Genomic DNA, 112987 nt, shown 5'->3' on the forward strand with positions numbered 1-112987 from the left:
GAGGCCGAGGCAGCCGCCGCCGGCACCGCTCCCGCCGAGGCTGCAGCGCCGGCTACCGAGGCTCCGGCCGAGGAGACCGCTGCTCCGGCCGCGACCGAGGAGACCGCTGCGGAGGAGACCACCGAGGCCCCGGCCGCTCCGGTCGCCGCCGAGGAGGCCGCTGCCGAGGAGACCACCGAGGCTCCGGCCGCTTCCGAGCAGACCGTTGCCGACGCGATCGCCGAGCCGGTCCCGGCCGAGGCGCCGGTCGCTGTCCAGGCTCCGGCCGACGAGGCCACCCAGACCGCCGACAAGGCCTGACAACTTCCACGAGAGGAACAGGGGCTCACCACATGGCGAACTACACCGCCGCTGACATCAAGGCGCTTCGGGAGAAGACCGGCGCCGGCATGCTCGACGTCAAGAAGGCGCTCGACGAGGCCGACGGCGACGCCGAGAAGGCTCTGGAGATCATCCGCGTCAAGGGTCTGAAGGGCGTCGCCAAGCGCGAGGGCCGCTCGGCCTCCGACGGTCTGGTCGCGAGCGACGTCTCCACCACGCCTGACGGCGAGGGGGAGGTCGGCGTGCTCGTCGAGATCAACTCGGAGACCGACTTCGTCGCGAAGAACCAGACCTTCGTGTCGCTGGCCGACCGCGTGCTGGCGGCTGCTGTCGCCTCCGGCGCGAACGACGCCGACGCACTCCTCGCCGCCGAGAGCGATGGCGCGAGCATCGCCTCGATCGTCGACGAGACCGCGGCGACGCTGGGCGAGAAGATCGTCGTGCGCCGCGTCTCGCGCGTCGCGGGCGAGAAGGTCACGCCCTACCTGCACCGCACCGCCAAGGACCTGCCCCCGCAGGTCGGCGTGCTCGTCGCCAGCGACGCGGCCGGTGCCGCCGTCGCCAAGGACGTCGCGATGCACGTGGCGGCGTTCTCCCCGACGTACCTCACCCGTGAGGACGTGCCGGCCGACCTCGTCGCCGACGAGCGTCGCATCGCCGAGGAGACCGCGCGCAACGAGGGCAAGCCCGAAGGGGCGCTGCCCAAGATCATCGAGGGTCGCCTCAACGGCTTCTTCAAGGAGAACGTGCTGCTCGACCAGGCGTTCGCGAAGGACCCGAAGAAGTCGGTCGGCCAGGTCGTCAGCGAGGCCGGTGGCACCATCACCGGGTTCACGCGGTTCCGCGTCGGCGCCTGACCCGAGAACGCCTCAGCGACGCCCCGTCCCGCACCGTCGGGACGGGGCGTCGTACCATCACCGCTCGGACGAGCGCGAGGAAGGACACCATGACGCGTCGCGTGCTGCTCAAGCTTTCCGGTGAGGTCTTCGGCGGTGGTGAGGTCGGGCTGGACCCGGACGTCGTCGCCGCGGTCGCGACCGAGATCGCGGCCGCGATGGCCGACGAGGTCCAGGTCGCCGTCGTCGTGGGCGGTGGCAACTTCTTCCGCGGCGCCGAGCTGTCCCAGCGCGGCATCGACCGGTCCCGTGCCGACTACATGGGGATGCTCGGCACCGTGATGAACTGCCTCGCCCTCCAGGACTTCCTGGAGAAGGCGGGCGTCAGCACGCGGGTGCAGACCGCGATCACCATGGGTCAGGTGGCCGAGCCCTACATCCCGCTGCGCGCGATCCGGCACATGGAGAAGGGCCGCGCCGTGGTCTTCGGGGCCGGTGCCGGGATGCCGTACTTCTCCACCGACACCGTGGCCGTGCAGCGAGCCCTCGAGACGAGCTGCGACGAGGTGCTCGTGGCCAAGAACGGCGTGGACGGGGTGTACACCGCCGACCCGCACATCGACCCGACCGCGACCCGGATCGACGCGATCAGCTTCGACGACGCGCTGCGCCGCGACCTCCGGGTCGTGGACTCGACGGCGTTCGGGCTGGCCCGTGACAACGGGATGCCGATGCGTGTCTTCGGCATGCGCCCGGCAGGGAACGTCACGCGGGCCCTCGAGGGTGACAAGATCGGAACACTGGTGGCGTCGGAGGCCGTGGTCGCGAACCACAGGGCCGACGCGGTGAGAACAGCTGAGCAGACCGAGCAGAGCAAGGAGCTGGCGTGATCGACGAGACCCTCTTCGAGGCCGAGGAGAAGATGGACAAGGCGGTCGAGGTCGCCCGTGAGGACCTGAGCAACATCCGCAGCGGCAGGGCGAACGCCGGGATGTTCGCGAAGATCTCGGTGGACTACTACGGCGCCCCCACGCCGCTGCAGCAGCTCGCGTCCTTCCAGATCACCGATGCCCGCACGGTCCTCGTGAGCCCGTTCGACAAGAGCTCGATGCCGAACATCGAGAAGGCGCTGCGCGACTCCGACCTCGGCGTCAATCCCTCCAACGACGGCAACGTGATCCGGCTGGTGCTCCCCGCACTCACCGAGGAGCGCCGCCGCGAGTACGTGAAGCTCGCCAAGACCAAGGGCGAGGACGCGCGCGTCTCCGTGCGCAACGTGCGCCGCCGCGCCAAGGAAGAGCTCGACCGCATCGCGAAGGACGGCGAGGCGGGCGAGGACGAGGTCAACCGTGCGCAGGGCGAGCTCGACGCGCTCACCAAGAAGCACACCGACCTGATCGACTCTCTCCTTGCCGGCAAGGAGAAGGAGCTGCTCGAGGTCTGAGCATGGCGGATCCCCACGCGGCCGATGCCTCCGGCCAGGTCCCCGCGCCGATGTCTCGGCGCGAGCGACGCGAGGCCGAGCGGCGTGCGGCACGCGAGGCGAGCCGCGCGGTCTCGGTGACCGCGGAGGAGGCCACGACGCCGGGTGCGGCCTCGGAGGGTGGGGAAGCACCCTCCGGTGAGGTCCCGGCGGTCCGGCCGGCCGTCGTCGAGACCAGCCCGGTCGTGGAGGCCGACCCGGTCGTCGAGACCACCCCCGTCGGGGAGCCAGGCCCGCGCGTCGAGCCCGCCCCGGCTTCCGTCGTCGGGCTCGAGGGCCACGAGGCGCCCGGCCCGGTCGCCGACGGCCAGATCGGCGACACCTCCACCCCGCTGCCGTCGGGCGGGCGCAACGTCCCCGTCGCTGTCGGCGTGGGACTCGGGCTCGGGCTCCTGGTGGTCGCCAGCCTGTTCTTCTGGCGCAAGGAGGCCCTCCTCGGGGTGGCCGTGATCGGGTGCGCGCTGGGCCTGTACGAGCTCAGCCGTGCGGTGGCCGTGCGCGACATCAAGCTGCCGCTGCTGCCACTGCTGGTGGGCACCGTCGGCATCATGGTCTCGGCCTACACCGCCGGCGTGGAGGCGCTGCTGGTGGCGAGCGTGCTCACGTCGGGCGGTGCATTCATCTGGCGCGTGCTCGACGGCGGTGGTGTCGCGGCCCTGCGCGACGCCACGGCGGCGGTGTTCGCCACCGCCTACATACCGTTCATGGCCGGCTTCATCGCCTTGATGCTCGCGGCCGACGACGGGCCGTGGCGCGTGCTGACCTACATCTGCATCTGCGTGGCCAGCGACACCGGCGGCTATCTGGCCGGCGTGCTCTTCGGCAAGACCAGGCTGGCGCCGATCGTCAGCCCGAAGAAGTCCTGGGAGGGCCTCGTCGGCTCCTACGTGCTCGCGTCCGGTGTGGGCGTCGGGCTGATGGTCGGCGTGCTGCAGGGTCCCTGGTGGGCCGGGCTCGCGCTCGGCGTCGCCGGTGTCACGGCCGCGACCCTGGGCGATCTGGCGGAGTCGCTGATCAAGCGCGACCTGGGCGTCAAGGACATGGGCACCATCCTGCCCGGCCACGGCGGCGTCCTGGATCGGGTCGACTCGCTGTTGTTCGCGGCACCTGTCGCGTTCCTCATCTTCTACGCAGTGCTCGGGAGCTAGTCATGACACGGATCGCGCAGACGGGACGCCAGGTACGGCCGGCGGACGACCCGGCGGCGGCCGCCGCCACGCTGCCCACCCTCAGCTTCTCGGTGCCGCGGCGTGGCAAGCCGCCGCAGCACCTCGCCGATCTCGACGTCGACGCGCGTTCCGCCGTGCTCGCCGAGATGGGACACCCGGGCTACCGGGCGAAGCAGGTCTCGACGCACTACTTCACCCACCTGGTGCGGGACCCGGAGGCCATGACCGACCTGCCGGCGGCCGTGCGGGACGACCTCGCCGCGACGCTGCTCCCGGACCTGCTCACCGAGGTCCGCAGGATGGAGGCCGACGGCGGCGCGACCGTGAAGACGCTCTGGTCGCTGTTCGACGACGTCAAGGTCGAGTCGGTCCTCATGGGCTACAAGGACCGCGCGACGTTGTGCGTCTCGAGCCAGGCGGGCTGCGGCATGGCCTGCCCGTTCTGCGCGACCGGTCAGATGGGCATGACGAGGAACCTCTCGACGGCCGAGATCATCGAGCAGGTGCGTCACGCCGCCCTCGCGTGCCGCAACGGTGAGCTGGCGCGTGCGCCTCGCCGGCTCTCGAACATCGTGTTCATGGGGATGGGGGAGCCGCTCGCCAACTACAAGGCCGTGATCGGTGCGGTCCGCCGGCTGGTGGAGCCCTCGCCCTCGGGCTTCGGGATGAGTGCGCGCAACGTCACCGTCTCGACCGTGGGCCTGGTCCCGGCGATCGACAAGCTGACCAAGGAGGGCATCCCGGTCACGCTCGCGCTGTCGCTGCACGCGCCCGACGACGAGCTCCGCAGCGAGCTGGTGCCGATCAACACCCGGTGGAAGGTGGGCGAGACGCTCGACGCCGCCCGCCGTTACTTCGAGGCCACCGGGCGTCGCGTGAGCATCGAGTACGCGCTGATCAAGGACATGAACGATCACGCCTGGCGCGCCGACCTGCTGGGCGAGGAGCTGAACCGGCGCGGCCGCGGCTGGGTGCACGTCAACCCGATCCCGCTGAACCCGACGCCCGGCTCGATCTGGACCGCGAGCGAGAAGCACGTGGAGGACGAGTTCGTGACACGGCTCCGTGCTGCCGGGATCCCCACCACGGTGCGCGATACTCGGGGCAGCGACATCGATGGCGCCTGCGGACAGCTCGCGATCCAGAGCTAGCGGCCGGCGCAGTGGCCTGAGGGAGTAGAGACAGATGGCGGAGACGTTCCCGCGCAGCGGCAGATGGTCGAGCGGGTACGACGTCGAGCAGGTCGACACCTTCTTCGAGGAGGCCCGCGCGGCGTACGAGTCGGACGCCGACGGCGGCATGACCGCCGACGACGTGCGCAGCGCCGCCTTCGACCTGGTGCGCCACGGCTACGACCCGGCCCACGTCGACGCGGCCCTCGATCGTCTCGAGGGCGCGTTCGTGAAGCGAGCGCGCGCCCGCAGCATCCGCACCGAGGGACAGGGCGTCTGGATGGAGGACGTCGCCAAGCGCGCGACGACCCTCTACGGACGGCTCGTGCGCCCCGCCGGCGAGCGGTTCGCTCCGCCCGAGCGTGGCCGCGGCTACGACAGCGAGGCCGTAGACGCCCTGCTCGACCGGATCGTGGACTACTTCGACTCCGGCGCGGAGCTGAGCGCTGCCGAGGTGCGGTCGGCGACGTTCCCGGCCGCCTCGGGCGACCGCGCCTACGGCGAGGGCGCTGTCGACGCCTTCCTCGACCGCACCGTCGACGTGCTGCTCGCGGTCGAGTGAGCCGGTCGAGGCGTTCGGTCGCGCTGCTCGGCAGCACCGGCTCGATCGGCACCCAGGCGTGCGACGTCATCGGTGCCAACCTCGAGCAGTTCGAGGTGGCCGCCCTCGCCGCCGGGGGAGGCCAGCTCGACGTCCTCGCCGAGCAGGTGGTCCGGTTCGGTGTGCCGCTCGTGGCGATCGCGCACGGATCCGCCGAGGCGGTGCGCGAGGCGGTCGCCGCCGCGGCGGCGCGCCTCGGTTCGGCGGTCCCGCGCTTCGAGGTCGTGGTGGGCCCGACCGCAGCCACCGAGGCGGCCGGCGCCGGTGCCGACGTGGTGCTCAACGGCATCACCGGATCGATCGGGCTGGCGCCGACGCTCGCCGCGCTGCGCGCAGGCTCGACGCTGGCGCTGGCCAACAAGGAGTCCCTGATCGCGGGCGGTCCGCTCGTCCGGGCCGCTCAGCAGCGTCCCGACCAGCTCGTCCCGGTCGACTCCGAGCACTCGGCCATCGCGCAGGCGCTGCGCGCCGGGCGGCGCGAGGAGGTGGCACGGATCATCCTCACCGCCTCGGGCGGCCCGTTCCGCGGCCGCACGCGAGCCGAGCTCGCGGCCGTCACACCCGAGCAGGCGCTCGCGCACCCGACCTGGGCGATGGGCCCGGTGGTGACGACGAACTCGGCGACCCTGGTCAACAAGGGGCTCGAGCTGATCGAGGCGCACCTGCTCTTCGAGGTGGACGTCGCCGACATCACCGTCGTGGTCCACCCGCAGTCGGTGGTCCACTCGATGGTCGAGTTCACCGACGGCTCGACCATCGCTCAGGCCTCGCCGCCCGACATGCGGCTGCCGATCGCGCTCGGGCTGGGCTGGCCCGACCGCGTGCCCGGTGCGGCGCGCGGCTGCCGCTGGGACGAGGCGACCGCCTGGACCTTCGAGCCCGTCGACGACGAGACCTTTCCCGCGCTGGACCTGGCCCGCGTGGCCGTCAAGGCCTCAGCGACCCACCCCGCCGTCTACAACGCCGCGAACGAGGAGTGCGTGGAGGCGTTCCTGTCCGGTCGGATCGGCTTCCTCGACATCGTCGACACCGTCACGCGCGTGCTGGACGAGCACGAGGGCACCGATGCCGCGCACCTCGATCTCGACGCCGTGGTGGCGGCGGAGAGCTGGGCGCGGGTCCGTGCCGGTGAGCTGCTCGCCGGCCGCTGAGCCGCGACCTGGCCGTCACCACCAGGAGGACCTGCCGCGGCGCACCCACAGCGCGCAGGGCTGGGTCGATCCGGTGCGCACGCCGGTGCACTCGGGCAGGTGATCGGGTGGCTCAGGATCGCTGCGAAACGTGATCCCGCCGTCGACCTCGGTGGAACCGGGCGTCCACAGCCGAGGATGCGGCACCCAGCCGTTGAGGAAGATCTCGCAGTCGCAGCAGCCGCCCGCGCGCGCGAGCCGGTCGGCGAGCCCGGTGGCTCGCGGTGCGCAGCGGTCGCGGTAGTTCAGCGCGAAGCGCAGCGTGCAGTCGCACCGGAACTCCTCGAGCATGCGCGCGACGTAGCACTGCAAGCACTCGCCCGCGTGCGGCTGCGTGAGGCCGTCGGCCAGCTCGCGCAGCAGCTGGTCGGCCCAGGTGTCGGGCCCGCCCGGATCCAGATCGATGTCTCTCATACGGGTGTTCTACGCGACCCCTCCGACATCGGCCGTCTCCACCGGCTCAGCCGACCAGGTCGGCGTGCTGCTGGTCGTAGTGCGGGTTCGTCATCACGCCGAGGACGTTCCCGAACGGGTCGCAGACGGATGCGGTCACGAAGCCCTCGCCGCGCGGCGTCGGCCCCTGCACAGGAGCGGCGCCGAGATCGAGCAGGCGGGCGTAGGCCGCCTCGACGTCGTCGACCGCCCAGTGCAGCACGGCGCCGGAGGCGGACCCCACGGGGTAGGGGGCCCACGTCGCGTCGATGATGCCGACCTCGGTCTGGAGGTCACCGATGCGCCACTCGGCGTACGCCGTCGGTCCGTCCTCGGGGCGTCGGAAGTACGGCTCGATGCCGAACAGCTCGGTGTACCAGGCGATCGCCGCCGGCATGTCGGCGGCGTAGAGGTTGAGGGTGGCGGGTCCGCGGAACATGGAGGTCTCCTTCGAGTCGGTGTCCCACCAGCCTGTGCGCTGAAGTGCGCACCCTGTGAGCACTTTTCTGGCTAGCGTGAGGCTGTGCGTGCGGACCGACTCGTGGCGGCGACGCTGTACCTGCAGCGGCGTGGTCGGGTCACGGCCGCCGAGCTCGCCGAGCACCTCGAGGTCTCGGTCGCCACCGCGCGACGCGATCTCGAGGCGCTCGGCGTCGCCGGTGTCCCGGTCTACCCGCAGCGTGGTCGCGGTGGCGGCTGGCAGCTGGTGGGCGGCGCCCGTACCGACCTCAGCGGGCTGACCGAGCCCGAGGTCCGTGCCCTGTTCCTGACGCTCGGGCGGGTCGACGGCGACGCGACGGCACGTGCGGCTCTCCACAAGCTCGTGAGGGCGCTGCCCGCACCGTTCCGAGAGGGCGCCGAGGCGGCGGCCGCAGCGGTGCGTGTCGAGCCGTGGCGCTGGCAGGAGCGCTCGGAAGTTCCGTTCCCCGACGAGCGGGCGCTGCGCGACGCGATCGTGCAGCGGCGACGCTGCACGATTCGTTACCGGCGCCCTGGCGGGGAGGCGGAGCGCGCCGTGGAGGTCGACCCGTGGCGGCTCGTGGACAAGGCCGGTGTCGCCTACCTGCTCGCCGGGACCGCACGTGGGCCGCGGACGTACCGCCTGGACCGGATGGGCGGGGTCGAGGTCGGCGACGAGCGGTTCGAGCGCCCGCAGGAGGCGCTCGTCGACGAGCAGTGGGCGCAGACCACCGCGACCGTGGGCGCCGCCCGCACCAGTACCCGCGCGACCGTGCGAGCCGACGCGTTCGCCCGCACGGTCCTCGCGGCCCAGCTCGGTCCCGGGTTCGAGCCGGTCGACGACGACACCGCCGTCGTGGCGGCGCACAGCCCGCGCGGCCTCGCCGAACAGCTCGCTGGATGGGGCAGCCGCGTCGAGGTGCTCGACGCGCCGGACGTCGTGGCTGAGCTCGCCTCGATCGGTGCCGAGCTGGTCGCGCTGTACGGCCGCCGGTGATCGATACGTACCCACGCTCAGCATCGGTGCCTACCATGACCCGGTGATGTTCTGGATCGGCGTGCTCGCCGTGGCCGTGGGCCTGATTGTCTCGATCGCCCTGCACGAGATCGGGCACCTGCTGCCTGCGAAGAAGTTCGGCGTGCGGGTGCCGCAGTACTTCGTGGGCTTCGGACCGACGATCTGGTCCCGCCGTCGAGGCGAGACCGAGTACGGGGTCAAGGCGATCCCGCTCGGCGGCTTCGTCCGGATGATCGGGATGTTCCCGCCGGCCAGGACGGACCAGAGCCCGGAGTCCGCGACCGAGGACCGGATCCGGCGCCGCGGCCTGGTCGGCTGGGCGAAGAACGTCGCCGACGACGCCCGCGAGGTCTCGCTCGAGGAGATCGGGCCGGGCGACGAGAAGCGAGCGTTCTACCAGCTGAGCACGCCGAAGAAGCTCGCCGTGATGTTCGGCGGCCCGGTGGTCAACCTCATCCTCAGCGCGCTGCTGTTCACGATCGTGGTCTCGGGCATCGGCTTCCCGGTCGCGACCAACGCGGTCGACTCGGTGGCCGCGTGCGTGCAGACCACCGGCGACGGCGAGTGCGAGGCCGACGCCGCTCCCGCGCCGTCGGTCGACGCGGGGTTCGAGGCCGGCGACGTGATCGTCTCCTGGGGTGGCACGCCGGTCGAGGACTGGACGGACGTCTCCGCAGCGATCCGGGAGGGCGGTGCCGAGCCCACCGAGGTCGTCGTCGAACGCGATGGCACCCCGACCACGTTGACCGTGACACCGACCCTCGTCGAGCGCGAGGTCACGGGGGAGGACGGCAGCACCACGGTCCAGGAGGTGCCCTACGTCGGCATCGTCTCGGCCGTCGTGCGCGAGCCGCAGCCGCTCACCGAGGTCCCGGGCGTGGTCGGCCAGCAGCTGAGCGCCACGGTCGGGGTGGTGCTGACGCTGCCGCAGCGCCTGGCCTCGATCGCGCAGGCGGTCTTCGGCATCGGCGAGCGCGATCCCAACGTGATCGGGGTCATCGGCATCGGCCGCGTCGCCGGGGACCTCAACGAGGCCAACGCGGAGGACGGGTTCACGGCGCAGCTGTTCTGGCTGCTGACGATCCTGGCGAGCCTGAACATGGCGCTGTTCGTGTTCAACATGATCCCGTTGCCACCGCTGGACGGCGGGCACATCGCAGGCGCGCTGTTCGAGGGCGGCCGCCGGCAGGTCGCTCGCTGGCGCGGCCGGCCGAACCCGGGCTACGCGGACACCGCCAAGCTGATGCCGCTCACCTACGCGGTGTTCATCCTGTTCGTGGGCATGGGGCTGCTCCTGGCCGTCGCCGACATCGTGGAACCGGTGGTCCTCACCTAGCGGGGGTTTCGCCCCAGCTGTGAGACGTGACACCACGGGGGCTTTCAGCACCCGCTCGCCACAGCATCTTCACCTCGCGGTGAGATACTGCCGAACGTGACTGTTCCGATCGCGCTGGGCATCCCTGCTGTCAAGGAGACCCCTCAGGTCCTGAGCCCGCGACGCAAGACCCGGAAGATCCGCGTCGGCAGTGTCGAGGTGGGCGGCGACGCGCCGATCTCGGTGCAGTCGATGACGACCACCCAGACCACCGACATCAACGCCACGCTGCAGCAGATCGCCGAGCTGACGGCGTCGGGCTGCGACATCGTGCGCGTCGCCGTGCCCACGGCCGATGACGCCGAGGTGCTGCCGATCATCGCGAAGAAGTCGCAGATCCCCGTGATCGCGGACATCCACTTCCAGCCGAAGTACGTGTTCGCCGCGATCGATGCGGGCTGCGCGGCGGTCCGGGTCAACCCGGGCAACATCCGCAAGTTCGACGACCAGGTCGGCGCGATCGCGAAGGCCGCCGCCGATGCCGGGGTCTCGCTCCGGATCGGCGTCAACGCCGGCTCGCTCGACAAGCGCCTGCTCGAGAAGTACGGCAAGGCGACGCCCGAGGCGCTGGTGGAGTCCGCCGTCTGGGAGGCCTCGCTGTTCGAGGAGCACGGCTTCCACGACTTCAAGATCTCCGTCAAGCACAACGACCCCGTGATCATGGTCCGGGCCTACGAGCTGCTCTCGGAGGCGGGGGACTGGCCGCTGCACCTCGGCGTCACCGAGGCCGGCCCGGCGTTCCAGGGCACCATCAAGTCCGCCACCGCTTTCGGTGCGCTGCTGAGCAAGGGCATCGGCGACACCATCCGGGTGTCCCTGTCCGCGCCGCCCGCCGAGGAGGTCAAGGTCGGCCTGCAGATCCTGCAGTCGCTCAACCTGCGCGAGCGCAAGCTCGAGATCGTCTCCTGCCCCTCCTGCGGCCGTGCCCAGGTGGACGTGTACTCGCTGGCGGAGGAGGTGACCGCGGGCCTGGAGGGCCTGGAGGTCCCGCTGCGCGTCGCCGTCATGGGTTGTGTCGTGAACGGGCCGGGCGAGGCTCGCGAGGCCGACCTCGGCGTCGCCTCCGGCAACGGCAAGGGACAGATCTTCGTCAAGGGCGAGGTGATCGCGACCGTGCCGGAGGACCAGATCGTCGCGACCCTGCTCCAGGAGGCGCACCGGATCGCCGCGACCATGGAAGCGGCCGGCGAACCGACCGTCTCCGTCTCCTGACGGCCCGCCGTGGCGCGTTGGCCCTGGCAGAGCACGGCGATGCCGTCCCCGATCCTCGTCCGTGACGCCCGCGCGGTCGACATGGGCAGCGTGCTGGAGTACTGCCATCAGCAGCCGGTCGACGCGGCGCTGCTGGGTGAGCACGTCGAGGCGATGGTCACCAGCCCGCAGCTGCGTGACCAGCTCCTGTGCGTGAGCACCCCGGCCGGGCTCGCGGGGCTGTGCTGGACCGGCGGGAACATGGTTCCGCTGGGGATCGAGCCGTCGGCGATGTCCGAGGTCGCGGCGGAGGTACGGCGGCGCGCGCGGCGCTACTCCTCGATCGTGGGGCCTGCCGAGGGGGTGATGTCGCTGTGGGACCTGCTCGCGCCGACGTCGCCCAGCCCCCGGGACGTGCGCCCCGACCAGCCCTCGATGGTCATCACCGCCGACCCGCAGGTCGAGCCCGACCCCGCGGTGCGGCTGACGACCGACGAGGACTTCGACATCCTCATGCCTGCCTGCGTGTCGATGTTCACCGAGGAGGTCGGCCACTCACCGCTGAGCATCGGTGGCGGCTACGAGCGCCGTGTCCGCTCGCTGGTGGCCGCGAAGCGGTCGCTCGCCCGGATCGAGGACGGCCGGGTCGTGTTCAAGGCCGAGCTCGGCACCGTGGCGCTCGGGGTCACCCAGGTGCAGGGCGTCTGGGTGGAGCCCGAGATGCGCGGACGCGGGCTCGCGCGAGCCGGCATGGCGGCCGTGGTCGAGTACGCGCGCGCACACATCGCGCCCACGGTCTCGCTCTACGTCAACTCCTACAACGAGGCCGCGATCCGCGCCTACGACGCCGTCGGGTTCCGCCAGGTCGGCACCTTCGCGACCATCCTGTTCTGAGCGCTCACTCGTGGGGGACGTCGCCCTCGCGGACACCCCGGGTCGCGGCGGTCTGATCCGCGTCGGCCGAGCTCTGCCCGCGCTCGTCGAGGTCGGGGTCCAGCGGTTCCTCGTCGTCGGAGGCGATCGCCTCGGGGTCGACCGCGGGTCGGAAGTCGAGGTCGCCGTCCTCGTCGCGGCCGATGAAGCCGGGGAACGGTGGGTTCGGGCTGCTCGTCATGGTCTCTCTCCTTGCGCACGTCGTGGGGTGACCCACGATCGCGGGCTCTCCGCACGTCCGACGTTACGTCACCAGGCGGGCCACCGGGCCCCGACGGCGCCGTCAGATCCGCGGTGACGGTCTACTTCAGCAGCTTCGACATGCGCCGGTCGGCGAGGATCTTGCCGCCCGTCTGGCAGGTGGCGCAGTACTGCAGCGAGGAGTCGGCGAAGCTGACCTCGCGGACCGTGTCCCCGCAGACCGGGCACGCCTGGCCGGTGCGGCCGTGCACGCGCATGCCCGAGCGCTTGGCGTCCTTGAGCTCCTTCGCGGGCTTGCCCGACGACGTCGCGATCGCCGCGCGCAGCGTCTCGCCGATGGCGGCGTGGAGCCGGGTCAGGATCTCCTCGTCGTCGGCGATCGCCGTGGTCTTGGCGAACGGGCTGATCCGGGCGACGTGCAGGATCTCGTCCGAGTAGGCGTTCCCGATGCCGGCGATGATCGCCTGGTCGCGGAGCAGACCCTTGATCTGTTGGTTCTTGGTGCGCAGCAGGGCGCGGAGCCGCTCGAGCGTGAAGTCCGCATCCAGCGGATCCGGACCGAGGGTGGCGACCATCGGCACCTCGGCGGGGTCCTCGACGAGGTAGACCGCGAGCTTGCGCTTGGTCCCAGCCTCGGTGAGGTCGAAACCCGTCCCGGCATCGGTCCCGACGCGGAACGCCAGCGGCGACTTGGGGGAGGGGCGAGGGGTCGTCGTCGGCATCTCCTCGTACCAGCGCACCCAGCCCGCCCGGGCGAGGTGGAAGACCAGATGCCTCTCGCCCTCGGGCGTGCTCACGACGACGTCGAGCCACTTGCCGTGCCGTGCGACGCCCGTGACCTCGCCGCCGAGCAGCTTCTCCGGCCCGATCGCGAAGGTCTTGAGCGCGGTGAACGCGACCGGCCGGACGTCGGTGAGCGTGCGACCGCGGAGGCGCTCGTCGAGGAAGTCGACCAGCCCCTGCACCTCAGGCATCTCGGGCATGTCTCAAATCTAGGGGCTGACGTCGCGGAGCGGGGGCTGGGCGGGCGGCACCTGCAGCCCGCATAGACTCACCCGCGTGCTGAGGATGTCGAGCCTGTTCGTCAGGACGTTGCGTGAGGACCCTGCCGATGCCGAGGTCGCGAGCCACCGGTGGCTGGTGCGCGCCGGGTACATCCGGCGGGCGGCGCCGGGGATCTACAGCTGGTTGCCGCTGGGTCTGCGGGTGCTGGCCAAGGTCGAGGCGATCGTCCGGGAGGAGATGAACGCGGCCGGCGCGCAGGAGGTCCACTTCCCGGCGCTGCTGCCTCGTGAGCCCTACGAGGCGACCGACCGCTGGACCGAGTACGGCCCGAACCTGTTCCGGCTGCAGGACCGCAAGGGCAACGACATGCTGCTCGCGCCGACCCACGAGGAGATGTTCACGCTCCTGGTCAGCGACCTGTTCAGCTCCTACAAAGACCTGCCCGCCACGCTGTACCAGATCCAGACCAAGTACCGCGACGAGGCGCGTCCGCGCGCCGGGCTGCTCCGCGGTCGCGAGTTCATCATGAAGGACGCGTACTCCTTCGACATCGACGACGCCGGTCTCGAGGTCTCCTACGAGACGCAGCGCGAGGCCTACCAGCGGATCTTCACGCGCCTGGGGCTGGAGTTCGTCATCGTGACCGCGACGTCGGGCGCGATGGGCGGGTCGCGGAGCGAGGAGTTCCTGTTCCCGTGCGACATCGGTGAGGACACCTTTGTCCGGTCTCCCGGCGGGTACGCCGCCAACGTCGAGGCCGTCGCCACGCTCGCCCCGGCCCCGCTCGAGGCGAGCGCGATCGCGGACCTGCCCGCCGCCGTCGTCCACGACACCCCGAACACCCCGACCATCGAGTCGCTGGTCGACCTCGCGAACGCCGAGCACCCGCGAGCGGACGGCATCCCTTGGACCGCTGCCGACACCCTCAAGAACGTGGTCGTCACCTACGCCCACCCGGGTGGTGAGCGCGAGCTGGTCGTCATCGGCATGCCCGGCGACCGCCAGCTCGACATGAAGCGGCTCGAGGCGGTGGCCTTCCCGGCGGACGTGGCGCAGGCCACCGAGGCCGACCTCGCCCGGCACCCCGAGCTGGTCGCGGGCTACATCGGGCCGATGGTGCTCGGACCGAACGGCGCACCGCGCGGCGAGAGCGCCGACGGCACGGGCGGGGCGGTGCGCTACTTCCTGGACCCGCGGGTGGTCGACGGCACCGCGTGGATCACCGGAGCCGACGAGCACGGCCGTCACACGTTCGGGCTCGTCGCCGGTCGCGACTTCACCGCCGACGGCGTCCTCGACGTGGCCGAGGTCAAGGAGGGCGACCCGGCCCCCGACGGCTCCGGTCCGCTCGAGCTGGCCCGCGGCATCGAGATCGGCCACATCTTCGCGCTCGGCCAGAAGTACGCCAAGGCCCTCGACCTCAAGGTGCTCGACCAGAACGGGAAGGCCGTCACGGTCACCATGGGCTCGTACGGCATCGGCGTCACGCGAGCGCTCGCCTGCATCGCGGAGAAGACCGCCGACGACGCCGGCCTGAGCTGGCCGATCCAGGTCGCCCCCGCTCACGTGCACGTCGTGGCGACGGGCAAGGACGAGGCCGTCTTCGAGGAGGCCGAGCGGCTGGCCGCAGCGCTGGAGACCGCCGGCCTCGAGGTGCTCTACGACGACCGGCCCAAGACCTCGCCCGGTGTGAAGTTCGCCGACTCCGAGGTGCTGGGCGTGCCCTACACGCTGGTGGTCGGCCGCGGCCTGGCGACCGGGGTCGTCGAGGTCCGTACCCGTGCGACGGGTGGGCGGGCCGAGCTGGCGCCCGACGACGCCGTGTCCCACCTGGTCGAGACCGTCACCGCAGCGCTGGGCTGAGCGGGGCGAGGGCCCGCTCGAACACCGCGGTGTCGTCGGGCCGGTCGCTCAGCACCCGGAACAGGGCCGCGCGGATCATCGCCTGGCGTGGTGCGCCCTCGCGCCACCGCACCATCGCGTCGGGATCGGCACCCCACCACATCACCGAGTCGAGCACGCAGGTGGCCTCGGCCCACAGCGGCGGCCGCCAGTAGGGCGCGATGTCGATGACCACCGGTGCGCCGTCGGCATCCAGCAGCACGTTGCCCGCGAGGTCGCCGTCGACCAGCTGGGACGCACCGAGATCGGCGTCGAGGTCGCGCTCGTCGAGCAGCCACCGCACCAGCGGCGCAGCCCCCGGCCCGGCGGCCTCCGCATCCCCGGGAGCCTCCCCGAAGGCGATCCGGTCGGCGGCGGCCCAGCGGTCGCGCGGCGGCTGGTGCGCCAGCGGCCAGTCGCGGACCCGCTCCGCGAGCTCGGCATGCAGCACGGCGGCTACCGCGAGCGTGGCCTCCAGGTCGACCAGCAGCTGCGCGCCGTCCTCGAAACGGGACGCACCCCAGCCGTCGACCACCCAGGAGCCGTCACGGGCGGGGATGGGCATCGCGATCCGCAGGTCCTGCCGGTCCCGCCCCGCGCGGGTGTCGAGGTCGACCGCCAGCCTGGCGATCACGGGGCTGAGCAGGTCGTGGACGGCGGCGTCGCGCCCGGGGGAGAGCACGAGGTCGCCGGCGCGGAACGAACCTCCCTGGCCGCCGGCCAGCGGCTCGAGCCCACCGGGGACAGCGAACAGATCCAGGACGTGGTCGGTCGGGTGCATCCCTGCCAGGCTACCCGGGCGTGCTGGCGACGCCTCAGTGACCCGCGATCGCCGGGACCGGGGCGTCGGGGTCGGCGAGGCCGGCGGCGCGCGCGGCCGAGAGAGCGAGATCGATGACGGCGCGGCGGTCGTCGTCGGCGGTCGTGGCCACCTGGGCGAGCCAGCAGGGCATCAGGTCGGCCTCGAGATCGGCGATCGTGGCGGCGAGATCGGTGGCGTCGAGGTCGTAGGAGACGGCGCGCGGGTCCTCGGGCGTGTCGGCGACCCCGGTGACCTCGGCCAGCTGCTGAGCCCGCTCCCGCCACGCGAGCGCCTCCGCTGCCGCAGGGCCGGCGTCCTCGGCGCGGGCGGCGGCGATCTCCCAGGCCTGCCCCAGCGCGTCCAGCGTGCGCACCAGGTCGACGGACGCGGCGGGGTCCAGGGCCGCGGGGAGCGCGGGCTCGACGGCGACCGGGTCGGTGCCGAGCGCGGCCGCCAGCTGGTCGGAGCGCAGCGAGCGCGACACCGCGATGCCGGCGAGCACCTCGGCCAGCCCCGCCTCGGAGATGACCGCCGCCTCGCGAGCGGCGGTGGCGGCCTCGACGAGGGCGACCTGGACGTCAGCGGCATCGCCCTGCGGCGTCGCCGGCTCCAGGTGGCGACCCGAGGAGCGCCAGACGCCGCCGAGCACGTCGAGCTGGGCGAGCGCGTCCTGCGCGACGGCGTCCAGCAGCGGCGCCAGCGCGGCATCGGTCGCAGCGGCGGCCTGCGCGAGATCGGCGAGGTGCTGCGCCTGCTCGGCGTGCTCCTGCCGCACTCGCTCGTCCGGTCCGGCGCTCTGGGTCGGCGGGTCCTCGGACTCCCAGCGCACCGCGCCGCACCCGGTGACCAGTGCCGCCGCCGCCACGACCGCGATCACGGCGAGGAGACGACGGAGCATGCCGCCGATCCTGTCACGACCCGCGGCAGCCTCCGTGTGTGCGGTCGGCGCGGCGGCGACGTAGGCTGGGAGGTCGCAGCGACAACTTCACACAGGGAGGCACGATGGGATCCGATCTCGCAGCACGACTGCACGAGATCCTCGCTCCGGTCGTCACCAGGTCCGGTCTGTACCTGGAGGACGTCGAGGTCTCCGGACCCGCACGCAAGCGACTCGTACGGGTGACGGTCGACCTTCCTGACGGCCCGGGTGGCGTCGGTTCCGACCAGCTGGGCGAGGTGTCGAAGGTCGTCTCCGAGGCGCTCGACGACGTCGACGACGCCCTCGAGGGCGCCTACCTGCTGGAGGTGAGCACGCCCGGCGTCAGCAGGCCGCTCACGGAGGCTCGTCACTTCCGCCGGGCCGAGGGGCGGCTGGTGACGATCGACACCACCGAGGGGTCCGTGACCGGCCGCGTGGTCGCCGTCGACCCCGACACGGTTCATCTGAGCGAGGAGCCCGCCAAGGGCGCACCGCTGCGGCACGCGGTGCCGCTCTCGGGGATCACCCAGGGGCGCATCGAGGTCGAGCTGCGCCGTGCAGCCGACCACGAGGAAGGTTGACATGGACATCGACATGGCCACGCTGCGCATGGTCGAGCGTGAGCGTGAGATCCCGCTGGAGGTGCTGGTCACCGCCATCGAGCAGGCGCTGCTCTCGGCCTACCTGCGCACGCCGGGAGCCCAGCAGCACGCCCGCGTGGTGCTCGACCGGAGCTCGGGGCACGTGACCGTGCTCGCCCGCGAGGTCGAGCAGCCGGCGACGGAGGACACCGAGCTCACGCTCGGGCCGGAGTTCGAGGACACCCCCGAGGGATTCGGACGCATCGCCACCTCCACGGCGCGACAGGTGATCGTGCAGCGGCTGCGAGACGCCGAGGACGAGCAGGTCCTCGGGGCGTTCCGCGGCAAGGAGGGCGACATCGTCGCGGGCGTGGTGCAGCAGGGCGGCGGTCACGGTGCCGTGCTCATCGAGATCGGTGGCGTCGAGGCCAACCTGCCGCAGCACGAGCAGGTCCCCACCGAGACCTACGTCCACGGCGAGCGGATCCGCACCTACGTCCTCGAGGTCGCCCGCGGCATGCGCGGCCCGCAGATCACGGTCTCGCGCACCCACCCGAACCTCGTCAAGCGGTTGTTCGCGCACGAGGTGCCGGAGATCGCCGAGGGATCGGTCGAGATCGCCGCGATCGCTCGCGAGGCCGGCCACCGCAGCAAGATCGCGGTCCACTCCCTCGTGCAGGGACTGGGCGCCAAGGGCGCGTGCATCGGCCCGATGGGCCAGCGGGTGCGCGCCGTCATGGCCGAGCTGCGTGGCGAGAAGATCGACATCGTCGACTTCTCCGAGGACCCGGCGACGTTCGTGGCCTCCGCGCTGTCGCCCGCCCGGGTCAGCAGCGTGCAGATCGTCGACCTCGAGGCACGCTCGGCGCGCGTGATCGTGCCCGACTACCAGCTCTCGCTGGCGATCGGCAAGGAGGGCCAGAACGCGCGCCTCGCTGCACGCCTGACGGGGTGGAAGATCGACATCCGCCCCGACACCGAGCAGGAGGTCGCGGAGGCGGCAGCACCAGCCGAGTAGTACACTTGTCTGCGGGCCTTCGCGCCCGATGTCACGTTGCCCGGGTCGCACCCGGCTGGTCTGGAGGCTTTGCGGTGGTCAGCACGACTGCCACGGCCGCCACGGTCACCGGAATGCGCACGTGTGCGGGATGCCGGGGCAAGGCCCACAGGTCCGACCTGGTACGCATGGTCGTGGACCGGCGCGCCGCGACAGCTGTCGTGGTGGTCGATCCCCGTGCGGTGCTTCCAGGACGAGGCGTCTGGCTGCACCAGCGGTCGGACTGCCTGGACCGCGCTGAGACTCGCCGGGCGATCCAGCGGGGACTGCGCGTCGCGCAGTCGCTGCCGCTCGAGCAGGTCAGGGCCTGGTTCGACAGCCATGCATGAAACGTCGTTGATCATCGACATCAGAAAGCGGGTCAAGGCCGATGGGCACCCGATGAGCACCCAGCGATGAGCAAGCACCACTAACGACGGTCTGACCCTGTCCCGGGCGGGCCGAGACAGGAGAAGTGTGGCCAAGGTCCGCGTACACGAGCTCGCGAAAGAGCTCGGCGTCGACAGCAAGACGGTGATGTCGAAGCTCCAAGAGCTTGGAGAGTTCGTCAAGTCAGCGTCATCGACCATCGAGCCGCCCGTTCAGAGGCGGCTCCGAGAGGCGTTCCCCGACGCCCCTGCGGCGGCTGAGAAGCCCGCCGCCAAGCCGGCGGCGAAGCCGTCGGTGAAGCCGGGCCCCGCGCCCGCACCCCAGGCTCCTGCGCCGCAGGAGGCACCTGCTCCCGAGCCGGAGCCCGTGCCGGAGCCCGCGCCGCAGCCGCAGCAGCAGGAGGAGCCCCGCGACGAGCGGCCCGCCGCCTCCGCGGCGCCGGATCAGGAGTCCCCGAGCCCCGCTGGTCCGCGACCTGCCGCTCCGCGTCCGGCCGCACGGCCGGGCAACAACCCGTTCGCGCCCTCGCAGGGCATGCCGCGTCCCGGCCAGCGTCCGCGTCCCGACGCGGGCGAGCGGCCCGACCGCGGCACCGACCGCGGTGACCGTGGCGACCGCGGCTCCCAGCGCCCCGGCGGTGGCGAGCGTGGCGGCGTGCCGCGCCCCGGCAACAACCCGTTCGCGCCCTCGCAGGGCATGCCGCGCCCCGGTGGCAGCGGTGGCCCGCGTCCCGGCGGCGGTTCGCGCCCCAGCCCGGGCATGATGCCCGACCGGTCCTCGGTCGGTCGTCCCGGCGCACCTGCGCGTGGCGGCGGCCCTGGCGGCGGTCGCGGCGGCGGTGGCCAGCGCCCCGGTGGCGGTGGCCCCGGTGGCGGCGGCGGCGGCTTCGGAGGCGCCCGTCCGGGCGGTCCCGGTGCCGGTGGTGGCTTCGGTGGCGGTCGTGGCGGTGGCCGCGGCGGTCGCGGCGGCACCCAGGGCGCGTTCGGTCGCGCCGGTGGTCGTCCTGCCCGTGGGCGCAAGAGCAAGCGCGCGAAGCGTCTCGAGTTCGAGCAGCAGGGTGCGCCGTCGCTCGGCGGCGTCACGGTTCCCCGCGGTGACGGCAGCACCGTCATCCGGATCCGGGCCGGCGCCACGCTGAGCGACCTCGCCGACCGCATCGACGCCAACCCGGCGAGCCTGGTGACCGTGCTGTTCCACCTCGGTGAGATGGCCACGGCGACCCAGTCCCTCGACGAGGACACGTTCCAGACCCTCGGTGCCGAGCTCGGCTACGTGATCGAGATCGTGTCCCCCGAGGAGGAGGACCGCGAGCTGCTCGGCACGTTCGACATCGACCTCGAGGCTGAGGAAGCCGCCGAGGGCGACGACGATCTCGAGGCACGGCCGCCGGTCGTGACCGTCATGGGTCACGTCGACCACGGAAAGACGGCGCTGCTGGACGCGATCCGCAGGACCGACGTGGCAGCCGGCGAGTCCGGTGGCATCACCCAGCACATCGGTGCCTACCAGGTCCACACCGAGCACGAGGGCGCGGACCGCGCGATCACCTTCATCGACACCCCGGGTCACGAGGCGTTCACCGCCATGCGTGCACGTGGTGCGAAGGTCACCGACATCGCGATCCTGGTGGTCGCGGCCGACGACGGCGTGATGCCGCAGACGGTCGAGGCGATCAACCACGTGCAGGCGGCAGGCGTGCCGATCGTGGTGGCGGTCAACAAGATCGACAAGGAGGGCGCGAGCCCGGACAAGATCCGTGCCCAGCTCACCGAGTACAACCTGGTGGCCGAGGAGTACGGCGGCGAGACCATGTTCGTGGACGTCTCGGCCAAGCAGCGGATCGGCATCGACGAGCTTCTCGAGGCCGTGCTGCTGACCGCGGACGCCGCGCTCGACCTGCGGGCCAACCCCGACAAGGCCGCGCGAGGCGTGGCCGTCGAGGCCAACCTGGACCGCGGCCGCGGTGCCGTGGCCACGGTGCTGGTCGAGTCCGGGACGCTCGCCGTCGGCGACTCGATCGTGGCCGGTACGGCTCACGGTCGTGTCCGCGCGATGTTCGACGAGCACGGCGAGAACCTGGACGTCGCGCTTCCTGCGCGTCCGGTCCAGGTCCTCGGCCTGACCTCGGTGCCTCGTGCCGGAGACTCCTTCCTGGTGGCCCCCGACGACCGCACCGCGCGGCAGATCGCCGACAAGCGTGAGGCCGCCGAGCGCGCCGCCACGCTGGCGAAGCGCCGCAAGCGCGTGTCGCTGGAGGACTTCACCCAGGCCCTGGAGGCCGGCAAGGTCGAGACGCTCAACCTCGTTCTCAAGGGCGACGTCTCCGGTGCCGTCGAGGCGCTCGAGGACGCGCTGCTCAAGATCGATGTGGGCGACGAGGTCGAGCTGCGGATCATCCACCGTGGTGTGGGTGCGATCACGCAGAACGACGTCAACCTCGCCACCGTCGACAACGCGGTCATCATCGGGTTCAACGTGCGTACCGCACCGCGAGTCGCGGAGATGGCCGACCGCGAGGGTGTCGACATCAAGTACTACTCGGTCATCTACCAGGCGATCGACGACGTCGAGGCAGCCCTCAAGGGCATGCTCAAGCCGGAGTACGAAGAGGTCCAGCTGGGCTCTGCCGAGATCCGGCAGGTGTTCCGGTCCTCCAAGTTCGGCAACATCGCCGGTTCGATCGTCCGCTCCGGCACCATCCGCCGCAACAGCAAGGCTCGCCTGCTGCGCGACGGCGTGGTGCTCGCGGACAACCTCACGATCGAGTCCCTGCGCCGCGAGAAGGATGACGTCACCGAGGTCCGCGAGGGCTTCGAGTGCGGTATCGGGCTCGGTGCGAAGGATGTCAACGAGGGCGACGTGATCGAGACGTTCGAGATCCGCGAGAAGCCGCGCGACTAGCAGCACCGCGCAGCGACCGATCCCGAGGATCTCCACGCCGGCCGGGCGCGGACCGAGACGAGAGTGCTCGTCCCGGGCCCGCCCGGCCGGCGTCGAGACCCGACGGTGAGGCACAACCCGGGCGCACGACGCCGGGGTAACCCAAGGAGAGTGCAGTGACTGACCACCCACGCGCCAGGAAGCTGGCCGAGCGGATCCACGAGATCGTGGCGCGGATGATCGACACCCGCGTCAAGGACCCCCGGCTCGGGTTCGTCACCGTGACCGAGGTCCGCGTCACCGGGGACCTGCAGCACGCGACCGTGTTCTACACCGTCTTCGGCGACGAGCAGGAGCGGCAGGACTCGGCCGCAGCGCTCGCCTCCGCGACCGGGCTGATCCGGTCCGAGGTCGGGCGCCAGACCGGGGTGCGGCTCACACCCACCCTGGAGTTCACGCTCGACGCCGTGCCGGAGACCGCCGCTCACCTCGAGGCAGCCCTCTCGGAGGCTGCGGCACGTGACGCCGAGCTGGCCAAGGCGCGCGAGAGCGCCACCTACGCCGGTGACGCGGACCCCTATCGCAAGCCTGCCGAGCCGAGCGACGACGACGACGAGAAGTAGGTCGTCTCGATGAGCGCCGTCGGTGACGGCATCGTGCTGGTCGACAAGCCTGCCGGTCTGACGTCGCACGACGTCGTCGCGCGGGTCCGCCGCGCCGCCGGCACCAAGAAGGTCGGCCACGCCGGCACCCTGGACCCGATGGCGACCGGGCTGCTGCTGCTCGGTGTCAACCGCGCCACCCGGCTGCTGACCTATCTGGTCGGTGCCGACAAGACCTACCTCGCGACCATCCGGCTCGGACAGGCGACGGTGACCGACGACGCCGAGGGCGAGCTGACGGCGACCCCCGGCATCGGTGAGGTCGACGAGACCACCCTGAGCTCCGCCGTCGGCGATCTCACGGGTCCGATCGAGCAGGTGCCGAGCTCGGTGAGCGCGATCAAGGTGGACGGCCGGCGCTCGTACGCCCGGGTCCGAGCCGGGGAGGCGGTCGAGCTGCCCGCGCGCCCGGTCACCGTCCACACCTTCGACGTGCTCGCCGCCCGTCGCAGCGACGCCGACGGCACGCCGGTGACCGACCTCGACGTCGAGATCCGCTGCTCGTCCGGCACCTACGTCCGTGCGCTGGCGCGCGACCTCGGCTCCGCGCTGGGCAGCGCCGGCCACCTCACCGCGCTGCGACGCACCTCGGTGGGGGACTTCGCCGTCGAGGAGGCCCAGACCCTGGAGGACCTCGCCGACGACGTGCGGCTCGTGAGCCCGAGCGACGTCGCCAGGCGGGTGCTGCCGATCCGGGATCTCAGCGAGCGGGAGACCACCGAGATCCGTTACGGGCGCGGCATCGGTCCCTCGGCGACCGACGGCGTCGTGGCCGCGTTCTCGCCCGACGGTCACGTCGTGGCGCTGCTCGCCGACAAGGGTGACCGCGCCCGCCCGGTGCTCGTGCTCGACCCCGCCTGACCCTCCTCGCGCACACGAACCGCGAGACGGCTCCTGGTAGAGTTGGCGAGTAATCGATTTCTCGGGATGGCACGGCGCGGGCTGTCACATCCGTACTCGACGAGGAGCCACGAGGACGAGCATGAGGACGATCGACAGCACCGAGGGCGCCGCCCTGGCGATGCCGCTGGGTGGCATCGGGACCGGCAACGTGGCGATCTGCGCCGACGGTGCGCTGCGCCAGTGGCAGCTCGCGAACCTGGGGAACCATCGCGGGGACCTGCCCAGCACGTTCTTCGCGCTGCGGGTCCAGCGCGGTGAGCCGCCGCTGGGTGTGACCCGGGTGCTCGCCGCGCCGTCGGCGACGCCCGCGGACCCGGCGCCGCTGGTGACCGACCACCTCGTGCCGTCGTGGCAGCGGGAGCTGGTCGAGCGGGTCGGCGGAGCACGCCGCACCAGCTTTCGGGCCACGTACCCGGTCGCCGAGCTGGACTACGACCTGGACCTGCCCGTGGCGGTCAGCATGCGGGCGTTCACGCCGATGGTGCCGTTGGACACCGACGCGAGCTCGATCCCCACCGCGATGTTCGAGCTCACGCTCACCAACACGGGCACGGTCGGCGTCCACGTGTGGCTGGCGGCGTCGATGCAGAACCCGATCGGCCACGACGGCGCCGGCGCGCCCGTCGGGGTGCACGCGCCCGGGTACGGGGGCAACACGAACCGGGTGCAGCGCCGCGAGGGCTGGACCCGGCTCGTGATGGAGAGCCTGGGCCTGCTCAAGACGAGTGCGGGCGCCGGGCAGGCCGTGCTGACCTGCGACGCCGCGCGCACCGTCGCGCTGCCGCAGTGGCGCGAGCTGGGGGAGATGCTCGACTTCCTCGCCTCGCGAAGCCCGTTCGGGGAGTCGGCGCGGCTCGATCACGCACCGCAGCTGGCCGATGCCCATCCCGGCGCGGTCACGCCCTACACCGGCCCCAGCCCTGCCGGTTCGACCTGGAACGGGACGCTCGCGGCACCGGTGCCGCTGGCTCCCGGCGAGAGCAGGACCGTGAGGTTCGCGATCGCCTGGCACTTCCCGAACCGGTACGTGAACTTCAGCCAGTTCGGCCAGCCCGACCCGCGGTGGGGACCGACGCAGTTCTGGCTCGGCAACCACTACGCCACGCGTTACGCCGACGCCGAGGCGGTGGCCGACCGCGTCGAGCGCGAGTGGCGCGAGCTCGAGCGCGACACCCTGGCCTGGACCTCGGTGCTGACCGGGTCCGGCCTGCCTGCGGACGCCGTCGAGCACCTGGCCGCGCAGGCGGCCGCGTTGCGCAGCCCGACATGCTTCCGCACCGCCGACGGCGCGTTCTACGGCTTCGAGGGCGTCAACGGAGCCTCGACGGTCGGCCATGCCGGTGACATCGGCGGATCCTGCCCGCTCAACTGCACGCACGTGTGGAACTACGAGCACGCGCTCGCCACGCTGTTCCCCGACCTCGAGGTGTCGATGCGCGACACCGAGCTGGACGTGATGCAGGCGCCGAACGGTGCCATCCCGCACCGCGTGGTCGCACCGGCGTACCTGCGCCAGATGTGGGATCGCCCGATCGGCGGCCCCGAGCAGCCCGCGCTCGACGGCATGCTGGGGACGATCCTCAAGACCTACCGCGAGCTGCGCTCGGGCGCCGTGGACCGGGACTGGCTCGACCGGAGGTGGGGGTCGCTCCGTCGCCTGCTCGACCACGTCCGCAGCACCTGGGACCCCGAGGGCAGCGGCGTGCTGAGCGGGATCCAGCCGAGCACGCACGACATCGACCTGCACGGGCTCAACAGCTTCATGGGCACGCTCTGGCTCGCCGCGCTGCGAGCGATGGAGGAAATGGCGCGGATCCGGTCCGAGGACGGCCTCGCCGCTGAGCTGCACGAGCTGTTCCGGCGCGGCAGCCGCACCTACGACGAGGAGCTCTTCAACGGCGAGTACTACCGGCAGAAGCTCGACCCCGGTGCGCCCACGACCTACCAGTGGGGCGAGGGCTGCCTCACCGACCAGCTGATCGGCCAGTGGTGGGCGCACGAGCTCGACCTGGGATATCTGCTCCCGGCTGACCACGTCAGGTCCGCGCTGCGCGCGGTCGTGCGGCACAACCTGTGCACCGACTTCGCCGCACGACCGCACGGGCAGCGTGCGTTCGCCGACGGCGCCGACGTCGGCCTGCTCATGTGCACCTGGCCGACCGGTGGTCGACCCGAGGTGCCGACCCGCTACGCCGACGAGGTCTGGACGGGGACCGAGCAGCAGGTCGCGGCGCACTGCCTGTGGGAGGGCCTGGAGGACGAGGGCTGGACGATCATGCGCGGCATCTGGGCTCGCTACGACGGCAGCAGGAGGAACCCGTACAACCACATCGAGTGCGGTGACCACTACGCACGGTCGATGTCGGGATGGACGGTGCTGAACGCCTGGAGCCGGCGCCGCTACGACGCGCTCACCGGCGTGCTCGATCTTCGGCTGCCGGACCCGGGCGAGCGCGTCCCGCTCGTGCTCGGGACCGGGTGGGGCTTCGCCGAGCGCGACGGGGACGGCGTCCGCCTGGTCGCGGTGGTCGGTGACCTGCACGTCTCGGAGGTGCGGACCACCGCCGTGGATGCGGTTCCGGACGGCGCACCGAGCAGCGCAGGCCAGGCCTGAGGGACAGGTCAGTCTCGCGGTTCCACCGTCCCCTGGAACACGCGTGTGGTGACCGTGGAGCCGACCTCGACGCCCACGCTGCGCCACCAGGCGTCCAGCTCCGGGCTCCGGGTGCGGCCGAGGAGGTTGGCGTACTCGTGCGAGGAGTGCGGGTGGTCCGAGCCCCAGCTGCCGGTCACGTCGATCGCGCCCGCGGGTGCGCCGCCGATGCGGGCGACCGGGTCGAAGGGATTGCGGACCGAGACCACCGTGGTGCCGGCGGGGATGTCGAAGTTCCCGCCGCCGGCGCCGGCGGTGATGATCGAGGCGATGTCGTGGCGGGCGCGCACGTAGGGGTCGGCGGCCAGGTCGAGCGCGGCGAAGCTGCTCTGGCTGTGCGTGGCCAGGTGGATCGGCACACCCTCGGGGATCTCGTCCATCGCCGCGAGCATCAGTCGACGAAGGGGGGTGTCCTTGCCGGAGGCGGCTCCGACCGCGCCGTAGGCACCCATCGGGTTGGTGCCGTCGGAGTCCAGCGACCAGTCCTGCGTCCCGGGGACTGACATCAGCGCGGCCTGGCTGCCGTCGGGGCGCGTGAGCATGTCGACCCGGACCGCGCCCTCGTGGTCGTACATGGCGCTCATGTCGTGGAGCAGGTCGCCCGGGCTCGTGGGGATCGTGTCGTCGATGGCAGCGGTGTCGGTGATCTCGCGGACCCCCGTGCGGTCGGCCCGCTCGTCGGCCACCCCGACGATGCGGTCGACCAGCCACGGCCCCGCGACCGCTCCCACGATCGAGCCCACCGGGCCGCCGACGACCTGACCGAGCAGCCCGAGGACCAGCCGCCCGGCACCGCGCGCCCAACCGGCCTCGCGCGCCTCGCGCACGTCGTTGCTCGCGCTCTCCTGCTGGTCCGCCTCGCGTACGACCCGCTCCGAGGAGTCGGCGAGACCCGTCGCGACGTGGTGCAGCACCGGTGCGAGCCGGCTCTGCCACGCCTCGGTGAACCGGTGGTGGTCGGGTCCGTGCCAGGCGAGCGCCGTGATCGAGCGGTCGAGGCGGACCGCGACGTCGGAGAGCTGGTCGGCACCGGCGGCAGCGGCGGCGGCCCACTCGCGCAGCGCGGCGAGGTCGGCGCCGTGCGTCACCGGCGCGCTCACGGCAGCAGCTCCTGCACGCGCCCGGCGAGGTCGGCGCCGGGGAAGACCTCGGTGACGGGGCCGCCGGGAACGGCGACCAGGACGACGGCGTGCTCGCCGATCCTCGCCGCGAGCGCGGCCATCGCGTCGCCGACCGGGGTGGCGGCGTCGAGCGCAGCGACCTCGACGCCGGCCGGTCCGGCTGGTGCGAGGAGCAGCACCCGGTCGCGACCGACCGCCACGAGACCGGCGAGGGCGGTCGCCGTCCCGACCGAGACCAGCGCCGAGCTCGACGTCAGCACGTCGCCGACGACGACGGCCTCGCCGTGGGGGAGCACCTCGCCTCGGCGCTCGGTGGCCCGGCCGGTGGCGATCAGCTGCTCGAGGCCCGAGGGGTCGGGAGCGGCCGTCTCGGCAGGGCTGGGCAACCCGAGGGCGACGGCGACCAAGGTCGCCGAGCCACCAGGGCGCAGCGACAGCAACCAGGTGAGCTCCGCCGTCGTGAACCGCGAGGCGACCACAGGGGTGGTGGACATGGCGCCGACGCTACGGAGGGTCGCCCCGACCCCGCCAGAGCTGGTGAGCCGGAACGTTCCGGCCATGACCGGGCGTTGACAGCCGATACAGTAACGATATATCGTGAGCGCATCGCGAAAGGAGACACACATGCGATACAACGACCACAACACCTCAGACAACGACAACGACCGACCTCGTCGAGGCGGTCGTCGCCGCCCCAGCTTCGGAGAGGCGGTCGGCCCGGGCTTCGTGCCCGGCTTCACGCCCGACGACGCGGAGGGGGGCGAGCATCCTCGCCGCCGTGGGCGCGGGCGCGGCTCCGGGTTCGGCCCGGGTGGCCCCGGCTTCGGCCCTGGCTTCGGACCGGGATTCGGTCCCGGGGGCCATCGCGGCCGCCGCGGCCGCGGCCGACCGCGAGGCGATGTCCGCGCGGCGATCCTGCTGCTCCTCGAGGAAGGACCACGGCACGGCTACCAGCTGATCCAGGACATCGCCGAGCGCTCGAACGGGTCCTGGACCCCGAGCGCCGGCTCGATCTACCCCACGCTCCAGGTGCTCGAGGACGAGGGGCTGGTGACGATCCAGCCCGTCGAGGGTCGCAAGACCGCCTCCTTGACCGAGGCCGGGGGGACCTACGTCAACGACCACCGGGAACGGCTCGGGACCCCGTGGCAGGACTCGGAGGAGGAGAGCGGCGAGACCGTCTTCGCCCTGCGGGACTCCATGATGGGTCTGGCCGAGGCGGCCAAGCAGGTGTTCCGCGTCGGTGACGCCGACCAGCAGCGGCGTGCTGCGGCCACGCTCACCGAGGCCAGGACCGCGATCTACCGCATCCTCGCCGAGGTCGACGACCCGACCGACACCTCCTCGTGAACGCCTGCGGGTTGCGGCGGCCGGGCGGCTCGGCTACGGTGAGAAAACGATTACTCATCACGGTGGGGTGCAGGCATGTCGACGGGGACGAGCAGGAGACGCGCGGGTGGTGCGGTCGCGTTGGTGGTGATCGGCGCGCTCGCGCTCGCCGCCTGCACGTCGGGACGGACCGAGCCGGGGGAGCCTCCGCCGGCGGACCCGCACGCGCCGCCCTCGACGATGTTCGCGACCGTCGACATCCCGTACCACTCCACGGTGGCCACGGACAGCAACGGTGATCTGTGGCCCTCCGCCTGGGCTGACGACGGCTACCTCTACACCGCCAACGGCGACGGTCGTGGGTTCTCGACCGCGGCCTTCGCCGACATCGTCGTCAACCGGGTGGACGGCACGCCCGAGACCGAGCTCACGGGCATGCGGCTGGCGGCCGGAGCCACCGTGGCGCCGGTGTGGTCCGACCCGGATCTCTACAACCGCAAGCCCACCGGGATGGTCGCGGTCGACGGCGACGGCAACGGGCGGGACGAGCTCTACCTCGCGGTGCAGGACCTGCGGATGGCGCCGTCGGAGCACGCGTTCAACGACGCGCCGGCAGCCACGATCGTGCGCTCGGACGACTACGGGCGCACCTGGACCTGGCCCGAGCAGCCGATGTTCTCCGACCACACCTTCACCACCGTCACCTTCCTCGACCTGGGCCAGAGCAACGGGCTCGCGAATCTCGTCGAGCCCGGTGGCGAGGACTTCGTCTACGCCTACGGCATGGACAACAACTGGCGCGACTCGTTCTCCGACGTCGTGCCCGACCCGGTCGACCTCTACCTGGCACGCGTGCCCGCCGCCTCGATCCAGGACCGCTCCGCGTGGGAGTTCTTCGCGGGAGCCGAGGGTGAGGTGGCGACCTGGTCGGCCGCGATCGAGGACCGCGTCGCCGTGCTCCACGACGAGCGCCGCGTCTACCCCGACCTGGTCGTCGAGGGACCACGGGACTCGACCGTGATCTCCCAGGGCGGCGTCGTCTACGACGCCCCGATCGACCGCTACCTCTACACCTCGTGGACCGAGTTCACCTGGGAGCTGTACGAGTCCCCGACCCCGTGGGGGCCGTGGACGCTGTTCGGGCGCCAGGACTTCGGGCCCTACCCCTGGTACGGCGCCGAGAACGAGGCCGGGTGGGTGAACGGCGGCTACGCCGTCACCACCCCGTCCAAGTTCATCTCCGCGGACGGCCTGCAGCTGTGGGCGCAGGCCAACTGGTTCGTGGGGGCCGCCGAGCCGGACGAGGTCACCACCTATCACTTCGCGCTGCGACCGATCACGCTGACCCTGCGAGATCCGGACGCGCCGACGTTCGAGGCCGAGCCCGGGACCGACCTGACCGATCCGGCGTCGGGCAGCGGCGCCGTCGTGCTCGACGTGCACGCCCGCTACGGCAACATCGCGGCACTCATCGACGACGACCCGGCCACGGCCGTCTCGTCCTGGAACGGGACCGCGAAGCTGCGCGACGAGTGGGGCGTCGAGTTCCCGCAGCCGGTGACGATCGACGAGGTCGTGCTGACACCCGGCCCCGCACCCGAGGACGGTGGCTGGTTCGAGGGCGCTCCCGTGATCGAGGTCCGTCTCGACGGCGTGTGGCAGGTCCTGGAGGACGTCACGATCTCGCCGGGCTACCCCGGCGACGCCGGTGCGGCGGACGCCTCCGAGTACCGGTTCGAGCTCCCCGAGGTCGTGGTCGACGGCGTCCGGGTCGCGGGCGTCCCCGGAGGTTCCGGCAGCTACACCACGGTCGCGGAGCTCGAGGTCCTCGCCGCGGGATGACGGCGGCACGATTCGCCACGCGGGCGCCGGCGGTGGCAGGCTGGCCCGCGGCAGCGAGGACGAGGATGCGAGGGGACGGCGTGCAGGTCTGGCACGGAATCGAGGAGGTCCCCGCCGAGCTGCGCGCGAGCGTCGCGACGATCGGGAACTTCGACGGCGTCCACCTCGGGCACCGCGCGGTGCTCGGCGTCACGATCGCTGCCGCTCGCGCCGTCACGGCCAGCGCCGTGGCGGTGACCTTCGACCCGCACCCGGCGGCCGTGCACCGCCCCGACGACTGCCCCGTGCTGCTGTCCGGCCTCGAGGACAGGCTGGAGCTGCTGGCCGAGGCCGGGCTCGACGCCGTGCTCGTGATCCGGTACGACCTGGCGTTCGCGGCGCTGACCCCCCGCGAGTTCGTGTCGCGGTACCTGGTCGAGGCGCTCAAGGTGCGCGGGGTCGTCGTGGGCGAGGACATCCGGTTCGGCCTGGACAACTCCGGCGACCGGGAGACCATGCGGGCGCTGGGGCAGGAGCTCGGGTTCGCGGTCGACGTCGTCCACGACATCGAGGCCGCCGGGACGCGGCGCCGCTGGTCCTCGACCTGGGTCCGCGAGCTGCTCGCGGCGGGCGACGTGGAGCAGGCCGAGGCGGTCCTCGGGCGCCCGCACCGGATGCGGGGCGTCGTCGTGCACGGCGAGGCCCGCGGTCGCGAGCTGGGGTTCCCGACGGCGAACCTCGCCCCGAGCTCGACGGGCACCATCCCCGCCGACGGCGTGTACGCGGGGTGGCTGTGGCGCCGCCGCGGGGAGCCGGACGCCCAGCGGCTGCCCGCCGCGATCTCGGTGGGGACCAACCCGACCTTCGACGGCGAGGTGCGTCAGGTCGAAGCCCACGTGCTCGGGCGCACCGATCTCGACCTGTACGACGAGGAGGTCGTCGTCGAGTTCACCCACCGCCTGCGGCCGACGCTGAGGTTCGACGGGATCGAGCCGTTGATCGTGCAGATGCACGAGGACGTCGCCCGGGCGGCTGACCTCCTCGACGTGCCGCGCCCGCTGGTGTGAGCGACGGCGGCGTCGTCCTGCGCCGCTGCGACGGCGACCGGGTGCGCAGCGATCACGCGCTGCGCGAGCGCATCGCCGCGGTCTACACCACGGTGTTCGGCGAACCGCCGTACGAGGAGCCGCCCGACCGCGGTCCCCGGTGGGCGCACGGCCCGCTGGTCCGGCACGCGGCGCTGCCCGGGTTCGAGCTGGTCTGCGCCGAGCGGGCGGGAGCGTTGCTCGGGTTTGCCTACGGGGCGATCGGACGCGACGACAGCTGGTTCGCCGGGTACATCCGCGAACGAGCACCGCGCGAGGTCGCCGAGGCGTGGCTGGGCGGGCACGGGGAGCTGGCCGAGCTCGCTGTGGACCCGCAGGAGCGGGGCAGGGGTGTGGGCGGAGCGCTCCATGACGCCGTGGTCGAGCACCTCGAGCAGCTGGGCACGGGCCGCGTGATCCTCGTCACCCAGCGGGCTGCCACCGCCGCCCGGGCGCTCTATGCCGCACGGGGCTGGCGAGACCTCGCCGAGCTCGCGCCGGGCAGCGTGCTCATGGGGCTGCGATTCACCAAGGGTGACGCCGGCTGATACCCTGAGGGCTGCCGTTAGATCGGCCGCGGTCTTGTCATGCCCGGGTGAACCAGCCCCGGCGCTCCGCGCAACGACTCTCTGAAGGAGACCCAGTGGCCCTGGACACAGCCGTCAAGCAGCAGATCATCGCCGAGTACGCCACGACCCCGGGCGACACCGGTTCTCCCGAGGTCCAGATCGCGCTGCTCAGCCGGCGCATCAAGGACCTCACGGAGCACTTCAAGGAGCACAAGCACGACCACCACAGCCGTCGTGGTCTGCTGCTCCTGGTCGGCCAGCGTCGCCGTCTTCTCGGCTACCTGCGCGACATCGACATCGAGCGCTACCGCTCGCTCATCGAGCGGCTCGGCCTGCGCCGATAGCGCTCCCGCCGGCTCGGACCCTCCCGGGTCCGGGCCGGTTCTGATGTGCCTCCCGTGAGGCACAGCATCTCCACAACACGAATACACACCACTGCTCGCCGGACTCGCGGTCCTCGGTAGTGGCTCCCGGAGCGGCTTCGGCTGGATCCGTGGGCCTCGATCGATGACCACGTGCAGCCGGGGGCCGAACATGAAGGAGGGTTCCCTATGGAGGGTCCCGAGATCCAGTTCGCCGAGGCCGTCATCGACAACGGCAGCTTCGGCACACGCACCGTCCGCTTCGAGACCGGTCGGCTGGCCAAGCAGGCCGGCGGCGCGGTCGCCGTCTACCTCGACGAGGAGACGATGGTGCTGTCGACCACCACGGCGGGCAAGCACCCCCGTGAGGGCTACGACTTCTTCCCGCTGACGGTCGACGTCGAAGAGCGCCAGTACGCCGCGGGCAAGATCCCCGGCTCGTTCTTCCGCCGCGAGGGCCGCCCCTCGACCGAGGCCATCCTCGCCTGCCGCCTGATCGACCGCCCGCTGCGCCCGCTGTTCGTCAAGGGCCTGCGCAACGAGGTCCAGGTCGTCGAGACCGTGCTCTCGATCCACCCCGACGACGCGTACGACGTCGTGGCCATCAATGGCGCCTCGATCTCCACGCAGATCTCCGGCCTGCCGTTCTCCGGCCCGGTCGGTGCGGTTCGCATCGCGCTGATCGACGGCCAGTGGGTCGCGTTCCCGCGCTACTCCGAGCTCGAGCGCGCCGTCTTCTCGATGGTCGTGGCCGGTCGCATCGTCACCAACGAGGCCGGTGAGGCAGATGTCGCGATCGCGATGATCGAGGCCGAGGCCACCGACAACGCCTGGACCCTCATCCAGGACGGCGCCGGTGCCCCGACCGAGGACGTCGTGGCTGATGGCCTCGAGGCCGCCAAGGGCCCGATCCGGATCCTCGCCGAGGCCCAGATCGACCTGGCGGGCCGCGTCGCCAAGCCCACGCAGGAGTTCCCGCTGTTCCCGGACTACGCTGGCGACGCCTACGCCGCCGTCGAGTCCGAGGTCACGGCCGCTCTCGAGGAGGCGCTGAGCATCGCGAGCAAGCAGGACCGCGAGAACCGTCTCGACGAGATCAAGGACGCCATGATCGGCGCCCTGCAGGCCGGCTTCGACGGCCGTGAGAAGGAGCTCCACGCCGCCTACCGCAGCGTGCAGAAGCAGCTCATCCGCCGCCGGATCATCACCGACGGCTTCCGTATCGACGGCCGCGGCCTGCGGGACATCCGCACCCTGTCCGCCGAGGTCGAGGTGCTGCCCCGCGTGCACGGCTCGGCGCTGTTCGAGCGCGGCGAGACCCAGATCATGGGTGTCACCACGCTGAACATGCTCAAGATGGAGCAGCAGCTCGACACCCTGTCGCCCCAGACGCGCAAGCGCTACATGCACAACTACAACTTCCCGCCGTACTCGACCGGTGAGACCGGTCGTGTGGGCTCGCCCAAGCGCCGCGAGATCGGCCACGGGGCGCTCGCCGAGCGCGCGATCATGCCTGTGCTGCCCTCGCGCGAGGAGTTCCCCTACGCGATCCGTCAGGTCAGCGAGGCGCTCGGCTCGAACGGGTCGACCTCGATGGGCTCGGTCTGCGCCTCGACGCTGTCGCTGCTGAACGCGGGTGTGCCGCTGCGCGCACCGGTCGCCGGCATCGCGATGGGTCTGGTCAGCGAGAGCATCGACGGCGAGACCAAGTACGCCGCCCTCACCGACATCCTCGGTGCGGAGGACGCGTTCGGCGACATGGACTTCAAGGTCGCCGGTACCCGGGAGTTCGTCACCGCGATCCAGCTCGACACCAAGCTGGAGGGCATCCCCGCCTCGGTCCTCGCCTCGGCGCTGACCCAGGCCAAGGAGGCCCGTCTCCACATCCTCGACGTCATGGCTGAGGCCATCGAGGTCCCGGACGAGATGGCCCCGACGGCGCCCCGCGTCATCACGGTCAAGGTCCCGGTCGACAAGATCGGCGAGGTCATCGGCCCCAAGGGGAAGATGATCAACCAGATCCAGGACGACACCGGCGCCGACATCTCGATCGAGGACGACGGCACCGTGTTCATCGGCGCGACCGATGGCCCGTCGGCCGAGGCTGCGCGGCAGGCGATCAACGCGATCGCCAACCCGCACATGCCGGAGATCGGCGAGCGTTTCGTCGGCACCGTCGTCAAGACGACGTCGTTCGGCGCGTTCATCTCGCTCTCCCCGGGCAAGGACGGTCTGCTGCACATCAGCCAGGTCCGCCGTCTGGTCGGTGGCAAGCGGATCGAGGCCGTCGAGGACGTGCTCAGCGTGGGCCAGAAGGTCCAGGTCGAGCTCGCCGAGATCGACCCGCGCGGCAAGCTCTCCCTGCACGCCGTGGTCGCCGAGGACGACGCAGCCGAGGCTGCGGCCTCCGACCAGGGTTCCGAGACGTCTGTCGACGCCTGATCTGCTCACCACATGTCTGAGCTGATCCTCGGACCGGCCGGCACGCCGGGTACCGAGCTGACGGTGGAGACCGGAGCAGGCGCACACGTGCGCCGCTCCGTGCTCCCCGGCGGCATCCGAGTGCTGACCGAGGCCATGCCCGGTCAGCACTCGGCCAGCATCGGGGCGTGGCTGGGCGTCGGCTCTCGCGACGAGAGCGACGGCCACCACGGCTCGACGCACTTCCTCGAGCACCTGCTGTTCAAGGGCACGCCGACGCGTTCGGCGATGGCGATCGCGTCGGCCTTCGACGCCGTCGGTGGTGAGGCCAACGCCGCCACCGGCAAGGAGCACACCTGCTACTACGCGCGTGTGCTCGACGCCGATCTGCCGATGGCCACCGATGTCATCCTCGACATGGTGACCTCGTCGCTGCTCGACGCCGAGGAGTTCGAGAGCGAGCGGGGGGTCATCCTCGAAGAGATCGCCATGAACGAGGACGACCCGACCGACGTCGCGCACGAGCGCTTCGCGGCGGCCGTCTTCGGCGACCACCCGCTCGGACGCCCGATCGGCGGCACGCCGGCGACCATCGAGGCCGTGCCGCGCGATGCGGTGCTCGACCACTACCGCCGCACCTACAACCCCAGCGAGCTGGTGATCACCGCCGCCGGTGGTGTCGACCACGACGTGCTGTGCGACCAGGTGCTCGCGGCCGTGGAGGCCGGTGGCTGGCCGATGCCGGATGCCGCCGGACCTGCGCAGCGCCGCCACCCGGGCGACGTGACCTCGATGCCCACCCGCGGCTCCGCCGTCACCGTGTCCCGCCCCACCGAGCAGGCGAACGTGCTTCTCGGCGGCCTGGGCCTGGTGGCCGGCGACGATCGGCGGTTCGGGCTCACGGTGCTCAACGCCATCCTCGGCGGATCGATGAGCTCACGACTGTTCCAGGAGGTGCGCGAGCGCCGCGGGCTGGCCTACTCGGTCTACTCCTTCTCCTCGGGCTACGCCGACGCCGGGCTGTTCGGCCTGTACGCGGGCTGCGCCCCCGGCAAGGTCGCGGACGTCGTCGAGATCCTGATCGAGCAGCTCGAGCTGCTGGCGTCCGAGCCCGCCGACGCCGAGGAGCTGCAGCGCGGCATCGGTCAGGTGTGCGGTGGCCTGGTGCTCGGTCTCGAGGACTCGAGCTCACGCATGTCGCGGCTGGGCCGGGCCGAGCTCACGCTCGGCGAGTTCAGCACCGTGGAGGAGAACCTCGAGCGCATCCAGGCGGTCACCGCCGAGGACGTTCGTGCGCTGGCCGCCGAGCTCGCCTCCCAGCCGCGCCACCTCGTCGTCGTCGGTCCCTACGAGGACGACGTCGCGGCTCGGCTGCTCCCGAACCTCACCTGAGCGGCGCTGCCGCCGCGGTGGGCTCAGCCCGCCGGGCGGTGACGCAGGATCGCCGTCGTCAGCGCCTCGATCGGGGCGCGCTCGGAGAGCGGGTTGGCGAGCAGGGTGAGGTCGACGTCGCCGAGCGCCGGGAGATGGGGACCGGCGGCGAGCACCTGCAGGTCGTTCGGCACCAGCGAACCGGGGAAGGGCGCGATGCCCAGACCCGCGCGGATCGCGGCGAGCACCCCGTTCACCTCGAGGACCTTGCACGTGATCCGCCAGGTGCGGCCGGCCTCGGCGAGCACACGTGTGGCCGTGAGCCGGCTGAGCGAGGGCGCCGAGTAGGCGACCAGCGGTATCGGTTCGTCGGGCGCCAGCCGGGTCCCGGGGATGGCGACCCAGACCAGCGGGTCGCGACGCACCAGGGTGCCGGTGGTCGCACCCGGCGCCTCCTTGACGAACACCAGGTCGAGATGGTTCGCGTCGAGGCGGCGGCGCAGCATCGACGTCTGCCCCACGGTCAGCTCCAGCTGGATCGAGGGGTGCAGCTGCCGGAACGCTCTCAGCACGCCCGGGAGCTGGGCCAGTGCGAGGTCGTCAGCGGCACCGAACCGCAGCCGCCCGGTCATCGTGGGGGAGGCGAAGTAGGCGTCCGCCTCCTCGTGCGCAGCCAGGATCGCGCGCGCAAAACCGGCCATCGCCTCGCCGTGGTCGGTCAGCTGGACCGAGTGGGTGTCGCGGGTCAGCAACGGCCGGCCCGCGGCCTGCTCGAGCCGTTTGATCTGCTGGCTCACGCTCGGCTGACTGACCCCCAGCAGGTGCGCGGCACGGGTGAAGCTCAGGGTCGAGGTGACGGCGAGGAAGGTGCGCAGGTGCTGCGGCTCGAACACGACGCCACCCCTCTGAGACGCTCATCACAGTACGTAATCGCAACTATAGGGCGGATAAGTTCGATCGAGATCACCGTGCTGGGTAACCTCGAGTATCGAAACGATACGACCCGAGACCCCAGGAACCTGTGACCCTCGCCGCACCCCGCCCGCACGCCCGCCTCACCGCACTCTCCTCCGCGCCACGGCGTGGCCTCCTCCGCACGTTCCCCGCGCTGCGTGAGTCGAACTACCGCCTCTACGTCGCCTCACAGCTGCTGACCAACCCGGCCGGGTGGATGCAGCGGATCGCCCAGGACTGGCTGATCCTTCAGCTCTCCGGGAACGTCGCACTCGTCGGGCTCACGGTCACCCTGCAGCTCGGGCCGATGCTGCTGTTCGGGCTGTGGGGCGGTGTGCTCGCCGACCGGTACAGCAAGCGCGCGATCCTCATGATCACGCAGTCGATCTTCGCGGCCTCGGCTCTGGTGCTCGGCGTGCTCGTCGTCACCGGCCTGGTGCAGCCCTGGCACATCCTGGTCAGCGCGCTGCTGCTCGGGCTGGCCACGGTTCCCGACAACCCCGCCCGGCAGTCGTTCGTGGTCGAGGTCGCCGGCGGTGAGAACCTGCGCAACGCGATCAGCCTCAACTCGACCGTGTTCCAGCTGGGCGCGCTCACCGGCCCGGCGATCGCGGGTGTCAGCATCGCCGCGTTCGGCGAGGGCCCCTCGTTCCTGGTGAACGCGGCGGCCGGTGTGGTGGCGGTGCTGCTGCTCGCGAAGATGAACCCGACGACGCTGTCGGCACCGCCGCGCGTCTCGCGTGAACCGGGCCAGCTGCGGGCCGGCCTGCAGCACGTCGGCGAGCGACCCGAGATCCTCTGGACCGTGGTGCTCGTCGGGATGGTCGCGCTGACCGGCATCAATCTCGCGACCGTGCTATCGGCCTACGCCGACAGCGTGTTCGCCTCGGGCGCCGGTGGCTACGGCCTGCTCAGCGCCGCGGTGGCGATGGGTGCCGTGATCGGCTCGGTCGCCTCCGCCCGCCGTGTCCGCGTGGGCCTTCGCCAGCTGGTGTATCTGGCCATGGCGCTCGGGCTGCTGCAGGTGATCGCCGCGCTGATGCCCACCGAGGCGCTGTTCGTGCCGGTGCTCGTGGCGGTCGGCGCGGTGTCGCTCTACTACCTGACGGGTGGCAACACCCTGATCCAGACCACCGTCGCACCGTCGATGCGCGGTCGGGTGATGGCGGTCTACATCATGGTGTTCTTCGGGGCTCAGGCGGTCGCGGGCTCGCTGATCGGCTTCGTGGCCGATCACGCGGGCGCGCAGACGGCGATGGTCGTGACCGGGCTCGGACCGCTGCTCGGTGCCGCCGTCGTGGGCACGATCCTGGCGCACCGCCGCGGGCTCCGACCGAGGCTGATCCTGCACGACCGCCCCGGTCGCGGGTTCGTGTACGTGCGGCCGCGCGACCTGCACCGCGCCGCCTGACCTGGCCCTCGGAGTGGTGTGCACCACAGTGCGGCCGTGAAGCGGCCCCGGCTGATCGTCAGGTTCAGCGCACGTTGTTAATGTTCCCGCCGTGACGTCGTCCCCGAACCAGCCGCAGCGCCCCATCGCACCGCTCGGTCATCTGATCTTCTTCTCGCGGTGGCTCCAGGCCCCGCTCTATCTCGGCCTGATCGTCGCGCAGCTCGTCTACGTGTGGCAGTTCATGGTCGAGCTCTGGCACCTGATCCACGAGGTGATCCTGCATCCCGGTGAGATGAACGAGGCCAGCACGATGTTGGCCGTCCTCGGGCTGGTCGACGTCGTGATGATCTCGAACCTGCTGATCATGGTGATCGTGGGTGGGTACGAGACCTTCGTGTCGCGGCTGCGGATCGACGGTCACCCGGACCAACCCGAGTGGCTGAGTCACGTCAACGCCAATGTCCTGAAGACGAAGCTGGCGATGAGCATCATCGGCATCTCCTCGATCCACCTGCTCCGCACGTTCATCGCCTCGGGTCAGGAGATCGAGGGCATCCCGTCGCCCACGGAGAGCGACATGCTCTGGCAGACGGTCATCCATCTGGCGTTCATCGTCTCCGCGATGGCTCTGGCCTGGATCGACCGGATGTCGCTGACTGCGCACCAGCGCGCCGCGCGCGCAGGGTCGGAGACCGAGGACGCGAGGGCTGCGAAGGACCCGGCGGCGTTCTGAGCTGACGACCGGATGGGCTGACCAGCAGGGTCGACTCAGTCGATCAGGGCATCGAGCCCGACCGTGAGCCCGGGCCGCTCGACCACGCGCCGCGTCGCGAGCAGCACCCCGGGCATGAAGGAGGACCGGTCGAAGGAGTCGGTCCGGATCGTCAGCAGCTCACCGGGGTTGCCGAGGAGGATCTCCTCGTGCGCCACGAGGCCGCGCAGCCGCACCGCGTGGACCGGGACGCCGTCGACATCGGCGCCGCGGGCACCCTCGAGGCCGGACGACGTGGCATCCGGTGCCGGATCGAGTCCGGCCTCGCGCCGTGCGGCGGCGATCGCCCGCGCCGTGTGCACCGCCGTGCCGGAGGGTGCGTCGACCTTGTCCGGGTGGTGGAGCTCGACGACCTCGACGCTCTCGAACCAGCGCGCGGCCTGAGCGGCGAACCGCATCGCGAGCACGGCCGACAGGGCGAAGTTCGGGGCGATCACGACGCCGAGCGGGGTACCGGCCAGACGATCGCGCACCCGCTGCAACGCAGCCTCGTCCCACCCTGTGGTGCCGACGACGGCGTGCACACCGGCGCCGATCAGCGCGTTCACGTTCGCCTCAGCCGCATCCGGGACGGTGAAGTCGATGCCGGTGTCCGCCACCCCGCGCAACGACGAGATGTCGTCACCGACGTCCAGGCGCGACACCAGCTCCAGGTCCGTCGCGGCCTCCACGGCCTCGCACACGGTCCGCCCCATGCGCCCGCCGGCGCCGATCACCGCGACTCTCAGGCCCGCCACGAGGTCAGCCGGGCTCGTCGGTGCGCGCCGCGGCAGCGGCCCGCAGCCGCTCCTCCTCGGCGACGACCTTGGCGTGCGTCTCGCGCTCAGCCACCAGCCACGGCGGCGGGTCCTGCCGCAGCGCGTTGATCTGCTCGGTGGTCAGCGCCTCCTCGACCCCGCCACGGGCGAGACCGGAGATCGAGATCCCCAGCCGGCCCGCGACGACGGGCCGCGGGTGCGGCCCGTTGCGGCGGAGCTCGGTCAACCACTCCGGCGGGTTCTGCTGCAGCTCGGCCAGGTGCTCCCGCGTGATGCCTCCGGCACGGAACTCCTCCGGCGTCGCCGGCAGGTGCACGCCGAGCTTCTTGGCAGCGGTGGCCGGCTTCATCGCGTGCGGCGAGGGCTCTGTGGTCATGGGACCAGGGTAGGACCGCGCGATCGCACGCTCGCGCATACGCTGGCCCGGTGGAGCTGCCCGGATCTGCTGACGGCGACGCCGAGGGCCTCGATCCCGGCTTCCGGCTCGGGTTCGTGCCCGGGGTCACCCCGGCGAAGTGGGCACGGGTGTGGCGAGACCGTCACCGTGACGTCCCCTTGCTGCTCGTCCAGGTCGAGGCCGCCGATGCCGAGCATGAGCTCCTCGCGGGCCGTCTCGACGCCGTGCTGCTGCGACCGCCGGTCGATCGCGACCTCCTCCACGCGATCGTGCTCTACGAGGAGGAGTCCGTCGTCGTGGTCTCGCGTGACCACGTGCTGGCCGCCCTGGACGACGACGAGGTCGTCGACGGCACGGATCTGGCGGACGAGGTGCTGCTGCGGCCTGCGGACGACGTGGTGCCCTGGGCCGGCACGCCCGGTGCGCAGGCGGGCGCGCCCGCGGCGCCCGGGCGAGCGCCGCGCGAGGTGCCACCCACCACGGGAGACGCGATCGCCCTGGTCGCCGCAGGCGTGGGGGTGACCGTGGTGCCGCGATCGCTGGCGCGGCTGCACCACCGCAGGGACGTGACGGCCAGGGCCCTGGCGGACGCGCCGACCTCACCCGTCGCGCTCGCGTGGTCGATCGAGCGTGCCGACGACCGCACCGAGGATCTCGTCGGGATCGTGCGTGGCCGCACGGTCAACAGCTCGCGGGGCCGTCCGCAGCCGGCTCCCGCGTCGCCGAAGCAGCCGGCCGCCGAGCGCCGCGCCGCCCGCGGAACGGGCAAGCGCGGCGCCAAGCCGCAGGGACGCGCGGGCAGGAGACGCCGATGACGCGTCGCCGCGGCGCCGCCTGACTCACCTACGCGGCCAGCCACGCCCCCGCGTCGGCGGTGACGGCCTCCATCGCGGCCAGGTAGGCCGCCGGGCCGAGGCTGATCCGCGCGGCACCGGCCTGGGCGAGCGCGCGTGCCTGCTCCCTCGTGGAGACCATGACGTTCACCGGGAGCGGGCTCCCTGCGACCACGTCGGCGACGAGACCGGCGTCGAGCAGTCCTGGCACGAAGAACCCGTCCGCCCCGGCGTCCGCATAGGCACGAGCACGCTCGACGGCGTCGCTCACCAGCCCTGCGTGCTCACCGTGGTCCGACGTCAGGAAGACGTCGGTGCGAGCGTTGACGAACAGCCGGCTCTGGGCGGCGCGGCTCACCGCGGCGAACCGCTCGGCCTGCTCGGCCCTCTCGCGCACGCCGTCGACCGTGCCGTCCTCGATGTTGATGCCCGCGACGCCGGTCTCGACGACGGCTCGCACGACATCCGGCAGGTCGGCCACGTCGTCGGCGTAGCCGCGCTCGAGGTCGATCGAGACCGGCACCTCGACGGCCGCGACCAGGCGGCGGGCGAGGTCCAGCACCGAGGCCAGGTCCAGCTGCTCGCCGTCCTCGGCACCGGCCGCAGCCGCGACCGCCCAGCTGCTCGTGGCCACAGCGGCGGCACCCGACCGGGCCACCGCGACCGCCGAGCCGACGTCCCAGCAGTTGACCAGCACGATCGGGTCGTCCGAACGGTGCAGGAGCGCAGCAGATCGGCGGAACGGGTGTCGGGACGGGACATGGATGAGCTCCTCGGGTGCTGGATGGGCTGTGCCGCCTCAGCCTGACCGGCGGTTGCGAACCCGTCCACAATTCGGCTCCTCCCTTATCCTCGGCTCATCCTGGAGACGCTGAGCCTGCCGCCCCAGACCGCCCTGCGGGCCCGGTTCGCCACCTCGCCGCTGTGGGAGGCCGCCGCGGCGTTGCGGGTGCTCGCCCAGGGGTCCCACGCCTTCCACGCGGTATGGCTCGCCGAGACGCGGGCGGCGCTGGCCGACGCGCGCCTCACGCTGCGCACGCTCGACCTGCTCGTGCCGCCCACCGGTCACATGGCCGATCTGCTCACGCCCGCGCCGACCGGCCGGGTCGGGGTGCACGACGCCGAGCTGGAGCGGATCCGCGCCACCCCGCTCGAGGACGTCGTCGCGGACCTGCGGCACCTGGCCTCGTCCACCCGCTCTCCCGAGCGTCGTCGCGCCCTGGCCGCGTTCGCCGAGGATCCTGCGGCGCTGCTGGTGTCGGCGACCGAGGAGCTCTCACGGTTCTGGGACCTGCGCCTGGCGCGCTCGTGGCCGAGGCTGCAGGCGCTCGCCGATGCCGACATCGCCCACCGCGGCGCCCGCGCCGCCGATCTGGGGCTCGCGCGCTCGCTGTCGGAGCTGCACCCGCGGCTGCAGGTCGACGGCGACACGGTGACGCTCCGCACGGCCTGCCTCGACGAGCCGCTGGCGGCGGCTCCGACCGAGCTGGTCCTGGTGCCCAGCGCCTTCACGTGGCCGGACCCGCTCGTCCTCAACCACCACGCGCACCCGCTCACGGTGGCCTATGCGCCGCGGGGGATCGGCACGCTCTGGCAGTCGGCCCGCGAGAGCGACGGGCTGGCCGAGCTCACCGGCGGCACCCGGGCGCAGGCCCTGCGGCTCCTCGACATCCCGATGACGACCTCCGACCTGGCCGAGCAGCTCGCGCTGACGCCGCCCACGGTCAACGAGCACCTGCGGATCCTCGCGCGCGCAGGAACGGTGAGCGCCAGCCGCCAGGGCCGTCGGGTCTACTACGCGCGCACCCCGCTGGGCGAGGGGCTCGTCGCCAGGTCGCTCGGGGGCTGACCGAGCCGGCGATCCCTCAGAGGCTCGCGCGCCAGGCCTCTTCGGTCACCTCGGTGCCGAGCACGTCGACGGTCCGCACCAGGCCGGTCGGCGCCATACCGGCACCCTGGAGGAACGCCGCGCGACCCTCGTCGCCGGTGACCGACCAGGTGCGGATCGCCGCAGCGCCGGTCTGTCGCAGCACGTCGGCGCACGCCGCGAGCAACCGGGAGCCGTGGCCGTCCGAGCGGCGTGCCGGGCTCACCTCCAGCGCCACGACCTCGCCCGTGGCCTCCTCGTCGGCAGCCGGGGCCAGCGCCGCGAACCCGACCACGACCGGACCCGCACAGGCGGTGAACAGCCGGTGCTTCGCCGTCGGCGGGTCGGCCAGGGCTGCGCGCCAGGAGGCCTCGATGGCTACGACGTCGAGCGAGGCGAGCGCCTCAGCGGGCCACAGCGTCGCGTACGAGGAGCGCCAGGCGGCCACCTGGATCGCCGCCCACGCGCGGGCGTCCTCCTCCAGGCCGGGACGGACGCTGACGTCGGCGGTCAGACCGTGGCTGTGACTCACCCCGCCACCCTATGAGGTGGAGCGGTCGCGCGATCCTCCACGTGCTGCTGCGCACGATCGGCCTCCGAACCGGTAGCGTGGGGCGTCATGGTCCACCCGTCCCGCAGCTTCGGCTCGGTCTCGGTGGCGATGGTCACGCCGATGCTTCCCGATGGCTCGGTCGACCTCGTCAGCGCGCGCCGACTCGCCACCCACCTCGTCGCCTCGGGCTGTGACGCCCTCGTGGTCAACGGCACCACCGGTGAGTCGCCCACGACCCACACGCCCGAGAAGGACGAGCTGATCACCGCCGTCGTCGACGAGGTCGGCGACCGAGCGATGATCATCGCGGGTGCAGGCTCCAACGACACGGCGCACGCGGTGCGGATCGCCCAGGCCGCCCACCGCGCCGGCGCCCACGGCCTGCTCGTGGTCAGCCCGTACTACAACCGCCCCTCGCAGGAGGGCGTGTTCCGCCACACCCTCGCGATCGTCGAGAGCACACCGTTGCCGGTGATGCTCTACGACATCCCCGGGCGGACCGGCGTCGCGTTCGGCGACGAGACGCTCGACCGGCTCGCGGAGCACCCGCAGGTCAAGGCCGTCAAGGACGCCACCGGAGACGTCGCCCAGGGGTTCGACCGGATGCGTCGCACCGGGCTGGAGTTCTACTCCGGCGACGACTCGCTCAACCTGGCCTGGCTCGTGCACGGCGCCTCCGGCGTCGTGTCCGTGGTCGGCCACCTCCTCGCCGGCTCCTACGTCGCGATGGTCGCCGCCGTCGACGCCGGTGAGCTCGAGACCGCACGTGACATCTCCGCCACCCTGGCACCCGTCTGCGACGCCCTCATGGGCGGCGGACAGGGCGCCGTCATGGCCAAGGCAGCCCTGGCGCTGCAGGGCCACATCGACCACCCGACCGTGCGATCTCCGCTGGTCGAAGCCAATCACGCCGAGCTCACCGACCTGCGCACCGCGATGGTCCTGCACGGCCTGCTCAAGGACAACGAACGATGAGTCATCCCCATCCCGATCTCGGGACCCCGCCGCCGCTGGCCAAGGGCGCCCTGCGCGTCGTGCCGCTCGGCGGTCTCGGCGAGGTCGGCCGCAACATGACCGTGGTCGAGCACGCCGGCCGGCTGCTGATCATCGACTGCGGTGTGCTGTTCCCCGAGGACAACCAGCCCGGCGTCGACCTGATCCTCCCGGACTTCAGCTACATCGCCGACCGGCTCGACAAGGTCGATGCCATCGTGCTCACCCACGGGCACGAGGACCACATCGGAGCCGTGCCCTACCTGCTGCGGCTGCGCCCCGACATCCCGCTCGTGGGCTCCAAGCTCACGCTGGCGTTCCTCGAGTCGAAGATGAAGGAGCACCGCATCACGCCCGTGCTCCGCGAGGTGCGCGAGGGCCAGCGGGCCACCTACGGCGCGTTCGACTGCGAGTTCATCGCGGTCAACCACTCGATCCCGGACGCGCTCGCGGTCTTCGTCCGCACGCCTGCCGGGACGATCCTCGCCACCGGCGACTTCAAGATGGATCAGCTGCCGCTCGACGGCCGTATCACCGACCTGCGCGCCTTCGCCCGCCTCGGCGAGGAGGGCGTGGACCTGTTCCTCGTCGACTCCACCAACGCCGAGGTGCCCGGCTTCACCGTCTCCGAGCGGGAGATCGGGCCCGTGCTGGACCGGGTGTTCACGCAGGCCACCGGCCGGCTCGTGGTCGCCTCCTTCGCCTCGCACGTGCACCGGGTGCAACAGGTGCTGGACGCCGCAGCCGTGCACGGTCGCCGGGTCGCCCTGGTGGGCCGCTCGATGGTGAAGAACATGACGATCGCCGAGAACCTCGGCTACCTGCACCCGCCCGAGGGCGTGCTGATCGACCTCAAGAAGGTCGACGACCTGCCCGACGACCGCGTGGTCCTCATGAGCACGGGCTCGCAGGGCGAGCCGATGGCCGTGCTCTCGCGCATCGCGAACCGTGACCACAAGGTCTCGGTGGGCCCCGGTGACACCGTGGTGCTCGCGTCCTCGCTGATCCCCGGCAACGAGAACGCCGTGTTCCGGGTGATCAACGGGCTGATGCGTCTCGGCGCGAAGGTGGTGCACCAGAGCAACGCTCGCGTGCACGTCTCCGGTCACGCCTCGGCCGGTGAGCTCCTGTACTGCTACAACATCGTGCGCCCGCGCAACGTGATGCCGGTGCACGGCGAGGTGCGCCACCTGGTCGCCAACGGTGCCCTGGCGGTGCAGACCGGGGTGCCCGCCGAGCGGGTCGTGCTCGCCGAGGACGGCGTCGTCGTCGACCTCGTCGATGGCAAGGCGCGCATCGCCGGTGCCGTGCCCTGCGGCTACGTGTACGTCGACGGGTCCTCGGTCGGAGGCGTCACCGAGGCCGAGCTCAAGGATCGCCGGATCCTCTCCGAGGAGGGGTTCATCTCGATCTTCGCGGTCGTCGACTCCCAGTCCGGCAAGCTGGTCGCCGGCCCGCAGCTTCACGCGCGCGGCGTCGCGGAGGACGAGGCCCGGCTCGCCGAGGTTGTCCCGCTGATCCAGAAGGCGCTCGACGAGGCGACCGCGGGAGGCAGCTACGACACGCACCAGCTGCAGCAGGCGATCCGCCGGACCGTCGGCCGCTGGGCGTCCTCCCGACTGCGCCGTCGACCGATGATCATCCCGGTGGTCGTCCAGGCCTGACCGTTCAGCGGTAGACGCGGAACCAGTCGAACTGCGCGCTGAGCGGCGGCTGATCCGGCCGGTCGGCCAGGTCCTGCGCGATCAGGCCGACCGGGGGCTGCGGTCCGGCCGGGAGGGTTCGCGTGCCGTGCCAGACCCAGTGCACGCCGTCCATGCTGATCGCGGCGCGGTAGAGGTGCTCGCCGTTCTCGGCCACGGTGTGCTGCAGCCGCAGCCACATCGTGTCCCGGCTGGGGCCCAGCGCCGCGTGACCGTAGGCGACCGAGCCGGCGCTGTCGGTCTCCCGCGCGAAGGCGACGAAGCGCCGCGACTCGCGGGTCGTGTAGGCCAGCTCGACCCACTCGTCGTCGTCGGTGTACGCGATCAGTCCGGCCTGCGGCCAGCCGTAGGGGATGGCGTCCCCGAACGGAATCGTCACCCGGGTCTCGGCCGTCCAGGTCCCTTCCGGCATCTCGCGCAGCAGCAGCGAGGGCAGGGTCGGGGCCTGCGGGCGCCGGTTGATCAGCGTCGATCGCTGGATCTCGAACGCGAGCGCGCCGTCACCGGCAGCGGCTGCGGGGTCGCGCAGCCAGGTCCATCCCGAGGACAGGCCGTCGTCGAACTCGTCGGAGTAGGCCGGGTCGAGGTCTCCCACGACAGGGTCGGCGACCCGCTCGGTGACCGGGGTGAACAGCCGGGCGACCGTCACGTCGTCGACGTCGGCACCAGCGGCATCGGCGAACAGCGTCACCCGCCCCGAGCGCACACCGTTGGGGATGCGTAGGGAGACCTCGGCCACCGGGTCGTACTGGCCGGACTCGGACACGGCCGCCTCGAGCCGCCCGCCGGAGGTGGTCACCTCGACCTCGTGCCAGGTCTCGTAGCTGAAGCTCGACGGCAGCGACGCGACGGCCGGGCGGCCCCCGTGCCCGGGCAGGCCCGAGACGACGAGCTGTCCCGCCGCGCGGTCGATGGACACGTTCAGGCGGTGAGGGCCGTGCGCCGGGAGGGAGATGCCGACCGTTCCGCCCTCTCCGGCGGCCAGGCGCACGAGGGCGCGGACGCGGAGATCGCCCGTGACCGACACGGTCGAGACCAGCGGCGCGTCGGAGTCGGCGTGCGCGTAGCCTCCGGTCACGCCCTGGCGGTGCTCCCAGCCCGCCGCGGGCTCCCAGGCAGCGAGGCCGTTCTCGAACGCGTCGGTGATGAACGCGTCGTTGTTCGGTCCGGGCGTCGGGCCCGACGGCATTCCCTGGCCGGCGTTCCCGATCGGCCACCCGTCGATCCAGTCGAGCCTGGTCAGCGCGAGGCCGCGCGCGTTCTCGGTGCCGGCGACATACGGATCGAATCGGTCGGTCGCGTGGCTGACGATCCAGTCCTGGCCCGACAGATCGGTGGCGATCGCGTTGTGGCCGGTGCTGACGAACTCGTTGCCGTTCGGTGCCAGCACGGGAGTGCCACCACCCTGCGGACCGTTCAGCGAGTGGCCGTCACGATCGACGAAGGGGCCCGTGGGCTCGGTCGAGCGGCCCACCATGATCGGGTAGCCGGACGCGGGACCGGCGCAGCAACCGCCGATCACGGACAGGAACAGGTAGTAGTAGCCGTCGCGGTGGACCACGTACGGCGCCTCGTAGCGATGGGCGTCGGTGAGCTGCACGGGGTCTCCCTCGGCGCGCAGGCCGTCCGCGGACAGCTCGACGACCCGCACGCCGCCCTGGACGGAGCCGTAGTACAGATAGCGCCTGCCGTCCGGCGTCGTCACCAGCTCCGGGTCGATGTTGTTGCGGATCTCGGTGACGCCCGGGCGGACCTCCCAGGTCTCGTTGCCGACGACGACCTCGCCGGTGTCGGTCCACGGTCCTGCGGGATGGTCGGCGGTCGCTGCGGCCACGGTGCGCCAGGGCGTGCCGGGTGCCTCCACGACGTAGGAGTAGTAGAGGACGTAGCGGCCGTCGAGGTAGGCGATCTCCGGAGCCCAGAGCTGCCGGTTCGCGTCGGCGGGCTTGCCGTCGTAGGTCGGGATGCTCTCGGGGGTGAACACCGGCCCGACCCACTCCCAGCTCACCAGGTCGGGCGAGCGGCTGATCATCATGTTCTGCTTGTCGTCGCCCTCGTAGCGGCGGCCGTTGGTCGCGTACGCGTACCAGTAGCCGTCGTGCCCGCGGATGATGGTGGGATCGGCGAAGTTGCGGGTGAAGCCGGCGGAGACGGGGTTCGTGTAGGTGCTCATGGGCTCCTGAGGTGTCCTCTCCCGAGGCGTCGCGTGGCCGGGGCTGGACGCCAGCACGCCGGCCAGGACGGCCAGGACGACTCCCATGGTGAGACGTCGTCGCATGTCATGACCCCCGAGATCTCGTCGTCCTTGATCGATCGCAGCGTGCATCCGTACGGTTCGGCCTGGGCGTCCCGACGCCCGGTGCACGTCGCGCGTGCGGGCACCTCGTGCACGTCTGGCACCATCGATGAGCCGGTCGTAGCGGCTGCGCCACCGGCAACCAGGTTGGGTGGCGTGCATCAACGGGTCAAGAACTGGCGCGACATCTGCTCGTTCTTGGCAAAGTTTGACGAAAGGCCCCACGGGGTTGTGGCCGCCGATGACGAGGAGCTGAACGACATGACGACCGCACCGACCACAGCCGAGACGCCCACCGGACGCGACCGGGCCCGCCAGATCGGCGTCACCGTGAGCGAGGTGCTCTGCCTGTTCGGCACCCTCGTGGGCGTCGGCGTGCTCGGCTCCCGTGTCGAGGAGAGCTCAGGTGGGGCGCTGGCGGCGGACGCCACGCTGCTGGCACCCGCGGGGCCGGCGTTCTCGATCTGGTCGGTGATCTACGTCGGCCTCGCGCTCTACGTGATCTGGCAGTGGCTGCCGGCGAACGCGACGACCCCGCGCACCCGGAGCACGGGCTGGTGGATCGCCGCCTCGATGCTCCTCAACGCCGCCTGGTTGCTCGTGACGCAGCAGGGGTGGATCTGGGCGAGCGTGGTGGTGATCGTCGCCCTGATGCTGGTGCTCGGGCGGATCCTGGTCGGCCTGACCGCTCACCGCCCGCGCACGACGGCGGAGCGGATCGTCGTCGACGGCACGCTCGGGCTCTACACCGGGTGGGTCGCCGTCGCCACGTGCGCGAACGTGACGGCAGCGCTGGTCGACTCCGGCGTCCGGGTGGACGAGCAGCTGGGGGAGTCGATCGGCGTCGTCGTGCTCGCCGTGGCCGTCGGGGTGGGTGCCCTGCTGGCGAGCAGGGTCGGCGGCCGGGTGGCCGTTTCCGCGGCGATGGCGTGGGGCTTCGCCTGGATCGCCGTCGGGCGGCTCACCGACGAGCCGGCCTCGACGATCGTCGGTGTGGCCGCGATCGTCGCCGTTGTGGCGGTTCTTGCGGTGACGTTGGTGCGGCGCGCACGCCGCGAGGCGGGCGGACGGCCGGTGCCGGCGTGACGGCACGCAACGCCGGTGCGGTGGCCCGCGGCTAGGTGGACGTCGACGGGCTCTCGGCCGCAGGCAGCGGTGCCTCGCGGCTCGCCAGCCCGACGAGGTTGCCCTCGGGATCCCTGATGAACGCCATCCACTCGGTTGCGGGCTCGCCGAACGTGCCCTCGGTGTCGTCGAAGATCACGTGCGGCTCGTTCGCGATCTCCACGCCGTCCGCGCGCAGCTGCTCGACCCGCTCACGCACGCTCGGGACGCGGAGATAGATCAGCGCGCTGGGCGCGTTCGCCTCGAGCAGGAGGCGCGTTCCGCCGTCGAGGGCGAAGAACACCAGCCCGGGCGGGTCGAACGAGGCGAGCGGCGCGGTGCCGAGCAGACGCGTGTAGAAGGCCGTCGCGGCCTCGAGATCCGTGGCGCGCTGGGCCACCTGGTGGAGCAACACCGTCACACGGTACGACCGGTCCTGGGTCGGCGTCGGGCGTTCGCACGAGTGTCGCTCCCGACGAGGGACGCGTGACGATGGTTGAGTGGTCCACGTCAGGTGTGCCTGCAGACACACCTGGGTAGGAGGCCACAGACAGATGGCGACCCGTACGTCTTCCCCCGCACGGACCGCCGCACCAGGACGCAAGACGACGACGAACGCCACCAAGGCGCCGTCGGGTTCCTCGCGTTCCGGTCAGCGGAAGACCGCCGATCGACCGCCCGCGCGGTCGGACAAGCCCGCGCTACCCGTCCGGATGCTCAAGGGCATCTGGATGGGAGCCGCCCACGTCGCGGGCGGAACCGCCCGGAGCGTCGGCAGCAGCGCCAAGAACCTCGACCCCGCGCACCGCCGTGACGGGATCGCGTTCCTGCTCGTGGGCCTTGCCGTGGTAGTCGCGGTGCGGGAGTGGTTCGGGCTGTCCGGCACGGCCGGCGAGATCATCCACGCCGGCATCGCCGGTGCGGTGGGCATGCTGGGCATCGTCGTGCCGGTGATCCTGCTGTTCTTCGCCATCCGGCTGATGCGGCACCCCGACCGACCCGAGGTCAACGGGCGGATCTCGATCGGGCTCGCGACCATGACGACGGCGATCGCCGGCTTCCTCGCGGTCGCCAACGGCCTGCCCGATCCTCCGGACTGGCAGGACGTCTTCGACGCCGGCGGCGTGCTGGGGTGGGTGGCCGCCAACCCGTTGTCCACCGCGCTGACCGTGTACGTCACGGTCCCGGTGCTGGTGCTGCTGTTCGTGTTCGGGCTGCTCGTGGTCACCGCGACCCCCGTGGCCGCGATCCCGCGCCGGTTCCGCCAGGCGATCGACTGGATCAGCGGCAAGGACGTCGAGGAGGACGACAGCGAGGCCACCGAGGACCTCGAGACCGGTGCTGCCGACCGGCCCGCGCCGAAGCAGCGCAAGCGCAAGGCCGACACCGCCCCCGCGGTCGAGCCGGGTGCCTTCACCGGCGACGAGGCGTTCACCCGCCCCGAGGACCGCGAGGCACCGGTCGCCGTCAGTGGCCTGACCGAGGTGATCGACGAGCCCGCCGCCAAGGACGAGCTCACCCCGCCGCCGACGAAGCCGCTGCCGCAGCGCGCCGAGCAGCTGACGCTGGCGCCCGACCTCATCTACACGCTCCCCAGCGACGACGCGCTCGTCCAGGGGCCGCCGCACAAGACGCGCTCGGCCGCCAACGACCGCGTGGTCGAGGCCCTGACGGCGGTGCTCACCGACTTCGACGTCGACGCCCAGGTCACGGGGTTCACCCGCGGTCCGACCGTCACGCGTTACGAGGTCGAGCTCGGCGCCGGCGTCAAGGTCGAACGGGTGACGGCGCTGAGCAAGAACATCGCGTACGCCGTCGCGAGCGCCGACGTGCGCATCCTGTCGCCGATCCCGGGCAAGAAGGCGATCGGGATCGAGATCCCCAACGCCGACCGCGAGACGGTCGCGCTGGGCGACGTCCTGCGCAGCGGCCCCGCCCGGCGCAACGAGCACCCCATGGTCATCGGCGTGGGCAAGGACGTCGAGGGCGGATACGTCGTCGCGAACCTCGCGAAGATGCCGCACATCCTGGTCGCCGGTGCGACCGGTGCGGGCAAGTCGGTGTTCGTCAACTCGATGATCACCTCGATCCTCATGCGCGCCACCCCGGAGGAGGTGCGCATGGTGCTGGTCGACCCCAAGCGGGTCGAGCTGACCATCTACGAGGGCATCCCGCACCTGATCACGCCGATCATCACCAACCCCAAGAAGGCCGCCGAGGCGCTCGACTGGGTGGTGCGTGAGATGGACGCGCGCTACGACGACCTCGCGCAGTTCGGGTACAAGCACCTCGACGAGTTCAACGCCGCCATTCGTGCCGGCAAGGTGAAGCCGCTGCCCGGCTCGGAGCGCGTGCTGACGCCCTACCCGTACCTGCTGGTGATCATCGACGAGCTCGCCGACCTCATGATGGTGGCGCCGCGCGACGTCGAGTCCTCGATCCAGCGCATCACGCAGCTTGCGCGTGCGGCGGGCATCCACCTGGTGCTCGCCACGCAGCGGCCGTCGGTCGACGTGATCACGGGTCTGATCAAGGCCAACGTGCCGTCGAGGCTGGCCTTCGCGACGTCGTCGCTCGCCGACTCGCGGGTGGTGCTCGACCAGCCCGGAGCCGAGAAGCTGATCGGCCAGGGTGACGCGCTGTTCCTCCCGATGGGCGCGAGCAAGCCGATGCGCGTGCAGGGCGCGTGGGTCAGCGAGTCCGAGGTCCACGCGGTCGTGCAGCACGTCAAGGAGCAGATGCAGCCGACGTACCGCGAGGACGTCGCTGTCACGGTGACCAAGAAGCAGGTCGACGAGGACATCGGTGACGACCTTGAGCTGCTGATCCAGGCGGCCGAGCTCGTGGTGTCCACGCAGTTCGGCTCGACGTCGATGCTGCAGCGCAAGCTGCGCGTCGGCTTCGCGAAGGCCGGGCGGCTCATGGACCTGCTGGAGTCTCGCGAGATCGTCGGCCCCAGCGAGGGTTCCAAGGCGCGCGACGTGCTCGTGCAGCCCGACGACCTGGCGGCCACGCTCGCCATGCTCCGCGGTGACGGCCCCGGGCCGGCGCGCGGCGGTGCTGACGAGGACGCCGACGACGGCGACTGGGCCGAGCGCGACGACGACCCACCGGTCGCCGTCGAGTACCACGACGGCGACGAGGACTCCGAGGACGCCTGGGAGCTGACGAACAACCGCTAGCTGTCGGTTCGGCGCATACTGCACCCACAGGTGGCCAGTCGTCGCTGAGGAGACACCCGTGGCTTTCGTGGATCTGCCAGACCCGGCAACCTTCGTCGGTGCTGCCGCCGGCATCGTGGATGCCGACCGGGCGGCGATGGGCTACGTCCCCACGTACGACCTCGTGATGGCGCAACGCCCTGGGGTGAACGAGGCCTGGAAGCAGCTGGCGTCGGCCGTTCGCGACGGTGCCGGCATGCGGCGTTACGAGCTGGCGACCCTCGGTGCCGCGCGCGGGTTGCGGTCGAGCTACTGCTCGCTCGCTCACGGCAAGCTGCTCGCGGAGCGGGTACTGGGGGAGCAGGGCCTGCGCCGGGTCCTCGACGGCGAGCAGGGGGACGGCGTGGACGACGTCGATCTGGCTGTCGTGGCGTTCGCGGACAAGGTGGGACGCGGAGGTGCGGACATCACGGCCACGGACGTCGACGAGCTGCGGGCAGCCGGCCTCGACGACGGCGAGATCGTCGACGTGGTCCTCGCCGCCGCCGCCCGCTGCTTCTTCAGCACGGTGCTGGACTCCCTCGGGCTCCAGCCCGACGCCGCCTACCGTGAGTCCGTGCCGGAGTCGGTCCGCGACGACCTCGTCGTCGGTCGTCCGATCGCGGAGGACTGAGCGGCGCGCTGCGGTGACGGCTGGGGGCCTCGGCTGCCAGGCCACCGGGCGAAACTCGTCGCCAGTCGCACCGATCCGGGGATAGCAACCGGTTGCCACGCGGTCTGGCGACCAGTTCTGCCCGGCACGAGCCCCCGGCGAGGGGGCGCGGGTCAGCGGGGGCGGGGGATGACGGCGGGTGGCTCGCCCGTGGGGGTCGAGGGGGCGTCGAGCACGGGGAACTCGGCACCGGTGCTCTCGGACATGATCGCCTCCACCTCGGAGAGCCGCTGCTGCAACGTGGCCTCCGACAGCGCCAGGATCCCCGGGCGCTCGTCGTTCACGAGGTCCAGCAGCGGGTAGGCCCGCTGCTGCCCGACCCGGTCCACCGTGATCGGTGTCCACGTCATCCCGCTGACGCGAGCCGGCCCGTCGGCGGGCGCGGTCACGGTCGCCGTCATGAACAGCCCGGTCGCCGTCTCGCTGATGCAGCAGTTGGAGTCCTGGTTGGAGATGAAGTTGCCCAGCGACCAGGCGACCCACATGCCCGAGCCGTCCGGGCCGCCGTCGAGCTTCTCGAACGGCTGCGGCACGTGCGGGTGCGTGCCCACCACGAGGTCGATCTGACCGGACTCGGCCAGCGCCTGCGCCATCGCGGTCTGCTCCACGTTGGGGGACAGCTGGTACTCCACGCCCCAGTGGATCGTCGCGACGACGAGGTCCGCGCCCGCCTCCCGCGCCGCGGTCGCCTGGGCGATCAGCTCGCTCGGGTCGTAGTTGCCCGGGTCCATGATGTCGGGGCTGAAGGTGTTGATCACCCAGGGCGAGTCGCCGGGGATCGGGATGCCGTTGGTGCCGTAGCTGCCGCCCAGCTGGGCGACCGTGATCGTCTGGCCGCCGCGCTCGATCTCGTAGAGCTGCGGGGCGTCCGCCTCGGTCTGGGACCGGGCGGAGCCGGCGTGGCCGAGGCCGCTCTCGTCGAAGACGTCGAGCGTGTACTCGGCGTTGTCGGCGCCGCGGTCGAGGGTGTGGTTGGTGCCGGTGGAGCAGCCGTCGTAGCCGAGATCGGCCAGGTTGCCCACGAGCTCGGCCGGTGCCCCGAACGAGGGGTAGCCCGACGGCGTCTCTCCCGGCTGCGACAGCGGCACCTCGAAGTTGCACAGCATCAGGTCGACGCCCTCGCTGTAGGGGCGGGTCGCCTCGAGCATCGGGCGGAAGTCGTAGCCGCCGCCCTCGGCATCGGCTGCGGCGGTCGCGATCGGGGTGTCGTGGGGCAGCACGTCACCGACCGCCCCGATCGTGAACACCGCGTCCTCGACGGCGGGTGTCGTCGGCTCCTCCGAGCTGGGCTCGGCGGTCGGTTCCTCCGACGCCGTGGGTTGCTCCGATGCCGACGTGCTCGCGTCGGTGGGATCTTCGGCGGCGACGTCGCGCCACGGCCCGAGCAGCGCGATCGCACCGGCACCGATCACCAGCAGCAGCACGAGGATCAGCGTGATCGGCAGCCGCGCACCCCGTGGGATGCGCATCGTCCCGCTCGTGCGGCGGGCAGGTCGGCGGGGCGGCTGCTGCACGCGGGAGAGTCTAGACAGCGTCACCGATCGCCGTGCGACCGGGTCGGTGGTCCCAGGTTGCGCCATTACCCTGGCTGAGTGAGCGATCAGGGCGACAGGGGCGCAGCAGTGCCCGCGGTGTCGAACTGGAACCTGCCCAACGCGCTGACCGGGGTGCGGATCCTGCTGGTTCCGATCTACGTGGTGCTGCTCATGCAGGACACGGTCGGCACCCGCGTCGCCGCCTGCGCTGTGTTCGTCGTCGCCGCCCTGACCGACCGGTGGGACGGCCACATCGCGCGCACCCGCGGGCTGGTGACGAAGTTCGGCACGATGCTGGACACGCTCGCCGACAAGATCCTCGTCGTCGCGGCTCTCGTGATGCTCTCCTGGCTCGGTGAGGTGCCGTGGTGGGTCACGATCGTGCTGGTCGTGCGTGAGTTCGGCATCATGGCGCTCAAGTCCCTGCTGTCCCGCCGCGAGGTGATCGCCCCCTCCAGCGGCGGCAAGCTCAAGGCGGTGCTGCAGATGGTGGCGCTCGCCGTGCTCACCGTCGACTGGGTGGGCCTGCTCGGCAGCGAGCTCGGCCCGTGGATGTACTGGCTCGGCATGGTCGTGCTCTACGTGGCGACGGCGATCGCCGTGGTCACCGCGGTCGACTACGTCGTCAAGGCCGTCCGGATCGTCCGCACCGGCCAGTCGTCGAAGGCGTGAGCGCCGAGTCGGTCGTCGCCGGGCTCGCGCGCGCGGGCCTCACCGTCGCCGTGGCGGAGTCGCTGACCGGAGGTGCGCTCACCTCGCACCTGGTCGCGGTACCCGGCGCGTCGGCGGTCGTGCGGGGCGGCGTCGTCGCCTACGCCACCGAGCTCAAGGCGACCCTGCTCGGCGTCGATCCCGACCACCTCGCCGAGCGCGGTCCGGTGGACGCCGAGGTCGCCCGACAGATGGCCGACGGCGTGCGGGCCAGGCTCGGCGCCACCATCGGCGTCGCGACGACGGGTGTGGCCGGTCCCGCTCGCCAGTCCGGTCAGCCCGTCGGGACGATCTTCATCGCCGTCACGACGGCGGAGCGCGCCTCGGTCCGGCCGCTGCGGCTGGTCGGTGGCCGGGGAGCGCTGCGCGGGGCCACCGTGCACGCCGCGACGGCGCTGCTGCGGGGCTTCGCGCTCAGCTGAGCCGAGGGAACAAGCGTGGCCGGACCGGCGTTGGACCCGGTAATGATGAAGAACACGCTTCCGCCCCGTTACTCAGGAACGTTCCGTCCCATTCGTCGAAATCTGGACGTGAGAAACACGTCTGTCACCAGGCCGGGGTACCGTAGTGCTATCGCGTCGGCCCCGGCGCCAGCCGCAACGAAGGAACGAGGGGAGGGTAAGCCGGTGATCGTGCTCCGCCAGCAGATCGGTGACGTGCTCCGCGCTACCCGTCAGCGCCAGGGCAAGACCCTGCGTGAGATCTCGTCCGCCGCTCGCGTCTCGCTCGGTTACCTCTCCGAGGTCGAGCGCGGCCAGAAGGAAGCCTCGTCCGAGCTGCTGTTCGCGATCTGCGACGCCCTCGACCTCCCGGTCTCGGTCGTTCTGCGCGAGGTCTCGGACCGCGTGGCGCTCCTTGAGGGCATCCTCATCCCCGATGCGCTTCCCCCGGACTTCAGCGACGTCTCCAAGGACTCGCTCGCCAGCGTCAGCTGATCCTGCTCGTTCAGGGCGTCGGTCCGTCGGGACCCCCCGGCTGACACGCCGGGCACCAGAAGGTCACGCGATCCGTCGGTGGCCTACCCAGGCGCCCCTCGCGGATGGGTGTGCCGCAGCGACGGCACTCGCGGTTCACGCGCCCGTAGGCGTTCGTCTCGTGGCCGGGGCGCGGGTCGCCGGTCGCTGACATCGTGCGCGCGTCCGCGCTGCGGCGCATGATCCTCGCGGCTGTGCTCATCAGCGCCTCGGGATCGGGCACGTCGCACGCCGGCAGCCACGGGTTCAGCCTGTGCAGCCACAGCGTCTCGGCCACGTAGACGGTGCCGATGCCGGCGGCGACGCGCTGGTCGAGCAGCACCTCGCCGATCGCGCGCTCGCCTTCCGCTCTCAGGTTGGCGGCAGCGGTGACGACGTCGACGTCGTCAGCCATCAGGTCGGGTCCCAGGTGCCCGATCACCGTGCCCTCCTGCGCGGTGGGCACCAGGTCGACCATGCCCAACGAGATCCCCACGCAGGTCCAGGTCGAGGTCCCCAGCACCACCCGCACCGTGTGCCGCCGCCACGGATCCGGTGGCTGCTGGGTGCGCCGCACCTGCCAGGTGCCCTCCATCCGCAGGTGCGTGTGGAGCGTGCGCGCGTCGTCGAGCCGCGTCAGCAGGTGCTTGCCGTGGCTGACGGTCTCGAGCACGCGGCGGCCCAGCAGGTCGGCGCCCGCGACGCTCGGCCAGCGCAGCTCGGCCCGCACCAGCGGACCGTCGGCGAGTGCTTGCGTGAGCCGCCGGGCCGTCCGCAGCACGACGTCACCCTCGGGCATCCGGCGCAGTCCTTCCGAGGAGACGCCAGGTTCCGGGCAGCAGCAGGGCCGCCGCCGCAGCCTTGATCGCGTCACCGATGAGGAATGGCACCACTCCCAGGGCCAGCGCCTCGAGCAGACCGACGTGCAGCGACGCCATCAACCACGGAACCCCGAACGCATACACCGCGAGGGTCGAGACCGCGGCCGCGGCGATCGTGGCGAGCGGCGACCGGTCCGCGCGGCGGCGGGCAGCCGCACCCGCGTGCGCGGCGGCCGCGACGTAACCCACGACGTAGCCGTAGGAGGCGGAGGCCCATCCGGCGCCCTGCTCGGCGAAGATCGGCACTCCCGCGGTCCCGAGCCCCAGGTACAGCACGGTGCTCAGGAGCGCGCGCCCTGGCCCGAGCGCCAGGCCGGTCAGCAGCACCGCGAACGTGGACAGCGACAACGGCACCGGGGTGAAGGGGAGCGGCACGACCAGCTGGGAGAAGACCGCGATGAGCATCGTCCCGGCGACCACGAGCGCGGCGTCACGGGCGCGAGAGGCCGATCCGAGGTCGGCGAGCACGGGCGCGCGGCGTGGGGCGGTGGCGATCGTCATGAGGCTCCCTGAGACGGTGCAGGCGAGGCGGGGCGCCATCGCTCGCTCGACGGTATCCACGACGGCAGTGCATCACGAGCGTCGGCGCCGACAACGTTGCCCCGACGAGGTTGGATGATCCGCCAGTCACCGGCGGAGCCGCAGACCTCGGGGCGTCGCGATGAAACCGGCGTTCGTGAGGGCGTTGGCGAGGGCGGGCTGCGACGCCAACGCTGAACCGCCATCGGTCTTGCTGACGGTGAACCGGCCCAGCGATCCGGCACGCGCGTGCCCGGCCAGCTCGGTAGCGGCTGCCGCCAGCCGGGCCTCGTCGGTCGTGAAGGACAGCAGCGTCTTGGCACCGCGCTCCAGGTAGAGCGCCGGGGTGCCACCCACCAGCACCACGCTCGCACCCACCTTGCGACCGGGTCGGTGCCCGCTGCGTTCCTCGAGCAGCCCGACCGGCTCCGGCCAGGGAAGCGCCGCGCCGTAGGGGTTGGCCGGATCGGTCGCCGCGAGCAGCATCGCCGGTGCGGTCTCGATCTCGCGTGCCGCGCCCCGCATCGCCTCGACCGCATCGGGCAGCGCGAACTGCGCCGCGCCCAGCCCTTCGACGAAGTACCCGCGACGCACCTGCCCGTTCTCCTCGGCGCTCGACAGCACCGAGTAGACCGTCGAGAAGCCGCCGGTGAGGCTCTCGGGAACGGTGCCGCGCACCACCAGCCCGTCGCGGTCCAGCAGCGACAGCGCGCGCGCGGCGCGACGTCGTTGGTCGTCGGCACGCTCACCCACCAGGCTCCATCGCCCGACGGCGTCCGGTGGCATCGCCAGCCCGCTCGTCGAAGCCGGCCGGGAGCCGCCACCGAGCGCGGCCGTGCGCAGCGCCGTGGTCCGCAGCGACCGGGGTCGTGGCCGGCGCGTGCTCCGGGTGCCCGGCCGCGCAGCCGCTCCCAGCCTCGCCCGCAGCGGCGCCAGCGTGTCGTTGGTGACCCAGCCCGCCCAGACCAGCTCCCAGAGCGCGTCGACGAGCGCTGCGCCCGAGGGCGTCTCACCTCGCCCCTGCCACGCACCCTGCACCTGCGCCACGACCTCGCGCGCGAACCGGCCGCCCCCGCCGGCCAGTGCGTCGATCAGCTGCTCATGAGCATCGGTGAGCACCAGATCACCCAGGTCGGGAGCGAGGTCGGCCACCGCGTCCGCGGGCAGCAGCGTGACCCAGCCGTCGGCGCCGGGCCCGGAGCCCGCGCCGACCCACACGACCTCGCCCGCGCTGGTGAGCTCGTCGAGCAGGTCGGGGGAGTAGCCGCGCACCCGGGCCGGCAGGATCAGCCCCTCGAGGGCCGAGGCGGCCACGGGCGTCCCCGCCAACGCCTCCACGGCCGCCGCCACGCCGTCGACACCTCGCAGCCGCCCGAGGTGGTGCCAGGTCGGGAGGAACACCCCCAGGGTCGCGGGCGGCACGGCCTCGACCTCCGCGCGCAGCGCTGCGAGCGACCGCCGTCGGACCCGGCGCAGCACCTCGGCGTCGCAGTAGTCCGGCCCGGGCATCGCGGCGCTGGCGGGCGAGTGCGCGTCGACCGGGCGCAGCGATCCCTCGGCGAGCACGTTGCGGTCGGTGAGCGTGGCCAGCACCGGCAGCACCGCACCGACGCCCAGCCCGAACCGGGCCGCCACCTCTCCGGCGCGGAACGGTCCGTGCGTGCGCGCGTGCCGTCGCACCAGGTCGGTCAGCGCCTCGGGCACCTGATCCAGGAACGCATCCGGGAGCCCGACCGGGAGCGGCACCCCGAGCGCGTCACGCAACCGACCGGCATCCTCGACGACGGCCCACTGCTGCTCGCCCGCGACCCGGACGCCGATGACCCGCCGCGCAGCGGCGAGGTCGAGCAACCAGCCCTCGACCTGGTCGGGCTCGACCGCCCGCGAGGCGAGCTCCGCCGTCGGGATCGGTCCGAGGAGCCGCACCAGGTCCAGGACCCCCTCGGCGTCCTTGGCGCGCATGCGCTCGGTGCGGAAACCGACCTCCGCCTCGACCGAGGCGAGCGCGCCGACGTCGAGGAGGTCCGCGACATCGGTCAGTCCCTCGCCGAGCAGGTCCGAGAGCAGGCTGGGGTCGAGCGTGAGCGCCGCGGCGCGTCGCTCGGCCAGCGGAGCGTCGCCCTCGTAGAGGAACTGCGCCACGTAGGAGAAGAGCAGCGACTGCGCGAACGGCGACGGCGTGGGTGTGCTCACCTCGACCACACGGATCCGGCGCGCCCGCAGGTCGTTCATCAGCTGCACCAGGGCGGGCACGTCGAAGTCGTCCTGCAGGCACTCCCGCACGGCCTCCAGCACCACCGGGAAGTCCGGGTAGTCCGCGGCGACCGCGAGCAGCTGCGCGCTGCGCTGCCGTTGCTGCCAGAGCGGCTGCCGCCGGTCGGGGCGCCGGCGGGGCAGCAGCAGCGACCGTGCTGCCGCCTCCCGGAACCGGGCAGCGAAGTGCGCCGAACCACCCAAGGACGCCACCACCTCACCGGTCAGGGTCTCCGGGTCGAGCAGCAGGTCCTCCGCGGTCACGGCGACCTCGGCCGCCACGGCCTCGCCGTCGGCCGAGCCCCAGTCGCTCTCCCACGAGGCATCGGGCAGCCGCAGCACGATGCCGTCGTCGGAATGCATCGCCGCCACGTCGGCGCCCAGCCGGTCCCGCAGGCGTGCCGCGAGCACCAGCGCCCAGGGGGCGTGGACCTCGGCACCGAACGGCGAGTGGATCACCACGCGCCAGTCGCCGAGCTCGTCACGGAACCGCTCGACGACGATCACCCGGTCGGTCGCGAGCCGGCCGGTGGCCTCCTCCTGGTCCCGCAGATAGGTGAGCAGGTTGTCGCGAGCCCAGTCGTCGAGCCCCCAGCCGTCGAGCGACGCCGGAGCGAACTTGGCCTCGGCGACCTCGCGCATCATCGCGCCCATCGCCGCGCCGAGCTCCGCCGGCCGGCCCGGGGCGTCGCCCTTCCAGAACGGCAGGCGGCCCGGCAGCCCGGGCGCCGGGGAGACCAGCACCCGGTCGGGTGTGATGTCCTCGATGCGCCAGGTCGAGGAGCCGAGCGTGAAGGTGTCGCCCACGCGGGACTCGTAGACCATCTCCTCGTCGAGCTCGCCCACCCGGCGACCGCCGCGTGCGGCCGCGGTGTCGGTGCCGACCACGTACACCCCGTACAGGCCGCGATCGGGGATGGTGCCGCCGCTGGTGGCGGCGAGGCGGAGCGCACCCGGGCGCCCGCTGATCACCCCGGCTACGCGATCCCACACGATCCGCGGACGCAGCTCGGCGAAGTCCTCGCTCGGGTAACGCCCGGCGAGCATGTCGAGAACCCCGTGGACGACGGCGTCGCTCACCTGGGCGAACGGGCTCGCCCTGCGGACGAGCGACATCAGGGCGGCGACCTCCCAGTCCTGGGTCGCGACCATCGCGACGACCTGCTGGGCCAGCACGTCCAACGGGTTCATCGGTACCTTGACGGCCTCGATCCGGCCCTCGCGTGCGCGGACCGAGGCGGTCGCGGCGGCGAGCAGGTCGCCCCGGTGGGTCGGCAGCACCACGCCGTGCGACGTGGCCCCGACCTGGTGGCCGGCGCGCCCGATCCGCTGCAGCGCGCTGGCGACCGACGGCGGCGCACCGACCTGCACCACCAGGTCGACCGCCCCCATGTCGATCCCGAGCTCCAGCGAGCTGGTGGCGACGACCGACCGCAGGGTGCCGGACTTGAGCGCCGTCTCGATGCTCGTGCGCTGCTCCCGGCTCATCGATCCGTGGTGGGCCCGTGCGATCACCGCCTCGGCAGGCACCGCGAGCCCGGCTCCCGATTGCGCCTGCGTGGCCGCCGGCCAGGCCGCGCCCGCGTCGCGATCCGGCTCCTCGCCGCGCTCCGCCGCGAGCCGCGCGGCCTGCACCTCGTTGATCCTCGACGTCAGCCGCTCTGCGCCGCGACGGGAGTTGGTGAACACGATCGTCGAGCGGTGGCTCGTGATCAGGTCGACGACGCGCTCGGTGACGTGCGGCCAGATCGAACCGGCAGCGGCACGATCCGCGACCAGCGGGCCGGCCGCGGAGCCCGACAGGTCGGGGCCCGACAGATCGGCGCCCAGCACGTCCGAGCCGGGCGTGGGTGCCGGGGCGATGTCGGCCAGATCGGGCACCGGCACCACCACGTCGATGCGGAGGTCCTTGCTCGAGGGCGGCTGGACCACACGGGTGGTGCGACCGCCGTCGGACAGGGCTCGCGAGCCCGAGAGGAACGCGGCCACGGTCTCGACCGGCCGAACCGTGGCAGACAGCCCGACCCGCTGCGCCGGACGTTCGAGAAGCTCGTCGAGGCGTTCCAGCGACAACGCCAGGTGGGCGCCTCGCTTGGTGCCGGCGAGAGCGTGGATCTCGTCGACGATGACGGTCTCCACACCGGCGAGGCCGGCACGCGCGGCCGAGGTGAGGACCAGGAACAGCGACTCGGGCGTGGTGATGAGCACGTCGGGCGGTTTGGTGGCGAAGGTGCGGCGCTCGTTCGCGGGGGTGTCGCCGGTGCGGACCCCGACGCGCACGTCTGCGGCGCCGACACCCTGCGCGGCAGCCGCTGCGCCGATCCCGACCAGCGGCGAGCGGAGGTTGCGCTCCACGTCGGCTGCGAGCGCCTTGAGCGGCGAGACGTACAGCACCCGGCAGCGGTGGGTCGGGTCCTCGGGGACCGGCTCGGTGAGCAGCCTGTCGATGGCGGCGAGGAAGGCTGCCAGCGTCTTGCCCGACCCGGTCGGCGCCACCACCAGGGCGTGCTCGCCGGACCCGATCGCCTCCCATGCGCCCGCCTGCGCCGCGGTGGGCCCCTCGAACGCCCCGGCGAACCAGGTGCGGGTGGGCACGCTGAACCGCGACAACGGGTCCTCGGGCGCGCTCGCTGGGCTCACGAGGGCCATGGTGTCACCCACCACCGACAAGCACGGGCGGCGACAGCGGGCGCAGCCACCCAGGCGCCGACACCGATCACGCCGGCATCGCTCACCGCGTGCCGGAGGGGCGGCGGCTGTCACCGGTATCGGCGAGGATGGATGCCATGAGCGAGCACGCTGTCCTCGATCCCGTCCGCGCGATCCTGTCCGACGCCTTCGACCGCGTGGCCGAGCAGGTCGACGCCGTGGCGACCGATCTGTCGGTCGATGACGCCGTGTGGCGTCCGGACCCGGATGCCAACTCGATCGCGTGGCTGCTGTGGCACCTGACGCGTGTGCAGGACGACCACGTCGCCGGGCTGGCGGGGACCGAGCAGGTGTGGACGTCGCAGGGCTTCTACGACCGGTTCGGGCTGCCGTTCGAGCCGACGTCGCACGGATACGGTCACAGCAGCGAGGACGTCGCCCAGGTACGCACGCCGCCGTCGCAGCTGGCCGAGTACCACCGGGCCGTCCGTGAGGCCACCGGCCGCTACCTCGAGACGCTCACGCCCGCCGAGCTCGACCGTGTCGTCGACACCTCCTGGGACCCACCCGTGACGGTCGCGGTGCGGCTGGTCAGCGTGATCGACGACTGCGGGGAGCACGTCGGCCAGGCCGCCTACGTCAAGGGGCTCGCGCAGCGGCGCGGGCGCACCAGCGCGTGAAGCACAGCGAGTTCTGGGCGGCGATGGAGGCGGCGTTCGGGGACCGGGCGACCTCCGTCGCAGCCGACCTCGTGCTCGGCACGCTCGATCACCGCACCGGGGAGCAGGCCCTGGCCGAGGGGGAGCCGCCGCGCCGGGTGTGGGAGGCGATCTGCGAGGCGCAGCAGCTGCCCGACGAGCTGCGCTGGCATCACCGCCGGGAGCGTCCACGGCGGCGTTGACGCGGGGCTACGGTGGTCGGATGGCGATCCTCCACAAGGCCACCCTCGTTCCCTCCAAGGGAGAGCTCATGGCCGCCTGGCTGCCCGAGCAGCCCTGGTACGACGGCGCGAACCCGGCCCGGCCTCAGCCGGTGGCCAGCTTCCGCTTCGACGACCCGGCCGGAGAGGTCGGGATCGAGACGATGCTGCTGACCACCGGTGACGGCGGTGATCTCTGGCAGGTCCCGCTCACCTACCGCGGGAGCCCGCTCGACGGCGGTGGCGCTCACCTCATCGGCACGCTCGAGCACTCGGTGCTCGGCACCCGGTACGTCTACGACGCGCTCGGGGACCCGGTCTACCTCGAGGTGGTCAAGGAGGCGATCTCCGGCCGTGGGGGTGAGGCGGATCTGGTGCGCGACCTCGGCGACGGCAGCACCGAGGAGGTCGCCAAGACGATGGTCGTGCGCGGCACGGGCGGCGGCGGCGTCGACGTCACGATCGAGCGCACGCCGCAGCCGGCCGCCGAGGCCGACATGGCCGACGGGTCCGGCGTGCTGATCGGGTGGCGCGCCGCGGCGCCCGACCTGGTGCTCGCGCGGCTCAGCTAGCCTCGGCTCCCCGCCTCACGTTCCTAGGTTGCTAGCATTCGGATCGTGTCGAGCGAACCGCTGATCCAGGCCGTCGGGCTGCGGAAGACCTTCGGGGACTTCACCGCCGTCGACGGCATCGACGTCGAGGTCGCGCCGGGGGAGTCGTTCGGGTTCCTCGGCCCGAACGGCGCCGGCAAGACCTCGACGATGAAGATCATCGGGTGCACCTCGCCCGCCAGCGGCGGCACGATCAGGATCCTCGGGATGGACCCCGCGACCGAGGCCAGCAGGATCAAGGCGCGGCTCGGCGTCGTGCCGCAGGAGGACGCGCTCGACGCGGACCTGACCGTCTTCGAGAACCTGCTGGTCTACGGACGCTACTTCGGGCTCCCGCGCGCGACGGTGCGGGCGCGTGCCGACGAGCTGCTGGAGTTCGCCCAGCTGGTCGACAAGCGCGACGAGATCGTCGAGAAGCTCTCCGGAGGCATGAAGCGTCGCCTCACGATCGCCCGCGGGCTGATCAACACGCCGCAGATCGTGCTGCTCGACGAGCCCACCACCGGGCTGGACCCGCAGGCGCGGCACATCCTCTGGGACCGGCTGTTCCGGCTCAAGCGGGAAGGCGTGACGCTGGTCCTCACCACCCACTACATGGACGAGGCGGAACAGCTCTGCGATCGGCTCGTGGTCATGGACAAGGGCCGGATCGTGGCGGAGGGATCGCCACGAGCACTGATAGCCGAGCACGCGTCGCGCGAGGTGCTCGAGCTGCGCTTCGACGTCACCGACCACGCCGAGCGCGCAGGCGACGTGGCGGGTATCGGTCGCGTCGAGGTGCTCGCCGATCGGCTGCTGCTCTACGTCGAGAACGGTGACGACGCGCTGGAGGCCGTCACCGCCCGCGGTGCGCACCCGATGTCCTCGCTGGTGCGGCGGGCATCGCTGGAGGACGTGTTCCTGCGTCTGACCGGGCGGAGCCTCATCGAATGACGGCGACAGCACGAACCGAGGTGGGCACCGCCGTCGACCGCCCGAGCGGTGGCTGGCGAGCCGTGCTCGCCTACTGGATGGCCGTGTACAAGCGGGTCTGGAAGGGGACGATCATCTCGTCCCTCCTGGCGCCCCTGGCGTATCTCGCGGGCATGGGCATCGGGCTGGGTTCGTTGATCGACTCGGGTGGCCGTACCGCGGTCGAGGGTGTGTCGTACCTGGCGTTCGTGGCCACCGGGCTGCTGGCCGCGCAAGCGATGCAGACCGGGGTGGGCGAGGCGACGTTCCCGGTGATGGGTGCGATCAAGTGGCACCACACCTACGAGGCGATGCTGGCGACGCCGCTGCGGGTGCAGGACCTGGTGCGCGGTCACGTCGTCTACGTGAGCATCCGGCTCGCGATCACGACCGGGGTGTTCGCGGCGGTGGCGCTCGCGCTCGGCGCCATGTCCGGCTGGGGCGTGCTCGCAGCGGTGGTGCTGGCGATCCTCGGCGGGCTCGCGTTCGCGATGCCGGTCTACCTGTACTCCTGCCGCGTGCGCTCGGAGCAGGGCTACAACGTGCTGAGCCGGTTCATCATCATGCCGCTGTTCCTGTTCTCGGGGACGTTCTTCCCGATCTCCCAGCTGCCCGCCTGGTTGCAGGTTCTCGGCTGGATCTCGCCGCTCACGCACGCCGGCGCGCTGACCCGGGCGGCTGCGCTCGGGCCGGCGTCGCCGTTCGCACTGGGCCTCGGCGACTACCTGCTGCACATCGGATACCTGCTGCTGTGGGCGGTGGCCGGCTACCTGCTCGGTGTGCGCGCCCTCCGCTCACGGATGGAGGCCTGATGGCGACCACGCCGCCCGAGGCGACCGGCCGCCGTCGACCACGGCTGCCGTTCCCGGTGGCGTTCGCGCTGCCGCTCGCGCTCGTGGAGCGCAACGCACGCGCGGCGCGGCACTTCTGGCTGACGATCGTGTCGGGGTTCTTCGAGCCGGTCTTCTACCTGTTCGCGATGGGGGTGGGGATCGGTGCGCTGGTCGGGAGCGTCGAGGTCGACGGCCGCGCCATCCCGTACGGCGTGTTCGTGGCGCCGGCGCTGATGGCGACGTCGGCGATGAACGGTGCCGTGTACGACTCGACCCAGAACGTGTTCTGGAAGCTGCGGTTCGCCAAGACGTACGACACCGCGCTCAGCACACCGATGCGGCCGACCGACGTCGCGATCGGCGAGATCTCCTGGGCGCTGCTGCGCGGGCTGATGTACTCGACGGCGTTCCTGGCCGTGGCCGCGCTCGGCGGGTTCGTGCACAGCTGGTGGGCGCTGCTCGCGATCCCCGCATGCACGTTGATCGGTCTCGCGTTCGCCTCGGTCGGGATGGCGGCCACGACGTTCATGAGCAGCTGGACGCACCTGGAGTACGTGCAGCTGGCGATCCTGCCGATGTTCCTGTTCTCGGCGACGTTCTACCCGCTGTCCACCTATCCCGAGGCGTTGCAATGGGTGGTGCAGGCGACCCCGCTGTACCACGGGGTCGATCTGGTGCGCGGGCTGATGATGGGGGAGCTGCACACCGGGCTGCTCGTGCACGTCGCCTATCTCGCCCTCTTCGGTGCCTTCGGGATCTGGGCGACCGCGAAGCGGATCGAACGGCTGCTGCTCACCTGAGCCGGTCAGCCCGCGAGGATCGCGTTGAAGGTGGCGGCGTCGACCGCGAACCAGATCTGCTCGGCGCGGGCGAGGAGCTCGCCGTCGGCGCTCCAGAGCGCCGAGGACGTCCAGGACCGACGGCCCTCAGTCGCTTCGAGGCGGCCGGTCACCACGGTGGTGTGCTCGGGCTCGGGCCAGCGGAGCACCTCTGCCGTGATGGTGCCGAGCACGAGCGGCCGGCCCAGGAGGTCGGAGGTCCAGCCGCTCGGGCAGTCGAGCGCCGCCCAGATCCAGGGCTCGGTGAGCGGGTCGCCCGCGAGGGTGTCGGCAGGTCGCCACAGGCAGGCGGTGCCGCCGGTCGAGAGCGGGCCGGGCGTGAGCCGCATGCCGTCGCCGGGTTCGCGCCCCGTGCCGCAGACGAAGCAGTGCGGAAAGGGGTGCCGATCGGGTCCGACGTAGCGGTCTGCGGTGGCGGCGGCGACCTCGGGCGTGACGAACGGAGGAGGCGCCGCGGTCCAGGGCGGAGCGCTCGCGGCGGTGGCGACGGTGGTGCCGTCGTGCGCCATGGTCGCGATCGGTGTGTCCAGGTCGGCGCCGTCATCGGTGCGGACGTCCACGACGACGTCCAGCGGTGTCTCCAACGGCGGGGGAGCGCTGAGCCTGACGGTGATCGGACCGAGATCGGCAGACGTGGCCGCGCGCAGCGCCTGGGCCAGCGAGCCTGCGCTCCACCCGCCGTTCCCCGATGACGACGGTCCGCAGTACCTCGCCGGGATCGTGATGTACATGGGAGCCATGGTGACGGATCGGCCCCGCACCGGGGGTCGATCCAGGTCGACGGCGTTGCCCTCATGTTCACACGCGCGACCGCCCCCGAGTGGCACGCTGGTCGGATGGCGCGGACGAAGCAGACCGAGATGCGCGAGGGCGTCGAGCTCACGAACCTGGACGCGGCGCTCTTCAGCGGCGCCGACGCCACCAAGAGGGACCTGATCGACTACCTCGAGGCGGTGGCGGAGCCGATCCTGCGCGAGCTGGCCGGTCGTCCGCTCTCGGTGGTGCGGGTCCGGCCTGGGCAGCCGTCGTTCATGCAGAAGAACCTGCCCGACTACGCGCCCGACTTCGTGCGCCGCACCACCGTGTGGTCCGACGCCGGCAACCGCGAGATCCACTATCCCCTCTGCGACGACCTCCGGACGCTGCTGTGGTTCGGGAACCAGCGCGCCGTCGAGTACCACCCGACGCTCATGCTTCCGGACATCGCGACCGATCCCGCCGAGCGCACCGAGATCCTCGCCGGTCGCGTCACGCACCTCGTGCTGGACGTCGACCCGCCGGAGGGCGGCGGTTTCGACGTCGTGATCGCCTCCGCGCGCCTGATCCAGCAGGCGTTGGCCGACTCCGGGCTGGCGGGTGCGCTGAAGACCTCCGGGTCCAAGGGCGTGCACGTGATCGTCCCGGTCGTCGACCTCGAGCTGCCCGACGCCGCCGCAGCCACGCGTGCCCTCGCCGCCCGCGCCGAGCGTCTCGATCCCGACGTCGCCACCACCGCCTACATCAAGGCCGACCGTGGCGGGAAGGTGTTCCTCGACGCCACCCGTTCCGGCGGCGCCTCGCTGGCGTGCGCCTACAGTCCGCGGGTGCGACCCGGGACGCCCGTGTCCTTCCCAGTTCCCTGGGAGGATCTCGACGACGTCACACCGCTCGACTTCACGATCCGCTCGGTCCCGTCCATGCTCGACGGCGACCCCTGGGCCGCGTCGCTCCCGTCGCCTCAGCAGGTTCCTGGGGATGTCATCGAGGAGGGCCACACCATCCCGGTCGCACGGGTGGCTGCGATGCACGAGGGCAAACGGCGCAAGCGCGCGGCGGAGAAGGCTGCCGACGGCGGCTGAGAGATATCGACCGCCCTCGTGCTCGCCGACGGTCCACGGGTGGACCCTCAGCGCCCATCAGCGGCTCAGCGCGGCTGCCCCCACATGGCGGCCATCGCCAGGAGGCAGATCACGGGGACGCCGACGGCGGCCACCCAGATCACGCGTGAGGGCCACCGGGTGCGACGAGTCTCGCCGTCGGGTCCGTGGACGACGCGCTCACGGTGAGCCGCGAACGAGACGATCAGCCCCGCCAGACCGAGCAGCGGGCCGAGCCACACCCAGGGGAACGATCGCGTGAGCACGCCACCGACACCGACGACCAGGGACAGCAGCACGCCGCCGTTGAGAAGGGTGTCGCGCAGCATCAGCGCGCCACCGCGGGCGACCGCGCCGAGCACGGAACGGGGCGCGTCCCCAGCGGGCGGTGGCGTGGTCACGAGGCGAGCGTAGAGCGACCTCGGCGTGTCGCCGACGATGTTCGACACTTCGAACGGGTGTTCGTTATTGTGTCCACAGGTGATGACGGATGCACCGCTATCCACAGCACGGGGTAGGCGGGTCAGCCGGATGTCGGTGGTCGGACATAGCGTCACTGACGGGTCAGCGCTCGGCGAGGGCGTATCCCGACAACCAGACCAGCCCCAGCCCGGTGGCGGTTGCACAGCAACAGCCCGAGAGAAGAAGGAACCTCACATGGCAACTCCGATCGCAGATCGCTCCAAGGCCCTCGAGGCCGCTCTCGGTCAGATCGACCGTCAGTTCGGGAAGGGCTCGGTGATGCGCCTCGGCGATGACACCCGTCCGCCCGTCGAGGTCATCTCGACCGGCTCGATCGCCCTCGACGTCGCGCTCGGGATCGGCGGGCTGCCGCGCGGTCGCGTCGTGGAGATCTACGGCCCCGAGTCCTCCGGCAAGACCACCGTGGCCCTGCACGCGGTCGCGAACGCCCAGCGCAACGGCGGCATCGCCGCCTTCATCGACGCCGAGCACGCCCTCGACCCCGAGTACGCCAAGCGACTCGGTGTCGACACCGACGCGCTGCTGGTCTCCCAGCCGGACACCGGCGAGCAGGCGCTGGAGATCATGGACATGCTGATCCGCTCCGGCGCGCTCGACATCGTCGTCATCGACTCGGTCGCGGCCCTGGTGCCCAAGGCCGAGATCGAGGGCGAGATGGGTGACTCCCACGTCGGGCTGCAGGCGCGGCTGATGTCGCAGGCGCTGCGCAAGATCACCGGTGCGCTGTCCGCCTCCGGCACCACCGCGATCTTCATCAACCAGCTCCGCGAGAAGATCGGCGTGTTCTTCGGATCGCCCGAGACCACCACCGGTGGCAAGGCGCTCAAGTTCTACGCCTCGGTCCGCATCGACGTGCGCCGCATCGAGACGTTGAAGGACGGCACCGACGCGGTCGCGAACCGCACCCGTGCGAAGGTCGTCAAGAACAAGATGGCGCCGCCGTTCAAGCAGGCCGAGTTCGACATCGTCTACGGCACCGGCATCTCCCGCGAGGGCAGCCTGATCGACCTCGGCGTCGAGCACGGCATCGTCCGCAAGTCGGGCTCGTGGTTCACCTACGAGGGCGACCAGCTCGGGCAGGGCAAGGAGAACGCCCGCACCTTCCTCAAGGACAACCCCGACCTCGCGCTCGAGATCGAGGAGAAGATCAAGACCAAGCTCGGCATCGGGGTGCGCCCCGAGCCGGTCGTGGCCTCCGGTGATGCTGCTGCGCCGGCTGGGAAGCCGGTCAAGGCCGCCGCGGTCGACTTCTGAGAGCGCACCGCGACGATCGCTGACGGCGGTCGGCGGCCCCCGGGTACCCCGGAGGCCGCCGACACCGCCACCGAGAGCGAGGGGAGCCAGCGATGACTGAGCCGTCGTCGGAGCGGCTGCAGCGAGCCCGTCGGGTGCTCGAGGAGGCGACGCGCGCAGCCTCGAGCGGCACGGACCAGCCGCGACAGCAGCCGCGCCCACGGCCGCAACCGGAGCAGCAACCGGAGCCGGACCGAGGATCCGGCCAGCGGCGCGGGGGTCGCAGACGCCGGCGCGCGGCCGCTCAGGAACCGCCCGTCGTGGGTGCCGCGGCCACCGATGCCGAGCCCGACCCGGAGTCGGTGGCGCGCACGGTCGCGCTGAACCTGCTCAACCACTCAGCGCGGTCGCGCGCCCAGCTCGCCGAGGCGATGGCGCGCAAGGACGTGCCCGAGGCGGTCGCCGACCGGGTGCTCGACCGGTTCGAGGAGGTCGGGCTGGTCGACGACGCCGAGTACGCGGCGATGCTGGTGCGCACCCGGCAGGCCGAACGTGGTCTGGCTCGTCGCGCGCTGACCGTCGAGCTCCAGCGCAAGGGCATCGTGGGGGAGGCGGCCGCGAATGCGCTCAGCACCGTCGTCGCCGAGGACGAGGAGGAAGCGGCGAGGCGGGTGGTGGAGAAGCGGCTCCGCTCGATGACGACCCTCGAGACCGAGGTCAAGCGCCGCCGGCTGGTCGCGATGCTCGCTCGTAAGGGACACGCCCCGGGGATGAGCTATCGGGTCGTCGACGAGGCGCTGCGCTCCGACGCGAGCTGACCGCGTCAGCCCGGTCCGTCGTCGATACCGCCTGCGGTGCCCGTCGCACCGGGGCCAGCGGCCTGCGGTACCGCCGTGGGGGCAGCCGCCGTGGTGCGGCCGGACGTGCGGCTGCCCAGTCGCCGCGCGAGCACCTGCGCCAGCCATCCCAGCAGGAAGTTGAGCGCGATGAAGATCAGGGCTGCCACGAACAGGGTCTGCAGGATCGGGAACGGGGCGCCGCTGCCCAGCAACCTCGCCGAGCGCAACAGCTCCGAGTACAGGATGATCTGACCGAGCGCCGAGTCCTTGAGGATCACGACGAACTGGCTCACCAGCGACGGGAGCATGGCGATCAGCGCCTGCGGCAGCTCGATCGACCGGATCGACTGCCCGCGAGTCATGCCCACGGCCAGGCCGGCCTCGCGCTGCCCCTTGGGTAGCCCGTAGACGCCGCTGCGGACGAGCTCGGCGATCACCGAGCCGTTGTACAGGGTCAGACCCACCACGACGGCTACCAGCGGCACGATGTCCCGGTCGAGCCCCAGGATGTAGCCGACCGCAGCCGCGGCCACCATCATCACCAGGACGGGGACCGCACGGAAGAACTCCACGACCAACCCGCAGAACCAGCGGATGAGGCGGTTCGAGGCCAGTCGGCCGACCCCGAAGATCAAGCCGAAGACCACGGCGAGCACCACGGAGTAGACCGCCGCGACCAGCGTGTTCTGGAGTCCGGGCAGGTAGTAGTAGAGCCAGGCGTTCGAGTCGAGCGCTCGGAGCCACAGGTTGCCCGCGAGCTGACCGGCGTCGTTCAGCTTCATCACCACGAACACGAGCAACCCGGCGAGCGCCAGCGCGGCCACGATGTTGATGATCGTCGTCATCCGACGGCCTCGGGGCCCGAGGGCGTCGAAGAGAACGGACTGTGCGCTCATGCGCCACTCCCGAGGCTGGAGGAGGTGCCGTGCACCACGTCGACGGTGTTCATCGGGACACCGCCAGCCGGCGTGAGAGGTAGGTCGCGAGCATGCCCACCGGCACCACGATGATCACGAAGCCGACGGCGACCGTCAGGAAGATCGGGTAGACGTAGTTGCTCTCGTTCTCGATCATCTCGCGCATCAAGGTGGCGATCTCGGACACCGAGCCGGCGGCCACGACGGTCGTGTTCTTGATCAGGGCGATCACCACGTTGCCCAGCGGGGCGATCGCACCGCGGAAGGCCTGCGGGAAGATCACCAGTCTCGCGGAGTCCAGGAACGGCAACCCGATGGCGCGGGCCGCCTCCGCCTGCCCGACCGGCACGGTGTTGATACCCGAGCGCAGCGCCTCGCAGAAGAACGCCGCGTGATAGACGGTGAGTCCGACCACGCCCAACCAGAAAAAGTTGACCGTGAAGACCTCGGAGAACTCGACCCGCAGGACCGGCCACAGCACGGCGAGGCCGAAGACGATGATGATCGTCAGCGGGGTGTTGCGAAGGATGTTGACGTAGGCGGTGCCGGCGAGGTTGAGCGAGGGGATCGGACTGATCCGGAACATCGCCAGGATCGTGCCGAGGACGAGCGCGAACAGCCCCGCGAAGAAGGTCAGCTTGAGGTTCACCCAGTACGCGCCGGCGATGTCGTACTCGGACAACACCGTCAGGAAGTCAGCCAACGGTCTCCTCGATCCTCGTCACTCGTCACGAATCCGTCCAGCAGAGAGCGGTGGCGGCCGCACGGGTGCGGCCGCCACCGACTCCCGGCGTCAGGCCTCGCAGTCCCGCAGCGTCGGCGGGTTGAGGTCGGCGTTCGGGGTGTACCCGGTGCCCTCTGTGTTCGCCTCGATCGCGGCCTCCCAGGCCCCGTCGTCGAACATCGCCTGGATCGCCTCGTTCACGTCCTCGCACAGCGGGCTGCCGGGGGGCAGGCCGACGCCGTAGTTCTCCTCGGAGAACGGCGAGCCCACGACCTGCAGCGCGCCGCTGCCCTCGTCGGCAGCGAGGCCGGCGAGGATGATGTCATCGGTGGTCACCGCGTCGACGGTGCCCTGGATGAGCTGGAGGATGCACTCGGAGTAGCCGCCCACCTCGACGAGCTGGGTGCCCTCGGCGTACTCGTCCTTGACGCGCTGCGCCGAGGTCGAGCCGGAGACCGAGCAGAGGTTCTTGCCGTCCAGGCTCTCCGGGCCCGTGATGGTGCCCGCGTCGTCGGACCGGATCAGCAGGTCCTGACCTGCGACGAAGTACGGCCCGGCGAAGTCGACGACCTCGTCGCGCGTGTCGGTGATCGAGTACGTCGCGAAGATCATGTCGACCTGCTCGTTCTCGAGCATGGTCTCGCGGTTCGCGGACTGCGCCTCGACCCACGTGATGTCATCTGCCGAGTGGCCGAGCGCCTCCGCGACGTAGGTCGCGACGTCGACGTCGAAGCCCGTGTAGGTGTCACCGTCCTGGAAACCCAGGCCCGGCTGGTCGAACTTGATGCCGATCGTGAGGCCCTCGCCGCCCGCGTCGCCGGTGCTGTCGCCGCCGGTGGTCTCTTCGCCGCCGTCGCCACCTCCGGGCTCCGCCTGGCAGCCCGCCAGCGCGAGTGCGCCGGCTGCGAGTGCGCCGGCGACCATGGTCAGTCGTGATCTCCGCATGTTGTCTCCTTCTGTTGCGGTTCGTGCAAAGAACTCAGTGGGTCAGGATCTTGCCGAGGAAGTCCTTGGCTCGGTCGCTCCGGGGGTTCGTGAAGAACTCCTCCGGCCCGGCCTCCTCGACGATCTGGCCGTCCGACATGAAGATCACCCGGTCGGCAGCCTTCCGAGCGAAGCCCATCTCGTGGGTCACGACGATCATCGTCATGCCCTCCTTCGCCAGGGAGATCATCACGTCGAGAACCTCGTTGACCATCTCCGGGTCCAGTGCGGAGGTGGGCTCGTCGAACAGGATCGCCTTGGGCTGCATCGCCAGCGCCCGCGCGATCGCGACGCGCTGCTGCTGGCCGCCGGAGAGCTGCGCGGGCAGCTTGTTCGCCTGGTTCGCGACGCCGACGCGCTCGAGCAGCGCCATCGCCCGCTCCTTCGCCTCGGCCGGCTTGGTCTTCTTCACCTTGATCGGGCCGAGCGTGATGTTCTCGAGGATCGTCTTGTGGGCGAACAGGTTGAAGGACTGGAAGACCATGCCGACGTCGGCGCGGAGCCGGGCCAGCGCCTTGCCCTCCAACGGGAGCGAGACGCCGTCGAGCGTGATCTCGCCCTCGTCGATCGGCTCCAGCCGGTTGATCGCGCGGCACAACGTCGACTTGCCCGAGCCCGACGGTCCCAGCACGACGACGACCTCGCCCTTGTGCACCGTCAGCTCGATGTCCCTGAGCACGTGCAGGTCGCCGAAGTGCTTCTGCACACCGCTCAGGACGATCAAGGGCTCGCGGGTCGAATCGCCGGCACCGCGCCCTACGGGCGCATCGGTGACCGGTGTCACATCCTCCACTGACATGCTGTGCAACCTATCCCGACATTGTTTCTCGAGTCACCGGTGTTGGTCACAGAACGGAAACGATGCGGACAAGGCGTCGACGTCGGCCGATCGGCTCGGCTGATCGAGCGGCCGACCGCCGGGACGTAGAATCGCGCACCGTGACAGCCTCGACCGCTCCGCGCACCTATCTGGTGCGAACCCTGGGCTGCCAGATGAACGCCCACGACTCCGAGCGGATGTCGGGGTTGCTGGAGGGCGCGGGCTACGTCCAGGCGGACAGCACCGGTGCGGGCTCGCTGCTCGGGGAGGCCGCCGGCGCCGACATCGTGGTCATCAACACCTGCGCGGTCCGGGAGAACGCCTCCGAGCGGCTCTACGGCAACCTCGGTCAGCTGGCCGGGCTGAAGAAGGAACGCCCCGGCCTGCAGATCGCGGTCGGCGGCTGCCTCGCCCAGCAGGACAAGGCAGGCATCGTCGAGCGGGCGCCGTGGGTCGATGTCGTCTTCGGCACGCACAACATCGACGTGCTGCCCGTGCTCCTGGAGCGCGCCCGCCACAACGGCGAGGCCCAGGTCGAGCTCGAGGAGGCCCTCAAGGTCTTCCCCTCGACGCTGCCGACCCGGCGCGAGAGCGCCTACGCGGCCTGGGTGTCGATCTCGGTCGGCTGCAACAACACCTGCACGTTCTGCATCGTGCCGCACCTGCGCGGCAAGGAGCGCGACCGGCGTCCGGGGGATGTGCTCGCCGAGGTGCAGGCCGTCGTCGCCGAAGGCGCCTGCGAGGTCACGCTGCTCGGGCAGAACGTGAACTCCTACGGCGTCGGCTTCGGCGACCGCGGCGCGTTCGCGAAGCTGCTCCGCGCCTGCGGGAACATCGAGGGTCTGGAGCGGGTCCGGTTCACCTCGCCGCACCCGGCCGCCTTCACCGACGACGTCATCGACGCCATGGCAGCCACGCCCACCGTGATGCCGAGCCTGCACATGCCGCTGCAGTCCGGGTCGGACCGGGTGCTGCGCGCGATGCGCCGCTCCTACCGCAGCGAGAAGTTCCTCGGCATCCTCGACCGCGTGCGCCGGCAGCTGCCCGACGCGGCGATCACCACCGACATCATCGTCGGCTTCCCCGGCGAGACCGAGGAGGACTTCCAGGCGACCCTGGACGTCGTCGAGGCCTCGCGGTTCGTCTCGGCCTTCACGTTCCAGTACTCGCCCCGCCCCGGGACGGCGGCCGCCGACCTGCCCGAGATCCCCGCCGAGGTGATGGCCGAGCGCTACGGACGCCTCGTCGCGCTGCAGGAGCGGATCAGCGCCGAGGAGAACGCCGCTCAGGTGGGTCGAACCGTCGAGGTGCTGCTCAGCGAGTCCGAGGGCCGCAAGGACGTCGCCACCCGCCGCGTCAGCGGTCGCGCGCCCGACAACCGGCTCGTGCACGTGGCGGTCCCGGAGGACTGGGACGGTCCGGCTCCCCGGCCCGGCGACATGGTCACCGCGCAGGTCACGCGCAGCGCGCCGCACCACCTGATCGCCGACTCCGGCCTCGCCGGCGGCACGTTCGAGATCCGTCGCACGCGCTCGGGCGATGCCTACGAGGCGAAGGCCGCGGCCCATGAGCAGGCGAAGCGTGAGGTCGCCGAACCGGCGAACGAGCAGCCGAGGCCGGTCTCGCTCGGGCTACCGGGGATCCGGGTCCGCTGACGGCGGGTCCGCCGGATCTTCCGGAGGACTGTCCGGCCCGGGTGCGCGCGGCACCAGCCCGACCTCGCCCAGCGTGGTGAAGCACTGGTGCGTGGTGCCGATCCCGACACGGAGGACGTCGTCCAGCTGGCTGGCCGTCAGCCCCGCGGTCGCGTCGATGCCCACGTGGGTGTGCACCTGGATGGCCTCACCCGTGCTCGTCATCACGACCACCGGCCAGATCCGGTCGCGGTGCCAGTCGGTGATGAAGCTCTCGACGGCGCGCATGCGGGCGATCGCGATCTCGCCGCCGACGGGGCGGCCACGGAAGAGCAGCAGCAGGCCGTCGCGGCGGCGGACCGTGAGGTCGATCTCCAGGTGCGGCCAGCGGCGCGTCAGCCGATCGTTCTCGGCGTCGTGCGTCCACCCGTCGGCCGCGAGCAGCCGGTGCACCCGAGCAAGCGTCACCGGCGTCGGCATGTCCGGCGCGCCAGGCAGGTCCGTGGGGCTCGTCATGGCTGTCCTTCCGGCGCCGTCGCCAGCGGGTCGGGGTACCGTGCCGTGATCTCGGCGAACGTGGTCAGCGCGGCGGACAGACCGGTCTTGATCGCCCGCTCGAGCTGCAGCTCCGAGAGCCCGTGCGCGATCGAGACGCTGTGGTCGGCGGCGATCCGCATCGATCCGTCGTCGAGGACCATGAGGAAGCACTTGGGCCACGCCGAACGAGCGTGACGCTCGTTCAGGAGCGCGATGATCTCCTCACGCCGCTCGATCGCGACCACCCGGTTGTACTGGCCGCGGATCTGCAGCACGCCACCGCGGCCGGCGATCCCGAACGTGAACATGCACCCGCTCCAGATCCCTCCGATCGGCCCCTGGTGGTTCACGAAGTACCGCATGCCCGCGTTGCGCAGCCACCGGGCGACCCGCGCCTGGTCGACCGGTCGGACCTCGTGCATGTCGAGGTCGGCGTGCTCGTCCGGTCGGGGTTCTGTCATCGTCGGCCAGTCTAGGGACGTGCCGATCGGTGCTCGGCTCGGTCGGCAGGACGGGTAGGTTCGCGGCCGTGAGTGGAGCACAGGTCGTGGCCGTCGTCGGGCCGACGGCGTCCGGCAAGTCCGATCTCGCGCTCGCCCTGGCCGCGGCGCTCGACGGCGAGATCGTCAACGCGGACGCCATGCAGCTCTACCGCGGCATGGACATCGGCACCGCGAAGACGCCGCCGGAGCAGCGGCAGGGCATCCCGCACCACCAGATCGACGTGCTCGACGTCACCCAGGACGCCTCGGTCGCGGCCTACCAGCCGGCCGCGCGCGCCGACGTCGCCGCGATCCAGGCGCGCGGCAAGGTACCCGTGGTGGTCGGCGGCTCCGGGCTGTACGTGCGGGCGTTGCTGGACGAGCTCAGCTTCCCGGAGACCGACCCCGAGCTGCGCGGGGAGCTCGAGCGCCGCCTCCTGGACGAGGGGCCGGGTCTGCTGCACGACGAGCTCGCCCGGCTCGACCCCGAGGCAGCCGCGCGGATCGACCGGCGCAACGGCAGGCGTGTGGTGCGGGCGCTCGAGGTCGTGCGGCTGACCGGTCGACCGTTCGCCGCGTCGCAGCCGCAGCAGCCCACCGCGACGCTCCCGGCGACCCAGATCGCGATCGACGTGCCACGGCCCGAGCTGGTCGAGCGGATCGCCGCGCGTGCCCGCTCGATGTTCGCCGACGGGCTGGTCGAGGAGACCGAGCGCCTGGTCGCCGCGGGCATGGCCGAGGGGCACACCGCGGCCCGGGCCGTCGGCTACGTGCAGGCCCGGGCGGTGCTGCGTGGGGAGATGACGCCGGCCGAGGCCGCCGAGGCCACGGCAGTCGCCACCCGGCAGCTCGCCCGCCGCCAGCTCACGTGGTTCCGGCGTGATCAGCGCATCCACTGGCTGCCCCCCGGGGCGGACCTGCTCGCCCGCGCCCGTACCCTGATCCCATGACCCGCGCGCGCACCTTCGTCAAGGGCCACGGCACCGGCAACGACTTCCTGCTCTACGCCGACCCCGACGGTGAGGCGCCCCTCACCGACGCCGACCTGAGCGCGCTCGCCGACCGGCACACGGGCATCGGCGCCGACGGCGTGATCCGCGCCGTGCGCACCGCGGCCGTGCCCGAGATGGCCGACCAGGTCGGTGCTGCCGAGTGGTTCATGGACTACCGCAACGCCGACGGCTCGATCGCGACGATGTGCGGCAACGGCCTGCGCGTCTACGTCGCCTACCTGGAGCGCTACGGCTATCTCTCGCTCGACGACGGCGCCACCACCACGATCGCCACCCGCGCCGGCACGCTGACCGTGCGCAAGGAGCTCGACGAGTACACGGTCGACATGGGGATCTGGTCCGCGCCCGGTGGCGAGTCGGCGCTCGCGGAAGGGTTCGACGTCACGGTCGTGCTCGCCGGGCTCGACGAGCCGCGCCCCGGACTGCGCATCGACGTGCCCAACCCGCACACGGTGATCGCCCTCACCGACGTCGACGTGCTGGCCGCCGTCGATCTCTCGGTCCCGCCGCGGGTCGAGCCCGAGCCCGAGGACGGCACGAACGTGGAGCTCGTCGTCCCGCTCGGGGAGCGTGCGGTCGAGGTCGTGGACGAGGACGGCCAGGTCGTCGGCACCGACCGGGTCGGCGTCGTCCAGATGCGTGTCCACGAACGGGGCGTCGGCGAGACGCTCTCGTGCGGCACCGGCGCGTGCGCGGCTGCCGTCGCGACCCGCCTGTGGTTCGGCGACGACGCCCCGAACGACTGGGTGGTCCTGGTCCCGGGCGGTCAGCTCCGGGTCGTCATGCTCGACGGCGGTGGCATCGAGCTCTCCGGCCCGGTCGAGCTGGTCGCCGAGGTCACCCTGCTCGCCTGAGCCTCACATCGCCGCGACAGCGGCCGCCGTCTCGGCCATCACGAGGTCGGCGTTGATCTGCGCGCCTGCCATGGTGCCCGCCGCGGCGGAGGCGCCGACCTGCGCCGACGGCTCGGTGACGTTGCCCGCGAGCCACACGCCGGGCACCTCGCTGCGGCCACCGATGTCGACCGTGGGCACATGCTGGCCCATCGGGTGGTCGACGACGCGCAGCCCCAGACCCGCCAGCATCTGGACGCGCGGCGTCAGGAGGCTCTGCACCGTGAGGATCTCGCGCGGCACCACGCGGCCATCGGTCAGCTCGACGCCGGTGATCGAGCCGTCCGCGGTCACCACCGCGGCGACGCCGTCCTCGACCAGCCCGATGCCGCGGGCCAGCAGCTGTGCGCGCTGCTCCGGCGTCGGGTCGACGCCGTGGGTGAACACCACGACGTCGTCGGTGAGCTGCCGGAACAGCAGCGCCTGGTGGGTGAACATGGGATGGCTGGCGATCACGCCGATCGACCGGTCCCGCACCTCCCAGCCGTGGCAGTAGGGGCAGTGCACGACGCCGTGTCCCCACTGCTCCGCCAGGCCGGGGATCTCGGGCAGGGCGTCGACGGCGCCGGTGGCGACGAGGAGCCGTCGTGAGCGGAGCCGGCGTCCGTCCTCGAGCGTGACGACGAAGCCGTCGCCGTCGATCTCGGCCGTGCGCACCTCGGCGGCGATGACGTCGCCCCCGTAGCGGGCGACCTCGGCGCGGCCGCGCGCGAGCAGCTCGGCCGGCGCGATGCCGTCCATCCCGAGCAGCGCGTGCACGCCCTCGGCGGGCGCGTTGCGGGGCGCTCCGCCGTCGATCACCGTGACGGAGCGGCGCGAGCGCGCGAGCGTGACGGCGCCGGCGAGGCCGGCGGCGCCGCCGCCGATCACGAGGGCATCGAGATGGTCATCGACAGGAGTGTGTGAGGTCGTCATGTCTCGATGGTGCAGCGCCATCGGCCGAGTAGCAAGTATGGTTGCCGATATGGCAAGATGACCGCATGGGAGACGATCGATCGCTGTCCGGGGTCGGGGCGCGGCTGCGCGCGCTGCGGCAGGCCCGCGACGTCACGCTCGCGCAGCTGTCGGAGCAGACCGGGATCTCGGTGAGCACGCTGTCGCGGCTGGAGTCCGGCGGACGCAAGCCGACGCTGGAGCTGCTGCTCCCGCTCGCCCGCAGCCACGGCGTGACGCTCGACGACCTGATCGACGCACCGCCCACCGGCGACCCACGGGTGCATCTGCGGCCGGTCATCGAGCACGGCATGACGATGGTGCCGCTGACGCAGCGCGCCGAAGGCATCCAGGCGTTCAAGGTGCTTCTCGAGCCTGACGCGCGCCCCGGTGAGCCGCAGCTGCAGACCCACACCGGCTACGAGTGGATCTACGTGCTCGACGGGCGGCTGCGGCTGCTGCTCGGCGAGCACGACCTGGTGCTCGAGGCAGGGGAGGCGGCCGAGTTCGACACGCGTGTCCCGCACTGGCTCGGCCCGGCCGAGAAGAAGGCCGTCGAGTTCCTCAGCCTGTTCGGCAAGGAGGGGCAGCGCGCGCACCTGCGCGCCGGCCCACGGCCCCGCGAGACCAGCTCAACGAGCAGACGCGGCGACCGCTAGGACGCGGAAGCCCTTGCTGCTGGCGATCCTGCTCGTGGCCTGCCCGAGCTCGTTCTCGATCCACCGCTGGAGCGAGTCCGCGCCCAGGTTCTTGCTGACCACGAGGTGAGCGACGCCGTCGGGAGCCAGCCGGGGCAACCACGTGCGGAGCATCGCGTGCAGGGCGTCCTTGCCGACCCGGATGGGCGGGTTGGACCAGATCGCGTCGAGGGCCAGCTCGGGCTCGGCGGCGAGCAGCACGTCCGGCTGAGCGACCTCGACGGCGTGGCGCAGCCGGGTCGCGTTGCGAGCGGTCAGCTCGAGCGCGCGCGGGTTGACGTCGACGGCGAGCACCCGCGCCTGCGGTGAGGCGGCCGCCAGCGCGAGCGCGATCGGACCCCAGCCGCACCCCAGGTCCAGGAGCGTCCCCGCGGCCGGGGGGTCGGGGACGTGGGACAGCAGCACCGCGGTCCCGGGGTCCAGGCGCTCACCCGAGAACACGCCGCGGTCGGTCGCGACCCGAACCGGTCGACCTCGGAGCACGACCTCGATCTCCCGCGGCGAGGAGGCGCCGGGGGAGTCGGGGGAGAAGTAGTGGGACACCGCGCGACAGCCTAGGTCCTGGGCACCAGCCTTGCTCCCTGGGCGAAATCCCTGTTCGCGGCGCGTCAGCACGTGTCACAGTGGATTCACGCGATTTCCGCACGGTTCGACGCAAGGAGCTCCATTGGCTGACCCGACACCCACCCGCGACAGCACCGACGCGGGCGTGGCACCGGGTCGAGCCGAGATCTCCGACGTCGACCGGCGCGCCCAGGACGTCGTGGCCCGCGTGCTGGCCCGTGCCGGCACCGCGCTGCAGGATGACGCCACCGCCGGCTACAGCGACTACGACGGCGAGCAGATCGACGTCGAGGAGCGCGGCGCCCTCCAGCGCGTCGGTGGCCTCTCGACCGAGCTCACCGACGTCACCGAGGTCGAGTACCGGCAGCTGCGACTGGAGAAGGTCGTGCTCGTCGGGCTCTACAGCGGCAGCGGCCCTGCCGCCGCGGAGACCGCCGAGATCTCGCTGCGCGAGCTGGCCGCACTCGCCGAGACCGCCGGCTCCCAGGTTCTCGACGGCGTCCTGCAGCGCCGCCAGCAGCCCGACCCCGGCACCTACCTCGGTTCGGGCAAGGCCGCGCAGCTGGCCGAGGTCGTCGCGGCGTCCGGTGCCGACACCGTGGTGGTGGACACCGAGCTCGCTCCCTCGCAGCGGCGCGGCCTCGAGGACGTGGTCAAGGTCAAGGTCATCGACCGGACCGCGCTGATCCTCGACATCTTCGCCCAGCACGCCAAGTCGCGCGAGGGCAAGGCCCAGGTCGAGCTGGCTCAGCTGGAGTACCTGCTGCCGCGACTGCGCGGCTGGGGTGACTCGATGTCCCGGCAGGCCGGTGGCCGCGTCGCCGCCGGCGGCGCCGGGATGGGTTCGCGTGGTCCCGGTGAGACGAAGATCGAGCTGGACCGCCGCCGCATCCGGACCCGGATGGCCAAGCTGCGCCGCAGCATCCGCGACATGGCGCCGGCGCGCGCGGCCCAGCGGTCCTCCCGGCGTGTCGGAGGCGTGCCCTCGGTGGCAATCGTCGGCTACACCAACGCCGGCAAGTCCTCGCTGCTCAACCGGCTCACCGGTGCCGGTGTGCTGGTCCAGAACGCGCTGTTCGCGACCCTGGACCCGACCGTGCGCCGCTCCGAGACGCCCGACGGTCGCCAGTACACGATCGCCGACACCGTCGGTTTCGTGCGCAACCTGCCCACCCAGCTCGTTGAGGCGTTCAGGTCGACCCTCGAGGAGGTCGGAGGGTCCGACGTGATCGTTCACGTCGTCGATGCCTCCCACCCCGACCCGGAGGGCCAGCTGATCGCTGTCCGCGACACCCTTCGCGACATCGAGGGGGTCTCCTCGTTGCCCGAGCTGGTGGTGCTCAACAAGGCCGACCTGGCCGAGCCGGAGACGATCGCACGGCTGCGCACCCGCGAGCCGGGCGCCGTCGCGGTGTCGGCGAAGACCGGCCAGGGGATCGAGGCGCTGCAGCAGCGGCTCGCCGAGCTGCTGCCGCGGCCCGAGGTCGAGATCGACGTCGTGGTTCCCTACCAGCGCGGCGACCTGATCCACCGCGCCCACCTGACCGGCGAGGTGCTGAGCGAGGAGCACACCGCCGACGGCACCCGCCTGCACGCCCGGGTCGACGGCGCGCTGGCGGCCGAGCTCGACAGGGCTGTCTCCGCCTAGCCCCACCCCCGGAAAGCGCTTCGGGGTGGACGCGGTCCACGTGCTGGACCGAGATCACCCCGGAGCCGCGCAGAGCGCATCGGGTCGCGCACGAGGGCCGCTGTTGGTGCGACGATGGCAGGCGTGCCATCGTCCGAGACCACCGAGAAGCCCGAGGTGACCGACGACGTCGACGAGGTGCTCGACGCCGTCGTGACGCGCATGGGCGGTGCGCGTCGTGAGGGTCAGCACGAGATGGCGCGAGCGGTCGCGGCTGCGCTCGAGGGCGCCGAGCACCTGATGGTGCAGGCCGGTACGGGTACCGGCAAGTCGCTCGCGTACCTGGTGCCCGCGCTGCTGCACGCGGTGCGGTCCGGGGAGCGGACGGTGATCTCCACGGCCACCCTGGCGCTGCAGCGCCAGGTGCTCGGTCACGACCTGCCGCTCGTGGCCGAGGTCGTGGAGCAGAGGTTGCCGCGGCCGCCCGCCGTCGCGCTGCTCAAGGGCTGGCACAACTACGTCTGCAAGCACAAGATCGCCGGCGGCTACCCACCCGAGGGCGATGCCGCGCTGTTCGACATGGCACCCGCGTCGTCCTCGGTCGCGGAGGAGCACCCCGCGGGCTCCTCCCGCGACGACTCCCTCGGCGTCCAGGTCGTGCGCGTGCGCGAGTGGGCGGAGGAGACCGAGAGCGGCGACCGCGACGACCTCGTCCCCGGGGTCACCGACCGCGCCTGGCGGCAGGTCTCGGTCACCTCGATGGAGTGCATCGGCCCGTCGTGCCCGATGCGGTCCGAGTGCTTCCCCGAGGCGGCGCGACAGGCGGCGCGGACCGCGGACGTCGTCGTCACCAACCACGCGATGCTGGGGATCGCCGCCTCCGGCTCGCCCGGCGCGCTGCCCGAGTTCGACGCGCTCGTGGTCGACGAGGCCCACGAGCTGCCGTCACGCGTGACGGCGCAGGCCTCGGTGGAGCTGTCGGCGCCCGCCGTGGAGCGGGTGGCGCGCCTCGCACGCCGGCAGGCGGGTGTCGCCACGCAGGCGCTCGACGACGCGGCCGTGCTGCTGCGGACCGTCCTGACCGCGACGCCCGAGGGGCGATGGCCGGAGGCGCTTCCCGCCGAGGTCGAGGGTGCGGTGCGCGCGATCGCCGACGGGGCACGGCAGGTGATCTCCTCGATCAAGCAGGACAGCGTCAAGGCCGGGACCAAGGCGGGCGACGCCGGTGGTGCGCTGGTGCAGGCACGCTCGGCCGCGCTCGTGCTGTTCGAGATCGCCGACCGGTTGTTGTCGGACCGGCTGAAGAACCGGCAGGACGTCGTCTGGTGCAGCCGCGGCACCGGCCCGGGGGAGGCGATCAAGATCAACGTCTCACCCCTCGACGTCGCCGGGCCGATCGCCGGGCAGCTGCTCGCTGGTCGCGGTGCGGTGCTGACCTCCGCCACCCTCACGCTGGGCGGCACGTTCGACGCGACCGCCGGCTCCATGGGGATGAGCGCACCGGACTACACCTCGCTCGAGGTGGCCTCACCGTTCGACTACGCGCGCCAGGGCATCGTCTACGTCGCCAGGCACCTGCCCAAGCCGGGCCGCGACGGCGCCGACCCGCGGGTCCTGGACGAGATCGCGGAGCTGGTGGAGGCGGCCGGAGGTCGCACGCTCGGGCTGTTCTCCTCACGCCGCGGCGCGACCGCGGCGGCGGAGGCGATGCGCGAGCGGCTCGACACCCCGGTGCTGGTGCAGGGCGAGGACTCGATCCCTGCGCTCGTGCGGGCGTTCGCTGCGGACCCGGCGACGAGCCTGTTCGGCACGCTCTCGCTGTGGCAGGGCGTCGACGTGCCGGGAGACGCGTGCCAGCTGGTGCTGATCGACCGCATCCCGTTCCCGCGCCCCGACGACCCGGTGATGGCAGCCCGGACCGAGGTGGTCGCCCAGCGTGGCGGCAACGGCTTCATGGCGGTCTCCGCGACGCACGCCGCGCTCCTGCTCGCACAAGGCGCCGGGCGCCTGATCCGTGGCGTGACCGATCGCGGCGTCGTGGCGATCCTCGACCCGCGGGTGGCGACCGCCCGCTACGGCACGTTTCTGGCTCGCTCGCTGCCGCCGCTGTGGCCGACCACCGATCCGGCGATCGTGCGCGCGGCGCTGCGACGGCTGCGGGACGAGGCCTGAGACGGCGGTGCCGTCAGGAACCTCGACCGGCGAGGTCGCTGACGGGTCTCAGAGTGCCCGGAGGACGCTGACGACGCGGCCCAGCACCTCGCCGTCGGTGCCGTCGATGGGGGAGAAGGCGGGGTTCGCCGGAAGCAGCCAGACCTTCCCGTTCTCCCGCTTGAGCGTCTTCACCGTGGCCTCGCCGTCGATCATGGCCGCGACGATCTCGCCGTTCTCCGCCACCGGCTGCTGCCGCACCACGACCCAGTCGCCGTCGCAGATCGCGGCGTCGATCATCGACTCGCCGACCACCTTGAGCAGGAACAGGTCGCCCTCGCCCACGAGCTGACGGGGGAGCGGGAAGACGTCTTCGACAGCCTGCTCGGCGAGCAACGGACCACCGGCGGCGATGCGACCGACCACGGGGACGTAGGACGGCGGGGCCGCCGTGGTCTCGCCGTCGTGAAGGGTGAGGTGGCGGCCGCCTCCGGTGCTGCTGGCGACGGTGACGTCATCGTCCGGGGCGACGATCTCGATCGCCCGCGTGGAGATCGGGTCGCGCCGCAGGTAGCCCTTCTCCTCCAGGACCTGGAGCTGGTACTTGACCGAGGACGGGCTGGCCAGGCCGACCGCGTCGCCGATCTCACGCATGGTCGGGGGGTAGCCGCGGCCGGCGAGGCTGCTGCGGATCGCCTCCATGATGCGCTGCTGGCGCTCCGTGAGCCGCGAGCCCTGCGTGTCCGGGTCGGTCGGTGTCATCGAGTGGCTCCCTGGTCGGTCGGGCGTTCAGCGGTGCGGCGGTTCGGTGGTCTCGGTGCCCTCGGATCGTTGTGTTTCCAACGATGTCGGTGGTCCGTGATGGTCTGTGGTGCGTGAGAACAAGCGTACGAGCACACAGCAGCTTCGGCAAACATCCGTTCGATCGGCGTGTCGCGGCCGAGCGGAACCGCGCGAAGACCGCCCGGCCGGCGGGGCTCGACACGGTTGGAACATGCGTGCTACGTTCGTACGAACGTCCGACGAACGCCCGTACGAGTGTCGCGAGCAGCGCCCGAACATCCACCAGGTCCACCCCAGCGTTTTCCCATGAGGAGCCCACGATGAGCGTCCTGGCCCAGCCCGGCCCGATCTCGTTCGCGATCCCGCGACGTCGCCACCTCACGGTGGTCCCGCCGCTGCCCGACCTGGGCGCCGAGCCCGATCGTCTCGCCGACGTCATCGCGCTCCCGGTCGCGCGGCCCGCCGCGCCGGCCACCCCACGGCCTGCGTCCCCGCGCCCGGCGGCCCCTGTCGCTGGCGATGTGCCGCTGCGGCTCACCGCCCGCGGCCGTGCCGTGCTGGCCGGCCTGGCGATCGCGGCGGCGGCCGTCATCGGCTCGGTCGTCGGCATCGCCGCGGGCGGCGCTGCCGAGCCCAGCCCGGCGCTCGAGGTCGTCACCGTGACCAGCGGAGACAGCCTCTGGGGCATCGCCTCGGAGGTCGCAGCCCCCGGCGCGGACGTCCGCGACGTCATGAGCGAGATCGCTGCGCTCAACGGCCTGGAGGGCACCAACCTTGTCGCCGGGCAGCAGCTCACGGTGCCGCGCGAGGGGTGAACGCGCCGCCCAGGTTGCGCAGGACGCCGTTTCCGACCTAGATTCCTACATCTAGTAGTTACAGCGATGTGATCCGGTAGATCTAGCGTCGCTCGGGACACCTGTCGGAGAGGAGCGGTGGCGTGCACTGTCCGTTCTGCCGTCACCCCGACTCCCGGGTGATCGAGACCCGCACGGCCGAGGATGGCTCCTCGATCCGCCGTCGGCGCCAGTGCCCCGAGTGCGGCCGTCGCTTCACGACCCTGGAGACGACCAGTCTCGTCGTCGTCAAGCGCTCCGGCGCCGCCGAGCCCTTCAGCCGGGACAAGATCGCCGCCGGCGTGCGCAAGGCCTGTCAGGGGCGACCGGTCTCCGGAGACCAGATCGCCCTGCTCGCCCAGCAGGTCGAGGAAGCGATCCGCAGCACCGGTGCGGCCGAGGTCGATGCCCACGAGGTCGGGCTCGCCATCCTCGGACCGCTCCAGGACCTCGACGAGATCGCCTACCTCCGGTATGCCAGCGTCTACCGCAGCTTCACCTCGCTCGAGGACTTCGAGGCCGCGATCACCTCGCTGCGGCACCACCGCTCGGTCACCGTTGACGCCGACCAGTAGTCTGAACGCACTGCCGTCGGTGGCGCCGGAGGGGAAGCCGGCGCTACCGGCGGTCTTCAGATCCTGGCTTCACTTCTTCGAAAAGAAGTTATGATCTTCATATGGCCGCGATGAAGCAGAGGGCTGCACTGATCGGCGACATCATCGGCTCGCGCGAGGTGGTGGACCGGACGGCGCTGCACCGACGCCTGCGTGAGGTCGTCGACCAGGCCAACGACGAGCTCGCGCCGGTCGCGCCGCTGCGGATCACGGTGGGCGACGAGTACCAGGGCGTCTTCGAGACCGTGGGTGCTGCGCTCCATGCCGCGCTGTGGCTGCGGCTGGCTCTGCTGCCCGCCGCCGACCTGCGGCACGGGATCGGCTGGGGCGGAGCAGCCGTGCTGCAGGAGGATCCGCGCGTCGAGGACGGCCCCGCCTGGTGGGCGGCACGCGCCGCCATCGAGGCGGCCGAGGCCGATGCCGCCCGGGCCCGCACCCACACGGTCAGGACCCGCTACGAGCGCGCCGCGGACAGCGACGGTCCCGAGCCGGCCGCCATCAACGCCGCGCTGCTGTGCCGCGACCAGCTCGTGGCAGCCGGTGACGAGCGCGCCCTCCGGCTGCTGCGCGGGCTGCTGTCGGGACGTACCCAGACCGAGCTCGCCGCCGACGAGGGGATCTCCCCCTCCGCGGTCTCGCAACGAACCCGTGCCGATGGCCTGGCCGTCATCGTCGCCGCCGACGCGCTGCTGCAGGAGGTCTGACCACATGATCTGGCTGGGGCTGATGCTGCTGGGGTGCGCCGTCGCGGACATCGTCAACCGACCGCAGGCACCACGCGTGCTGCCGGAGGCGACCGGTGCCGCGGTCGTGGTCCTCGCGGGTGTGGTCGCAGGGCAGCACAGGCCGCTCGACCTGCTCGTGCTCGTCGTGATCGCGGCGTTCGTGGTCGCCTGGAGCCGCTCCTCCACGCGCGCGTTGGACCAGGCCTCACCGGTGATCCCGCTCACGGTGCTCGGCGTCGGCGTCGGGCTCATGGTGGTCCTGTCGGGTCTCGCGTCCCCGGTCTCGGGACCGCTGGCGGCGCTGTGGTCCGAGATCGACTGGCCCCCGGCGGCCCGTGTCAGCCCCGAGCGCGCACTGCTGGTGCTCGGCGTGCTGGCGGCCCAGCTCAGCACCGGGAACGTCGTCGTGCGGCTCGTGCTCGCCGCGACCCGCACGGTCAACCCCGCTCGCTGGAGCTCCGGCGCCGCGACCGATCCCGCCGATCCCGCGCACGACATCAAGGGCGGCAGGCTGCTGGGGCCGATGGAGCGGGTGCTCATCATCGGGCTGGGACTCGCCGGCAACCTGACGGCGGCGAGCATCGTCGTCGCCGCCAAGGGCCTGCTGCGGTTCCCCGAGCTCAGCTCGCGCCGAGACCAGGAGCACGTGCACCGGCTCACCGAGTACTTCCTCGTCGGGTCGTTCGTCAGCTGGATGCTCGCGCTCGTCTCGCTCGCGCTGCTCGCCGGATGAGGCCGCCATCGCCGGTGCTGGTCGCGATGGCAGGGTTGCCGGGGGCGGGCAAGAGCAGCCTCGCCCGGGCGATCGGCCACGAGACCGCTGCCGTGGTGCTCGCCGTGGACGCCATCGAGGCCGCGATGTGGCGGGCCGGGCTGGGCGGTGCCGACCAGCGGCTGCCGACCGGGCTCGCCGCCTACGCCGTGGCGCAGACCCTTGCCGCCGAGCTGCTGGCGGCCGGGCACTCGGTCGTCGCCGACGCCGTCAACGCGGTCGAGCCCGCACGCGCCGGGTGGAACCAGGTGGCCACCGAGCACGGAGTGCCGATCCGGTGGCTCGAGGTGACCTGCTCGAACCCCGTGGTGCACCGGGAGCGGCTCGCGGCCCGTGGCACGCGCTACCAGGGGTTCACCGAGCCCACGTGGCAGCAGGTCGAGACGCGCCGCATCGAGCCGTGGAGCCACGAGCGGCTGGTGCTCGACTCGATGCGGCCGCTCGAGGAGCTGCTCGAGACCGCGATGACCTACGTATCAGCTGGCAGGACCGGCCGCCGTCCGGCAGGCTGGGCGATCAGGACGACGAGAGGTGAGTGATCGCATGACCGATGACAAGAGCAGTACCGAGAGCAAGGGCAACGAGACCGAGGGCATCTCCGATGCCAAGGCGAAGATGCGCGCGGCGCTCGAGCGCAAGAAGGAGAACGACCACCTCACGGCCGAGGGGCGCCGCAACACCGGTCAGGTGCACGCGTCCGAGGTCACCGGCGGGCGCCGGATGTTCCGCCGCAAGTCCGGGGGCTGACCCTCAGCCCTGGGGGAGCGTGGCCTGATCGAGCACCCGCACCCGGATCGTCGGCTCCATGGCCTCCAGAGCCTCGACCGCCGATCCGGGCAGCGGGCCACCGATGTCGGTGGCCACGTACCCGATGTCGCCCCAGGTGCCCAGCACCTGCGACTCGACGTTGACCCCGACCGCGGACAGCGCCTGGTTGACGCCGGCGAGCACACCCGGGACGTTGCGGTGCAGGTGGGCGATCCGGTACGCACCCTCGCGCGGGCGGTCCAGGATCAGCGAGGGGACGTTGACGGACAGACCGGTCGCACCCACCGCGAGGTAGTCCCGCAGCTTCGCCGACACGAACATCCCGATGTCCTGCTGCGCCTCCTCGGTCGAGCCGCCGACGTGCGGCGTCAGGATGACGTTCGGCAGGTCGCGCAGCTCGGAGTGGAAGGTCTCGCCCGCGGTCTTCGGCTCCTCGGGGAACACGTCGACGGCGGCGCCGGCGAGCGAGCCGTCGAGGATGCGCTCGCGGAGCTTGCCGTAGTCGACGAGGAAGCCGCGCGAGAGGTTGAGGAAGATCGCGCCGGGCTTCATCCGCTCGAACTGCGCGGAACCGAACATGCCGGCGTTGCCGGCCCGCCCGTCGACGTGCAGCGTCACGATGTCGGAGACGTCCAGCAGGTCGTCGAGCGAGCTCATCCGCGTCGCGTTGCCGAGGGCGAGCTTCTCAGCGGTGTCGTAGAAGACCACCCGGAGCCCGAGCGCCTCGGCGACGACCGAGAGCTGGGTGCCGATGTTGCCGTAGCCCACGATGCCGAGCGTGCGACCGCGCACCTCGTGCGCGCCATCGGCCGACTTGTCCCAGATGCCCTGGTGCAGCGCCTTGTCCTTCTCGGTCAGCCGGCGCGTGAGCGCGATGATCTCGGCGACCGCTAGCTCGACCACGGACCGCGTGTTCGAGAACGGCGCGTTGAACACCGCGACGCCACCGGCGGCCGCGTGGCGCAGGTCGATCTGGTTCGTGCCGATGCAGAACGCCCCGATCGCGGTCAGCGCGGGCGCGTTGTCCAGCACGCGCGCCGTGACCTGGGTCTTGGATCGGATGCCGAGGATCTCGACGCCCTCGAGCGCTGAGATCAGCTCGTCCTCGTCGAGAGCCCCCTTGAGGGCCGTGACCTCGACGCCAGCCTTCTCGAGCGTCTCGCGCCCGAGGCTGTGCACGTTCTCCAACAAGAGTGCCTTCACCACGCCACCTATCGTCTCAGGCGCTCGGGATCGCACCGGCCAGGGACCACGTGATGGACAACGTGGACTCAGGCCCGCTCGAAACCTGCCGGCAGCGGCTGCGTGTGCACGACGTCGAGGTGCCGGGTGGGCCGCGTCATCGCCACGTAGAGGTCGCCCGCACCGGTCGCCTGCGCGGCGATCGCCGCCGGCTCGACGAGGATCACGTGGTCGAACTCCAGGCCCTTGACACCCGCCGGGTCGAGCACGACCAGGGGAGCGGTGAGGTCGGAGCTGCCGCGCAGGCCGAGATCGGCCGCGAGCTGCGCTCGCTGCTCCCGCGGCGCGACCACGGCGACCGTGCCGCCGCGCTCCCTCGCGCGCTCGACGGCGGCTCTCACGGTCTCCAGGACGTCATGCGTGGGGAGCAGGGTCACCGCCTCGGGCTCGTCGCGCGCCGACTGCACGGGCGAGGGCGGGCGCTCCGGGTCGGCGGCGGTCGCCACCGCGGTCGCGAGGTCCATCACCGACCGCGGGGTGCGGTAGTTCACGGTCAGCTCGGCCACCCGCCAGTCACCCTTGAGCGGGCCGTCGAGGGCGTCGGCCCAGCGGCGCACGCCCGCGCGGGCCGAGGTCTGGGCGACGTCGCCGACCACCGTCATCGACCGGCGCGGGTTGCGGCGCAGCAACGCCCTCCAGGCCATCTCGGAGAGCTCCTGGGCCTCGTCGACGACCACGTGCCCGTACGTCCACGCACGATCGGCCAGGGCGCGCTCCGCCGTCGTCAGGGCGGGGCCGCTCTCGGCGAACCGGGAGGCGAGCTGCTCGGCGCTGACGATGCCGCCGCCGAGGCCCTCGCCGAGCACCTGCTGCGCGTACTCGATCTCCGAGCGGCGCCGTGCGTCGGCCTCGGCGCGGGCGCGGCCGCGCTCCGCCGCGTCCTCGGGCCCGATCAGCTCGGCGACCTCGTCGACCAGCAGCACGTCGGCGGGCGTGAGCGGCGCATCGGCCGGACGCTGCACCGCGGCCAGCTCGGCGCGGCTCAGCGCGCCGCGCGCGGCGTCGGCGAGCTTGTGGGGCTTGGCGAACAGCTCGCTGACCACGCCGACGGCGGTCAGGGGCATCCAGCACAGGTTGAGGGCGACGCGGACGTCGCGCGAGGACCGCACCTCCTCGATCAGGTCTGCCCGCTCGTCGGCGTCCACGCCGCCCAGCTCGTCGGCGTACTGGCGCGCGAGCACCGTGAGCATGTGCCGGACGAAGGTCGCGCGAGCCTCGTTGTGGGTGCGGTGCGCGCGGCGCGCGCGCGTGTGACCCTCGCGGACATCGCCGGGGAGCAGCCGGAGCGTGACGTTGCCGACCTCCAGGTCGCGCGGCGGCAGCACCCGCTCCTTGTTGCGCACGGCCCGCGCGAGGATCCGCGCCCACACGGCGCGACCCTTGATCGTGGCGACCTCGTCGGGCTCGGTGCCGGTCGCCGTCACGTCGGGCACCAGGTCGGCGAGCGTCAGCGAGACGACGCCGCTCTCGCCCAGCGAGGGCAGCACCGCCTCGATGTACTTGAGGAACACCCGACTAGGACCGATGAGCAGCACGCCCGCGCGCTCGAGCACCTCGCGGTTGGCGTAGAGCAGGTAGGCGGCCCGGTGCAGCGCGACCGCGGTCTTGCCGGTCCCCGGCCCACCCTGGACCACGAGGACGCCGTCGGCGGGGGAGCGGATGATCGCGTCCTGCTCCGACTGGATGGTGGCGACGATGTCGCTCATCTGACCGGTGCGGCGCTCGAGCAGCGCCGACATCAGCGCACCCTCGCCCTGCAGGTGCACGCCGTCGGTCAGTGCGTCGGCGTCGAGGAGGTCGTCCTCGATCGCGACGACCTCACGCCCACGGGTCTGCAGGTGCCGCCGCAGCACCACGCCGTCGGGCGAGGCTGCGGTCGCCTGGTAGAAGGCGCGTGCGGCGGGTGCCCGCCAGTCGGTGAGCAACGGGACCTGATCGGCGTCGGACACGCCGATGCGTCCGACATAGCGGCGTGCGCCGTCGTCGAGGTCGAGGCGGCCGAAGACCAACCGTTCCTCGACACCGTTGAGCTGGGCCAGGCGGTCGGTGTAGAGGGTCGCGAACGCGTCGCGCTCGGAGCGGCTCTGGTGGGTCCCCGACGCACCGGCGCGTCGGACGCCGCGCAGCCGGTTCTCGGCGTCGCGGCGGAGGTGGTCCACGCGGTCGTAGACGGTGTCGACGTAGCGCTGCTCGTGCTGCAGCGCCTCCTCGAGGGCTGGCGCAGGGATGGGCGCGGACGAGCGGTCCTCTGGCACGGTCTCGCGTTCCCCCTCTGGGCCGGTGGCGTCCGATCTCACGAGCGGCCGTCCATTATCCACCCCGGAGCCGGGGCTAGTGACGCGCCCGCGTTCGGGAATGGGACGCGGCCATCGCGCGTTGGCAGGGGCGAGGAGGACCATCACTTGCGCAACCCAGCCGATCTGTACTCGGGTCACGGTGCCGCCGGGCGGACCGCGACCGTGCTCGTGCACGCCCTGTCGGGCTCGATGGACGCCGGCCACGCCGGCAGGCTCGTGGCGGAGCACCTGACGTCCACGTTGCCGACCGAGCGCGTGGCGACGTTCGACGTCGACCAGCTGCTCGACTACCGCTCCCGCCGCCCCACGATGACCTACGACAGCGGTGCCTGGGTGGACTACGAGGCGCCCAGCCTTGCCGTCGACCTCCTGCACGACGACGAGGGCGTGCCGCTGCTGCTCCTGCACGGCATGGAGCCCGACCTCTCCTGGGAGGCGTTCGTCGCGGCCGTGCGCCAGATCATGGACGACTTCGGCGTCCTGACGACGATCGGCCTGCACGGCATCCCGATGGGTGTGCCGCACACGCGGCCCGTCACGGTGACCGCGCACGCCACCCGCCCCGAGCTGATCGCCGACCACCCGAACTTCGTGGGCTCGCTCCAGGTGCCGGGCTCGGCGGCCGCGCTGCTGGAGCTGCGGCTCGGCGAGGAAGGGCGCGACGCCCTCGGCTTCGCGGCCAACGTCCCGCACTACCTGGTGCAGACCGACTTCCCGCAGGCGGCGGCGGAGCTGGTGCGGCAGGTGTCCCGCTCGAGCGGTCTCACGCTTCCCACGGGGGAGCTGGAGGCCGAGGCCGTCAAGGTGCTCGCCGAGATCGACCGCCAGGTCGAGGGCTCGGACGAGGTCCGCGCCGTGGTGCGGGCGCTGGAGTCCCAGTTCGACTCCTTCACCGCCGAGGCCGAGCGGTCCGGTCGCGCACCGCTGCTGGCGGCGGCCGAGGAGCTGCCGAGCGCCGACGAGCTCGGGGCGCAGATCGAGGCGTTCCTCGCGGGCAAGGACGGCTCAGAGAGCCCAGAGAGCCCAGAGAGCTCAGAGAGCCCGGAAGGCCCCGAGAGCCCGGGTGACGCCCACGGCGATGCCGGCGGCTTCGGTGGCGACCAGCGGGACTGAGCCGGCCCCGCCGTCGGGACTCTCGACGGCGACGCAGTAATCGCTGGCCCAGCGGTTCGGTGCGCCGATAGCGTCGACCCCTGAGGCCGCACCGCGCTCGCCTCTCCCGAGGGAAGGAGGACGTCATGACCGTCACGACGCTGACCCCTGCCGTCCACCGTCCTTCCCGGGCCTGCTGACGCACCGACCGCGGCACGCGCCGCCCCTCGTCGGCGGGTCCCTCCCTCAGGAGACCCACCATGACGCCGTCCTTCGACTGGGACACCTTCATCGCCACGTCCGAGCTGAGCACGCAGGTCGTCGAGCTCGACGAGGACCAGCGCTGGTCCACGTGGCCCGAGACCGCGCACACCCTCGACCGCGGACCGCAGCCGTTCCCCGACTGGGTCGTCCAGCACCACGGTGCGATCGACACCGAGCTGGGCGTGCTCAAGACGGGCAAGGAGGCCGACGCCTTCCTGATCGAACGCGCGCTGCCCGAGGAGGATCGCACCGGCCGACCCGGTGAGGTGACGCTGATGGTCGCCAAGCGGTTCCGGTCCTCGGAGCACGTCAGCTTCCATCGTTCTCAGGCCTATGCCGACGGTCGTCGGACCCGGGACTCCCGGGTCACCCGGGCGATCGCGCGCGGCACCGCCTTCGGCCGAGAGGCCGCCGCCACGCAGTGGGCCCGGACGGAGTTCGGCGCGTTGCGCGAGCTGTTCTGCGCGGGTCTCGCGGTGCCCTACCCGGTGCAGATCGTCGAGGGCGAGCTGTGCATGGAGTTCATCGGGGTCGACGGCGAGCGACCGGTCGCTGCTTCCCGGCTGCACGAGATGCGACCGGACGCCGAGCTCGCGGTGCAGTGGGCGGGGGAGCTGCGGCGGTTCGTCCTCGACCTCGCCGATCTCGGCTATGCGCACGGGGACCTCTCGCCGTACAACGTGCTGGTCGACCCGCGGTCCGAGACGCAGCGGCTGGTGGTGATCGACGTGCCGCAGGTGGTGGACCTGGTCGCGAATCCCCACGGCCGCGAGTTCCTGCTGCGCGACTGCGTGAACGTGTGCACCTGGCTGCGCGCCCATCACGCGCCGGAGGCGAGCACCGACCCCGAGGAGTGGTACGGGCGGGCCGTCCGGCGCTATCTGTGAGGCCCGAAATTCCTCGGCACGAGACCGTGGCGCCCGCCCGGGCCTCCGTGCAAGACTGCCGATGTTGCAGGTTTTCTCTTACGTTTCACCGGGAACACACCCAGAGCACGACGTGGGCGAGGCCATTGCGGCACCAAGGTCGGGCCACGAGGGGTCCGACGACGAAGTCCCGGAAGGACGAGCAAGAGATGGCACAGGGAACCGTCAAGTGGTTCAACGCTGAGAAGGGCTACGGCTTCATCGCCCAGGAGGGCGGTGGCGACGACGTCTTCGTTCACTTCACAGCGATCCAGTCAGATGGCTACCGCTCGCTCGAAGAGGCGCAGCGCGTCGAGTTCGAGATCACCCAGGGCCCGAAGGGCCCGCAGGCCGAGAGCGTTCGGCCGGTCTGAGCCTGACGGGCCCCGCACCCACCGGGGTGCGGGGCCCTTCTCGTGCCCGCCGCTACTGCGGCGGCGGGTCGGTGAACACCGAGGCGCCGGCCGCGAAGTCGAGGACCTCCGGCTCGCCGACGATGCCTGCGGGCACCGGCAACGACCGCAGCGCTCTCGTGAGCCCGGGGCGGTGCACGGGCTGGTGCGACGCAGCCAGCACCACGTTGCCGTAACGCCGTGCCTTGAGCACCGCGGGCTCGGCGATCGCCACCACGTGGGCGAACACGGAGCGCACCGTCGACGCCTCCCGCCGGGCCGTCTTGAGCGGCGGGGAGTCCGCCAGGTTCGCGAGATAGATCCCGTCGGGCCGCAGCCGCTCGGCCACCTCGGCGGTGAACTCCTGGGTGCGCAGGTGCTCGGGCACGTGGCGTCCGGAGAACGCGTCGCGGACGACGACGTCGAGCGACCCGGCAGCCATCGTGAGGAGCTCGGTGCGGGCATCGCCCACCCGGATCCGCAGCCGGGGTGCGCGGGGCAGGTCGAACCACTCCCGGACCAGGGTCGCGAGCGTCGCGTCGATCTCGACGGCGGTCTGCCGGGGCTCGGGCCACTCGACGTCGATCGCGCGAGCCAGTGCGCAGCCCGCACCGCCGAGATGCACCGCGCGCAGCCGGGTGCTGTCGGCGTGGGTCGTCCGCAGCACCGCCTGCATCTGCTGCATGTACTCGAACACCAGGTGCGCCGGGTCGCCCAGGTCGAGGTGGGAGCTCTCGACGCCGTCGATCAGGAGCATCACACCGTCGCTGTCGGACCTCAGCTCTACAGTTCCCAGAGACGTCGGCACCGGTGCATCGGGGAGGGTGGACGAGCCTCGACGCCTGGCCATCCCCCGAGGGTAGGGCCTTCGAACAGGGGACTTGACGGACTAGAACAGACGTTCGATAATGGAGTGCGGGAGCGATCCCGTGCCGAGCAACCAGGAGGGAGCAGGTGATGGCCAGCACGACCCTGCGAGCGAGCGGCGCGAACCCCGTGGCGCAGCAGCTGATCCGGCGCGCCCGCCTGGAGCTCGACGCCGCGGATGCGAGCACCGATCCCGCGATGCGCTTCCTGCACGCACACATGGCCGCGATCCGCGGTGCCTCCGCCGTGCTCGCGCTCGGCGCCGTCGTGCCTCGGCGGCGGGGGCGGCTGCGCAGCGTGTGGGAGCAGCTCGCCGATGCCGGGCAGGAGTGGGGCGCCTGGGCGGCGCGGTTCGAGGCGGGCGCCCAGATCCGCGCGGCGATCGACGCCGACCGGATCGGCGATCTCGATGCCACCGTGGCCGATGACGCGGTGTGGGCTGCCGACGAGTTCGTGGCCCAGGTCGCGGCGGCGGCACGCGCGGCCGGCTTGGCCAGCTCGGTGCGGGCGGGTGCCATCGCGTCATGAGCCGGACATGAGCAGGGCGCCGCGCAACGAGAGCGTCCGGCGGGACTGGGGTGGGGACGACAGCGACACCTCGATCCTGCACGTCGACATGGATGCGTTCTTCGCCGCGGTCGAGCTGATCGACCGACCCGAGCTGCGCGGCCTTCCCGTGATCGTCGGCGGAGCGCACCGAGGCGTGGTGCTGTCGGCCACCTACGAGGCGCGCGCGGCGGGTGTGCGCTCGGCGATGCCGATGACGCGCGCGCGGGCGCTGTGCCCGCAGGCGATCATCATTCCCCCGGACCACCACAAGTACCGGGACATCTCGACGTCGGTCATGCGGATCCTCGGCGATGTCACCCCGGTCATCGAGCCGGTCAGCATCGACGAGGCGTTCCTCGACGTCTCCGGTGCCCGTCGTCGCGTCGGCTCGCCCAGCCACATCGGTGAGCTGATCCGTCGCCGCATCTCCGAGGAGCTGGGCGTCGTCGCCTCCGTCGGCATCGCCTCCACGAAGTTCGTCGCCAAGCTCGCCTCGAGCCACGCCAAGCCGGATGGTCTGCTGCTGATCCCGCGCGCGGCCACCGTGCCGTTCCTGCACTCGCTACCGGTCGGCGCGCTGTGGGGCGTCGGGGAGCGCACCGAGGCCACGCTGGCGAGGTCGGGGATCCGGACCGTCGCGGATCTGGCGCACTCGCCTCCGGGGATGCTCAACCGGGTGCTGGGCACCGCGGGCGGCAGCCGCCTGCTCGACCTGGCGTGGGGTCGAGACCCGCGGCCGGTGCAGCCCACCCGGCACGAGAAGTCGATCGGGCACGAGCAGACCTTCGGCACCGACCTCACCGATCTCGGCGACATGAGCGCCGCGCTGCTCGACTTCTCGCACCGCTGCGCCGCTCGGCTGCGCGCCGCCGACCTGGTGACCTCGTGCATCTCGATCAAGGTCAGGCTCGCGGACTTCACCACGCTGAGCCGCTCGCACACCCTCGATGCGGCCACCGACGTCGCTCACGACATCTACCAGGCTGCGCGGCGGTTGCTGGCGGGCATGACGCTGCCCCCGGACGGGGTGCGGCTGCTGGGTGTGCGCTGCGAGGCGCTGAGCGATGCCGCCACCACGTTCGTGCAGGTGGCACTCGATGACAGCGGGCCCGAGAGACGAGCGGCGGAGCGCGTCATGGACGAGGTTCACGCCCGTTTCGGTCGCGCTGCGGTGACCGCGGGGTCGCTCGTGCGCCAACCAACTTCCGATACTGGCGACGGCGACATATCCTGATCCTGCACCGTGCGGACGTCGGTGCAGGAAGTGGGGGTGAAGATGCCACTCTCCGAGTACGAGCAGCGTGTGCTTGACGAGATGGAGCAGCAGCTGCGCTCCGACGACCCCAAGCTCGCACGAACGATCTCGGGTGGACCCCGTCGGCCGCTCCATGTGGCCCTCGGCGGTGTGGTCGTGCTGGGCGGGATCGGACTGCTGTTCGCGGGTCTGTACACCGGGCAGGTCTGGATCGGACTGCTGGGCTTCCTCGCCATGTTCGGCGGTGTGCTGCTGGCACTGCGTCGACCCAAGGTCGCCGGCGACGCACCTCGGGACCCCGGGAACGACAACGTCCGCCCGATCCGTCCCCGTCGTGGTGGCGGCAGCGGGGGTGCACCGTTCATGCAGCGTCTCGAAGAGCGCTGGGACCGGCGCCGTCGCGACCAGCGCTAGCCGGCTCCCTCAGACGCCCACCCGGTCGTCGGAGCGCTCGCGCAGTGTCGCGCGCACGCCGTCGACGACCTCCTCGACCCACGCCTCGATCTCCGCGTCGCTCGCCCGCGACGTCTCGCTGGGGCGGTAGCTCGCCGTCTCGACGGCCTCCACCAGGTGCGCCAGCGCGGCCGCTGTCTGCGGCGTGAGGTGCTCGGCGGCGTCCGCCGCGATGGCGCGCGGCGTTCTCGAGGGTGACACCTCGATCCCCAGGCGCTCGAGATAGCGCAGCACGTGCTCCCACCGTTCCCGCAGGTCGGTGCCCTGCAGCCGCGCGAACCTGCGGCCCAGCGCGCTCGCCACCCAGACGAGGCCGAGCAGCGCCAGCAGCGCCACCAGCCAGCCCGACCGATCGGCGCTCTCGCCCTCGGTCGAGCCCCCGGTGTCGGCGGTCGTGGAGGTCGGCGCCGCGCTCGAGGCGGCGGTCGGCAGCGCGGTGCTCGGCGCGGCCGTGGTCTGCTCGGTCGCGGGTGCTGTCGTCTCCGGCGCGTACTCGGGAGGCGGCCCGGCCTGGACACCCGGGGTCGGTTCGAACCGCACCCATCCGACTCCCTCGAAGAGCACCTGCGGCCACGCGTGCGCGTCGTGGGCGTCGACGACGACGGTCCCCTCGGCGCCGGCCTCGCCCGGCAGGAAGCCGACCGCGAGCCGGGCCGGCAGCCCCAAGGTGCGCGCCATCACGATCATCGTGGTGGCGAACTGGACGCAGTAGCCGTGCCGGTCGTTGAGGAAGTCCCAGACCGCGTCGGGCGTCTCGGGAGCGGCGATCGAGGTCGAGTAGGTGAACCGGGAGGGGTCGCGCAGATAGTTCTGCAGCGCCAGCAGCTGCGCGTAGGGCGTCTCTGCTCCCGCGTCGGCGACGATCTCGCGGGCCAGGTCGGCGATGTCGGCCTGGTACCCGGTCTCGGGCACCTGCAGCAGCACCGGGTCCACGTCGGTCGCGGGCTGCAGCTGCGTGAGCGCGGCGCCGTCGAGGGTGCGGGGGAGCAGCGAGATGGCGTAGCTGACCTCACCACCGATGCGGGCCACCGCCTCGTCGGAGGCGGCGAGGTAGGCGACCTCGGCCGGGACCTCCAGCGACCGGGGCTCGCCCGGGAGCAGCAACCTGTCCTGGCCGAGGTTGGTCACGTCGACGTCGATGTCGATCGGCGTGCCGAGATCGACACCCTCCAAGGAGCTCGGCCAGAGCACCTGACCCTCGGCGGCGACCGCGTCCCCGGTGTCGCCGCGCACCCAGTCGCTGCCGGTGAACTCGGCCACCGTGTAGGCGTGCAACGGTCCGACGACGGCGGGCTCGGCACCGGTGTAGCTGAAGAGATCGGTCGGCGTGTTGCGCACGAGGTCGTCGCGCAGGCCCAGGCCGAGGTCGAGGCGTGTGGTGCTGGAGCCGACCAGCTCGTAGAACGGGTGCACCCGGATCGGGACCGGGACCCGGAGCAGCAGCGGCGCCAGCACGGAGGCGCCCACGAGCACCGACGCCGTGACCAGGATCGTGGCGCGCACCGCGGGCTGCCCGGGCCGCCGTCGATAGCGCGCGTCGTCCCGGGCCTGGATCGCGATGACCACCACGTAGGCCGCGGCCGCGGCCGTCAGGACACCGACGCTCACGGGTGAACCCAGCAGGATCGGGACCGCCCACAACGTGAGCATCGGCAGCCCGGACCACGCGGGAGCCCAGGCGCCGATCGCCAGCATCTCCGCGAGGACGAACGCGACCAGCACGCCCATCGTGACGAGGAAGGCCACACCGTCGCCCTGGGTGAGCGGCGGGTAGGAGGAGCGCATCTGCGCGAACGCCTCCGGGATCAGGTCGGCAGCCGCGCTGATCGTCGACGGCGTGGGCAGCACGCGCAGCAGCGCCTGATCGGGGAAGTACACGGCCGAGCTCGCGACCAGTCCGGCCACCAGCCCGCCCAGCGACGGCAGACCGGCCGACGGCGTCCGGGACCGCAGCAGCGTCGCGACCAGCCCGGCGGCACCGACGCAGACCAGCGTGCGAGGGACCCACACAACCGGCACCACGAGCGCCTGCAGCGCGAGCGCGCTCAGCAGCGTCATCACGAGCACGGCGGCGAGCGCGACCAGGCGGCGGCTCATCGCGCGACCTCCCGGATGCGCCAGCCCTCGTTGACCGGTCCGGCGCCGGGCGAGGTCGCGACCTGCCAGCCGGAGCGCTGGAGGCCGACCACGATGTCTGCCGAGGTGTCGTCCGGATCGATCACGAGCGCCGTCGAGCGTTCCAGGCCACCCCCGGAGAGGACGGCCTCGCCCACCCCGGGTGCCGGCCGATCCAGCACCGCGATCACGCCGGCGGATGTCGATCGCTGCACGCTGCGCACCGCCGCCACACCGAGCTCGCCCGCCGGGGAGGCGAGGGCGAGCACGTCGAGCGCGTCGGCAGCCGAGCGGATCGGCATCTCCACCAGCTCGCCCTCGGCCACGGTGACCAGGCGCACCGCGAAGCGATCGTCCAGCAGCGCCACGGTGATCGACGCCGCGGCGGTCACGGCCCACTCGGCGATCTCGTCGGTGTGCTCGCTCAGCACCAGCAGCACGTCCAGGGCGTGGGTGGTCGTCGGCTCGTCGTGCCGCACCATCAGCTCGCCCTGGCGCGCCGTCGAGCGCCAGTGCACACGGTGGATGTCGTCGCCACGGCGGTACTCCCGCACCGTGAGGTCCTCGAGCGTCCGTTGCGGCAGCCCGGCCGGGATCGGGGCGGTCGCCTCGAGCGCCTGGGCGAGGACCTCGCCCTCGACAGGCTCCGTCCGCGGCCAGACGACGACGTCGGTCACGTCGCCGACCGGGGTGCGCCAGGAGGTGATCGCGAGCGGGTCCGACCGCTGCAGCATCGCCGGTCCGAGCTGCGCTCGTCCACGCGCCTGCGGCAGCACCCCGTAGCCGCGTGGGCCGCGGCTGCGCCTCCGCAGGCTCGAGGGCACACGCTCGCGCAGGGAGGACCACGGCGGCAGAGCCGCGCCGCTCGGGACCAGGTCGACCGCACCCGGGGCGTCGACCTGCCAGGACGCCGGGTGAAGCGTCCGCGTCAGACCCCGGGGGCGAGCGAGGGCCCGGCTCGCCAGCGCCCACGCCAGCGCGACGACCGGGATCGCGATCACGATCGCCGCGAGCCTCGCGGCGATCATCGACTGCATGGCCGCGGCCGCCGCGGCGAGCAGGGCCCCCGAGATCAGCAGCCCCCACCCGCGTGACGTGATGCTCATCATCGACCTCAGCGCGGCACGGGCGTGGACCGAAGGATCTCGGCCAGGACCTCGGCGGGCGCGGTGCCGCCTGAACGAGCCGATCGCGTCAGCGCCAGCCGGTGCGCGAGCACCGGGACCAGCACCTCCTGGACGTCGTCGGGGAGCACGAAGTCGCGCCCGGACAGCACCGCCGTCGAACGGGCGAGGGCGACCAGCTGCAGGCCCGCGCGCGGTGACGCGCCGAGCTCGACGGCGTCGTGCTCGCGTGTCGCGCGGACGAGGCCCAGCACGTACCGACGCACCGCGTCGGAGACGAAGACCAGATCGACGTGCGCCATCAGCTCCAGCGCCTCGGCCTGCGACAGCACCGGCGTGGTCTGTGCCGGCGCCCACCCGCCCGCGGCGAGCAGCTCGAGCTCGCTGTCGGCCGGCGGGTAGCCGATGCTGACCTGCGCCATGAAGCGGTCGCGCTGGGCCTCCGGCAGCGGGTAGGTGCCCTCCATCTCGATCGGGTTCTGGGTGGCGATCACCATGAAGGGCTCGGGGAGCGGGTGCGAGGTGCCGTCGACGGTGACCTGGTGCTCCTGCATGCACTCCAGCAGAGCCGACTGCGTCTTGGGGGAGGCCCGGTTGATCTCGTCGGCGATGACGATCGTCGCGAACAGCGGGCCCGGGTGGAACTGGAAGCTTCCCGACTCCTGCCGGTAGATCGTCACGCCGGTCAGGTCGCTCGGGAGCAGGTCAGGCGTGAACTGGACGCGCCCGACGGTGCCCTCCACCGAGGCGGCGAGCGCGCGGGCCAGGGTCGTCTTGCCCACGCCGGGCACGTCCTCGAGCAGCAGGTGCCCGCGCGCGAGGAACACCGCGGCGGTGGTGCGCACCACGTCCTTCCGGCCGCGCAACGCACGGCTCAGGCTCTCCTGGAGGAGCTGCGCCAGGGTCGCTGATCCGGTGCTCGTCGGCGTCCCCTGCGTCATGAGTCGAAGGGTAGTGGGCGCGCGCGTCGCCGCGTCCCCCACTTCCCTCCACATCGGCCGTGCCGACGGCGCCCCCGGCGTCCTCGCGAGGCGCCGGGCGGCGCCGCGCGAGGCGGGCGTGCCCGGCTGGAGCGCCCGCAGCGGCGAGGTCGGCACACGCGAGCCGCGCGTTCGGTCGATTCCCTCCACACCGCACCACCGCGCTGACCTGCGAGTTCGGTCGAGATCGGGCGCGTTTCGTGCGCCGGATCCTGTCCTGGGGGAGGAAAGTGGAGTAATGTGGTGGCAGCGGGATGAATCTGGCTGGCAGTGCATCCGCTCGGACGGCGCCGGAAGGGGGTGGGACACGTGTTTCTTGGCACCTACGAGCCGCGGCTCGACGACAAGGGGCGGCTGATCCTGCCCGCGAAGTTCCGCGACCAGATGGCCGGCGGCATCGTGCTCACCCGCGGCCAGGAGCGCTGCCTCTACGCGTTCCCGCGCTCGGAGTTCGAGCAGATCCACGACCAGCTCCGGCAGGCGCCCCTCACCTCCAAGCAGGCCCGCGACTACATGCGCGTGTTCCTCTCCGGCGCCACCGACGACGTGCCGGACCGCCAGGGGCGCGTGACGATCCCGGCGATCCTGCGCAAGTACGCCGGGCTCGAGCGCGACCTCGCCGTCATCGGGTCCGGCTCCAAGGTCGAGATCTGGGACGCGACCGCCTGGGACGACTACCTGCGGGCGCAGGAGGACTCCTACGCACAGATCACGGACGAGGTGGTGCCCGGTCTCTAGCCGTCTACCTCCGCACGACGAGGTCTCTCACCGAAGCTCTGGCGCACTTCCCCGGCGCCAGAGCTCCCCGGGGGGAGTCCTGGTCGGGCGGCGGAGGGGCCCCCCGACCAACCACTCCGCACGACCGCACCACCCATCCCCAGCCGTACCCGACCACCCGCCGGCCCGATCGAGCAGGACCACACCGTGCAGCAGCAGCCAGAGCAGCCAGCGAGCAGGGACACAGCGTCCCTGCACGTGCCGGTGCTCGCCGAGCGCTGCATCGAGCTGCTGGGGCCGGCGCTGGTGCCGAGCCCGGAGCACCCGCAGCCGGTGCTGGTCGACGCCACGCTCGGGCTCGGCGGTCACAGCGAGCTGGTGCTGGAGCGGTTCGACGGCGTGCGCGTCATCGGCATCGACCGCGACCCCGCCGCGCTGCAGCTCGCGGGGGAGCGGCTCGCCCGGTTCGGCGACCGCTTCGTGGCCGCGCACGCCACCTACGACCAGATCAGGGACGTGCTTGCCGAGCACACCGATCACGGGCGCGCCCAGGCGGTGCTGATGGATCTCGGTGTCTCCTCGATGCAGCTCGACGTCGCCGACCGCGGCTTCGCCTACGCGCAGGACGGCCCGCTCGACATGCGGATGGACACCAGCACCGGCATCACGGCCGCCGAGCTGCTCGCGCAGGCATCCGAGCGCGAGCTCCGACGCATCCTGCTCAGCTACGGCGAGGAGAAGTTCGCGGGCCGGATCGTCTCGGCGATCGTCGCCCGCCGCGACACCGACCCGGTGGTGCGGACCGCTCAGCTCGCCGACCTCGTGCGGGACTCGATCCCCGCCGCTGCTCGGCGGCGCGGCGGCAACCCCGCCAAGCGCACCTTCCAGGCGCTGCGGATCGCCGTCAACGCCGAGCTCGAGGTGCTGGCGCACGCGGTCCCCGAGGCGATCGCGGCGGTCACCGTCGGCGGCCGCCTCGTGGTGATGGCCTACCAGTCGCTCGAGGACCGCATCGTCAAGCGGGCCTTCGCGGCCGGTGCCACCTCCCGCACCCCGCCCGGGATCCCGGTCGAGCTCCCCGAGCACCGGCCCTACCTGCGGCTGCTGACCCACGGCGCCGAGGTCGCCACGGAGTCCGAGCAGGCGGCGAACCCCCGATCCACCTCGGTGCGTCTGCGTGCGGCCGAGATCACCCGCGACCGCGAGGAGAAGGCAGCATGAGCGCGATGCCGTTGCGGGCACCGGCCCGTCCCGCCCGCCCGTCCGCACAGCCGTCGTGGCGACCGCGGCTGCGGCTCGTCCGCGCACCCGCCCAGGCGCGGTCGCGGCTGCCCTTCCTGCTGCTGTGCACCGCGATCCTCGGCGGCGCCATGCTCGGCGCGCTCGCCCTGAACACCCTGATGGCGACCACCGCGTACACGATCAGCGAGCGGCAGGTGGAGCTGGCCCAGCTCACCCAGACCGAGCAGATCCTCTCGGACCGGTTCGTGGAGATGTCCTCACCCACGCAACTCGCCGTCGCGGCTACCGGGCTCGGGATGGTTCCTGCGGAAGGCTTGAGCTACATCCACCTCGAGGACGGCAGCATCACCGGACCCGCGGCGGAGCTCGTCGCCGAACCGGAGGACTGAGTCGCGCGTGGCAGCCAACGAGCACCGGGGCAAGCAGCGGCGAGCGGCGCGGCCGACGCCACCCAGGCCGAGCGCCGCGAAGAAGCAGGTCCGGCACGACAAGCGGCAGAACGTGATCCTGTCGATCGTGCTCGCGATCTCGGCGGTCTTCGCGGGCCGGCTGGTCTACGTCCAGACCATCGCCGGCCCGGCCCTCGCGGAGACCGCGACCGAGGCGCGCAGCTTCACGAGCCTGCTCGTGGCCCCGCGCGGGGAGATCCTCGACGCCGGCGGCAACGTGCTCGCCACCTCGGTCTCCACCTACAACCTCATCCTCGACCTCGACCTGGTGCCCACCTACGTGCTCAAGGACGACGAGGGCAACGTGATCGGCCGCGGCGCCACGGCGCTCGCCCAGCAGCTCGCGCCGATCCTCGGGCTCAGCGTCAACGAGCTCGGCGCCCGGCTCGTCGGCGACCCGGGCACCACGCAGGGTCGCAAGTACTTCGTGCTCGCACGTGAGGTCAGCGCCGAGGTCCGGCAACAGGTCGCAGCGCTCAAGATCCCGGGCTTCTCCGACGAGGCCAACAACACCCGCACCTATCCGAACGGGACCGTGGCGGGGCCGCTGCTCGGCTGGGTCAACGCCGAGGGCGACGGCACCACGGGCATCGAGTCGGTGTACGGAGGCCTGCTCACCGGCACCGACGGCGAGCAGACCTACGAGCTCGGCGCAGCCGGTCAGCTGATCCCGACCGGCAGCCGCTCGGAGACCCCCGCGGTGCCGGGGTGCGACATCCACCTCACGATCGACCTCGACATCCAGTACAACGCCGAGAAGGTCATCACCGAGGCGGTGAACAAGTACGGAGCCGAGTGGGGCGCGGTCGTCGTGATGGACACCGAGACCGGCCGGCTGCTCGCGCTCGCCGACTCCAACCCCTACGACCCGGCCGACCCGCCCACGCACCGACTCGGCGTCGACGGCCAGATGCTCTCGCCCGCCCTGCAGGCCTCCTACGAGCCCGGCTCCACGGGCAAGGTGCTCACGGTGCTGTCCGCGCTCGAGGAGGGCGTGATCACGCCGTCGAGCGTCATCGAGGACCCGTACCGGATGACGATCGACGGGCAGACCTTCCGCGACCACACCGAGCACCCCGACCAGCTGCTCTACCCGGCGGGCGTGCTGGCCGAGTCCGCGAACACCGGCACGGTCAACATCGGCAACCTGATGAGCGACCAGACCCGCTACGAGTACATGCAGCGGATGGGCTGGACCACCAGCCCGGGGCTGAACATGAACGAGTCCAGCGGCCAGCTGCGCCCGCCGCAGGAGTGGGACGGCCGCACCCGCTTCACCACGATGTTCGGCCAGGGCCTGGCCGTCTCGTTGCTGCAGAACACCGGCGTGTTCAACACGATCGGCAACCAGGGCATGCACGTCGACCCGGTGCTCGTCGACGGCTGGACCTGCGACGGCGCCTTCGTGCCGAACGAGACGTCCGACCCGGTCCAGGTGGTCTCGCCCGAGAGCTCGGCGACGATGATCCGCATGCTCGAGTCCGTCGTGGGCGACGGCGGCACCGGTGAGCGTGCCGAGGTCGAGGGCTACCGGGTCGCCGGCAAGACCGGTACGGCGCAGACCGCCGACGGCGCGGGCGGCATCACCGCGACGACCGCCTCGTTCGTCGGGGTCGCCCCGGCGGACGATCCGCAGATCACGGTCGGCGTCGTCATCTACAAGCCCACCTCCGGCTTCTTCGGTGGCACGATCGCCGCTCCCGTGTTCCACGACGTGGCGGCGTTCACGCTCCCGGATCTCGGGATCGCTCCTTCCGGGGAGCCCGCGGACCCGTTCCCGCTCGCACCCGAGCAGGACCAGGGCTGACGCCCGTCCACCCTCCCCAGACCTTCACGACGAACGGGTAGATTCGCGCACATGAGCACCCCGGCCAGCCCTGACGACGTCCGGCGCACCTTCGCCGTCCTCGGCAGCACCGGCAAGGCCACCACCTGCTACCTGCTCGACCACGTCGCTGCCGCCCTCGGGCGGAGCACCGCGATCTTCAGCACGGTCGAGCTCAAGGTCGGTTCCGAGCGCGCCCCGGTCGAGCGGGACACCCAGCCCGACATCGCCGCGCTGCTCCGGCGAGCCGACGAGGCCCGTATCGACGACACCATCGTCGAGCTGCGCTGGCACGAGCTGTCCACCGGCGCGGCGCAGGGCCGGCATATCGATGTCGCGGCCTTCACGCACCTCGACCCCGCGGTCGAGGGCGATCGCTACGAGGAGCACCTCGCCCAGATCGAGGCGGTCCTGACCGCCGCCGGGCGTGCGCTCGTCCTCGTCGACGACCAGGCCGGCGTCGAGCTCGCTCGTCGCGTCCCCGGTGCGATCACCGTGGGCAGCCTGCCGCACGACCAGGACGCCGACTGGCAGATCAGCATCAACGCCGCCCGCGCGGACCACATCGAGTTCACCCTCACGCACCGCACCGGTCGCAGCGTCTCGACCGCCCTGTGGATCCCCACGCGCTTCTCGGTCGGCTACGCCGCGCTCGCGCTGGCGTCGGTGATGGAGACCGGCGTCCTGGGCAGCACGATCGCGCACGTGCTCCCGCACGGTCTGCGCCCCGTCGTGCCCGGCCGCATCGAGCGCGTCGCGGACCGCCCCCGGGTCATCGTCGACATCGCGCACAACCCCGCACGGCTCAGCCGCGCGCTGCTGCCGCTGCGCAAGACCACCAAGGGCAAGCTCATCGTGGTGCTGTCGGCTCGTGCGAGCGACGACCCCGAGACCCGACGCGCGATCGGACGCGCCGCTGCTGCGGCCGCCCACTCGATCGTGGTCACCGACGACGACTACGGGATCGACGACGACCCGGCAGCGGTGCGCGCCGACGTGCTCGCCGCCGCCCGCGAGGCCGGCGCCACCAGCCTGACCGAGGTCTCACCGCGCCGCGCCGCGATCCGCGCCGCGGTGGCGCTGGCGGGCCGTGACGACACCGTGCTGGTGGCGGGGCGCGGTCACCTGACCTCGATCCTGGTCGCCGGCGAGCGCGAGCACCTCGACGACCGCGAGGAGGTGCGTGCCGGCATCGCCCAGCGGCACGCGGCTGCCGGATGATCGCACTCACCCTCGCCGAGGTCGCCACCATCACCGGGGGCGCGCTCGGTGGCCCCGTCACGGCCGCGGACGGCGTCACCGTCACCTCGGTCGCCATCGACTCCCGGGCCGTCGTGCCGGGCGGTCTGTTCGTCGCGCTCCCCGGTGAGCACGTCGACGGCCACGACTACCTCGAGGCGGCCGCCGCCGCAGGCGCCGCCGCCGCGCTGGTCTCCCGCGACCTGCCGCAGGCCCCGCTGCCGTACCTGCGGGTCACGGACAGCGCCGCCGCCCTGGCCGACCTGGCCCGCGACGTGCTGAGCCGGTTGCGCGCGGCGGGCGACGTCGTCGTCGTCGGGATCACCGGCTCGGTCGGCAAGACCACCACGAAAGACCTGCTGGCCGAGCTGCTCAGCCCACTGGGCGGGCTCGTCGCGCCGGTGGCGTCCTTCAACAACGAGATCGGGCTGCCGCTGACCGTGCTGCGCGCCGACCACGACACCCGCGTGCTGGTCCTGGAGATGGGCGCCGACGCCCCCGGGAACCTCACCTTCCTGACCTCGGTCGCGCCGCCCGACATCGCGGTCGAGCTGATCGTCGGCCATGCCCACCTCGGCGGCTTCGGCTCGATCGAGGGCGTCGCGACGGCGAAGGCCGAGCTGGTGCAGGGTCTCGTCCCGGGTGGTCTGGCCGTCCTCAACGCCGACGACGCTCGCGTGCTCGGCATGGCGCGCCTCGCCGAGAACGTGCTCACCTTCGGTCGCTCCGAGTCGGCCCAGGTCCGGGCGGTCGACGTCAGCACCGGTCCCGACGGCCACGCCGAGCTCACCCTGGTCACGGCCCAGGGGCGGCAGCGCGTCCGCCTCGCCCTCACGGGCGACCACCACGTCACGAACGCGCTCGCCGCCGCCGCCGTCGCGCTGCACCTCGGACGACCGCTCGAGGAGGTCGCGGCGACGCTGGCGTCCGTAGGACCGAGCAGCCCGCACCGGATGCAGGTGACCGACACCCCGGGAGGCGTCCGTGTCATCGACGACGCGTACAACGCCAACCCGACCTCGATGCGGGCCGCGCTGGCCGCGCTGGCGTCGATGACCACGACCGGGCGCCGCGGCGTCGCCGTGATCGGCGAGATGCTCGAGCTCGGACCCGAGTCGGCCCGCGAGCACGCCGAGATCGGGCGATACGCGCGCGAGCTGGGCATCGCCGAGGTCGTCGTCGTGGGGGAGGAGGCGCAACCGGCGCTGGACGAGGTGCTCGCGGGCGGCGGCAGCGCCGTCTACGCCGAGAACGTCGACGAGGCGCGCGCGCTGCTGACGACCCTGCTGCGCCCCGGCGACGTCGTCCTCGTCAAGGCCTCCAACGGCACCGGCCTGTACCGGCTGAGCGACGCTCTCACCAGCCCTGCCTGGCCTGACCTGGTGGGTGCCGAGTGATCGCCGTCATCGTCGCGGGAGCCGTCTCGCTCGCGGTCGCGCTGTTCGGGACCCCGCTGTTCATCCGCTTCCTGGTGCGCCGCAACTACGGCCAGTTCATCCGGCAGGACGGCCCGACCGCGCACTTCACCAAGCGCGGCACGCCCACCATGGGTGGCGTCGTCATCATCGGAGCGACCCTCGTCGGCTACGCCGTGGCGTACCTGGCGGCCGGGCGCGGGCCCAACGCCTCCGGGCTGCTGCTGCTGTTCCTCATGGTCGGCCTCGGGCTGATCGGGTTCCTCGACGACTTCACCAAGATCACCCGGCAGCGCTCGCTGGGCCTGTCGCCGCTGGCGAAGATCATCGGCCAGGGAGCGGTGGGCATCACGTTCTCGGTGCTGGCGCTGCAGTTCCCGAACGAGGGTTTCCGCACCCCGGCCAGCACGCACATCTCCTTCATCCGCGACCTCGGCATCGACCTGGCCTTCGCGGGTGTCGCCGTGGGTCTGGTGCTGTTCGTGATCTGGTCGAACTTCCTCATCACCGCCTGGTCGAACGCCGTCAACCTGGCCGACGGCCTCGACGGGCTGGCGACCGGCATGAGCGCCCTGGTCTTCGGGGCCTACGTGATCCTGACGATCTGGCAGTCGAACCAGAGCTGCCAGGTGCTCAGCCAGGCGGGACCGTCCTGCTACGAGGTCCGTGACCCGCAGGACCTCTCGATCGTCGCGGCCGCCATCGTGGGCTCGTGCATCGGGTTCCTCTGGTGGAACGCCTCGCCGGCGAAGATCTTCATGGGCGACACCGGGGCGCTGGCGCTCGGTGGCGCCCTCGCGGGCCTCACCATCCTCACCCGGACCGAGATCCTCGGGGCCATCATCGGTGGCATGTTCGTGCTGGTGATCCTCTCGGACGTGATCCAGATCGGGTGGTTCAAGATGACCGGCAAACGCGTGTTCAAGATGGCGCCGCTGCACCACCACTTCGAGCTGATGGGCTGGGGCGAGGTCACCATCGTCGTGCGGTTCTGGGTGATCCAGGTGCTGTTCGTCGCCGTCGGGCTCGCGCTGTTCTACGCCGAGTGGATCGCCCAGTGAGCTCCGCGGAGCAGGACGTGCAGCAGATCGACGCGCTCGCCGGGGTGCGGGTGGTCGTCGTCGGGCTCGGCGCCTCCGGTCGCGCCGCCGCCACCGTGCTGCACGAGGTCGGCGCCCGCGTCACCGTCGCCGTCCCCGACGCCGGCGAGGCCGAGGGTGCGGACCTGCCCCGCGGCGTGGACATCGTGGCTGACGCGGACGCCGAGAGGCTGGCGGAGAAGGTCGGCGACCGCACCCCGGCGGTGCTCGTGGCCTCACCCGGGGTGCCGCCGCACAACGCGGTGCTCACCCGTGCGCTCGGCTCCGGGGCCGAGGTGTGGAGCGAGATCGAGCTCGCGTGGCGGATCGACCGCGCCGCCACGCAGTGGCTGACGCTGACCGGGACCAACGGCAAGACCACGACGGTGGGCATGCTCGCCTCCCAGCTCGCCGCGGCCGGGTGGCACGCGCCCGCCGTCGGCAACGTGGGGACCCCGGTCTCGACGACGGTGCTCAACGCGCGCTCGGGTGGTCGGGCGCTCGACGGGCTCGCCGTCGAGCTCTCGAGCTTCCAGCTGCACTTCACCCACTCGGTCTCGCCGCTGGCGAGCGCGTGCCTCAACTTCACCGACGACCACCTCGACTGGCACGGCACCGCCCAGGCGTACTGGGACGACAAGGCGCGCGTGTACCAGCGCAGCCGCGTCGCGTGCGTCTACAACAGCGCCGACGAGAAGACCCTGCGCATGGTCGAGGCCGCCGAGGTGCGCGAGGGTGCGCGGGCGGTCGGGTTCACGCTGCAGGCCCCGCGGGTGGCCGAGCTGGGCCTGGTCGAGTCGCACCTCGTGGACCGCGCCTTCATCGACAACAGGCAGACGCACGGGCAGGTCGTCGCCGAGCTGGCGGACCTCGCGCACCTGGCACCGGGCGGCGGGTCCGGTGCGGTGCCTCCGCACGTGGTCAGCAACGCCCTCGCCGCCGCGGCGATGGCCCGCGCCGCAGGCCTGGCGCCCGAGCACGTCGCGTACGGGCTGCGCACCTACGAGGGCGGGGCGCACCGTATCCAGCACGTCGCGGACGTCGACGGCGTGAGCTACGTCGACGACTCCAAGGCCACGAACGCGCACGCCGCCTCGGCCTCGCTCGCCTCGGTCGAACCCGGACGCGGCGTGTGGATCGCCGGTGGGCTCGCCAAGGGCGCCCGGTTCGAGGACCTGGTCAGCGAGCGCGTGGACCGGCTCCGCGCCGTCGTCGTGATCGGTGTCGACGCCGAGGCGATGCTGGAGGCGCTGGCACGACACGCGGCGCACATCCCGCACG

At 72.0% G+C, this 112987-nt stretch carries 110 protein-coding genes (2 of these 110 only partly in view); 74 read left to right on the forward strand and 36 right to left on the reverse strand.

Going from position 1 to position 112987, the window contains the following annotated elements; all coding sequences use genetic code 11:
- From rpsB to dxr, 8 genes are all read left to right on the forward strand, one after another.
- Positions 1–300 carry the 3' end of a 30S ribosomal protein S2 gene (gene rpsB / locus GPA04_RS00270; RefSeq protein ID WP_156221180.1) on the forward strand. The gene continues 765 nt to the left of window position 1, outside the view, so the window shows 300 of its 1065 coding nt (coding positions 766–1065); its start codon lies beyond the left edge, outside the window; the stop codon is at positions 298–300.
- A 32-nt stretch (positions 301–332) separates the two neighbouring features.
- Positions 333–1178 (forward strand): translation elongation factor Ts, encoded by an 846-nt coding sequence (gene tsf, locus GPA04_RS00275; RefSeq protein ID WP_156221182.1) that lies wholly within the window; start codon positions 333–335, stop codon positions 1176–1178.
- Positions 1179–1267: 89 nt separating this feature from the next.
- Positions 1268–2047: a UMP kinase gene (gene pyrH, locus GPA04_RS00280; protein WP_156221185.1), complete on the forward strand. Its 780-nt coding sequence runs from the start codon at positions 1268–1270 to the stop codon at positions 2045–2047.
- Positions 2044–2601: a ribosome recycling factor gene (frr, locus tag GPA04_RS00285; RefSeq protein WP_156221187.1), complete on the forward strand. Its 558-nt coding sequence runs from the start codon at positions 2044–2046 to the stop codon at positions 2599–2601. Before pyrH ends, frr begins: the two co-directional genes overlap by 4 nt.
- A gap of 2 nt (positions 2602–2603) precedes the next feature.
- Positions 2604–3788 carry a phosphatidate cytidylyltransferase gene (locus GPA04_RS00290; RefSeq protein ID WP_366464046.1) on the forward strand — a complete coding sequence of 395 codons (1185 nt, stop codon included), beginning with the start codon at positions 2604–2606 and terminating at the stop codon, positions 3786–3788.
- A 2-nt stretch (positions 3789–3790) separates the two neighbouring features.
- Positions 3791–4960, forward strand: a complete 1170-nt coding sequence (gene rlmN / locus GPA04_RS00295) for a dual-specificity RNA methyltransferase RlmN (RefSeq protein WP_156221189.1) — start codon at positions 3791–3793, stop codon at positions 4958–4960.
- Positions 4961–4994: 34 nt separating this feature from the next.
- On the forward strand, positions 4995–5543 hold the full coding sequence (locus GPA04_RS00300; protein ID WP_156221191.1) for a DivIVA domain-containing protein: 549 nt from the start codon (positions 4995–4997) through the stop codon (positions 5541–5543).
- Positions 5540–6733, forward strand: coding sequence for a 1-deoxy-D-xylulose-5-phosphate reductoisomerase (gene dxr / locus GPA04_RS00305; protein WP_156221193.1), 1194 nt, complete (start codon positions 5540–5542; stop codon positions 6731–6733). The genes GPA04_RS00300 and dxr overlap by 4 nt, the downstream gene beginning before the upstream one ends.
- A gap of 15 nt (positions 6734–6748) precedes the next feature.
- On the opposite strand, the gene GPA04_RS00310 is transcribed toward dxr, so the two are convergent.
- Positions 6749–7186 carry a DUF2695 domain-containing protein gene (locus GPA04_RS00310; RefSeq protein ID WP_156221195.1) on the reverse strand — a complete coding sequence of 146 codons (438 nt, stop codon included), beginning with the start codon at positions 7184–7186 and terminating at the stop codon, positions 6749–6751.
- A 46-nt stretch (positions 7187–7232) separates the two neighbouring features.
- Positions 7233–7643 (reverse strand): VOC family protein, encoded by a 411-nt coding sequence (locus GPA04_RS00315; RefSeq protein ID WP_156221196.1) that lies wholly within the window; start codon positions 7641–7643, stop codon positions 7233–7235.
- Positions 7644–7727: 84 nt separating this feature from the next.
- Here GPA04_RS00315 and GPA04_RS00320 point away from each other — a divergent pair, with 84 nt between their 5' ends.
- The 4 genes from GPA04_RS00320 (at position 7728) to GPA04_RS00335 (ending at position 12141) form a co-directional block, all read left to right on the forward strand.
- Positions 7728–8660 (forward strand): helix-turn-helix transcriptional regulator, encoded by a 933-nt coding sequence (locus tag GPA04_RS00320; protein WP_156221198.1) that lies wholly within the window; start codon positions 7728–7730, stop codon positions 8658–8660.
- A gap of 46 nt (positions 8661–8706) precedes the next feature.
- Complete coding sequence (locus GPA04_RS00325; protein WP_156222311.1) at positions 8707–10017, forward strand: M50 family metallopeptidase; 1311 nt, start codon at positions 8707–8709, stop codon at positions 10015–10017.
- A 96-nt stretch (positions 10018–10113) separates the two neighbouring features.
- Entirely contained in the window at positions 10114–11268 is a 1155-nt protein-coding gene (gene ispG / locus GPA04_RS00330; protein ID WP_156221200.1) for a flavodoxin-dependent (E)-4-hydroxy-3-methylbut-2-enyl-diphosphate synthase, read from the forward strand.
- Positions 11269–11307: 39 nt separating this feature from the next.
- Positions 11308–12141 carry a GNAT family N-acetyltransferase gene (locus tag GPA04_RS00335; protein WP_156221202.1) on the forward strand — a complete coding sequence of 278 codons (834 nt, stop codon included), beginning with the start codon at positions 11308–11310 and terminating at the stop codon, positions 12139–12141.
- A 4-nt stretch (positions 12142–12145) separates the two neighbouring features.
- Here the strand turns inward: GPA04_RS00335 and GPA04_RS00340 are convergent, their stop codons facing one another.
- Positions 12146–12361, reverse strand: a complete 216-nt coding sequence (locus tag GPA04_RS00340; protein ID WP_156221204.1) for a hypothetical protein — start codon at positions 12359–12361, stop codon at positions 12146–12148.
- Between the two features lie 121 nt (positions 12362–12482).
- The gene (locus GPA04_RS00345) at positions 12483–13364 is read right to left on the reverse strand and encodes an Fpg/Nei family DNA glycosylase (RefSeq protein WP_156221206.1); all 882 of its coding nucleotides are present in this window, start codon (positions 13362–13364) and stop codon (positions 12483–12485) included.
- 85 nt (positions 13365–13449) lie between these two features.
- Between GPA04_RS00345 and GPA04_RS00350 the strand changes: the two genes are divergently transcribed.
- Positions 13450–15249 carry a proline--tRNA ligase gene (locus GPA04_RS00350; RefSeq protein WP_156222313.1) on the forward strand — a complete coding sequence of 600 codons (1800 nt, stop codon included), beginning with the start codon at positions 13450–13452 and terminating at the stop codon, positions 15247–15249.
- Here the strand turns inward: GPA04_RS00350 and GPA04_RS00355 are convergent.
- Positions 15230–16048 carry an aminoglycoside phosphotransferase gene (locus tag GPA04_RS00355; protein WP_156221208.1) on the reverse strand — a complete coding sequence of 273 codons (819 nt, stop codon included), beginning with the start codon at positions 16046–16048 and terminating at the stop codon, positions 15230–15232. The two genes, GPA04_RS00350 and GPA04_RS00355, sit on opposite strands and share 20 nt — an antisense overlap.
- Positions 16049–16082: 34 nt before the next feature.
- Entirely contained in the window at positions 16083–16967 is an 885-nt protein-coding gene (locus GPA04_RS00360; protein ID WP_156221210.1) for a hypothetical protein, read from the reverse strand.
- A 104-nt stretch (positions 16968–17071) separates the two neighbouring features.
- Here GPA04_RS00360 and rimP point away from each other — a divergent pair, with 104 nt between their 5' ends.
- The 7 genes from rimP to GPA04_RS00395 all read left to right on the forward strand — a co-directional run bounded on the left by rimP (position 17072) and on the right by GPA04_RS00395 (position 26054).
- Positions 17072–17569, forward strand: coding sequence for a ribosome maturation factor RimP (gene rimP, locus GPA04_RS00365; RefSeq protein WP_156221212.1), 498 nt, complete (start codon positions 17072–17074; stop codon positions 17567–17569).
- Between the two features lies 1 nt (position 17570).
- The gene (nusA, locus tag GPA04_RS00370) at positions 17571–18587 is read left to right on the forward strand and encodes a transcription termination factor NusA (RefSeq protein ID WP_156221214.1); all 1017 of its coding nucleotides are present in this window, start codon (positions 17571–17573) and stop codon (positions 18585–18587) included.
- 167 nt (positions 18588–18754) lie between these two features.
- A complete protein-coding gene (locus GPA04_RS21465) occupies positions 18755–18955 on the forward strand; it encodes a YlxR family protein (RefSeq protein WP_366464048.1) in 201 nt (66 codons plus the stop codon).
- Positions 18956–19082: 127 nt separating this feature from the next.
- Positions 19083–21896 carry a translation initiation factor IF-2 gene (gene infB / locus GPA04_RS00380; protein WP_156221218.1) on the forward strand — a complete coding sequence of 938 codons (2814 nt, stop codon included), beginning with the start codon at positions 19083–19085 and terminating at the stop codon, positions 21894–21896.
- A gap of 155 nt (positions 21897–22051) precedes the next feature.
- Positions 22052–22498, forward strand: coding sequence for a 30S ribosome-binding factor RbfA (rbfA, locus tag GPA04_RS00385; RefSeq protein ID WP_156221220.1), 447 nt, complete (start codon positions 22052–22054; stop codon positions 22496–22498).
- Positions 22499–22507: 9 nt separating this feature from the next.
- The gene (truB, locus tag GPA04_RS00390; protein ID WP_156221222.1) at positions 22508–23398 is read left to right on the forward strand and encodes a tRNA pseudouridine(55) synthase TruB; all 891 of its coding nucleotides are present in this window, start codon (positions 22508–22510) and stop codon (positions 23396–23398) included.
- 121 nt (positions 23399–23519) lie between these two features.
- Entirely contained in the window at positions 23520–26054 is a 2535-nt protein-coding gene (locus GPA04_RS00395) for a GH116 family glycosyl-hydrolase (RefSeq protein WP_156221225.1), read from the forward strand.
- A gap of 8 nt (positions 26055–26062) precedes the next feature.
- Here the strand turns inward: GPA04_RS00395 and GPA04_RS00400 are convergent, their stop codons facing one another.
- Both GPA04_RS00400 and GPA04_RS00405 read right to left on the reverse strand, forming a co-directional pair.
- Positions 26063–27193: a hypothetical protein gene (locus tag GPA04_RS00400; RefSeq protein WP_156221227.1), complete on the reverse strand. Its 1131-nt coding sequence runs from the start codon at positions 27191–27193 to the stop codon at positions 26063–26065.
- On the reverse strand, positions 27190–27708 hold the full coding sequence (locus GPA04_RS00405) for a hypothetical protein (RefSeq protein WP_156221229.1): 519 nt from the start codon (positions 27706–27708) through the stop codon (positions 27190–27192). The genes GPA04_RS00400 and GPA04_RS00405 overlap by 4 nt, the downstream gene beginning before the upstream one ends.
- Before the next feature lie 130 nt (positions 27709–27838).
- Here GPA04_RS00405 and GPA04_RS00410 point away from each other — a divergent pair, with 130 nt between their 5' ends.
- The 7 genes from GPA04_RS00410 to GPA04_RS00440 all read left to right on the forward strand — a co-directional run bounded on the left by GPA04_RS00410 (position 27839) and on the right by GPA04_RS00440 (position 36193).
- Positions 27839–28564 (forward strand): PadR family transcriptional regulator, encoded by a 726-nt coding sequence (locus GPA04_RS00410; protein WP_156221231.1) that lies wholly within the window; start codon positions 27839–27841, stop codon positions 28562–28564.
- Between the two features lie 75 nt (positions 28565–28639).
- Complete coding sequence (locus GPA04_RS00415; protein ID WP_156221233.1) at positions 28640–30385, forward strand: discoidin domain-containing protein; 1746 nt, start codon at positions 28640–28642, stop codon at positions 30383–30385.
- 65 nt (positions 30386–30450) lie between these two features.
- Positions 30451–31431: a bifunctional riboflavin kinase/FAD synthetase gene (locus GPA04_RS00420; RefSeq protein WP_156221235.1), complete on the forward strand. Its 981-nt coding sequence runs from the start codon at positions 30451–30453 to the stop codon at positions 31429–31431.
- A complete protein-coding gene (locus tag GPA04_RS00425) occupies positions 31428–31997 on the forward strand; it encodes a GNAT family N-acetyltransferase (RefSeq protein WP_194238916.1) in 570 nt (189 codons plus the stop codon). The genes GPA04_RS00420 and GPA04_RS00425 overlap by 4 nt, the downstream gene beginning before the upstream one ends.
- Before the next feature lie 95 nt (positions 31998–32092).
- Positions 32093–32362 carry a 30S ribosomal protein S15 gene (rpsO, locus tag GPA04_RS00430; protein ID WP_156221237.1) on the forward strand — a complete coding sequence of 90 codons (270 nt, stop codon included), beginning with the start codon at positions 32093–32095 and terminating at the stop codon, positions 32360–32362.
- 207 nt (positions 32363–32569) lie between these two features.
- On the forward strand, positions 32570–34822 hold the full coding sequence (locus GPA04_RS00435; RefSeq protein WP_156221239.1) for a polyribonucleotide nucleotidyltransferase: 2253 nt from the start codon (positions 32570–32572) through the stop codon (positions 34820–34822).
- A gap of 12 nt (positions 34823–34834) precedes the next feature.
- On the forward strand, positions 34835–36193 hold the full coding sequence (locus GPA04_RS00440; RefSeq protein WP_156221241.1) for a M16 family metallopeptidase: 1359 nt from the start codon (positions 34835–34837) through the stop codon (positions 36191–36193).
- 23 nt (positions 36194–36216) lie between these two features.
- On the opposite strand, the gene GPA04_RS00445 is transcribed toward GPA04_RS00440, so the two are convergent.
- Positions 36217–37065, reverse strand: coding sequence for a LysR substrate-binding domain-containing protein (locus tag GPA04_RS00445; RefSeq protein ID WP_156221243.1), 849 nt, complete (start codon positions 37063–37065; stop codon positions 36217–36219).
- Positions 37066–37193: 128 nt separating this feature from the next.
- Between GPA04_RS00445 and GPA04_RS00450 the strand changes: the two genes are divergently transcribed.
- Positions 37194–38537 (forward strand): MFS transporter, encoded by a 1344-nt coding sequence (locus GPA04_RS00450; RefSeq protein ID WP_156221245.1) that lies wholly within the window; start codon positions 37194–37196, stop codon positions 38535–38537.
- Between the two features lie 91 nt (positions 38538–38628).
- Positions 38629–39252 carry a TIGR00645 family protein gene (locus GPA04_RS00455; RefSeq protein WP_156221247.1) on the forward strand — a complete coding sequence of 208 codons (624 nt, stop codon included), beginning with the start codon at positions 38629–38631 and terminating at the stop codon, positions 39250–39252.
- 35 nt (positions 39253–39287) lie between these two features.
- On the opposite strand, the gene dapB is transcribed toward GPA04_RS00455, so the two are convergent.
- Both dapB and GPA04_RS00465 read right to left on the reverse strand, forming a co-directional pair.
- Positions 39288–40028 carry a 4-hydroxy-tetrahydrodipicolinate reductase gene (dapB, locus tag GPA04_RS00460; RefSeq protein WP_206674070.1) on the reverse strand — a complete coding sequence of 247 codons (741 nt, stop codon included), beginning with the start codon at positions 40026–40028 and terminating at the stop codon, positions 39288–39290.
- A 4-nt stretch (positions 40029–40032) separates the two neighbouring features.
- Positions 40033–40425 carry a DUF5997 family protein gene (locus GPA04_RS00465; RefSeq protein ID WP_156221249.1) on the reverse strand — a complete coding sequence of 131 codons (393 nt, stop codon included), beginning with the start codon at positions 40423–40425 and terminating at the stop codon, positions 40033–40035.
- Between the two features lie 50 nt (positions 40426–40475).
- Between GPA04_RS00465 and GPA04_RS00470 the strand changes: the two genes are divergently transcribed.
- Positions 40476–41261 (forward strand): LysR substrate-binding domain-containing protein, encoded by a 786-nt coding sequence (locus GPA04_RS00470; RefSeq protein WP_241680503.1) that lies wholly within the window; start codon positions 40476–40478, stop codon positions 41259–41261.
- A 28-nt stretch (positions 41262–41289) separates the two neighbouring features.
- Here the strand turns inward: GPA04_RS00470 and GPA04_RS00475 are convergent, their stop codons facing one another.
- Entirely contained in the window at positions 41290–41976 is a 687-nt protein-coding gene (locus tag GPA04_RS00475; RefSeq protein ID WP_206674071.1) for an isocitrate lyase/PEP mutase family protein, read from the reverse strand.
- A 252-nt stretch (positions 41977–42228) separates the two neighbouring features.
- Here GPA04_RS00475 and GPA04_RS00480 point away from each other — a divergent pair, with 252 nt between their 5' ends.
- Entirely contained in the window at positions 42229–43128 is a 900-nt protein-coding gene (locus GPA04_RS00480; protein WP_156221253.1) for a DUF5937 family protein, read from the forward strand.
- A 16-nt stretch (positions 43129–43144) separates the two neighbouring features.
- On the opposite strand, the gene GPA04_RS00485 is transcribed toward GPA04_RS00480, so the two are convergent.
- A complete protein-coding gene (locus tag GPA04_RS00485; protein ID WP_241680504.1) occupies positions 43145–43678 on the reverse strand; it encodes a GNAT family N-acetyltransferase in 534 nt (177 codons plus the stop codon).
- Between the two features lie 87 nt (positions 43679–43765).
- On the opposite strand from GPA04_RS00485, the gene dapA reads away from it, so the two are divergent.
- Together dapA and GPA04_RS00495 are read left to right on the forward strand one after the other, a co-directional pair.
- Positions 43766–44674: a 4-hydroxy-tetrahydrodipicolinate synthase gene (gene dapA, locus GPA04_RS00490; protein ID WP_156221255.1), complete on the forward strand. Its 909-nt coding sequence runs from the start codon at positions 43766–43768 to the stop codon at positions 44672–44674.
- A complete protein-coding gene (locus tag GPA04_RS00495) occupies positions 44671–46356 on the forward strand; it encodes a ribonuclease J (RefSeq protein WP_156221258.1) in 1686 nt (561 codons plus the stop codon). Before dapA ends, GPA04_RS00495 begins: the two co-directional genes overlap by 4 nt.
- A gap of 4 nt (positions 46357–46360) precedes the next feature.
- Here GPA04_RS00495 and GPA04_RS00500 read toward each other — a convergent pair whose 3' ends face one another.
- Positions 46361–48568, reverse strand: a complete 2208-nt coding sequence (locus GPA04_RS00500) for a family 43 glycosylhydrolase (protein WP_162458480.1) — start codon at positions 48566–48568, stop codon at positions 46361–46363.
- Between the two features lie 384 nt (positions 48569–48952).
- Here GPA04_RS00500 and GPA04_RS00505 point away from each other — a divergent pair, with 384 nt between their 5' ends.
- Positions 48953–49777, forward strand: a complete 825-nt coding sequence (locus tag GPA04_RS00505) for a TspO/MBR family protein (protein WP_156221262.1) — start codon at positions 48953–48955, stop codon at positions 49775–49777.
- Between the two features lie 31 nt (positions 49778–49808).
- Here GPA04_RS00505 and GPA04_RS00510 read toward each other — a convergent pair whose 3' ends face one another.
- A complete protein-coding gene (locus tag GPA04_RS00510) occupies positions 49809–50210 on the reverse strand; it encodes a VOC family protein (protein ID WP_156221264.1) in 402 nt (133 codons plus the stop codon).
- 316 nt (positions 50211–50526) lie between these two features.
- Between GPA04_RS00510 and GPA04_RS00515 the strand changes: the two genes are divergently transcribed.
- Together GPA04_RS00515 and GPA04_RS00520 are read left to right on the forward strand one after the other, a co-directional pair.
- Positions 50527–52977 carry an FtsK/SpoIIIE family DNA translocase gene (locus GPA04_RS00515; RefSeq protein WP_241680505.1) on the forward strand — a complete coding sequence of 817 codons (2451 nt, stop codon included), beginning with the start codon at positions 50527–50529 and terminating at the stop codon, positions 52975–52977.
- A 58-nt stretch (positions 52978–53035) separates the two neighbouring features.
- Entirely contained in the window at positions 53036–53629 is a 594-nt protein-coding gene (locus GPA04_RS00520) for a carboxymuconolactone decarboxylase family protein (RefSeq protein ID WP_156221268.1), read from the forward strand.
- A 152-nt stretch (positions 53630–53781) separates the two neighbouring features.
- Here GPA04_RS00520 and GPA04_RS00525 read toward each other — a convergent pair whose 3' ends face one another.
- Positions 53782–55182 (reverse strand): CapA family protein, encoded by a 1401-nt coding sequence (locus tag GPA04_RS00525; protein ID WP_162458481.1) that lies wholly within the window; start codon positions 55180–55182, stop codon positions 53782–53784.
- A 78-nt stretch (positions 55183–55260) separates the two neighbouring features.
- Between GPA04_RS00525 and pgsA the strand changes: the two genes are divergently transcribed.
- From pgsA to GPA04_RS00540, 3 genes are all read left to right on the forward strand, one after another.
- Entirely contained in the window at positions 55261–55875 is a 615-nt protein-coding gene (gene pgsA, locus GPA04_RS00530) for a CDP-diacylglycerol--glycerol-3-phosphate 3-phosphatidyltransferase (protein ID WP_156221271.1), read from the forward strand.
- Entirely contained in the window at positions 55872–56336 is a 465-nt protein-coding gene (locus GPA04_RS00535; RefSeq protein ID WP_156221273.1) for a CinA family protein, read from the forward strand. Before pgsA ends, GPA04_RS00535 begins: the two co-directional genes overlap by 4 nt.
- A 204-nt stretch (positions 56337–56540) precedes the next feature.
- Complete coding sequence (locus GPA04_RS00540; protein WP_241680506.1) at positions 56541–56849, forward strand: helix-turn-helix domain-containing protein; 309 nt, start codon at positions 56541–56543, stop codon at positions 56847–56849.
- 10 nt (positions 56850–56859) lie between these two features.
- Here the strand turns inward: GPA04_RS00540 and GPA04_RS00545 are convergent, their stop codons facing one another.
- The 3 genes from GPA04_RS00545 to GPA04_RS00555 all read right to left on the reverse strand — a co-directional run bounded on the left by GPA04_RS00545 (position 56860) and on the right by GPA04_RS00555 (position 63169).
- Entirely contained in the window at positions 56860–57666 is an 807-nt protein-coding gene (locus GPA04_RS00545; RefSeq protein WP_156221275.1) for an Fpg/Nei family DNA glycosylase, read from the reverse strand.
- Positions 57653–58249 (reverse strand): biotin transporter BioY, encoded by a 597-nt coding sequence (locus GPA04_RS00550; RefSeq protein WP_156221277.1) that lies wholly within the window; start codon positions 58247–58249, stop codon positions 57653–57655. The genes GPA04_RS00545 and GPA04_RS00550 overlap by 14 nt, the downstream gene beginning before the upstream one ends.
- 126 nt (positions 58250–58375) lie before the next feature.
- Complete coding sequence (locus GPA04_RS00555; protein ID WP_156221279.1) at positions 58376–63169, reverse strand: DEAD/DEAH box helicase; 4794 nt, start codon at positions 63167–63169, stop codon at positions 58376–58378.
- A gap of 137 nt (positions 63170–63306) precedes the next feature.
- Between GPA04_RS00555 and GPA04_RS00560 the strand changes: the two genes are divergently transcribed.
- From GPA04_RS00560 to GPA04_RS00585, 6 genes are read left to right on the forward strand one after another with little or no spacing between them, the layout of a single operon-like run.
- A complete protein-coding gene (locus tag GPA04_RS00560; RefSeq protein WP_156221281.1) occupies positions 63307–63849 on the forward strand; it encodes a mycothiol transferase in 543 nt (180 codons plus the stop codon).
- Complete coding sequence (locus tag GPA04_RS00565) at positions 63846–64070, forward strand: DUF3046 domain-containing protein (RefSeq protein ID WP_156221283.1); 225 nt, start codon at positions 63846–63848, stop codon at positions 64068–64070. Before GPA04_RS00560 ends, GPA04_RS00565 begins: the two co-directional genes overlap by 4 nt.
- A 20-nt stretch (positions 64071–64090) precedes the next feature.
- Positions 64091–64660, forward strand: coding sequence for a CG0192-related protein (locus tag GPA04_RS00570; RefSeq protein WP_156221285.1), 570 nt, complete (start codon positions 64091–64093; stop codon positions 64658–64660).
- A gap of 45 nt (positions 64661–64705) precedes the next feature.
- The gene (locus tag GPA04_RS00575; protein WP_206674072.1) at positions 64706–65632 is read left to right on the forward strand and encodes an ABC transporter ATP-binding protein; all 927 of its coding nucleotides are present in this window, start codon (positions 64706–64708) and stop codon (positions 65630–65632) included.
- Entirely contained in the window at positions 65629–66462 is an 834-nt protein-coding gene (locus tag GPA04_RS00580) for an ABC transporter permease (RefSeq protein ID WP_156221289.1), read from the forward strand. The genes GPA04_RS00575 and GPA04_RS00580 overlap by 4 nt, the downstream gene beginning before the upstream one ends.
- The gene (locus GPA04_RS00585; RefSeq protein ID WP_156221290.1) at positions 66462–67283 is read left to right on the forward strand and encodes an ABC transporter permease; all 822 of its coding nucleotides are present in this window, start codon (positions 66462–66464) and stop codon (positions 67281–67283) included. The genes GPA04_RS00580 and GPA04_RS00585 overlap by 1 nt, the downstream gene beginning before the upstream one ends.
- Before the next feature lie 5 nt (positions 67284–67288).
- Here GPA04_RS00585 and GPA04_RS00590 read toward each other — a convergent pair whose 3' ends face one another.
- Positions 67289–68053, reverse strand: coding sequence for a hypothetical protein (locus tag GPA04_RS00590; RefSeq protein WP_156221292.1), 765 nt, complete (start codon positions 68051–68053; stop codon positions 67289–67291).
- A 105-nt stretch (positions 68054–68158) separates the two neighbouring features.
- On the opposite strand from GPA04_RS00590, the gene GPA04_RS00595 reads away from it, so the two are divergent.
- Entirely contained in the window at positions 68159–69160 is a 1002-nt protein-coding gene (locus tag GPA04_RS00595) for a DNA polymerase domain-containing protein (protein WP_156221294.1), read from the forward strand.
- Positions 69161–69225: 65 nt separating this feature from the next.
- On the opposite strand, the gene GPA04_RS00600 is transcribed toward GPA04_RS00595, so the two are convergent.
- The gene (locus tag GPA04_RS00600; protein ID WP_156221296.1) at positions 69226–69579 is read right to left on the reverse strand and encodes a hypothetical protein; all 354 of its coding nucleotides are present in this window, start codon (positions 69577–69579) and stop codon (positions 69226–69228) included.
- Positions 69580–69835: 256 nt separating this feature from the next.
- Here GPA04_RS00600 and recA point away from each other — a divergent pair, with 256 nt between their 5' ends.
- Positions 69836–70915: a recombinase RecA gene (gene recA, locus GPA04_RS00605; RefSeq protein WP_241680508.1), complete on the forward strand. Its 1080-nt coding sequence runs from the start codon at positions 69836–69838 to the stop codon at positions 70913–70915.
- Between the two features lie 92 nt (positions 70916–71007).
- Positions 71008–71712 carry a regulatory protein RecX gene (locus tag GPA04_RS00610; RefSeq protein ID WP_206674073.1) on the forward strand — a complete coding sequence of 235 codons (705 nt, stop codon included), beginning with the start codon at positions 71008–71010 and terminating at the stop codon, positions 71710–71712.
- A 5-nt stretch (positions 71713–71717) separates the two neighbouring features.
- Here GPA04_RS00610 and GPA04_RS00615 read toward each other — a convergent pair whose 3' ends face one another.
- The 4 genes from GPA04_RS00615 to GPA04_RS00630 form a co-directional block, all read right to left on the reverse strand.
- Positions 71718–72629 carry an amino acid ABC transporter permease gene (locus GPA04_RS00615; RefSeq protein WP_156221297.1) on the reverse strand — a complete coding sequence of 304 codons (912 nt, stop codon included), beginning with the start codon at positions 72627–72629 and terminating at the stop codon, positions 71718–71720.
- A gap of 49 nt (positions 72630–72678) precedes the next feature.
- The gene (locus tag GPA04_RS00620; protein ID WP_156221300.1) at positions 72679–73353 is read right to left on the reverse strand and encodes an amino acid ABC transporter permease; all 675 of its coding nucleotides are present in this window, start codon (positions 73351–73353) and stop codon (positions 72679–72681) included.
- A gap of 90 nt (positions 73354–73443) precedes the next feature.
- Positions 73444–74319, reverse strand: coding sequence for a glutamate ABC transporter substrate-binding protein (locus tag GPA04_RS00625; protein WP_156221301.1), 876 nt, complete (start codon positions 74317–74319; stop codon positions 73444–73446).
- Positions 74320–74353: 34 nt separating this feature from the next.
- Positions 74354–75082 carry an amino acid ABC transporter ATP-binding protein gene (locus GPA04_RS00630; protein ID WP_241680560.1) on the reverse strand — a complete coding sequence of 243 codons (729 nt, stop codon included), beginning with the start codon at positions 75080–75082 and terminating at the stop codon, positions 74354–74356.
- A gap of 269 nt (positions 75083–75351) precedes the next feature.
- Between GPA04_RS00630 and miaB the strand changes: the two genes are divergently transcribed.
- Positions 75352–76833, forward strand: coding sequence for a tRNA (N6-isopentenyl adenosine(37)-C2)-methylthiotransferase MiaB (gene miaB, locus GPA04_RS00635; protein WP_241680561.1), 1482 nt, complete (start codon positions 75352–75354; stop codon positions 76831–76833).
- Here the strand turns inward: miaB and GPA04_RS00640 are convergent.
- Positions 76810–77328, reverse strand: coding sequence for a YbjN domain-containing protein (locus tag GPA04_RS00640; protein WP_156221308.1), 519 nt, complete (start codon positions 77326–77328; stop codon positions 76810–76812). The two genes, miaB and GPA04_RS00640, sit on opposite strands and share 24 nt — an antisense overlap.
- Positions 77325–77810 (reverse strand): type III secretion system chaperone family protein, encoded by a 486-nt coding sequence (locus GPA04_RS00645; RefSeq protein ID WP_156221310.1) that lies wholly within the window; start codon positions 77808–77810, stop codon positions 77325–77327. Before GPA04_RS00645 ends, GPA04_RS00640 begins: the two co-directional genes overlap by 4 nt.
- Positions 77811–77878: 68 nt before the next feature.
- Here GPA04_RS00645 and miaA point away from each other — a divergent pair, with 68 nt between their 5' ends.
- Together miaA and dapF are read left to right on the forward strand one after the other, a co-directional pair.
- Positions 77879–78781 (forward strand): tRNA (adenosine(37)-N6)-dimethylallyltransferase MiaA, encoded by a 903-nt coding sequence (gene miaA / locus GPA04_RS00650; RefSeq protein ID WP_156221312.1) that lies wholly within the window; start codon positions 77879–77881, stop codon positions 78779–78781.
- Positions 78778–79698: a diaminopimelate epimerase gene (gene dapF / locus GPA04_RS00655; RefSeq protein WP_156221314.1), complete on the forward strand. Its 921-nt coding sequence runs from the start codon at positions 78778–78780 to the stop codon at positions 79696–79698. The genes miaA and dapF overlap by 4 nt, the downstream gene beginning before the upstream one ends.
- 3 nt (positions 79699–79701) lie before the next feature.
- Here dapF and GPA04_RS00660 read toward each other — a convergent pair whose 3' ends face one another.
- A complete protein-coding gene (locus GPA04_RS00660; RefSeq protein WP_156221316.1) occupies positions 79702–80652 on the reverse strand; it encodes an NAD(P)/FAD-dependent oxidoreductase in 951 nt (316 codons plus the stop codon).
- A 65-nt stretch (positions 80653–80717) separates the two neighbouring features.
- On the opposite strand from GPA04_RS00660, the gene GPA04_RS00665 reads away from it, so the two are divergent.
- Entirely contained in the window at positions 80718–81329 is a 612-nt protein-coding gene (locus GPA04_RS00665) for a helix-turn-helix domain-containing protein (protein ID WP_156221317.1), read from the forward strand.
- Here the strand turns inward: GPA04_RS00665 and GPA04_RS00670 are convergent.
- Complete coding sequence (locus GPA04_RS00670; RefSeq protein WP_156221319.1) at positions 81303–81911, reverse strand: class I SAM-dependent methyltransferase; 609 nt, start codon at positions 81909–81911, stop codon at positions 81303–81305. The two genes, GPA04_RS00665 and GPA04_RS00670, sit on opposite strands and share 27 nt — an antisense overlap.
- Positions 81912–82035: 124 nt before the next feature.
- Here GPA04_RS00670 and hflX point away from each other — a divergent pair, with 124 nt between their 5' ends.
- Together hflX and GPA04_RS00680 are read left to right on the forward strand one after the other, a co-directional pair.
- A complete protein-coding gene (gene hflX / locus GPA04_RS00675; protein ID WP_170299330.1) occupies positions 82036–83580 on the forward strand; it encodes a GTPase HflX in 1545 nt (514 codons plus the stop codon).
- A gap of 114 nt (positions 83581–83694) precedes the next feature.
- Complete coding sequence (locus GPA04_RS00680) at positions 83695–85731, forward strand: ATP-dependent DNA helicase (protein ID WP_156221322.1); 2037 nt, start codon at positions 83695–83697, stop codon at positions 85729–85731.
- A gap of 48 nt (positions 85732–85779) precedes the next feature.
- On the opposite strand, the gene lexA is transcribed toward GPA04_RS00680, so the two are convergent.
- On the reverse strand, positions 85780–86472 hold the full coding sequence (lexA, locus tag GPA04_RS00685; RefSeq protein ID WP_156221324.1) for a transcriptional repressor LexA: 693 nt from the start codon (positions 86470–86472) through the stop codon (positions 85780–85782).
- 341 nt (positions 86473–86813) lie between these two features.
- Here lexA and GPA04_RS00690 point away from each other — a divergent pair, with 341 nt between their 5' ends.
- From GPA04_RS00690 to GPA04_RS00715, 6 genes are all read left to right on the forward strand, one after another.
- Positions 86814–87308 (forward strand): LysM peptidoglycan-binding domain-containing protein, encoded by a 495-nt coding sequence (locus GPA04_RS00690; RefSeq protein ID WP_156221326.1) that lies wholly within the window; start codon positions 86814–86816, stop codon positions 87306–87308.
- Positions 87309–87430: 122 nt separating this feature from the next.
- The gene (gene nrdR, locus GPA04_RS00695) at positions 87431–87901 is read left to right on the forward strand and encodes a transcriptional regulator NrdR (RefSeq protein WP_156221328.1); all 471 of its coding nucleotides are present in this window, start codon (positions 87431–87433) and stop codon (positions 87899–87901) included.
- Positions 87902–88002: 101 nt separating this feature from the next.
- On the forward strand, positions 88003–88644 hold the full coding sequence (locus GPA04_RS00700) for a SatD family protein (protein ID WP_156221329.1): 642 nt from the start codon (positions 88003–88005) through the stop codon (positions 88642–88644).
- Positions 88645–88648: 4 nt separating this feature from the next.
- Positions 88649–89398, forward strand: coding sequence for a hypothetical protein (locus GPA04_RS00705; RefSeq protein ID WP_156221331.1), 750 nt, complete (start codon positions 88649–88651; stop codon positions 89396–89398).
- Positions 89395–89976: a P-loop nucleotide/nucleoside kinase family protein gene (locus GPA04_RS00710; protein WP_156221333.1), complete on the forward strand. Its 582-nt coding sequence runs from the start codon at positions 89395–89397 to the stop codon at positions 89974–89976. Before GPA04_RS00705 ends, GPA04_RS00710 begins: the two co-directional genes overlap by 4 nt.
- 4 nt (positions 89977–89980) lie before the next feature.
- Positions 89981–90184: a DUF5302 domain-containing protein gene (locus GPA04_RS00715; RefSeq protein WP_156221335.1), complete on the forward strand. Its 204-nt coding sequence runs from the start codon at positions 89981–89983 to the stop codon at positions 90182–90184.
- A gap of 3 nt (positions 90185–90187) precedes the next feature.
- Here the strand turns inward: GPA04_RS00715 and serA are convergent, their stop codons facing one another.
- Together serA and GPA04_RS00725 are read right to left on the reverse strand one after the other, a co-directional pair.
- Positions 90188–91411, reverse strand: coding sequence for a phosphoglycerate dehydrogenase (gene serA, locus GPA04_RS00720; RefSeq protein WP_194238917.1), 1224 nt, complete (start codon positions 91409–91411; stop codon positions 90188–90190).
- A gap of 65 nt (positions 91412–91476) precedes the next feature.
- The gene (locus tag GPA04_RS00725) at positions 91477–93702 is read right to left on the reverse strand and encodes a HelD family protein (RefSeq protein WP_241680509.1); all 2226 of its coding nucleotides are present in this window, start codon (positions 93700–93702) and stop codon (positions 91477–91479) included.
- A gap of 147 nt (positions 93703–93849) precedes the next feature.
- On the opposite strand from GPA04_RS00725, the gene GPA04_RS00730 reads away from it, so the two are divergent.
- From GPA04_RS00730 to GPA04_RS00740, 3 genes are all read left to right on the forward strand, one after another.
- The gene (locus GPA04_RS00730) at positions 93850–94857 is read left to right on the forward strand and encodes a proteasome assembly chaperone family protein (protein WP_241680510.1); all 1008 of its coding nucleotides are present in this window, start codon (positions 93850–93852) and stop codon (positions 94855–94857) included.
- A gap of 239 nt (positions 94858–95096) precedes the next feature.
- Positions 95097–95987, forward strand: coding sequence for a serine protein kinase RIO (locus tag GPA04_RS00735; RefSeq protein ID WP_156221339.1), 891 nt, complete (start codon positions 95097–95099; stop codon positions 95985–95987).
- A gap of 188 nt (positions 95988–96175) precedes the next feature.
- The gene (locus GPA04_RS00740) at positions 96176–96379 is read left to right on the forward strand and encodes a cold-shock protein (RefSeq protein WP_156221341.1); all 204 of its coding nucleotides are present in this window, start codon (positions 96176–96178) and stop codon (positions 96377–96379) included.
- Positions 96380–96431: 52 nt separating this feature from the next.
- Here GPA04_RS00740 and GPA04_RS00745 read toward each other — a convergent pair whose 3' ends face one another.
- Positions 96432–97154 carry a spermidine synthase gene (locus GPA04_RS00745; RefSeq protein WP_241680511.1) on the reverse strand — a complete coding sequence of 241 codons (723 nt, stop codon included), beginning with the start codon at positions 97152–97154 and terminating at the stop codon, positions 96432–96434.
- 200 nt (positions 97155–97354) lie between these two features.
- Between GPA04_RS00745 and GPA04_RS00750 the strand changes: the two genes are divergently transcribed.
- From GPA04_RS00750 to GPA04_RS00760, 3 genes are read left to right on the forward strand one after another with little or no spacing between them, the layout of a single operon-like run.
- Complete coding sequence (locus GPA04_RS00750; protein WP_156221345.1) at positions 97355–97792, forward strand: SAV_6107 family HEPN domain-containing protein; 438 nt, start codon at positions 97355–97357, stop codon at positions 97790–97792.
- Between the two features lie 7 nt (positions 97793–97799).
- Positions 97800–99047: a DNA polymerase IV gene (locus tag GPA04_RS00755; protein ID WP_156221347.1), complete on the forward strand. Its 1248-nt coding sequence runs from the start codon at positions 97800–97802 to the stop codon at positions 99045–99047.
- Positions 99048–99089: 42 nt separating this feature from the next.
- Positions 99090–99482, forward strand: a complete 393-nt coding sequence (locus tag GPA04_RS00760) for an SCO2097 family morphological protein (RefSeq protein ID WP_241680562.1) — start codon at positions 99090–99092, stop codon at positions 99480–99482.
- Positions 99483–99491: 9 nt separating this feature from the next.
- Here GPA04_RS00760 and GPA04_RS00765 read toward each other — a convergent pair whose 3' ends face one another.
- Genes GPA04_RS00765 through GPA04_RS00775 form a run of 3 tightly spaced genes read right to left on the reverse strand, consistent with a single transcriptional unit; the run spans position 99492 to position 103701 of the window.
- Positions 99492–101618: a transglutaminaseTgpA domain-containing protein gene (locus tag GPA04_RS00765; protein WP_156221351.1), complete on the reverse strand. Its 2127-nt coding sequence runs from the start codon at positions 101616–101618 to the stop codon at positions 99492–99494.
- Complete coding sequence (locus tag GPA04_RS00770; RefSeq protein WP_162458482.1) at positions 101615–102742, reverse strand: DUF58 domain-containing protein; 1128 nt, start codon at positions 102740–102742, stop codon at positions 101615–101617. Before GPA04_RS00770 ends, GPA04_RS00765 begins: the two co-directional genes overlap by 4 nt.
- Before the next feature lie 8 nt (positions 102743–102750).
- Entirely contained in the window at positions 102751–103701 is a 951-nt protein-coding gene (locus tag GPA04_RS00775) for an AAA family ATPase (RefSeq protein ID WP_156221355.1), read from the reverse strand.
- Between the two features lie 348 nt (positions 103702–104049).
- Here GPA04_RS00775 and mraZ point away from each other — a divergent pair, with 348 nt between their 5' ends.
- From mraZ to murD, 8 genes are all read left to right on the forward strand, one after another.
- The gene (mraZ, locus tag GPA04_RS00780; protein ID WP_156221357.1) at positions 104050–104478 is read left to right on the forward strand and encodes a division/cell wall cluster transcriptional repressor MraZ; all 429 of its coding nucleotides are present in this window, start codon (positions 104050–104052) and stop codon (positions 104476–104478) included.
- A gap of 231 nt (positions 104479–104709) precedes the next feature.
- On the forward strand, positions 104710–105678 hold the full coding sequence (gene rsmH / locus GPA04_RS00785) for a 16S rRNA (cytosine(1402)-N(4))-methyltransferase RsmH (RefSeq protein ID WP_366464211.1): 969 nt from the start codon (positions 104710–104712) through the stop codon (positions 105676–105678).
- Entirely contained in the window at positions 105675–106088 is a 414-nt protein-coding gene (gene ftsL, locus GPA04_RS00790; RefSeq protein WP_156221360.1) for a cell division protein FtsL, read from the forward strand. Before rsmH ends, ftsL begins: the two co-directional genes overlap by 4 nt.
- 7 nt (positions 106089–106095) lie before the next feature.
- Positions 106096–107955, forward strand: coding sequence for a peptidoglycan D,D-transpeptidase FtsI family protein (locus GPA04_RS00795; protein ID WP_156221362.1), 1860 nt, complete (start codon positions 106096–106098; stop codon positions 107953–107955).
- A 51-nt stretch (positions 107956–108006) separates the two neighbouring features.
- The gene (locus tag GPA04_RS00800) at positions 108007–109194 is read left to right on the forward strand and encodes a glutamate ligase domain-containing protein (RefSeq protein WP_156221364.1); all 1188 of its coding nucleotides are present in this window, start codon (positions 108007–108009) and stop codon (positions 109192–109194) included.
- Positions 109191–110609 carry a UDP-N-acetylmuramoyl-tripeptide--D-alanyl-D-alanine ligase gene (locus GPA04_RS00805; protein WP_156221366.1) on the forward strand — a complete coding sequence of 473 codons (1419 nt, stop codon included), beginning with the start codon at positions 109191–109193 and terminating at the stop codon, positions 110607–110609. Before GPA04_RS00800 ends, GPA04_RS00805 begins: the two co-directional genes overlap by 4 nt.
- A complete protein-coding gene (gene mraY / locus GPA04_RS00810) occupies positions 110606–111688 on the forward strand; it encodes a phospho-N-acetylmuramoyl-pentapeptide-transferase (RefSeq protein ID WP_156221368.1) in 1083 nt (360 codons plus the stop codon). The genes GPA04_RS00805 and mraY overlap by 4 nt, the downstream gene beginning before the upstream one ends.
- Positions 111685–112987 carry the 5' portion of a UDP-N-acetylmuramoyl-L-alanine--D-glutamate ligase gene (gene murD / locus GPA04_RS00815; RefSeq protein ID WP_241680512.1) on the forward strand. It continues 185 nt past the right edge of the window, so only the first 1303 of its 1488 coding nucleotides appear in the window; it begins with the start codon at positions 111685–111687; the stop codon falls past the right edge of the window. Before mraY ends, murD begins: the two co-directional genes overlap by 4 nt.

It is taken from the genome of Pseudactinotalea suaedae, assembly GCF_009733815.1.
In the GTDB taxonomy this organism is placed as follows: Bacteria; Actinomycetota; Actinomycetes; order Actinomycetales; family Beutenbergiaceae; genus Pseudactinotalea; species Pseudactinotalea suaedae.

Coding starts and splice junctions, on each gene's coding strand:
- tsf (WP_156221182.1), top strand. CDS start 333: ATGGCGAACTACACCGCCGCTGACATCAAGGCGCTTCGGGAGAAGACC.
- pyrH (WP_156221185.1), top strand. CDS start 1,268: ATGACGCGTCGCGTGCTGCTCAAGCTTTCCGGTGAGGTCTTCGGCGGT.
- GPA04_RS00290 (WP_366464046.1), top strand. CDS start 2,604: ATGGCGGATCCCCACGCGGCCGATGCCTCCGGCCAGGTCCCCGCGCCG.
- rlmN (WP_156221189.1), top strand. CDS start 3,791: ATGACACGGATCGCGCAGACGGGACGCCAGGTACGGCCGGCGGACGAC.
- GPA04_RS00300 (WP_156221191.1), top strand. CDS start 4,995: ATGGCGGAGACGTTCCCGCGCAGCGGCAGATGGTCGAGCGGGTACGAC.
- GPA04_RS00310 (WP_156221195.1), bottom strand. CDS start 7,186: ATGAGAGACATCGATCTGGATCCGGGCGGGCCCGACACCTGGGCCGAC.
- GPA04_RS00315 (WP_156221196.1), bottom strand. CDS start 7,643: ATGTTCCGCGGACCCGCCACCCTCAACCTCTACGCCGCCGACATGCCG.
- GPA04_RS00325 (WP_156222311.1), top strand. CDS start 8,707: ATGTTCTGGATCGGCGTGCTCGCCGTGGCCGTGGGCCTGATTGTCTCG.
- GPA04_RS00335 (WP_156221202.1), top strand. CDS start 11,308: ATGCCGTCCCCGATCCTCGTCCGTGACGCCCGCGCGGTCGACATGGGC.
- GPA04_RS00340 (WP_156221204.1), bottom strand. CDS start 12,361: ATGACGAGCAGCCCGAACCCACCGTTCCCCGGCTTCATCGGCCGCGAC.
- GPA04_RS00345 (WP_156221206.1), bottom strand. CDS start 13,364: ATGCCCGAGATGCCTGAGGTGCAGGGGCTGGTCGACTTCCTCGACGAG.
- GPA04_RS00350 (WP_156222313.1), top strand. CDS start 13,450: ATGTCGAGCCTGTTCGTCAGGACGTTGCGTGAGGACCCTGCCGATGCC.
- GPA04_RS00355 (WP_156221208.1), bottom strand. CDS start 16,048: ATGCACCCGACCGACCACGTCCTGGATCTGTTCGCTGTCCCCGGTGGG.
- GPA04_RS00360 (WP_156221210.1), bottom strand. CDS start 16,967: ATGCTCCGTCGTCTCCTCGCCGTGATCGCGGTCGTGGCGGCGGCGGCA.
- rimP (WP_156221212.1), top strand. CDS start 17,072: ATGGGATCCGATCTCGCAGCACGACTGCACGAGATCCTCGCTCCGGTC.
- nusA (WP_156221214.1), top strand. CDS start 17,571: ATGGACATCGACATGGCCACGCTGCGCATGGTCGAGCGTGAGCGTGAG.
- GPA04_RS21465 (WP_366464048.1), top strand. CDS start 18,755: ATGGTCGTGGACCGGCGCGCCGCGACAGCTGTCGTGGTGGTCGATCCC.
- truB (WP_156221222.1), top strand. CDS start 22,508: ATGAGCGCCGTCGGTGACGGCATCGTGCTGGTCGACAAGCCTGCCGGT.
- GPA04_RS00395 (WP_156221225.1), top strand. CDS start 23,520: ATGAGGACGATCGACAGCACCGAGGGCGCCGCCCTGGCGATGCCGCTG.
- GPA04_RS00405 (WP_156221229.1), bottom strand. CDS start 27,708: ATGTCCACCACCCCTGTGGTCGCCTCGCGGTTCACGACGGCGGAGCTC.
- GPA04_RS00410 (WP_156221231.1), top strand. CDS start 27,839: ATGCGATACAACGACCACAACACCTCAGACAACGACAACGACCGACCT.
- GPA04_RS00415 (WP_156221233.1), top strand. CDS start 28,640: ATGTCGACGGGGACGAGCAGGAGACGCGCGGGTGGTGCGGTCGCGTTG.
- GPA04_RS00420 (WP_156221235.1), top strand. CDS start 30,451: ATGCGAGGGGACGGCGTGCAGGTCTGGCACGGAATCGAGGAGGTCCCC.
- GPA04_RS00435 (WP_156221239.1), top strand. CDS start 32,570: ATGGAGGGTCCCGAGATCCAGTTCGCCGAGGCCGTCATCGACAACGGC.
- GPA04_RS00440 (WP_156221241.1), top strand. CDS start 34,835: ATGTCTGAGCTGATCCTCGGACCGGCCGGCACGCCGGGTACCGAGCTG.
- GPA04_RS00465 (WP_156221249.1), bottom strand. CDS start 40,425: ATGACCACAGAGCCCTCGCCGCACGCGATGAAGCCGGCCACCGCTGCC.
- dapA (WP_156221255.1), top strand. CDS start 43,766: ATGGTCCACCCGTCCCGCAGCTTCGGCTCGGTCTCGGTGGCGATGGTC.
- GPA04_RS00495 (WP_156221258.1), top strand. CDS start 44,671: ATGAGTCATCCCCATCCCGATCTCGGGACCCCGCCGCCGCTGGCCAAG.
- GPA04_RS00500 (WP_162458480.1), bottom strand. CDS start 48,568: ATGAGCACCTACACGAACCCCGTCTCCGCCGGCTTCACCCGCAACTTC.
- GPA04_RS00505 (WP_156221262.1), top strand. CDS start 48,953: ATGACGACCGCACCGACCACAGCCGAGACGCCCACCGGACGCGACCGG.
- GPA04_RS00515 (WP_241680505.1), top strand. CDS start 50,527: ATGGGAGCCGCCCACGTCGCGGGCGGAACCGCCCGGAGCGTCGGCAGC.
- GPA04_RS00545 (WP_156221275.1), bottom strand. CDS start 57,666: ATGCCCGAGGGTGACGTCGTGCTGCGGACGGCCCGGCGGCTCACGCAA.
- GPA04_RS00550 (WP_156221277.1), bottom strand. CDS start 58,249: ATGACGATCGCCACCGCCCCACGCCGCGCGCCCGTGCTCGCCGACCTC.
- GPA04_RS00555 (WP_156221279.1), bottom strand. CDS start 63,169: ATGGCCCTCGTGAGCCCAGCGAGCGCGCCCGAGGACCCGTTGTCGCGG.
- GPA04_RS00560 (WP_156221281.1), top strand. CDS start 63,307: ATGAGCGAGCACGCTGTCCTCGATCCCGTCCGCGCGATCCTGTCCGAC.
- GPA04_RS00570 (WP_156221285.1), top strand. CDS start 64,091: ATGGCGATCCTCCACAAGGCCACCCTCGTTCCCTCCAAGGGAGAGCTC.
- GPA04_RS00580 (WP_156221289.1), top strand. CDS start 65,629: ATGACGGCGACAGCACGAACCGAGGTGGGCACCGCCGTCGACCGCCCG.
- GPA04_RS00585 (WP_156221290.1), top strand. CDS start 66,462: ATGGCGACCACGCCGCCCGAGGCGACCGGCCGCCGTCGACCACGGCTG.
- GPA04_RS00590 (WP_156221292.1), bottom strand. CDS start 68,053: ATGTACATCACGATCCCGGCGAGGTACTGCGGACCGTCGTCATCGGGG.
- GPA04_RS00595 (WP_156221294.1), top strand. CDS start 68,159: ATGGCGCGGACGAAGCAGACCGAGATGCGCGAGGGCGTCGAGCTCACG.
- recA (WP_241680508.1), top strand. CDS start 69,836: ATGGCAACTCCGATCGCAGATCGCTCCAAGGCCCTCGAGGCCGCTCTC.
- GPA04_RS00610 (WP_206674073.1), top strand. CDS start 71,008: ATGACTGAGCCGTCGTCGGAGCGGCTGCAGCGAGCCCGTCGGGTGCTC.
- GPA04_RS00615 (WP_156221297.1), bottom strand. CDS start 72,629: ATGAGCGCACAGTCCGTTCTCTTCGACGCCCTCGGGCCCCGAGGCCGT.
- GPA04_RS00625 (WP_156221301.1), bottom strand. CDS start 74,319: ATGCGGAGATCACGACTGACCATGGTCGCCGGCGCACTCGCAGCCGGC.
- miaB (WP_241680561.1), top strand. CDS start 75,352: ATGAACGCCCACGACTCCGAGCGGATGTCGGGGTTGCTGGAGGGCGCG.
- GPA04_RS00640 (WP_156221308.1), bottom strand. CDS start 77,328: ATGACGAGCCCCACGGACCTGCCTGGCGCGCCGGACATGCCGACGCCG.
- GPA04_RS00645 (WP_156221310.1), bottom strand. CDS start 77,810: ATGACAGAACCCCGACCGGACGAGCACGCCGACCTCGACATGCACGAG.
- dapF (WP_156221314.1), top strand. CDS start 78,778: ATGACCCGCGCGCGCACCTTCGTCAAGGGCCACGGCACCGGCAACGAC.
- GPA04_RS00660 (WP_156221316.1), bottom strand. CDS start 80,652: ATGACGACCTCACACACTCCTGTCGATGACCATCTCGATGCCCTCGTG.
- GPA04_RS00665 (WP_156221317.1), top strand. CDS start 80,718: ATGGGAGACGATCGATCGCTGTCCGGGGTCGGGGCGCGGCTGCGCGCG.
- GPA04_RS00680 (WP_156221322.1), top strand. CDS start 83,695: ATGGCAGGCGTGCCATCGTCCGAGACCACCGAGAAGCCCGAGGTGACC.
- lexA (WP_156221324.1), bottom strand. CDS start 86,472: ATGACACCGACCGACCCGGACACGCAGGGCTCGCGGCTCACGGAGCGC.
- GPA04_RS00690 (WP_156221326.1), top strand. CDS start 86,814: ATGAGCGTCCTGGCCCAGCCCGGCCCGATCTCGTTCGCGATCCCGCGA.
- GPA04_RS00700 (WP_156221329.1), top strand. CDS start 88,003: ATGGCCGCGATGAAGCAGAGGGCTGCACTGATCGGCGACATCATCGGC.
- GPA04_RS00705 (WP_156221331.1), top strand. CDS start 88,649: ATGATCTGGCTGGGGCTGATGCTGCTGGGGTGCGCCGTCGCGGACATC.
- GPA04_RS00710 (WP_156221333.1), top strand. CDS start 89,395: ATGAGGCCGCCATCGCCGGTGCTGGTCGCGATGGCAGGGTTGCCGGGG.
- GPA04_RS00715 (WP_156221335.1), top strand. CDS start 89,981: ATGACCGATGACAAGAGCAGTACCGAGAGCAAGGGCAACGAGACCGAG.
- GPA04_RS00735 (WP_156221339.1), top strand. CDS start 95,097: ATGACGCCGTCCTTCGACTGGGACACCTTCATCGCCACGTCCGAGCTG.
- GPA04_RS00740 (WP_156221341.1), top strand. CDS start 96,176: ATGGCACAGGGAACCGTCAAGTGGTTCAACGCTGAGAAGGGCTACGGC.
- GPA04_RS00745 (WP_241680511.1), bottom strand. CDS start 97,154: ATGCTCCTGATCGACGGCGTCGAGAGCTCCCACCTCGACCTGGGCGAC.
- GPA04_RS00750 (WP_156221345.1), top strand. CDS start 97,355: ATGGCCAGCACGACCCTGCGAGCGAGCGGCGCGAACCCCGTGGCGCAG.
- GPA04_RS00755 (WP_156221347.1), top strand. CDS start 97,800: ATGAGCAGGGCGCCGCGCAACGAGAGCGTCCGGCGGGACTGGGGTGGG.
- GPA04_RS00760 (WP_241680562.1), top strand. CDS start 99,090: ATGCCACTCTCCGAGTACGAGCAGCGTGTGCTTGACGAGATGGAGCAG.
- GPA04_RS00765 (WP_156221351.1), bottom strand. CDS start 101,618: ATGAGCCGCCGCCTGGTCGCGCTCGCCGCCGTGCTCGTGATGACGCTG.
- GPA04_RS00770 (WP_162458482.1), bottom strand. CDS start 102,742: ATGAGCATCACGTCACGCGGGTGGGGGCTGCTGATCTCGGGGGCCCTG.
- GPA04_RS00775 (WP_156221355.1), bottom strand. CDS start 103,701: ATGACGCAGGGGACGCCGACGAGCACCGGATCAGCGACCCTGGCGCAG.
- ftsL (WP_156221360.1), top strand. CDS start 105,675: ATGAGCGCGATGCCGTTGCGGGCACCGGCCCGTCCCGCCCGCCCGTCC.
- GPA04_RS00800 (WP_156221364.1), top strand. CDS start 108,007: ATGAGCACCCCGGCCAGCCCTGACGACGTCCGGCGCACCTTCGCCGTC.
- GPA04_RS00805 (WP_156221366.1), top strand. CDS start 109,191: ATGATCGCACTCACCCTCGCCGAGGTCGCCACCATCACCGGGGGCGCG.